General features: G+C 63.0%; 119 protein-coding genes, 1 tRNA gene and 1 pseudogene (2 of these 121 only partly in view). 52 read left to right on the top strand and 69 right to left on the bottom strand.

Annotated elements, in window-relative coordinates; translation table 11 throughout:
- A protein-coding gene (locus tag AC1D08_RS11505) for a sigma-70 family RNA polymerase sigma factor (protein ID WP_457154679.1) crosses the window boundary here: on the top strand, positions 1-7 show its 3' portion. Its footprint begins 851 nt before the window's first position; 7 of the gene's 858 nt are visible here — the last part of the coding sequence; its start codon lies beyond the left edge, outside the window; it ends in the stop codon at positions 5-7.
- A gap of 36 nt (positions 8-43) precedes the next feature.
- On the opposite strand, the gene AC1D08_RS11500 is transcribed toward AC1D08_RS11505, so the two are convergent.
- The 4 genes from AC1D08_RS11500 to AC1D08_RS11485 form a co-directional block, all read right to left on the bottom strand.
- Positions 44-316, bottom strand: a complete 273-nt coding sequence (locus AC1D08_RS11500) for a hypothetical protein (RefSeq protein WP_095091279.1) — start codon at positions 314-316, stop codon at positions 44-46.
- Positions 317-458: 142 nt separating this feature from the next.
- Positions 459-1,463: a zinc-dependent alcohol dehydrogenase family protein gene (locus AC1D08_RS11495; protein ID WP_477413130.1), complete on the bottom strand. Its 1,005-nt coding sequence runs from the start codon at positions 1,461-1,463 to the stop codon at positions 459-461.
- Positions 1,460-1,735 (bottom strand): hypothetical protein, encoded by a 276-nt coding sequence (locus AC1D08_RS11490; RefSeq protein ID WP_457154681.1) that lies wholly within the window; start codon positions 1,733-1,735, stop codon positions 1,460-1,462. The genes AC1D08_RS11495 and AC1D08_RS11490 overlap by 4 nt, the downstream gene beginning before the upstream one ends.
- Before the next feature lie 230 nt (positions 1,736-1,965).
- Positions 1,966-2,718 carry a DUF899 domain-containing protein gene (locus AC1D08_RS11485; protein ID WP_477413132.1) on the bottom strand — a complete coding sequence of 251 codons (753 nt, stop codon included), beginning with the start codon at positions 2,716-2,718 and terminating at the stop codon, positions 1,966-1,968.
- A 452-nt stretch (positions 2,719-3,170) separates the two neighbouring features.
- On the opposite strand from AC1D08_RS11485, the gene AC1D08_RS11480 reads away from it, so the two are divergent.
- From AC1D08_RS11480 to AC1D08_RS11465, 4 genes are all read left to right on the top strand, one after another.
- Complete coding sequence (locus AC1D08_RS11480; RefSeq protein WP_477423135.1) at positions 3,171-4,391, top strand: helix-turn-helix domain-containing protein; 1,221 nt, start codon at positions 3,171-3,173, stop codon at positions 4,389-4,391.
- A gap of 46 nt (positions 4,392-4,437) precedes the next feature.
- The gene (locus tag AC1D08_RS11475) at positions 4,438-5,070 is read left to right on the top strand and encodes a Vgb family protein (RefSeq protein ID WP_457153097.1); all 633 of its coding nucleotides are present in this window, start codon (positions 4,438-4,440) and stop codon (positions 5,068-5,070) included.
- A gap of 111 nt (positions 5,071-5,181) precedes the next feature.
- Positions 5,182-6,012 carry an aldo/keto reductase gene (locus AC1D08_RS11470; protein ID WP_477423133.1) on the top strand — a complete coding sequence of 277 codons (831 nt, stop codon included), beginning with the start codon at positions 5,182-5,184 and terminating at the stop codon, positions 6,010-6,012.
- 555 nt (positions 6,013-6,567) lie between these two features.
- Positions 6,568-7,320, top strand: a complete 753-nt coding sequence (locus tag AC1D08_RS11465) for a GntR family transcriptional regulator (RefSeq protein WP_457153092.1) — start codon at positions 6,568-6,570, stop codon at positions 7,318-7,320.
- Positions 7,321-7,339: 19 nt separating this feature from the next.
- On the opposite strand, the gene AC1D08_RS11460 is transcribed toward AC1D08_RS11465, so the two are convergent.
- Positions 7,340-7,645, bottom strand: a complete 306-nt coding sequence (locus AC1D08_RS11460; RefSeq protein WP_095091288.1) for a hypothetical protein — start codon at positions 7,643-7,645, stop codon at positions 7,340-7,342.
- Between the two features lie 419 nt (positions 7,646-8,064).
- On the opposite strand from AC1D08_RS11460, the gene AC1D08_RS11455 reads away from it, so the two are divergent.
- Entirely contained in the window at positions 8,065-9,567 is a 1,503-nt protein-coding gene (locus tag AC1D08_RS11455) for a helicase HerA domain-containing protein (protein WP_457153091.1), read from the top strand.
- Between the two features lie 131 nt (positions 9,568-9,698).
- Here AC1D08_RS11455 and AC1D08_RS11450 read toward each other — a convergent pair whose 3' ends face one another.
- The 16 genes from AC1D08_RS11450 to AC1D08_RS11375 all read right to left on the bottom strand — a co-directional run bounded on the left by AC1D08_RS11450 (position 9,699) and on the right by AC1D08_RS11375 (position 27,977).
- Complete coding sequence (locus tag AC1D08_RS11450) at positions 9,699-9,980, bottom strand: hypothetical protein (protein WP_457153090.1); 282 nt, start codon at positions 9,978-9,980, stop codon at positions 9,699-9,701.
- 27 nt (positions 9,981-10,007) lie between these two features.
- Complete coding sequence (locus AC1D08_RS11445; RefSeq protein ID WP_477395936.1) at positions 10,008-10,166, bottom strand: DUF1127 domain-containing protein; 159 nt, start codon at positions 10,164-10,166, stop codon at positions 10,008-10,010.
- A 131-nt stretch (positions 10,167-10,297) separates the two neighbouring features.
- Positions 10,298-10,597, bottom strand: a complete 300-nt coding sequence (locus AC1D08_RS11440) for a DUF4242 domain-containing protein (RefSeq protein WP_477423131.1) — start codon at positions 10,595-10,597, stop codon at positions 10,298-10,300.
- 193 nt (positions 10,598-10,790) lie between these two features.
- Positions 10,791-12,590: a winged helix-turn-helix domain-containing protein gene (locus AC1D08_RS11435; protein WP_477423129.1), complete on the bottom strand. Its 1,800-nt coding sequence runs from the start codon at positions 12,588-12,590 to the stop codon at positions 10,791-10,793.
- Between the two features lie 219 nt (positions 12,591-12,809).
- Positions 12,810-13,880: an adenylate/guanylate cyclase domain-containing protein gene (locus tag AC1D08_RS11430; protein WP_457154433.1), complete on the bottom strand. Its 1,071-nt coding sequence runs from the start codon at positions 13,878-13,880 to the stop codon at positions 12,810-12,812.
- A 3-nt stretch (positions 13,881-13,883) separates the two neighbouring features.
- A complete protein-coding gene (locus tag AC1D08_RS11425) occupies positions 13,884-14,378 on the bottom strand; it encodes a Rab family GTPase (protein ID WP_477226802.1) in 495 nt (164 codons plus the stop codon).
- 13 nt (positions 14,379-14,391) lie between these two features.
- On the bottom strand, positions 14,392-17,367 hold the full coding sequence (locus AC1D08_RS11420) for an OmpA family protein (RefSeq protein ID WP_477423127.1): 2,976 nt from the start codon (positions 17,365-17,367) through the stop codon (positions 14,392-14,394).
- A gap of 94 nt (positions 17,368-17,461) precedes the next feature.
- Positions 17,462-18,127 carry a hypothetical protein gene (locus AC1D08_RS11415; RefSeq protein WP_095091773.1) on the bottom strand — a complete coding sequence of 222 codons (666 nt, stop codon included), beginning with the start codon at positions 18,125-18,127 and terminating at the stop codon, positions 17,462-17,464.
- 526 nt (positions 18,128-18,653) lie between these two features.
- Positions 18,654-19,640: an ABC transporter permease gene (locus AC1D08_RS11410; RefSeq protein WP_457153784.1), complete on the bottom strand. Its 987-nt coding sequence runs from the start codon at positions 19,638-19,640 to the stop codon at positions 18,654-18,656.
- A 91-nt stretch (positions 19,641-19,731) separates the two neighbouring features.
- A complete protein-coding gene (locus AC1D08_RS11405) occupies positions 19,732-20,703 on the bottom strand; it encodes an ABC transporter permease (protein WP_457153783.1) in 972 nt (323 codons plus the stop codon).
- Positions 20,700-22,274, bottom strand: a complete 1,575-nt coding sequence (locus tag AC1D08_RS11400) for a sugar ABC transporter ATP-binding protein (RefSeq protein ID WP_457153782.1) — start codon at positions 22,272-22,274, stop codon at positions 20,700-20,702. Before AC1D08_RS11400 ends, AC1D08_RS11405 begins: the two co-directional genes overlap by 4 nt.
- 167 nt (positions 22,275-22,441) lie before the next feature.
- Positions 22,442-23,476: an ABC transporter substrate-binding protein gene (locus tag AC1D08_RS11395; protein ID WP_095091300.1), complete on the bottom strand. Its 1,035-nt coding sequence runs from the start codon at positions 23,474-23,476 to the stop codon at positions 22,442-22,444.
- Between the two features lie 163 nt (positions 23,477-23,639).
- Positions 23,640-24,554, bottom strand: coding sequence for a sugar phosphate isomerase/epimerase family protein (locus tag AC1D08_RS11390; protein ID WP_477423125.1), 915 nt, complete (start codon positions 24,552-24,554; stop codon positions 23,640-23,642).
- A 139-nt stretch (positions 24,555-24,693) separates the two neighbouring features.
- Positions 24,694-26,232 carry a mannitol dehydrogenase family protein gene (locus tag AC1D08_RS11385; protein ID WP_457151771.1) on the bottom strand — a complete coding sequence of 513 codons (1,539 nt, stop codon included), beginning with the start codon at positions 26,230-26,232 and terminating at the stop codon, positions 24,694-24,696.
- Positions 26,229-27,011, bottom strand: a complete 783-nt coding sequence (locus tag AC1D08_RS11380; protein ID WP_457151770.1) for an SDR family oxidoreductase — start codon at positions 27,009-27,011, stop codon at positions 26,229-26,231. Before AC1D08_RS11380 ends, AC1D08_RS11385 begins: the two co-directional genes overlap by 4 nt.
- Positions 27,012-27,089: 78 nt before the next feature.
- On the bottom strand, positions 27,090-27,977 hold the full coding sequence (locus tag AC1D08_RS11375) for a MurR/RpiR family transcriptional regulator (RefSeq protein ID WP_477301660.1): 888 nt from the start codon (positions 27,975-27,977) through the stop codon (positions 27,090-27,092).
- Positions 27,978-28,102: 125 nt separating this feature from the next.
- On the opposite strand from AC1D08_RS11375, the gene AC1D08_RS11370 reads away from it, so the two are divergent.
- The 8 genes from AC1D08_RS11370 (at position 28,103) to AC1D08_RS11335 (ending at position 37,665) form a co-directional block, all read left to right on the top strand.
- On the top strand, positions 28,103-29,287 hold the full coding sequence (locus AC1D08_RS11370; protein ID WP_457151768.1) for a Gfo/Idh/MocA family protein: 1,185 nt from the start codon (positions 28,103-28,105) through the stop codon (positions 29,285-29,287).
- 94 nt (positions 29,288-29,381) lie between these two features.
- Positions 29,382-30,368, top strand: coding sequence for a L,D-transpeptidase (locus AC1D08_RS11365; RefSeq protein WP_457151767.1), 987 nt, complete (start codon positions 29,382-29,384; stop codon positions 30,366-30,368).
- A 346-nt stretch (positions 30,369-30,714) separates the two neighbouring features.
- Complete coding sequence (locus AC1D08_RS11360; protein WP_457151766.1) at positions 30,715-31,599, top strand: helix-turn-helix domain-containing protein; 885 nt, start codon at positions 30,715-30,717, stop codon at positions 31,597-31,599.
- 249 nt (positions 31,600-31,848) lie between these two features.
- Positions 31,849-32,925: an ABC transporter substrate-binding protein gene (locus tag AC1D08_RS11355; RefSeq protein ID WP_457151765.1), complete on the top strand. Its 1,077-nt coding sequence runs from the start codon at positions 31,849-31,851 to the stop codon at positions 32,923-32,925.
- A 147-nt stretch (positions 32,926-33,072) separates the two neighbouring features.
- Complete coding sequence (locus AC1D08_RS11350) at positions 33,073-33,894, top strand: ATP-binding cassette domain-containing protein (protein WP_457151764.1); 822 nt, start codon at positions 33,073-33,075, stop codon at positions 33,892-33,894.
- Entirely contained in the window at positions 33,891-35,144 is a 1,254-nt protein-coding gene (locus AC1D08_RS11345; RefSeq protein ID WP_457151763.1) for a sugar ABC transporter permease, read from the top strand. The genes AC1D08_RS11350 and AC1D08_RS11345 overlap by 4 nt, the downstream gene beginning before the upstream one ends.
- Before the next feature lie 22 nt (positions 35,145-35,166).
- Complete coding sequence (locus tag AC1D08_RS11340) at positions 35,167-35,892, top strand: SDR family oxidoreductase (RefSeq protein ID WP_457151762.1); 726 nt, start codon at positions 35,167-35,169, stop codon at positions 35,890-35,892.
- Positions 35,893-36,063: 171 nt separating this feature from the next.
- Positions 36,064-37,665, top strand: coding sequence for an FGGY-family carbohydrate kinase (locus tag AC1D08_RS11335; RefSeq protein WP_457151761.1), 1,602 nt, complete (start codon positions 36,064-36,066; stop codon positions 37,663-37,665).
- Between the two features lie 69 nt (positions 37,666-37,734).
- On the opposite strand, the gene AC1D08_RS11330 is transcribed toward AC1D08_RS11335, so the two are convergent.
- Complete coding sequence (locus tag AC1D08_RS11330) at positions 37,735-38,076, bottom strand: hypothetical protein (RefSeq protein ID WP_477301664.1); 342 nt, start codon at positions 38,074-38,076, stop codon at positions 37,735-37,737.
- Positions 38,077-38,202: 126 nt separating this feature from the next.
- Positions 38,203-39,450 carry a DNA polymerase IV gene (gene dinB / locus AC1D08_RS11325; protein WP_457151759.1) on the bottom strand — a complete coding sequence of 416 codons (1,248 nt, stop codon included), beginning with the start codon at positions 39,448-39,450 and terminating at the stop codon, positions 38,203-38,205.
- A gap of 208 nt (positions 39,451-39,658) precedes the next feature.
- On the opposite strand from dinB, the gene AC1D08_RS11320 reads away from it, so the two are divergent.
- Positions 39,659-40,372: a DUF899 domain-containing protein gene (locus AC1D08_RS11320; protein ID WP_477301667.1), complete on the top strand. Its 714-nt coding sequence runs from the start codon at positions 39,659-39,661 to the stop codon at positions 40,370-40,372.
- 77 nt (positions 40,373-40,449) lie between these two features.
- On the opposite strand, the gene AC1D08_RS11315 is transcribed toward AC1D08_RS11320, so the two are convergent.
- Positions 40,450-40,872, bottom strand: coding sequence for a winged helix-turn-helix transcriptional regulator (locus AC1D08_RS11315; protein ID WP_457152600.1), 423 nt, complete (start codon positions 40,870-40,872; stop codon positions 40,450-40,452).
- A 111-nt stretch (positions 40,873-40,983) separates the two neighbouring features.
- On the opposite strand from AC1D08_RS11315, the gene AC1D08_RS11310 reads away from it, so the two are divergent.
- The 4 genes from AC1D08_RS11310 (at position 40,984) to AC1D08_RS11295 (ending at position 44,646) form a co-directional block, all read left to right on the top strand.
- Entirely contained in the window at positions 40,984-41,571 is a 588-nt protein-coding gene (locus AC1D08_RS11310) for a dihydrofolate reductase family protein (protein ID WP_457152601.1), read from the top strand.
- 129 nt (positions 41,572-41,700) lie between these two features.
- Entirely contained in the window at positions 41,701-42,582 is an 882-nt protein-coding gene (locus AC1D08_RS11305; protein WP_457152602.1) for an SDR family oxidoreductase, read from the top strand.
- A gap of 281 nt (positions 42,583-42,863) precedes the next feature.
- The gene (locus AC1D08_RS11300) at positions 42,864-43,622 is read left to right on the top strand and encodes an alpha/beta hydrolase (protein ID WP_457152603.1); all 759 of its coding nucleotides are present in this window, start codon (positions 42,864-42,866) and stop codon (positions 43,620-43,622) included.
- Between the two features lie 88 nt (positions 43,623-43,710).
- A complete protein-coding gene (locus AC1D08_RS11295; RefSeq protein ID WP_457152604.1) occupies positions 43,711-44,646 on the top strand; it encodes a sigma-70 family RNA polymerase sigma factor in 936 nt (311 codons plus the stop codon).
- Positions 44,647-44,654: 8 nt separating this feature from the next.
- Here AC1D08_RS11295 and AC1D08_RS11290 read toward each other — a convergent pair whose 3' ends face one another.
- From AC1D08_RS11290 to ada, 4 genes are all read right to left on the bottom strand, one after another.
- Entirely contained in the window at positions 44,655-45,398 is a 744-nt protein-coding gene (locus tag AC1D08_RS11290; RefSeq protein ID WP_095091316.1) for a 2OG-Fe(II) oxygenase, read from the bottom strand.
- Positions 45,395-45,961 carry a methylated-DNA--[protein]-cysteine S-methyltransferase gene (locus AC1D08_RS11285; protein WP_457152605.1) on the bottom strand — a complete coding sequence of 189 codons (567 nt, stop codon included), beginning with the start codon at positions 45,959-45,961 and terminating at the stop codon, positions 45,395-45,397. The genes AC1D08_RS11290 and AC1D08_RS11285 overlap by 4 nt, the downstream gene beginning before the upstream one ends.
- 303 nt (positions 45,962-46,264) lie before the next feature.
- A complete protein-coding gene (locus AC1D08_RS11280; RefSeq protein ID WP_457152606.1) occupies positions 46,265-46,501 on the bottom strand; it encodes a hypothetical protein in 237 nt (78 codons plus the stop codon).
- A gap of 8 nt (positions 46,502-46,509) precedes the next feature.
- Positions 46,510-47,640: a bifunctional DNA-binding transcriptional regulator/O6-methylguanine-DNA methyltransferase Ada gene (gene ada / locus AC1D08_RS11275; RefSeq protein WP_457152612.1), complete on the bottom strand. Its 1,131-nt coding sequence runs from the start codon at positions 47,638-47,640 to the stop codon at positions 46,510-46,512.
- Between the two features lie 137 nt (positions 47,641-47,777).
- Here ada and AC1D08_RS11270 point away from each other — a divergent pair, with 137 nt between their 5' ends.
- Both AC1D08_RS11270 and AC1D08_RS11265 read left to right on the top strand, forming a co-directional pair.
- Positions 47,778-48,074 (top strand): type II toxin-antitoxin system HigB family toxin, encoded by a 297-nt coding sequence (locus AC1D08_RS11270; protein WP_457152607.1) that lies wholly within the window; start codon positions 47,778-47,780, stop codon positions 48,072-48,074.
- A complete protein-coding gene (locus tag AC1D08_RS11265; RefSeq protein WP_184875228.1) occupies positions 48,074-48,472 on the top strand; it encodes a helix-turn-helix domain-containing protein in 399 nt (132 codons plus the stop codon). Before AC1D08_RS11270 ends, AC1D08_RS11265 begins: the two co-directional genes overlap by 1 nt.
- Positions 48,473-48,525: 53 nt before the next feature.
- Here the strand turns inward: AC1D08_RS11265 and AC1D08_RS11260 are convergent, their stop codons facing one another.
- Positions 48,526-49,218, bottom strand: a complete 693-nt coding sequence (locus tag AC1D08_RS11260; protein ID WP_457152609.1) for a winged helix-turn-helix transcriptional regulator — start codon at positions 49,216-49,218, stop codon at positions 48,526-48,528.
- 174 nt (positions 49,219-49,392) lie between these two features.
- On the opposite strand from AC1D08_RS11260, the gene AC1D08_RS11255 reads away from it, so the two are divergent.
- Positions 49,393-49,719 (top strand): DUF1330 domain-containing protein, encoded by a 327-nt coding sequence (locus tag AC1D08_RS11255; protein ID WP_095091320.1) that lies wholly within the window; start codon positions 49,393-49,395, stop codon positions 49,717-49,719.
- A 121-nt stretch (positions 49,720-49,840) separates the two neighbouring features.
- Positions 49,841-50,371 carry a hypothetical protein gene (locus tag AC1D08_RS11250; protein WP_457152610.1) on the top strand — a complete coding sequence of 177 codons (531 nt, stop codon included), beginning with the start codon at positions 49,841-49,843 and terminating at the stop codon, positions 50,369-50,371.
- An 86-nt stretch (positions 50,372-50,457) separates the two neighbouring features.
- On the opposite strand, the gene AC1D08_RS11245 is transcribed toward AC1D08_RS11250, so the two are convergent.
- Both AC1D08_RS11245 and AC1D08_RS11240 read right to left on the bottom strand, forming a co-directional pair.
- Positions 50,458-51,528, bottom strand: a complete 1,071-nt coding sequence (locus AC1D08_RS11245) for a phosphatase PAP2 family protein (RefSeq protein ID WP_477423123.1) — start codon at positions 51,526-51,528, stop codon at positions 50,458-50,460.
- Between the two features lie 279 nt (positions 51,529-51,807).
- The gene (locus AC1D08_RS11240) at positions 51,808-52,257 is read right to left on the bottom strand and encodes an ester cyclase (RefSeq protein ID WP_457154611.1); all 450 of its coding nucleotides are present in this window, start codon (positions 52,255-52,257) and stop codon (positions 51,808-51,810) included.
- A gap of 250 nt (positions 52,258-52,507) precedes the next feature.
- Between AC1D08_RS11240 and AC1D08_RS11235 the strand changes: the two genes are divergently transcribed.
- Positions 52,508-54,604 (top strand): EAL domain-containing protein, encoded by a 2,097-nt coding sequence (locus AC1D08_RS11235; RefSeq protein WP_477301686.1) that lies wholly within the window; start codon positions 52,508-52,510, stop codon positions 54,602-54,604.
- Between the two features lie 85 nt (positions 54,605-54,689).
- Here the strand turns inward: AC1D08_RS11235 and AC1D08_RS11230 are convergent, their stop codons facing one another.
- Complete coding sequence (locus tag AC1D08_RS11230; protein ID WP_167392369.1) at positions 54,690-54,884, bottom strand: hypothetical protein; 195 nt, start codon at positions 54,882-54,884, stop codon at positions 54,690-54,692.
- A 187-nt stretch (positions 54,885-55,071) separates the two neighbouring features.
- Here AC1D08_RS11230 and AC1D08_RS11225 point away from each other — a divergent pair, with 187 nt between their 5' ends.
- Positions 55,072-55,794, top strand: a complete 723-nt coding sequence (locus AC1D08_RS11225) for a 3-keto-5-aminohexanoate cleavage protein (protein ID WP_457150678.1) — start codon at positions 55,072-55,074, stop codon at positions 55,792-55,794.
- 11 nt (positions 55,795-55,805) lie between these two features.
- On the opposite strand, the gene AC1D08_RS11220 is transcribed toward AC1D08_RS11225, so the two are convergent.
- Together AC1D08_RS11220 and AC1D08_RS11215 are read right to left on the bottom strand one after the other, a co-directional pair.
- Positions 55,806-57,320 carry an AMP-binding protein gene (locus AC1D08_RS11220; RefSeq protein WP_457150679.1) on the bottom strand — a complete coding sequence of 505 codons (1,515 nt, stop codon included), beginning with the start codon at positions 57,318-57,320 and terminating at the stop codon, positions 55,806-55,808.
- Between the two features lie 37 nt (positions 57,321-57,357).
- Positions 57,358-58,173: a p-hydroxycinnamoyl CoA hydratase/lyase gene (locus AC1D08_RS11215; RefSeq protein ID WP_457150680.1), complete on the bottom strand. Its 816-nt coding sequence runs from the start codon at positions 58,171-58,173 to the stop codon at positions 57,358-57,360.
- Positions 58,174-58,298: 125 nt separating this feature from the next.
- On the opposite strand from AC1D08_RS11215, the gene AC1D08_RS11210 reads away from it, so the two are divergent.
- On the top strand, positions 58,299-58,769 hold the full coding sequence (locus AC1D08_RS11210; RefSeq protein ID WP_457150681.1) for a MarR family winged helix-turn-helix transcriptional regulator: 471 nt from the start codon (positions 58,299-58,301) through the stop codon (positions 58,767-58,769).
- Here AC1D08_RS11210 and AC1D08_RS11205 read toward each other — a convergent pair.
- Positions 58,766-59,449, bottom strand: coding sequence for a YoaK family protein (locus AC1D08_RS11205; RefSeq protein WP_457150682.1), 684 nt, complete (start codon positions 59,447-59,449; stop codon positions 58,766-58,768). The genes AC1D08_RS11210 and AC1D08_RS11205 overlap by 4 nt on opposite strands.
- 198 nt (positions 59,450-59,647) lie before the next feature.
- On the opposite strand from AC1D08_RS11205, the gene AC1D08_RS11200 reads away from it, so the two are divergent.
- Complete coding sequence (locus AC1D08_RS11200; RefSeq protein WP_457150683.1) at positions 59,648-60,202, top strand: cytochrome b; 555 nt, start codon at positions 59,648-59,650, stop codon at positions 60,200-60,202.
- Positions 60,203-60,275: 73 nt separating this feature from the next.
- Here AC1D08_RS11200 and AC1D08_RS11195 read toward each other — a convergent pair whose 3' ends face one another.
- The gene (locus tag AC1D08_RS11195; protein ID WP_457150684.1) at positions 60,276-61,271 is read right to left on the bottom strand and encodes an ornithine cyclodeaminase family protein; all 996 of its coding nucleotides are present in this window, start codon (positions 61,269-61,271) and stop codon (positions 60,276-60,278) included.
- 132 nt (positions 61,272-61,403) lie between these two features.
- Here AC1D08_RS11195 and AC1D08_RS11190 point away from each other — a divergent pair, with 132 nt between their 5' ends.
- From AC1D08_RS11190 to AC1D08_RS11175, 4 genes are all read left to right on the top strand, one after another.
- Positions 61,404-61,865 carry an Lrp/AsnC ligand binding domain-containing protein gene (locus AC1D08_RS11190; protein ID WP_457150685.1) on the top strand — a complete coding sequence of 154 codons (462 nt, stop codon included), beginning with the start codon at positions 61,404-61,406 and terminating at the stop codon, positions 61,863-61,865.
- Between the two features lie 130 nt (positions 61,866-61,995).
- Positions 61,996-62,700 carry an SDR family oxidoreductase gene (locus AC1D08_RS11185; protein WP_457150686.1) on the top strand — a complete coding sequence of 235 codons (705 nt, stop codon included), beginning with the start codon at positions 61,996-61,998 and terminating at the stop codon, positions 62,698-62,700.
- A 22-nt stretch (positions 62,701-62,722) separates the two neighbouring features.
- On the top strand, positions 62,723-63,172 hold the full coding sequence (locus AC1D08_RS11180; RefSeq protein WP_477301694.1) for a hypothetical protein: 450 nt from the start codon (positions 62,723-62,725) through the stop codon (positions 63,170-63,172).
- A gap of 34 nt (positions 63,173-63,206) precedes the next feature.
- Positions 63,207-64,265 (top strand): Gfo/Idh/MocA family protein, encoded by a 1,059-nt coding sequence (locus AC1D08_RS11175; RefSeq protein ID WP_457150688.1) that lies wholly within the window; start codon positions 63,207-63,209, stop codon positions 64,263-64,265.
- A gap of 86 nt (positions 64,266-64,351) precedes the next feature.
- On the opposite strand, the gene AC1D08_RS11170 is transcribed toward AC1D08_RS11175, so the two are convergent.
- Entirely contained in the window at positions 64,352-66,760 is a 2,409-nt protein-coding gene (locus tag AC1D08_RS11170) for a putative bifunctional diguanylate cyclase/phosphodiesterase (protein ID WP_457150689.1), read from the bottom strand.
- A 219-nt stretch (positions 66,761-66,979) separates the two neighbouring features.
- Positions 66,980-68,212: a cytochrome-c peroxidase gene (locus tag AC1D08_RS11165; protein ID WP_457150699.1), complete on the bottom strand. Its 1,233-nt coding sequence runs from the start codon at positions 68,210-68,212 to the stop codon at positions 66,980-66,982.
- 252 nt (positions 68,213-68,464) lie between these two features.
- On the opposite strand from AC1D08_RS11165, the gene AC1D08_RS11160 reads away from it, so the two are divergent.
- Positions 68,465-70,003 carry an acid phosphatase gene (locus AC1D08_RS11160; protein WP_457150690.1) on the top strand — a complete coding sequence of 513 codons (1,539 nt, stop codon included), beginning with the start codon at positions 68,465-68,467 and terminating at the stop codon, positions 70,001-70,003.
- Between the two features lie 38 nt (positions 70,004-70,041).
- On the opposite strand, the gene AC1D08_RS11155 is transcribed toward AC1D08_RS11160, so the two are convergent.
- Positions 70,042-70,521 carry an Lrp/AsnC family transcriptional regulator gene (locus tag AC1D08_RS11155; protein ID WP_457150691.1) on the bottom strand — a complete coding sequence of 160 codons (480 nt, stop codon included), beginning with the start codon at positions 70,519-70,521 and terminating at the stop codon, positions 70,042-70,044.
- Between the two features lie 108 nt (positions 70,522-70,629).
- On the opposite strand from AC1D08_RS11155, the gene AC1D08_RS11150 reads away from it, so the two are divergent.
- Positions 70,630-71,169: an RBBP9/YdeN family alpha/beta hydrolase gene (locus tag AC1D08_RS11150; protein WP_457150692.1), complete on the top strand. Its 540-nt coding sequence runs from the start codon at positions 70,630-70,632 to the stop codon at positions 71,167-71,169.
- Between the two features lie 2 nt (positions 71,170-71,171).
- Here AC1D08_RS11150 and AC1D08_RS11145 read toward each other — a convergent pair whose 3' ends face one another.
- Positions 71,172-71,768 (bottom strand): DUF922 domain-containing Zn-dependent protease, encoded by a 597-nt coding sequence (locus tag AC1D08_RS11145; protein WP_245331366.1) that lies wholly within the window; start codon positions 71,766-71,768, stop codon positions 71,172-71,174.
- A gap of 109 nt (positions 71,769-71,877) precedes the next feature.
- Here AC1D08_RS11145 and AC1D08_RS11140 point away from each other — a divergent pair, with 109 nt between their 5' ends.
- The 4 genes from AC1D08_RS11140 (at position 71,878) to AC1D08_RS11125 (ending at position 75,032) form a co-directional block, all read left to right on the top strand.
- Positions 71,878-72,366, top strand: a complete 489-nt coding sequence (locus tag AC1D08_RS11140; RefSeq protein WP_457150693.1) for a hypothetical protein — start codon at positions 71,878-71,880, stop codon at positions 72,364-72,366.
- Positions 72,367-72,605: 239 nt separating this feature from the next.
- The gene (locus AC1D08_RS11135) at positions 72,606-73,226 is read left to right on the top strand and encodes an NADAR family protein (protein WP_477423120.1); all 621 of its coding nucleotides are present in this window, start codon (positions 72,606-72,608) and stop codon (positions 73,224-73,226) included.
- Positions 73,227-73,237: 11 nt separating this feature from the next.
- Positions 73,238-73,690 (top strand): GNAT family N-acetyltransferase, encoded by a 453-nt coding sequence (locus tag AC1D08_RS11130; RefSeq protein ID WP_457150695.1) that lies wholly within the window; start codon positions 73,238-73,240, stop codon positions 73,688-73,690.
- 142 nt (positions 73,691-73,832) lie between these two features.
- Positions 73,833-75,032, top strand: coding sequence for an aminotransferase-like domain-containing protein (locus AC1D08_RS11125; protein WP_457150700.1), 1,200 nt, complete (start codon positions 73,833-73,835; stop codon positions 75,030-75,032).
- Positions 75,033-75,050: 18 nt separating this feature from the next.
- On the opposite strand, the gene AC1D08_RS11120 is transcribed toward AC1D08_RS11125, so the two are convergent.
- Positions 75,051-75,305: a hypothetical protein gene (locus AC1D08_RS11120; RefSeq protein ID WP_245331368.1), complete on the bottom strand. Its 255-nt coding sequence runs from the start codon at positions 75,303-75,305 to the stop codon at positions 75,051-75,053.
- Positions 75,306-75,683: 378 nt separating this feature from the next.
- On the opposite strand from AC1D08_RS11120, the gene AC1D08_RS11115 reads away from it, so the two are divergent.
- The 3 genes from AC1D08_RS11115 to AC1D08_RS11105 all read left to right on the top strand — a co-directional run bounded on the left by AC1D08_RS11115 (position 75,684) and on the right by AC1D08_RS11105 (position 78,016).
- Positions 75,684-76,103 carry a VOC family protein gene (locus AC1D08_RS11115; protein WP_457150696.1) on the top strand — a complete coding sequence of 140 codons (420 nt, stop codon included), beginning with the start codon at positions 75,684-75,686 and terminating at the stop codon, positions 76,101-76,103.
- 197 nt (positions 76,104-76,300) lie between these two features.
- The gene (locus AC1D08_RS11110; RefSeq protein ID WP_457150697.1) at positions 76,301-76,918 is read left to right on the top strand and encodes a C39 family peptidase; all 618 of its coding nucleotides are present in this window, start codon (positions 76,301-76,303) and stop codon (positions 76,916-76,918) included.
- A 24-nt stretch (positions 76,919-76,942) separates the two neighbouring features.
- Positions 76,943-78,016 carry a D-alanine--D-alanine ligase family protein gene (locus AC1D08_RS11105; protein WP_457150698.1) on the top strand — a complete coding sequence of 358 codons (1,074 nt, stop codon included), beginning with the start codon at positions 76,943-76,945 and terminating at the stop codon, positions 78,014-78,016.
- 90 nt (positions 78,017-78,106) lie between these two features.
- Here the strand turns inward: AC1D08_RS11105 and AC1D08_RS11100 are convergent, their stop codons facing one another.
- From AC1D08_RS11100 to AC1D08_RS11090, 3 genes are all read right to left on the bottom strand, one after another.
- Positions 78,107-78,340: a DUF378 domain-containing protein gene (locus AC1D08_RS11100; RefSeq protein WP_095091343.1), complete on the bottom strand. Its 234-nt coding sequence runs from the start codon at positions 78,338-78,340 to the stop codon at positions 78,107-78,109.
- 132 nt (positions 78,341-78,472) lie between these two features.
- The gene (locus tag AC1D08_RS11095) at positions 78,473-78,718 is read right to left on the bottom strand and encodes a DUF982 domain-containing protein (RefSeq protein ID WP_095091344.1); all 246 of its coding nucleotides are present in this window, start codon (positions 78,716-78,718) and stop codon (positions 78,473-78,475) included.
- 99 nt (positions 78,719-78,817) lie between these two features.
- The gene (locus tag AC1D08_RS11090; protein WP_477423117.1) at positions 78,818-79,171 is read right to left on the bottom strand and encodes a hypothetical protein; all 354 of its coding nucleotides are present in this window, start codon (positions 79,169-79,171) and stop codon (positions 78,818-78,820) included.
- A 329-nt stretch (positions 79,172-79,500) separates the two neighbouring features.
- On the opposite strand from AC1D08_RS11090, the gene AC1D08_RS11085 reads away from it, so the two are divergent.
- A complete protein-coding gene (locus tag AC1D08_RS11085) occupies positions 79,501-81,489 on the top strand; it encodes an AI-2E family transporter (RefSeq protein ID WP_457153407.1) in 1,989 nt (662 codons plus the stop codon).
- Between the two features lie 149 nt (positions 81,490-81,638).
- On the opposite strand, the gene AC1D08_RS11080 is transcribed toward AC1D08_RS11085, so the two are convergent.
- Positions 81,639-82,016, bottom strand: coding sequence for a hypothetical protein (locus AC1D08_RS11080; RefSeq protein WP_457153406.1), 378 nt, complete (start codon positions 82,014-82,016; stop codon positions 81,639-81,641).
- Between the two features lie 89 nt (positions 82,017-82,105).
- Here AC1D08_RS11080 and AC1D08_RS11075 point away from each other — a divergent pair, with 89 nt between their 5' ends.
- Positions 82,106-83,782 (top strand): winged helix-turn-helix domain-containing tetratricopeptide repeat protein, encoded by a 1,677-nt coding sequence (locus tag AC1D08_RS11075; RefSeq protein WP_457153405.1) that lies wholly within the window; start codon positions 82,106-82,108, stop codon positions 83,780-83,782.
- 243 nt (positions 83,783-84,025) lie between these two features.
- Positions 84,026-84,358, top strand: coding sequence for a hypothetical protein (locus AC1D08_RS11070; protein ID WP_457153404.1), 333 nt, complete (start codon positions 84,026-84,028; stop codon positions 84,356-84,358).
- Between the two features lie 79 nt (positions 84,359-84,437).
- On the opposite strand, the gene AC1D08_RS11065 is transcribed toward AC1D08_RS11070, so the two are convergent.
- The 3 genes from AC1D08_RS11065 to AC1D08_RS11055 all read right to left on the bottom strand — a co-directional run bounded on the left by AC1D08_RS11065 (position 84,438) and on the right by AC1D08_RS11055 (position 90,123).
- Positions 84,438-87,641: an efflux RND transporter permease subunit gene (locus AC1D08_RS11065; protein WP_477423115.1), complete on the bottom strand. Its 3,204-nt coding sequence runs from the start codon at positions 87,639-87,641 to the stop codon at positions 84,438-84,440.
- Positions 87,638-88,744 carry an efflux RND transporter periplasmic adaptor subunit gene (locus tag AC1D08_RS11060; protein WP_477423344.1) on the bottom strand — a complete coding sequence of 369 codons (1,107 nt, stop codon included), beginning with the start codon at positions 88,742-88,744 and terminating at the stop codon, positions 87,638-87,640. Before AC1D08_RS11060 ends, AC1D08_RS11065 begins: the two co-directional genes overlap by 4 nt.
- A 374-nt stretch (positions 88,745-89,118) precedes the next feature.
- Complete coding sequence (locus AC1D08_RS11055) at positions 89,119-90,123, bottom strand: aldo/keto reductase (protein WP_457154401.1); 1,005 nt, start codon at positions 90,121-90,123, stop codon at positions 89,119-89,121.
- A gap of 1,256 nt (positions 90,124-91,379) precedes the next feature.
- On the opposite strand from AC1D08_RS11055, the gene AC1D08_RS11050 reads away from it, so the two are divergent.
- The 5 genes from AC1D08_RS11050 (at position 91,380) to AC1D08_RS11030 (ending at position 93,894) form a co-directional block, all read left to right on the top strand.
- Positions 91,380-91,688, top strand: coding sequence for a DUF1236 domain-containing protein (locus AC1D08_RS11050; RefSeq protein WP_457155502.1), 309 nt, complete (start codon positions 91,380-91,382; stop codon positions 91,686-91,688).
- Positions 91,689-91,955: 267 nt separating this feature from the next.
- Positions 91,956-92,297, top strand: a complete 342-nt coding sequence (locus AC1D08_RS11045; RefSeq protein ID WP_477226854.1) for a low affinity iron permease family protein — start codon at positions 91,956-91,958, stop codon at positions 92,295-92,297.
- A gap of 65 nt (positions 92,298-92,362) precedes the next feature.
- Positions 92,363-92,620 (top strand): PilZ domain-containing protein, encoded by a 258-nt coding sequence (locus tag AC1D08_RS11040; protein ID WP_477301723.1) that lies wholly within the window; start codon positions 92,363-92,365, stop codon positions 92,618-92,620.
- A gap of 485 nt (positions 92,621-93,105) precedes the next feature.
- Complete coding sequence (locus tag AC1D08_RS11035; RefSeq protein WP_477301725.1) at positions 93,106-93,342, top strand: hypothetical protein; 237 nt, start codon at positions 93,106-93,108, stop codon at positions 93,340-93,342.
- A gap of 312 nt (positions 93,343-93,654) precedes the next feature.
- The gene (locus tag AC1D08_RS11030) at positions 93,655-93,894 is read left to right on the top strand and encodes a hypothetical protein (protein WP_095091359.1); all 240 of its coding nucleotides are present in this window, start codon (positions 93,655-93,657) and stop codon (positions 93,892-93,894) included.
- Positions 93,895-93,973: 79 nt separating this feature from the next.
- Here the strand turns inward: AC1D08_RS11030 and AC1D08_RS11025 are convergent, their stop codons facing one another.
- The 8 genes from AC1D08_RS11025 to AC1D08_RS10990 all read right to left on the bottom strand — a co-directional run bounded on the left by AC1D08_RS11025 (position 93,974) and on the right by AC1D08_RS10990 (position 98,316).
- Complete coding sequence (locus AC1D08_RS11025; RefSeq protein ID WP_457155303.1) at positions 93,974-94,180, bottom strand: hypothetical protein; 207 nt, start codon at positions 94,178-94,180, stop codon at positions 93,974-93,976.
- A 278-nt stretch (positions 94,181-94,458) separates the two neighbouring features.
- On the bottom strand, positions 94,459-94,692 hold the full coding sequence (locus AC1D08_RS11020; protein ID WP_457155302.1) for a hypothetical protein: 234 nt from the start codon (positions 94,690-94,692) through the stop codon (positions 94,459-94,461).
- Positions 94,693-94,941: 249 nt separating this feature from the next.
- Positions 94,942-95,478, bottom strand: coding sequence for a DnaJ domain-containing protein (locus AC1D08_RS11015; protein WP_477301729.1), 537 nt, complete (start codon positions 95,476-95,478; stop codon positions 94,942-94,944).
- 788 nt (positions 95,479-96,266) lie between these two features.
- The gene (locus AC1D08_RS11010; RefSeq protein ID WP_457155156.1) at positions 96,267-96,617 is read right to left on the bottom strand and encodes a hypothetical protein; all 351 of its coding nucleotides are present in this window, start codon (positions 96,615-96,617) and stop codon (positions 96,267-96,269) included.
- A 132-nt stretch (positions 96,618-96,749) separates the two neighbouring features.
- Positions 96,750-96,899, bottom strand: coding sequence for a hypothetical protein (locus AC1D08_RS11005; protein WP_457155157.1), 150 nt, complete (start codon positions 96,897-96,899; stop codon positions 96,750-96,752).
- Between the two features lie 80 nt (positions 96,900-96,979).
- A complete protein-coding gene (locus AC1D08_RS11000) occupies positions 96,980-97,264 on the bottom strand; it encodes a hypothetical protein (RefSeq protein WP_457155158.1) in 285 nt (94 codons plus the stop codon).
- 31 nt (positions 97,265-97,295) lie between these two features.
- Positions 97,296-97,439 (bottom strand): hypothetical protein, encoded by a 144-nt coding sequence (locus AC1D08_RS10995; protein ID WP_477226861.1) that lies wholly within the window; start codon positions 97,437-97,439, stop codon positions 97,296-97,298.
- A gap of 79 nt (positions 97,440-97,518) precedes the next feature.
- Positions 97,519-98,316, bottom strand: coding sequence for an STM3941 family protein (locus AC1D08_RS10990; protein ID WP_477423113.1), 798 nt, complete (start codon positions 98,314-98,316; stop codon positions 97,519-97,521).
- A gap of 286 nt (positions 98,317-98,602) precedes the next feature.
- Here AC1D08_RS10990 and AC1D08_RS10985 point away from each other — a divergent pair, with 286 nt between their 5' ends.
- Entirely contained in the window at positions 98,603-99,430 is an 828-nt protein-coding gene (locus tag AC1D08_RS10985; protein WP_477423111.1) for a DUF4344 domain-containing metallopeptidase, read from the top strand.
- Positions 99,431-99,640: 210 nt separating this feature from the next.
- Here the strand turns inward: AC1D08_RS10985 and AC1D08_RS10980 are convergent.
- The 8 genes and pseudogenes from AC1D08_RS10980 to AC1D08_RS10945 form a co-directional block, all read right to left on the bottom strand.
- Positions 99,641-99,883, bottom strand: a pseudogene (locus tag AC1D08_RS10980) (CbtA family protein); the annotation flags it as partial.
- Between the two features lie 189 nt (positions 99,884-100,072).
- Positions 100,073-100,447, bottom strand: a complete 375-nt coding sequence (locus AC1D08_RS10975) for a CHAP domain-containing protein (protein ID WP_477301739.1) — start codon at positions 100,445-100,447, stop codon at positions 100,073-100,075.
- 982 nt (positions 100,448-101,429) lie between these two features.
- Positions 101,430-101,690 (bottom strand): hypothetical protein, encoded by a 261-nt coding sequence (locus tag AC1D08_RS10970; protein ID WP_457152613.1) that lies wholly within the window; start codon positions 101,688-101,690, stop codon positions 101,430-101,432.
- Between the two features lie 13 nt (positions 101,691-101,703).
- Positions 101,704-102,750 carry an HlyD family secretion protein gene (locus tag AC1D08_RS10965; protein ID WP_477423109.1) on the bottom strand — a complete coding sequence of 349 codons (1,047 nt, stop codon included), beginning with the start codon at positions 102,748-102,750 and terminating at the stop codon, positions 101,704-101,706.
- A gap of 11 nt (positions 102,751-102,761) precedes the next feature.
- Positions 102,762-104,018 (bottom strand): glycosyltransferase family 2 protein, encoded by a 1,257-nt coding sequence (locus tag AC1D08_RS10960; RefSeq protein WP_457152615.1) that lies wholly within the window; start codon positions 104,016-104,018, stop codon positions 102,762-102,764.
- Between the two features lie 796 nt (positions 104,019-104,814).
- Positions 104,815-104,888, bottom strand: a tRNA-Gln gene (locus tag AC1D08_RS10955).
- Between the two features lie 97 nt (positions 104,889-104,985).
- Positions 104,986-105,276: a hypothetical protein gene (locus AC1D08_RS10950; RefSeq protein ID WP_457152616.1), complete on the bottom strand. Its 291-nt coding sequence runs from the start codon at positions 105,274-105,276 to the stop codon at positions 104,986-104,988.
- 136 nt (positions 105,277-105,412) lie between these two features.
- The gene (locus tag AC1D08_RS10945) at positions 105,413-105,706 is read right to left on the bottom strand and encodes a hypothetical protein (protein WP_457152617.1); all 294 of its coding nucleotides are present in this window, start codon (positions 105,704-105,706) and stop codon (positions 105,413-105,415) included.
- A 464-nt stretch (positions 105,707-106,170) separates the two neighbouring features.
- On the opposite strand from AC1D08_RS10945, the gene AC1D08_RS10940 reads away from it, so the two are divergent.
- On the top strand, positions 106,171-107,247 hold the full coding sequence (locus AC1D08_RS10940; RefSeq protein WP_477423107.1) for a sensor histidine kinase: 1,077 nt from the start codon (positions 106,171-106,173) through the stop codon (positions 107,245-107,247).
- A 156-nt stretch (positions 107,248-107,403) separates the two neighbouring features.
- Positions 107,404-107,694 (top strand): hypothetical protein, encoded by a 291-nt coding sequence (locus AC1D08_RS10935; RefSeq protein ID WP_477423105.1) that lies wholly within the window; start codon positions 107,404-107,406, stop codon positions 107,692-107,694.
- A gap of 21 nt (positions 107,695-107,715) precedes the next feature.
- Here AC1D08_RS10935 and AC1D08_RS10930 read toward each other — a convergent pair whose 3' ends face one another.
- The 5 genes from AC1D08_RS10930 to AC1D08_RS10910 all read right to left on the bottom strand — a co-directional run bounded on the left by AC1D08_RS10930 (position 107,716) and on the right by AC1D08_RS10910 (position 109,398).
- The gene (locus AC1D08_RS10930; RefSeq protein WP_457152620.1) at positions 107,716-107,961 is read right to left on the bottom strand and encodes a DUF982 domain-containing protein; all 246 of its coding nucleotides are present in this window, start codon (positions 107,959-107,961) and stop codon (positions 107,716-107,718) included.
- A 13-nt stretch (positions 107,962-107,974) separates the two neighbouring features.
- Positions 107,975-108,211, bottom strand: a complete 237-nt coding sequence (locus AC1D08_RS10925; protein ID WP_095091372.1) for a DUF982 domain-containing protein — start codon at positions 108,209-108,211, stop codon at positions 107,975-107,977.
- A 126-nt stretch (positions 108,212-108,337) separates the two neighbouring features.
- A complete protein-coding gene (locus AC1D08_RS10920) occupies positions 108,338-108,781 on the bottom strand; it encodes a GFA family protein (protein WP_095091373.1) in 444 nt (147 codons plus the stop codon).
- A gap of 102 nt (positions 108,782-108,883) precedes the next feature.
- Positions 108,884-109,168: a DUF3606 domain-containing protein gene (locus AC1D08_RS10915; RefSeq protein ID WP_245331371.1), complete on the bottom strand. Its 285-nt coding sequence runs from the start codon at positions 109,166-109,168 to the stop codon at positions 108,884-108,886.
- Positions 109,169-109,206: 38 nt separating this feature from the next.
- Entirely contained in the window at positions 109,207-109,398 is a 192-nt protein-coding gene (locus tag AC1D08_RS10910) for a hypothetical protein (protein WP_095091787.1), read from the bottom strand.
- Positions 109,399-109,616: 218 nt separating this feature from the next.
- Here AC1D08_RS10910 and AC1D08_RS10905 point away from each other — a divergent pair, with 218 nt between their 5' ends.
- Positions 109,617-109,718, top strand: partial view of a DoxX family protein gene (locus tag AC1D08_RS10905; RefSeq protein WP_457152621.1) — the 5' portion only. Its footprint extends 357 nt past the window's final position; only the first 102 of its 459 coding nucleotides appear in the window; it begins with the start codon at positions 109,617-109,619; its stop codon lies beyond the right edge, outside the window.

Raw genomic sequence — 109,718 nt, 5'->3', positions numbered from 1 at the left:
GCATTAAAGCGCGTCGCGTTGAAACGGATTCAGGCGACGCGCATTAACCCTTGGCTTCGACCAGGATCACCAGCGATTCCGGTACCACGCCATCGTAGACCATCGCGTCAGCGGCTTTCTGGCTCTGCATCATTGTCGCAAGGGCATCCATGTCCGGGACGTCCATCATCAGGGCCACTCGTTTCGGATTCTGCGGATCGACGAACGTGCGGATGTTGGTGATCCCAAGGGCGCCGAAAAGCTCCTTGCGCTTGGGTGAACTGAGCCAGTGCTTGCTGTCCTTCGTGATGTTGTGATGGCCAATTACGGTTGGCATGGCATCCTCCCCAAGGCGACGCCGGCGGTCGATATCGCCCGCCTGTTGTGCGATCCACCTGTTCAGCCAGTCAGCGCCGTTTCCTCCGGGCTGTCAATTAGCTGTTGCTGATGGATGTGCGGTGATGCCGCTTTCGGGGCGCTCAAAGTTCGAGGCAGACCTTGCCGAAATGCCGTTGGGATTCGTAGTGCGTGAAGGCACCAGCGATGTCCTCAAGCGCCAAACTGCGGTCGATGATGGGCTTCAGACGGTTGACCTCTATGGCCCGGATCATATCCTCCTGGTCCGCCCTGCTGCCGATCGAGATCCCGCTGATGCGGAGCTGGTTCGAAAACAGGGCCGGGATCGACACTTGCGCCGCAAAGCCGGTGAGGACGCCGATCAGGGCGATGTGCCCGCCCGTCCGGCAGGCCGCTATCGACTGCGTGAGCGTTGCGGGGCCGCCGACCTCGATCACGTGATCGACGCCGCGGCCGTCCGTCAAATCCCAGGCCTTTTGGCCCCAGTCCGGCACGGCCTTGTAGTTGATGACGGCGTCGGCGCCGAGGCGCCCGAGCCTTTCCAGCTTCTGCTCGTCGGAAGACGTGGCGATAACCCTGGCGCCGGCGGCTTTGGCAAATTGCAACGCGAACAGCGATACGCTGCCTGTGCCGAGGACCAGCACGGTGTCGCCGGGTTTCACCTTGCCGCACACAACCAGGCCGCGCCAGGCGGTGACGCCGGTGCAGGTGAGCGTTGCCGCCTCCACATGCGTGTAGCCCACCGGGGCCTTGGTGAAGGCGTGTGCCGGCATGCACACATATTCGCTTGCAAAGCCGTCGAAACTTTCTCCCGGTATGTCGCGCCTGGTCGCAGGCGTCATGTCACCGCCCAGCCACGATGGGTAGAAGGTGCTGACGACGCTGTCTCCAGCTTTGAACGCATCGACATCGTCGCCGACTTCGATCACCTCGCCCGCGCCATCGGACAGCGGAACGCGGCCGTCGGCGAGCGGCATCTTGCCTTGAACGACGAAATCGTCACGCAGGTTCAACGAGCAGGCCCGGATTCTGACCAGCACTTCGCCCGATCCTGGCTGGGGACGGTCTTCCTCCACCAGTTCGAGGTTGCCCAAGCCACCCGGCGCTCTCAGCCTGACCAGTTTCATTGCCGGACCGGCCGGCCAGACATCACCCTCAGCCAGGGCGTCAGATGGAAGGCACTCATCAGGAGATACATCGCGGCCATTCCGGTGAACGGCGAGGTATTGGCGCCCATGCACAGCATGGCCGCATCGCCACCCTGAATGCAGCTGAACAGCGCCATCAGGGCGAAGGTCGGTGCCGCGGCGAGGCACAGCCAGTCGGCGAGGCCAGGGGTGGTCGGGCTTGTGTCTTCAGCAGGGATCGCGCCGCTGGCACCGGTATGGATATCGCTCATGGTCCTTTTCCCTTGATGGTTATGCCTTGGTGCGTGCGACCTGCTCGCCAGGACTTGGGTTCCTCGCCCCCACGAGAGTGGGGGAGAGGTGGCTCGGCGAAGCCGAGACGGAGAGGGGGCCGCGTCCTACGAAAGCCCCCTCTCCGGCCGCTTCGCGGCCACCTCTCCCCCGCCTTTGGCGGGGGCGAGGAACCCAAGCTGGATGGCGGCCGGACACTCTCAGCAGATCCTTACTGGCCGTCCTTGTCCCTGAACGCCGCTTCGCCGGCAGCCGACACTTCTGCCCATTTCTGGTCGGGCGCGGCATCGTAATTGTCGTGCCAGTTCCACCAGCCGTAGAGCGGGGTCTGCGGATAGCCTTCGGGCGAGTCTTCCCAGATCTCCTGGCGGCCGAGCGGCGTTGCGTCGAGGTAGCTCCACACGGTGCCCATCGCCTCGTCCCCGCGGCTGTTGATGAAATAAGTGCGGAATACCCGGTCGCCGTCATGGATGAAGACGTTGTGGCCGTGCCATTCGTCGACGCCGAAGTCTTTGTCGAAGCTATCGGTGATGGTGTACCAAGGCATCTCCCAGCCCATCCGCTTCTTCAGCCGCGCAATGTCGGCCTGCGGTGCGCGCGAGGCATAGGCAAGCGTGGTGTTGCGGGCGTTGAGGTGGGCGAGATGGCCGACCTGGTCGGCGCCGAGCGAACAGCCGCGGCAAGCGTGATCGGGCCAGCCATGAACCCCTGGCTCGAAGAAGGCGCGGTAGACGATCAACTGGCGGCGGCCTTCGAACAAATCGAGCAGGCTCGCTTTGCCGTTCGGCCCCTCGAACACATAGGCCTTGTCCACTTCCATCCACGGCATGCGCCGGCGCTCGGCGGCCAGCGCGTCCTTGGCGCGCAGTGTGGCCTTCTCCTTCACCAGCAGTTCTTCGCGCGCGGCTTCCCACGCCTGCTGTGAAACGATTGGTGGGGTCTTCATTGCGGTGTGCTTGGTCATTGCTCGTCTCCTTTGTCAGTCTGTGGCGCCAGCGCGGCGCGTTGTTGCTTGCGGATCGTGAGGCAGGGTAGGGCGATGAAGCGCCCCGGTGGGAGTTACAAGTGTGACGGGATTTGAATGGGCAGGCCCGCCGCAGCAGGGGTGGCGCCCGGCGCGCTCGACCGTGTCGTTCGTCGCGAGGAGAGGCAGATCGTCGGAGTCAGGCATTGTCAATTGTCCTTTACGAGATGCTTAATATCGATACCTGAGATGCTCAGGCTACGAGTGCCGATATTGGCGTCAACGGCGGCCACGGCGCCTTCCGCCTGTCCTGATGGCTAGGTCATCATCCAAGTCATTGCTGTTTTCCCTGGTGTGCCGCCTGTTGCCGATACGGCTTGCTGGTTGGCGGTCATGACTTAAGTTAGGGCGGGCAGTGCAGGGGTGGGAGTTACAAGTGTGACGGGATTTGAATGGACTCGCTGATCACGGCAGCGGCATTGGCGCTGGCCGCGGGCGATCCACTCGGGGCGCTGGACCGCGTCGCCCTGCGCGAGGACGCGCCGGCGCTGGCGTTGCGCGGCATCGCGATGGCGCAGCTCGGCGACCTCGACCGCGCCAAGGCGCTATTGCGGCGGGCCGCGCGCGCCTTCGGTCCGAAGGAGGCGGTGGCGCGCGCCAGATGCGTCGTCGCCGAGGCGGAGATCGCACTGGTCTCGCGGGACCTCGGCTGGCCAGCCAAGGCGCTGGATGCTGCGCGGGCGACGCTGGAAAAGCATGGCGACCGGCTGAACGCCGCGCATGCCAGCCACCTCAAGGTGCGGCGCCTGCTGTTGATTGGCCGCCTCGATGAGGCTGAAGACGTGCTGGCCGGGCTCGATCCGGCGCCGCTCCCGCCAGCCTCGAGAGCCGCGCACGAACTGGCGGTCGCCGGCATCGCCATGCGGCGCCTCAAGACAAGGGCCGCGCGTACCGCGTTGGAGTGGGCGCGACACGCCGCCCGCCGGGCCGGCATTCCGGGGCTGATAGCCGAGGTCGACAACGCATTCCTGGCGCTGGGCGCGCCGGCGGCGCGGCTGATCGCGCGCGGCCAGCAGCGCCCGCTGCTACTCGAAGAGGTCGAGGCGCTGCACGCGTCGCCGGCGTTGGTCGTCGATGCCTTGCGCTATCTCGTGCGCCAGCAGGAAACCATGGTCTCGCTGGCAACGCGGCCGGTTTTGTTTGCACTGGCGCGCACGCTGGCCGAAGCATGGCCGGCGGATGTGTCGCGGGCGACGCTTATCGCACAGGCGTTTGGCGGCAGGCACGCCGATGAATCGCATCGGGCCCGATTGCGGGTCGAGATCGGCCGGTTGCGCGCCGAACTGCGCACGCTTGCCGACATCAATGCCACGAGCCAAGGCTTTGCGCTGGCGCCGCGCCATGCGCTCGAAGTGGTGGTGCTGGCGCGGCCGATCGAGGAGCGGCACGCCGCGGTGCTGGCCTTGCTTGCCGATGGTGAATCCTGGGCGAGTTCGGCGCTGGCGCTGGCGCTTGGCACCGGCCAGCGCAGCGTGCAGCGGGCGCTGGAGCAGCTTGGCGAGGCCGGCAAGGTGCAGTCGTTCGGGCATGGCCGGGCGCGCCGCTGGATGACGCCGCCTGTGGCCGGTTTCACGACGACCTTGTTACTCCCGGCCCCGCTGCCAAACGGTTAGAGCATGATCCCCGAAAATGCTCGATCATCTCAGTGAGGACAAAGACATGAAACATTCAGCGGCCGAAATCCTGCGCGAATACGGACCCTTTCCGGGCGTCGACACCGTGCACGGGGTAAGCTTCGACGGGCGCAACGTCTGGTTTGCCTCCGGTGAGAAACTGAACGCCTTCGATCCGGAAAGCGGGCAGGCGCTGCGCTCGATCGATGTCGCCGCGCACGCAGGCACCGCCTATGACGGCCGGCATTTCTTCCAGCTTGCCGGGGATCGCATCCAGAAGATCGACCCCGACACCGGCAAGGTGCTGGCCTCCATTCCGGCGCCCGGCGGCGGGCGCGACTCCGGGCTCACCTGGGCGGAAGGAACGCTCTGGGTGGGCCAGTACCGGGAGCGCAAGATTCACCAGATCGACCCCGAAACCGGGGCAATCCTGCGCACCATCGAATCCAACCGCTTCGTCACCGGGGTGACCTGGGTTGACGGCGAGCTGTGGCACGCCACCTGGGAGGGCGAGCAGAGCGACCTGCGCCGCGTCGACCCGCAAACCGGCAAGGTTCTGGAGAAGCTCGACATGCCGGCCGGCATGGGCGTCTCGGGACTGGAATCCGATGGCGGCGAACGCCTGTTCTGCGGCAGCGTATCCGCCGGGGTGGTGCGGGCGGTGCGCCGGCCGAGATGAGCTCGCACCCGGCAAATTCGACCGCTGTCGACTGGTCGTTGCTCCCCGTCGAACCTAGATAGGGCATGCGCCGGGCGGACCGCCCGGATCATCTTTTGCAAAGGACCTGCCATGCCTGAACAGATACCGTCGAACGACGGCTCCGCCATTCCCCAGCTCGGACTTGGCGTGTGGCAAGTCGACCAGGATATCACCGCCCGGGTGGTGGGTTGGGGGATCGAGGCCGGCTATCGTCTGATCGACACCGCCGAGGGCTATCGGAACGAGGATGGGGTTGGAGAGGCGATCCGCAGCTCCGACGTGCCGAGAGGCGAGCTGTTCATCACCTCCAAGCTGCGCAACGGCGCACACCAGCGCGATGCGGCGCTGCGCGCCTTCGACGAGACGATGGAGAAGCTCGGCATAGAGCAACTCGACCTGTTCCTGATCCACTGGCCGGTGCCTAGCCAGGACAAATATGTCGAGGCGTGGAAGACGCTGGTCGAACTCAGGCAGGCCGGCCGCATCAAGTCGATCGGCGTTTCGAATTTCAACCAGGACCATCTTGAGCGGATCATCGGCGAGACCGGCGTGACGCCAGTGGTCAACCAGGTCGAGCTGCATCCCCAGTTCCAGCAGCGCGCTATCAGGGACTTTCATGCCAGCCACGACATCCGCATCGAAAGCTGGAGCCCGCTGGGCAGCGGTCGGCTGCTGAACGACCCGACCATCGCGGGCATTGCCGACAAGCATGGCAAGTCCGCGGCGCAGACGATTATCCGCTGGCACCTTCAGGAAGGGCTGATCGTCATTCCAAAGTCGATCCGCAGGGATCGCATCGCCGCCAATTTCGATGTCTTCGATTTCGAGCTGGATGCGCAGGACCTGCAGGCGATCCGGGGCATGGATTCGCCAAACGGCCGCACCGGCCCAAACCCCGCTACGGCGTCGTTCCTGTTCTGAGGGGAAGGCTCTCCCTTCTCCCCTTGTTTGTGGGAGAACGGCGCCTGCCTCAAGATCGCTCGATGGGCTGAGCGCCGGCCAGATAGCGATCGTTGTCAAACGGCTCGGCTTGATTGCTTTGCAGATCCCAAAGTTGTCGGTGGGTCGCCGGGAGATCGCCAAGATAGACATGAAGCGCGCCGGACCGTGCGCTGCCGGTGTTGGCGACCGAATGCACTGTATGCCGGGGCAGGTGCAGCACGACGGGCGCTGTGGAGTCCTGCCGTCGCGGGGCATCGAGCTTGCTGGCGGCATCGGGATAGATGAAGTTCGTCTCGCCACCCCTGTAGATGCCGATCAGTTCGTATGGTCGCCCAACACCGCCCTTATTCGTGCGAGGGGATCGGGACTTCCGGCAGCGTTGACGATATCATCGACAACCGCGTAGAGAGGCGAGCCAACCGGAACAGCCATTGCCAGTTATCCCTTTTGAGGTGACCAGATGATCATTCTGAGATGCTCAAGGCTACTTAAAGTCGATGGCGGCGTCAACCGGATCGCCAGAACGGAACAAGCATGACTCCTCGTGATTTGACTGCCGCATCGACGAAACCGGCACTGTCCACTGGCACGGCCGCGGCCCCGTCGACCGCCGATCTGCTGCGCAGCGAGCAGGCGTACGAGCAGATGAAGAGCGACATCGTCGCCTGCGTGCTTCGCCCCGGTGAAACGCTGACGGAAAAGCAGATTGGCGATCGATACCTGATCAGAAAGGCGACGATCCGCGCGGCGCTGACCCGGCTGATGCAGGAGGGGCTGGTCAGGAGCGAGCCGCGACGTGGCTATGTCATCACGCCACTGACGCTGCGCGATGTCACCGAGATCTTCGATGTCCGCGGTCTGATCGAGCCGGAAGTGTTCAGGGTGGGTGCGTCGGGGCTCACAGAGCGCGGGCTCGAAGATGTCAGGCAGGCAGCCAGGAAGGTGCTGAAGCCGGAGACGCTGCGCAGCCACGTTGCATTCCTGGCGGCGGATCGTGCCTTTCGTCTTGCCTTGGCGGAGCTGTCCGGAAATTCACGCCTGGCGCAGTTGCTGGGCCAGATACTCGACCAGTCGGAGAGGGCTCTCCACCTCGGATTCAGGTCGCGCGACTTCACGCAGCTGATCATCGGTCAGCAGAAAGACCTGGTTCATGCCTGCGAGGTGAGCGACGTTTCCGGCATCGTCAAGCTTGCCCGATCGCAGTGCCTCAATCTCAAGAAGCAGGTGCTCGAAGCCCTGCTGGCGGGCGCCAAGCTCCGGGAAACCAATCTGCAAGACTTCGCTTGATGGCCTGAGGCTTCGCGCCTCAAATCCCCGAGCCGTCGAGCTGCTGTGCGTCGTCACCCTCCCAGGGGGCCGGCATGGAGGCGCGGCTGAGATTGGCTGTCGGCAGCGGCATCCAGCATTTCAGTTCCGGTTCGGCGTATTCGACGACGCGTCCCGGCGAGGAGTCCGACGCGCGCCAGCCTTCGCTGGCGAACTGGTCGGCGCGCGACCAATAGGCGAGGTCGACTTCCGCCGGCCCCTGTTCGGACGGGCGAACCGTGACCAGGATGCGGCTGCCATCCCTCGGCGCTGTCGACATGTGGCGCCACCGTTCGGGCTCGTCCATCGCTTTTCCTCCTCGCATTTCCAGCGTCGGCGAAGTGTCGCCTCGCGCTCCGGGGCGGTCAACCCAAAGTTTGCGCCAGCGGGCGAGTCTCGACGATGTCGGAACTTGGCGGGATCAGGCGAGGTTGGCGACCGACATATACTGCGAGAGGGAACTTGAAAACGTCGGTCGCCAGGGGGCGGTTGGGACGCACCACGTTGGGGACGCGATGCAAGGTCAGGCTAAGCGGATGCGGCGCGGCTTCAATCGGAACGCCGTCACATGGTGAACAGCTGGTTACTATCCACAGGGCTCCCTTGTTGTGGATGATCCGGAGACGGTCCTTGGCCTGTGCGCAACACGGCGCGGGCGGCCATGCGCGCTCGACGGGCTGTGATCGGGTTGATAAGCCCGTCTGCGAAAGGAGCGCCTGAGTCGAGATGACCGTTGCGATCGAGATGGGACACACGACCGCAGGCGCCGCGGCGACGCTCGATCTCGAGGAGCTGCTGGCGACGCGCCTTTTGGTGCAGGGCAATTCGGGCTCCGGCAAGTCGCATCTGTTGCGGCGGCTGCTGGAGCAGAGCGCCCCCTGGGTGCAGCAGACCATCATCGACCCCGAGGGCGACTTCGTGTCGCTGGGCGACCGTTTCGGCCATCTGGTGATCGATGCCGAGGAGCATACCGAGCGCGGCTTGCAGAGCGCCGGCGAGCGGGCGCGCATCCACCGCGTCTCCACTGTGCTCAATCTCGAGGGGCTCGACGCCGAGAATCAGATGCGGCGGGCCGCCGCCTTCCTCGGCGGGCTGTTCGAGGTCGCCCGCGACCACTGGTATCCGATGCTGGTGGTGGTGGACGAAGCGCAGCTGTTCGCACCGGCAGTGGCCGGCGAGGTTTCGGACGAGGCGCGCAAACTCTCGCTTGGCGCGATGACCAATTTGATGTGCCGTGGCCGCAAACGCGGGCTTGCCGGCATCATCGCCACCCAGCGGCTGGCCAAGCTCGCCAAGAACGTCGCTGCCGAGGCGTCCAATTTCCTCATGGGCCGCACCTTCCTCGATATCGACATGGCGCGCGCCGCCGACCTTTTGGGCATGGAGCGGCGCCAGGCGGAGGCGTTTCGCGACCTGGAACGCGGCCAGTTCATGGCGCTCGGTCCAGCGTTGTCACGCCGGCCGCTCGGCCTGCGCATCGGCCCGACCGACACCAGTCCGCGCAACGGCACGCCGCGGCTGATGCCGCTGCCGGAAGCAGCGCTGGAGGACGCACGCGCCATCATCCTGGCAGCGCCGCCGCCCGAGACCGTGCGGCCGCAACGCCGGTCTTCGCCGGACCTGCTCGATCAACTAATGGCGGCGAAGTCGGCGGCACTCGAAATCCGCCCCGAGCCGGTGGAGCCGCAAATCAGCGCGGAGGACCTGGCCGAGCGCCGCGAGCGTGTGGACCGTGTGCTGCGCGCCATCCTGGCGCAGCCCGACGCGGGCTTCCGTGTCATCGGCGTGCTTTATCAAGAGTTCGTGGTGCGCTGCCGCATCGAGGGCCTTGCCTCGGTGGTGCCCGATCTGCCGGAGTTCCGCCGCATGCTGACGCGCGCCCGCGCCGGGCTCGGCTCCGACATGGCAGCAGGGGATGACGCCTGGCAGGACGTCTCGGTCCGCGCCTCGCTGCTGCCCGACGATATGCAGGGCGTGTTCATGATGATCGCCAGGGCGGCGAAGGAGGGCTGGCCTTGCCCGAGCGACGCTGCGATCGCCCGCGCCTATGGCTCCCACTCGCTGCGCCGTGCCCGGCGTCTCCTCACCTACATCGAGGAGCAAGGCCTCATTGTCTGCCAGCTCGACGGGGTAGGCCGGCGCACCGTGACGCTGGTCGAACTCGCCTGGGCGACGGCCCCGGGCGACCCCAATGCCGAGGAGGCGGAGCAGGGGCGCCTGGCGGTGTGAGGCGGCAGCCTCAGGTTTCCGGCCTGCCGCGAATTTGCGCCAGTGCCGACAGTCGCCAGCAGCCGCTGGCCGCACCTTTTCGGAACCATGCGCCTCATACCTGATGTCTCGGTTTCGAGCGCCAATGTTGTTCAAAATCCGCCATTTCGCATGCGCCCGCCGGCATTTTCCCCGCGAGAGTATGACCGCACCTTAACGTAGCGAGACGTCAAGATGCGGCCGATCTGGATGAGGTTCAGAAGCACAAAGAAGACATTCCAGCCGACCACGTTCATGAGCGGCGCCGGCTGGCTGTAGAAGTACACGGCGAGACAGATTGCTGCTGCAGTCGTCAGCATCCGCAGCCGCAAAATATCCAGCGTGAAGTAAGCGACCACATACATGATGTTCGCCATGTTTATAAGAATTTCCATTTTCCAATTCCATCTAGTTGCGAACGATCAAATACGATCGTGCTTCAGATGCTCTCGAACGGCATACGAGATTGCATCGCGTCGAAGGCCTATGTCCTTCAGGATATGGTCTGGCAGAGCGCGTAAAGCCCTCTCGGTTCTGCGAGCCTTCAGCCCAATCGAAACATGCTTGAGGTAGTGAAACATTGTTTTCTCCATTCGGTAGGATTCGCGGCGCTGGTATGCGGGCATGCCGCCTCCAAGCGCCGTCTGTTCATTGCCTGTTGGTTGCGTGATGCTGCCCCACGCTGAAGACGTGAGGCAGCAACTGGACTTCGTCAGGCGGCTGCTGTTGAAATCGGATCGTTTTGAAGGATGACGGTGTCGGCCACCGGGTAGAATTCCTCTCCCGGCATGCCGACGCGCTTGGCGTGATCCCGGATGGCCTCGCCGTCGTTCGCCTCGTAGATGCAGAAGGTGCCGATGCGCCCATCGGGTTCATTCACCACGTAACTGCGGATCCAGCGGACTTGGCCCGGCATCTGTTCCTTCGCGACCTTCGCTGATTTCGCGCCGGCGGCTTCGAGTTCCTGCAGAGATGCCCATGCGCTAGGGCGACGGATGACATAGAGGTTCACGATTTTTCCCTTTCGCTATCGCGCCGACCCATTGTCGGCGCCGCTGGTGCCATGCGTGTCTGCATGACGGGGAAAAATTACCTACTGAGGGGACTGACCGTCCTTATCTCGAGCTTATCTTTGGCTGATCTTCGCCCTGGCTCGGCGGCAAGAGCTGATCCGTAGCTCATCGCGGCAGGCAAGCGAGCGGCGTTCAGGTGATGAGCTCTTGCCTGGGGCCATCGATGAGCGATTGGCTATCGGGCAAAAGGCTGTGGCGAAGCAGTGCGGCTTCTTGGTCCAGGCGCTGCGATCCCAGGTGACGAGCCGATCTTTCTGCCGCCGTGATCTCTACTTTCGCGCCGCTGACGTCGCCCGAGCCGAGCAGAGCTCTTGCCAACTGCAGGCGGATCCTCGCCGCATGATAATCGACACCGGCGCTTGTCCAAAGTTGCCGGGCCAACAGCAGAAGGCGATTTTTGTTCGGGTCGTCTGGCTTGCAGAGTGCAGCCTTTGTTTCGGCTATCAACGCCTGTGTCGCCGGTTGTCGCCAGCGTTGTGGTTGTGCATCGATTTCGGTCAGATAGATTGAGGCTTGGTTCGAGCGTCCGCCGCGTGCTGCAATGCAGGCTGCATTGACCAACAAGTTTCCGCGCCGCTGAAGATGGAACCATGACACCCCTTGTAAGACACGGTCAATTGCAGCGAGCGCACCTTCCAAGTCGCCGGTTTCGAACAACAGCAAGGCATTGCCCGGTTCCGCGTCCCAGCCGAGTGCATAGGCCTGATCGTAGTCAGCTCGCGCCGACGCGAGATCGCCGATCATGGCGAAGATATCGCCACGGACCCGAAAGCCCTCGCCAAGCGACCACGATTCCTCTGCAGAAAGTTTGGGAAGCGCCTCATTTATGCAAGCCAGGGCCTCAGGCAAAATCTGTTGCGCCGCAACCACTTCGGCACGATGAAGGTCACAGGCCCCTGATGTTTGGGCAAAGCTTGCGGTACACCAGCTTTCAAAACCCTCACTCCACTGGCGAGCACGCGACCAATCGGCAAAGGTCCTGCAGCTCCAGAGGATGTTGCAATAGACCAAGCTACCGGTGATCGGGTCCACCTGGCTCGACAACGCGATCGCCGCCGCATGGTTTTGCTGCTCGTTGCCCTCCTCGATCTTCCCAAGCGCCAGATTGTAAAATCCCTTGTAGGTCAGGGTCAGGGCTCGCAGGCCTGGGTCATCGCAATGTTCAGCTATCGAGTGGGCGGCCGAAGCCAACTGAAGCGCTTCCTCAGGGCGGCCGCCTGAGGATGCAAGACGCGACTTCATCCATAGCAGATACGATTCCGTGCTCGCGTCCTTGGACTGAGAAAGAAGCGAAGCAGCACGTTCCAGCCATCCCTCCGCAACGGCAGCCGCTCCCCGTTCGGCTTGGATCTTGGCAAGTGTCACGGCGGATCTGGCGGCGCGCGCTGAATCCCCAGCCTCGATATGAGCAGCAACGGCGCGGGTCAGCATAGGGATCGCCTCGGTCGGCCGCCCTCCGCATTCAACGACCAAAGCCCAAAGATCGATATCGGCCGGAGAGAGAGCCTCGATATCCGCAAGACCTGCGAAGAGCTTTGCAGCCGCACTCCAATCGCGTGCCGCCGCTAGCCTGCGGGCCTGCGCAAGGTTGTCATCCCCCGCGAACGTGGCAGGCCGCACGTAGCCCAGTCCTGGCTCATCGATTGCGAAGCGATAGCCGTGGCGGACGTAGCTGTGTATTGCGTCCTGCAATCCGCCTGCTGCAAGCGCCTTGCGTGTAAGGCTAACCACCCGCTGAAGCGACGCTTCAGTCACAATGACATCCGGCCAAAGAGCGTCCATCAACTCCTCTTTGGGTACAACTCTGCCTGCGTTGCGAACCAGATACACGAGCAAGTCAAAGACAAGCGGCTGGATTTTCTGCCCAACGCCCTCCAGGGACAGTTTGCGGGCAGCTTCATCAAGTTCGAATTGTCCAAACGAATGGTGCATCGCCGTCTTCCGATGCTGCAGTCTACCTTATCGATCTCAGATATGGGAGCGGCCCCGTTCTAGTTGACGGCAACCCGACTTAAGCTTGCAAAGAAAGGCGGCCGCGACTGTCATTCTTGTGGTTCACGGAACGTGTCTTGCTTGGTTGGCTTGGCGAAAGATGACATTCGCTGGCTTGAAATGAAATGCGCTGCAGGGTTGGCACAGCCAAGTGGCAAATCAGGCCCGCAGCCGCCACATGCGCACACGACCTGTGCCACGCAATTCCGTTTCCTCGAGTGGGTCGCAAGCGAAATCTGGTCCAAGCAGTGTGTGAGTTGCATCCGAAATACGGATTTCATCGGGCTCGGCGGACGTTTGAATCCGTGAGGCGAGATTGACGGTGTCGCCCCACAGGTCATAGGCAAACCGCTTTTTGCCGATGACGCCGGCGACGATCGGTCCTGAGTGAATTCCAATTCTCAGTCTTAGCGGTTCTCCTGCGAAGCGTTCGCGCCGACCCGCCTCGCGCAGTTCAAGTGCATAGTGCGCAAGGGCTTCCGCATGATCGGATCGCGCGGCGGGCAGGCCGGCGACCACCATCACACAATCGCCGATTGTCTTGATCTTTTCGCAGCCATATCTTTCCGAGAGCTGATCCGCCACCTTGAAGAAGTAATTCAAGATAGCGAGCGTCGTCACGGCTCCGACGCTGCGCGCTCTTTCCGTAAAACCGACGATGTCGGCAAAAAGCACACTCACCTCTGCGTGGTTGTCCGCAATCTGTTCGTGCGCCTTTAGCCGCTCCGCGATCGACGCCGGAAGAATGTTGAGGAGCAGGGTTTCGGCGCGCTGGTATTCACGCGACAATCCCTCCTGGCTCTCCCTCAACGCCTCGTTCGTCGATCGTAATTTCTCGTTGAGTTGACGCTCCCTCTCTTGCAGGAGCGTCATTTCATAAGCCTTCTGTTGAAGCCGCTGCCTGTTGTCGCGTTCGGCAGTGGCGTCAAGAAAGAGCAGCCACACGCAGTCATCGTCAGCAAAAAGATGAAGGTCCGCGACACGCCCGCCGGGCAGTTCGATCATGGCCATATGAAATGGAAGCTCCGGGCAAGGCAGCAAGCCTTCCATGAATGCAAGCTGATCGGCAACAGGCTTACCAATGCGAAGTGATGAGAGTTCGTAATGTTTAAGATTGCCGCCCTTCGCAACTATGCAAAGCTCTGCGTCAATTTTCAGATACGCGACAGAGTGCTCACGATAGAAGAAGTTGAAAATCCAGCTTCTGACTTCTCTTGGCAATCCATGCATGGTCTATTCGGTGACCATCGAAGCAAGCTGACGAAATGCGTCATCGACACATTCACCCGAAAGCGCGCTTGTCAGATAGATTTGCCATCCAAGTTGCCTCAGTCCGTCAATCTCACTATCCGGTATTGCCCACCGATCGGCCAGATCGGATTTGTTGAACAGCAACACGAACGGCATGGGCCCGAATTCGGCCTCGACCCGCTCGCGCAGCGTGAGCGCCACGGCAAGAGTGGCGGCGCGGGTTCCATCGACGACAAGCACGAGCCCGGTCGCACCTCGCACATAGCTGACGCGGAATGAGCCGATATCGTCTTCGCCGGCCAAATCCCACAAAATCAGATCCACGGTTTTGTCCGCGAGTACGACACTCTTCTTGTCGATTTTCACTCCCACCGTGGTCAAGTAAGTTTCCGAAAAGATGCTTTGCACGAACCTGCGCACCAGGCTCGTCTTTCCGACAGCGAACCCGCCCAACATGCAGATCTTTTTTTGCAGCATCGTGGGCCCCGCCCTAGTCCAGGTTTACCGTAACCGAAACCCGGCGATTGGTGGAGCTGCCAGTTTGAATATTTTCAGGCACCAACGGCTCAAAAGTTCCCGCGCCCCGAACCAGCAGCAGTTCCGGAGGGACGCCGCGCTTGTTGAGAAGCGCGCGAACTGTCTCGGCGCGGGCGGCGCTGATCGACGCGTTGGCCGTCTCACGGCCAGTGGCGTCCGAATGCCCGGTTAACATGAACCGCGCTGTTACGCCTGACTTGCGGGCATTCTGGGCGAATTCCTTGATTTGATCCGCCAACCTGTCGAGAACCGGCACCTGCTCTGGTCCCGGCACAACTTTGCCGGACGAGAAGAAAATATCGGTCGTCTGGATGGCTTCTCTCAAATAATTAAGTTCTGCAAGGTTTAGCTCACGCAGCTGCGAGACATCCAGAACCACTCCGTCCGCCGAAAGTTGCTCGGAGGCGGCCTGCGCCCGAGTGATCCAGGCGGCAGGAGCCTCACCCACGACAACGATGCGACCTTGGACGATCGAAACCTGAACCGATTTCGGCGGGGTCAGCGACGCCGTCAGCCGCTTCACCACGAACTTCGGATCAAGGCTCTGATAGAATTGCCACTGTGAATGAACGCGGGCAGGATCAACCTCCGTTCCGGACAGCAGAGCTTGCGGGTCGGCGGCAAGCGGGTCTCTCAGGCCGGAAATGTAGAAATGTCCACCCCTCGCTGTTTGTTGGGCGACGATGATTCCCGGTTGAGCCTCAAGTCGCGACACATAATATTGCCAGTGCTCTGCCGCTCGTGCGTCGGGGCTCACATCACGAACCTTGGAGATGTCGAATTCCGGTCCGCCTGCCGAAAGCTGTCGGGCTGCTGCGCGCGCCTTGTCTATCCAGGTGTCGGGAGCCTCACCCTCGGCAACGATGCGATCATTGACGATTGAAAGTCGTACTGTATCCGGCGGATACAGCGACGCTGTCAGCCGCTTCAACACGAACTCCGGCTCAAGGCTCTGATAGAATTGCCACTGCGAATGAACCCGGGCGGGATCGACCTGCGTTCCGGACAGCAGCGACTGCGGGTCGGCGGCAAGCGGGTCTCTCAGGCCGGCAATATAGAATTGGCCATCGCGTATCTTTTGATCTGCAACGATGATGCCCGGCTGGGTCCCCAGTCGCGACACATAGGCCTGCCAGCGCTCCGCCTCGCGTGCTTCGGGGCTTACATCGCGGACTCTGGAGATATCGAAGACCGGCCCGCCTGCCGAAAGCTGCTGGGCCGCGGCCTGCGCCCGGTTGATCCACGTGTCGGGAGCTTCACCCTCGGCAACGATGCGATCATTGACGATCGAAAGCCGTATCGAATCCGGCGGAGCCAGCGACGCCGTCAGGCGCTTCAACACGAACTCCGGCTCAAGGCTCTGATAGAATTGCCACTGCGAATGAACCCGGGCGGGATCTACCTGCGTTCCGGACAGCAGCGACTGCGGGTCGGCGGCAAGTGGGTCTCTGAGGCCGGCAATATAGAATTGGCCATCGCGTATCTTCTGATCTGCAACGATGATGCCCGGTTGGGCCCCCAGTCGCGACACATAGGCCTGCCAGCGCTCCGCTGCGCGTGCTTCGGGGCTAACATCACGAACCTTGGAGATATCGAAGACCGGCCCGCCTGCCGAAAGTTGTTGGGCGGTGGCACGCGCCCGGTCGATCCACGTGTCGGGAGCCTCACCCTCGGCAACGATGCGACCGTTGACGATCGAAAGCCGTATCGAATCCGGCGGAGCCAGCGACGCCGTCAGGCGCTTCAACACGAACTCCGGCTCAAGGCTCTGATAGAATTGCCACTGCGAATGAACCCGGGCGGGATCTACCTGCGTTCCGGACAACAGCGACTGCGGGTCGGCGGCAAGCGGGTCTCTCAGGCCGGCGATATAGAATTGGCCGCCGCGCATCTGGTGTTCCGCAACGATGATGCCCGGCTGGGTCTCCAGTCGCGACACATAGGCCTGCCAGCGCTGCCCGGCTTGCCAGGAAAGAAAGAACCAACCGCCTGCGGGTACCAAAACCAGCAGGACTGCAGCCACCACCAGCCACGGAAATCCCTCGTTTGAATCCTCGTGCTTCAGTTCAACACAGGTCTGTAGCTGCGCCTCTACGCCGGCCAACTGCGAACTGTCGCCGTCAAACTGCTCTAGAGCTTCTGAGCTCTCATCGTGGATGCGAAGCAGTACGTCGCGAATTATTTCATGTAATTCCTCTGGCGGATTTCCGCGGATCACCGCAACCAAGGTCGCAAACGGTCCAACTTCCGACCAAAGACGAAGCTCCCCGAAACGGATAGTGTCCAGTCCGCTCTGTTCTTTCTCGTTGAATGAGTCCTTCACAAAATCTTGAATTGCACTAAGCATCGAAGAAATTAGTTGAGGGTCTTCGCTCGTTGCATTTTCGGCGGCTACATGTGTAATCAATAGCCCGGAATTGCGGTTAATGAGAAAGACATGCTCTACTTGATAGGAGAGGGAATGCTTAAGGACAACTTCTGAGAAGCTCGTTCCTGTCCTCCAAGCTTCAAATCTCCACTTAAGTCCATGCCAGGTAAATATATGCCTTAAAGATTCGTTCAGCGACTGAAAGGTCTGGTCGATCTTTTCGCCGATCGACTTGCGAATAGCCGGCAGAAACACCGGGTATAATATATCCGTCAGCGTGCGCGGGTTCTTCTGGATGGACCGTCGCACGGCCCGCTCGACAACTGGCGCAAAGGCCTCGCCGAGTTGCGCATGAGACGCCGATGCGGCTGCGCTGGGGAGAACGTCCCCCACTGCGGCCGCAAGCTGCTCGGGTTCGTCGAGCAGGTGCGTAACGCGTGAAAGCTCAGAAATTTCGCGGCCGACCAGCAGCTCGCGAAGTGTGTCCATGCGATGGTCGGCGGCTGGAACGTCGAAATGCGCATGATTGTCCGGATCGACGTTCCGGGCAATTTCGACCAACAGCCTAGCCAGAGCCTCGCGATCAATCTCGGTATCGTTCGAGGCTGTACTTTGAGGAAGGTTGACTGGGTCGACGGTTGACGTCAAATTCCGATCAACTCACTTTCCAGCTGCGTTCCGAGTTGTTCTTGTTACCGACGGGATCCTGATTCAGACATTTTGCAACCTCGACAAACAGGCCAGCCAAAAGATTTCGGTCGGTCTTGACGTTGCTGAGATCGGAGAACATTTTCTCCATGATCATCTGAACGGTTTCATTCTTTTGCTTGATATCCTCACGCAGCGAATGATCATTTCGATTCATCCGATCCGCAACATCGCGCTCAAGCTCGCTCAATTGATCCGACAACGCGCGCACCTGCTTTTCAAGTGCCTGATTTTGCTCGCGAAGATTCCGGTCAATCTCCTTGTCGGCCTCGGCTCGTGCGTCTTTTTCGTTCCGCAATTGCGCGGCAAGCGATTCGACCTGCTTCTTTGCATTTGACTCGTACATTTCGAGATTGCGCTTGGCCTCGGATTCGACATCCTTGAAGCGCTGCAAGAACCGTTCTTCAAGCTTGGAAAACCGGCGGTCATAGTCCTGCATCTGGTTGCCGAACAGCAGATCGCGTATCTTGTCGACACCTACAGCGTCGCCGGAGCCTCCGCCCTCGCGAGCCTGGGCCGCCATGAAGTTCAGCCCGTTACCCTCTGCATTACCCATCAGATTTACGTCCGCTTTAACTGCTGGAGAAGCGGCATTCGCAGATTCCTTGGCCATCTTTTTGCCCCAATTGCCACAGTGCAAAACTCGGAAACAGATAAATATGTCAGTAAATTAGCTAGGCTGCAAGCTGGAATCTTCCTAGCTTAAGCCGATCCGTGCGTCCTTTTTTAACCTCGTGGACTAGCAACAACTGCACGAGTTCCGATTGGCGTCACTCCTGTATTTCTTTGTAGTGGCGGCCAAGGGCGACCAGTCCAATCGCCCGTTGGACGAAACCTACTTGCCAGGGGAGTGAGACAAAGTCGGCTATAGCTGCTGGAACGCAAATAAGCTTCCAAGAGTCTTTCGATCCATCGCAGCTCGCTAACCTGTCGACGCACATATTGCCTCAGATCCGGCTGTATACTGCGACCATCGGCTTGCGATGCGGGCCCAAAGCTAAAAGGGAGGCCTTCTTTCGAGACGGAGAATGGCTGTTCGAGAATGCCGGGGACAGCGACCATTGTCGGCGCAAAGCTGCCTCTTGCCTCTGTGGCGGAAACGCGGCGTGACGCGGACATTCGGTTCCGCGGCCGCCCCCCTACCTTTCCTCCACAATCCGCAGATACGCCGCCGTCACGAACAGCACGATCAGGCCGAACAAGATCCGTCTGGCCCCTTCCGGCATTTGCAGGATGGTCAGCAGCGTGGTCAGCACTGTGAGGATCAGGGCGCCGATGATGGTGCCGGTGTAACCGCCGCGGCCGCCGAAGATCGAGGTGCCGCCGATCACGGCTGCCGCCACCGAAGGCAGCACCAGCGGTTCGGCGAGCGACAGGGAAGGGGCCTTGATCAGGCCGATGTAGAGCAGGCCGGTGATGCCGGCGAGCACGCTGGAGATGACATAGAGCGCGGTGATGACCTGCCAGTATCGCACGCCGGAGAGGCGGGTCGCGCGCTCATTGTCGCCGACGGCGTAGAGCAGGCGGCCGAAGCCGGTGCGGCTGAGCGTGAAGACGATGAGTGCGGCCAGCGGCACGAACAGCAGCAGCGCGTTGGGAATGCCGTAAGTCAGGCCGGTGCCGAGCCAGGCGAGGAAGTCGGGGATCTTGGCGCCCGACGCGATAACCGTGCGCTGGTAGACCTGCAGGCAGCCGGTGCCGATCAGGCTGGTGCCCAGCGTCATGATCAGCGGATGGACGCGGAAGACGCCGACGCCGATGCCGTTGACCAGTCCGATCAGCACCGCCGGCATCATCGCCAGTGCGAAGGCCACCGCCGGGTCCTGGTTGACGATTTGCGTGGCCATGATGAAGGCGCTCATCGTCGCCACCGTGCCGATCGACAGGTCGATGCCGCCGGTCAGCATGGTCATGGTCTGGCAGCCGGCGAGGATCGCCAAGGGAATGGCGAATTTGATGGTGTTGGCGATCCAGCGCTCGTTGACGATGCCGGGGCGCAGGATCTGCAGGATCACCACCAGGATGACGAGCAAGATGATCAGCGGGATCAGCGGCCGGTCGGCCATAAAGCGCTTTACGCGGCGGCCGAAGGGGACAGGTTGGGGAGAGATCGCGGTTGTGCTCATGACGCTCGTGCTCGCGATTGGTTTCGCCCGATGTTGGTTCGGTTGACGGCAGAGGATAGTGCTCCGCGGCGCCCCATTTCATGCCCACTCATCATTGCTGGCTCCGCATGGTGATGAAGGCCCCGAACATCACCACGGCGACCATGATGGCGCCTTCGATGATGGCGGTGACGTTGGGGTCGATGGCAAGCAGCGTCAAATCGGTGCGCACCAGCCGCAGCACGAAGACTGCGACGATGGGGCCGAGCAGGCCGCCTCTGCCGCCGCCGAGTGCGACGCCGCCCAGCACGACCGCCGCGACGCTGGCGAGCAGGTAGGGGCCAGGAATGGGCGCGCCGATGCCGGTGCTCATGGTCAGAGCCAGCCCGCCAAAAGCGGCGAACAGGCCCGACAGCGCATAGGCGATGATGCGGGTGCGCGCCACCGGCACGCCACTGCGGAACGCTGCCAGCTCGCTCGAGCCGATGGCGTAGATGGAGAGGCCGAGGCGGGAGCGCCTGAGCGGTATCCAGATGATGCACAGGCAGACGATGAGCAGCAGCAAAGCCTTGGGCAGCCAGGCATCGATGTCGTCGGGCAGGCCGGGGATCGGCACCGTGCCCGAGATCAGCGCCTTCAGCCATTCGGCCGCGGCACCGCCCGGTGCGTCGAGCACCAAAAGGGCAGCGCCTTGCAGGACGAACAGAGTGGCGAGTGTGACGACGATGTCGGGCACGCGGGTGACGACGATCAGCGTTCCGTTGATGGCGCCGAGCACGAACCCCATGGCGAGCACGAAGGGCACCACGAACAGCGCATATTCTTCGCTGGCGCCTGACATCATCGAGGCGGCGGTGACGCTGGTCAGCGCCATCATGGCGGCGACCGACAGGTCGATGCCGCCGGCGATGACGACGACGGTCTGCGCGGCGACCGCGAAGGCGTAAGGCAGCACGGCGCGCACGAGCGAGCCGAAATCGCCGCTGCCATAGGCCGGCTGGATCAGTTTTGTGATGATGAACAGGACGACGAAGAGGACGAACAGGCCGGCGACCCAGCCCTGGCGGCGCAGGAAATGGCTCATGGCGTCGGCCCCGGCGTGTTTGAATCCGAGGAACTCGCGTTCTCAGGCGAAGAAGCGTGGGGATCTGCCAAAATGCCGATGTCGGCCTTGGCGCCGCGCGGCAGGCCGTAGGCGGCGCGCATCAGCGCCGGCTCGTCGGCCTCCTCGACCGGGAAGATGTCGACGACGCGACCGCCGAAGATCACGATGACGCGGTCGCAGACACGCTGCACCTCCTCCAGTTCGGAGGTGTAAAACAGCACCGACTTGCCGTTGCCGGCGACCTCGCGCAGCAGTTTGTAGATCTCCTGCTTGGTGCCGACATCGATGCCGCGCGTCGGGTCGAAGCACAGCAGGGTCCGTGTGTCGGCGGCGATCCAGCGGGCGATGGTCACCTTCTGCTGGTTGCCACCGGACAGGCGCTGCACTTCCCCTTGCGCGCGGGTGTCGATCTGCAGCCGCTCGATGGCGCTGACCACCTTGGCGCGCTCCTGGCGCATGGCAATCGGCCCCCAGTTGCGCAAGGCGGCACTGAAGGGCAGCGCGATGTTCTCGCGCACCGAGCGCTGCATGGCCAGCGCCTCGGCGCGGTCGCCTGGCACATAGGCGAGGCCGGCGCGGATGGCGTCGATCGGGTGGGAGAATTTCGCCGGCTGGCCGTCGACCTCTATTGCGCCGCCCGATGGCCGGATCGAGCCAGCAAGAGCGGCGAACAGCTCGTCCTGGCCCTGGCCCTCAAGGGCGACGACGCCGGCGACCTCGCCATCGGCGAGATCGAAGGAGACATCGTTGAGCTTGGTTCCGACGCGCAGATTGCGCACCGCCAGCCGCGGGCGGGCAGGGGCGGGCGCAGCCTTTTGGGCAGCGCTGCGGGCGGCGACATGGGTCTTGACGATGCGTGTGCCGAGCATCAGCTCGACGATCTTTTCCTCGACGCCGGGCACGATGTCGACGACGCCGACGGTCTCGCCGTCGCGCAGTACGGTGGCGCGGTCGCACAGCGCCGAGATCTCGACGAAGCGATGCGAGATGAAGATCACCGCGCGGCCGCTGTCCCCCTGGCGGCGCACCACTTCCAGCACCTTTTCGGCAAGGTTGGCGGGCAGCGCCGCCGTCATCTCGTCGAGCAGCAGCACGTCGGGCTCGACGGCGAGCGCACGCGCCAGGTCGAGCACGCGCAGTACGGCCAGCGGAATGTCGCGGGCGGTGTCGCGGATATCGAGATCGGGAATGCCGAGTTCGCGCACCCAGGCGCGGAACGGCTCGACCGGCGTGCCGGTCAGCCTGAGATTGGACAGCACGTCGAGATCGGGGATCAGCGACGGTTCCTGGTAGACGGGTAAAAGGCCGGCGCGGCGGGCGGCGGCGGGCGAGCGTATGTCGCGGGCCTCGCCACGGATCAGGATACGCCCGGCATTGGCACGAATAGCGCCGGTCAGGATCTTCACCAGCGTCGACTTGCCGGCGCCGTTGGCGCCCATCAGCGCGTGCACCTCGCCCGGCAGCACCGAAAGCGATGCGTTGCGCAGCGCGGCAACGGCGCCGTAATTCTTGGCGACGCCGGTGGCGTCGAGGAGCGGGTTGCTGGTCAAATCGTGCGGTTCTCGGGTTGCGTGCTCGGATCACTGCGAATGTCAGCGCCGCCCCTCACTGTCCTGCCGGACGACGACGTTCCTCTCCCCGTCTCTATACGGGGAGAGGATGCCGGCAGGCAGGTGAGGGGCGGCGCCGACCGACGGCCGTTAGCGAAAGCCCAGACTTACTCGCCCGGGCCTTTGCAGGCGACGATCTGGTCCTTGGTGTAGGTGGTCCAGTCGGGGATCGAGATCGAGACCGGCCATTCGGGGCTCAGCGACGGGTCGGCGGCGGCCTTCAGCTTGGCCTTGCCTTCGTCGGTGGCGTTCTCCCACAGCTGCGGTTCGACAAGCACGGTCTGTTGTGCCGGCTTCTTGCCGTCGAGGATCTGCAGCGCCAGCGTCACGCCAGCGCCGCCGATCGAACCGGGGTTGGTGACTGCGGCGCCGACGAGACCCTTCACCGAGCTCAACTGGCCGACGAAGCCGGCATTGTCGGCACCGACGATCGGCACCAGCGGCGCCTGCGACTCGACCAGCGCGTCGACGATGACGTTGTCGATGCCGGAGGTCCAGATGCCGTTGATCGGCGTTCCCGTCGAGAGGAAAGAAAGGATCTGCTGCTTGGCCTGGTCCTGCTGCCAGCCGGTGAAGACTTCCTGTGCGACCTTCACGTCTGGGAATTCGGCCAGCGCCTTCTTGAAGCCCTTGTCGCGGTCGCTGTCGGCGGACGCGCCGGCGGCACCGCGCATGTAGAACACTTCGCCCTTGCCGCCCATCTGTCCGAACAGCCATTTGGCGCCGAGATAGGCGTACTGCTCCTGGTTGTTGGAGATGATGTAGGCAGACGGTTCGGTGACCGCCTGGTCGACGGCAACGACGACGATGCCGGCCTTGGTGGCTTCCTCGAGGCCCGCCTTGATGCCGGCCGGATCGGCCGGGTTGACGACAATGGCGTCGACCTTGGCGCTGATCAGGTTGCGGATGTCTTCGAGCTGGCCGGCCGCATCGGTGTTGCGGTGGGCGATGTTGAGCTTGGCCACCTCGCCGGAGGCCAGCGCCTGCGCCTTCATGGCGCACACCATCTCCTCGCGCCAGCCATTGCCCTGCACGGTGTTGGAGATGCCTATGGTGTATTTGCCAGCGGCGGACGAGGCGCCCACCGAGGCCAGGAAGGCCGCGCCGGCAAGTAGCGGGACCATGGTCAGATATTTCTTCATTTCAGACTTCCTCCACATTGTTTTTCAGTTCAGTTCCAAGCCGTTAAACCGCGTCGCGCAGAAAGAGATTCACGCGGCGCGCCTTAAGTTCTTGTGCTTGTTCCATGCATGTCATTGTCCCAAAATCGCTCCTCCGCGCTTTGGGCGACATGCATTTGCGCCGTCATTTCACGAACGGACGCAGCACGTCGCGGGCAAGCAGAAAGCCCCGCTTCACCTGATCGTCGCTGCCTTCAAATCGCCTGTCCTCGTGTTCGATGATGATGGGTCCGTCATAGCCGGCCCGGTAGAGGCCGGAGAAGAAGCCGCTCCAGTCGACATCGCCGAGCCCCGGCATGCGCGGCACCTGCCAGCCTATGCCAGCCGAGAGGATTCCGCGCTCGTAGAGTCCATCATGATCAATCATCAGGTCCTTGGCGTGGGCATGCAGCATGTAGGGGCCGAATTCCCGGATGAAGCGGGCCTGGTCGATCATCTGCCAGACCAGGTGCGAAGGGTCGAAATTCATGCCGACATCGCCGCCCCAGGCTTCCAGGATGCGGCGCCAGACCTGCGGCGAATAGGCGATGTTGTGCCCGCCCGGCCACTCGTCATAGCTGAAGATCATCGGGCAGTTCTCGAAGGCGAGCTTGACGCCATGGCCGCGCGCATGGGCGACGATTTCGGGCCAGACCTTGAGCGCCTCCTGCCAGTTGACGTCGACGGTCTTGGCGGCATCGCCACCGCAAAAAGTGTTGACGACAGTTACGCCCATATTGGCGGCCAGCACGATCACCTTCTTCAGATGGCCGATGACAGCCTCGCGGTGTGCGGCGTCGGGGTGCAGCGGGTTGGGATAGTAGCCGAGGCCGGAGACCGAGAGGTTCTTCTCCGCCAGCAAGGCGACGATCTCCCTGGCCTGCGCGGCGGAAGTCGAGGCGGCGTCGATGTGGCTGGTGCCGGCATAGCGGCGGCTGGCGCCCGACGATTTCGGCCAGCAGGCGATTTCCAGCGCCTCGAAGCCGGCGGAGCTTGCCCAGCCGGCGACCTCGCCAAGCGGCGTCTCCGCGAAAGGTGCGGTGAGTAGTCCAAGTTTCATCATGCCTCCCCTGAACAGTCCATCGTTTCACGGAACGAGGAACCGTTCTATCCCTTTGTTTTTGCCGCAATTCCGGGCGGAAAGCCGTTTCACACTTTTCCTGGAATTGCTCTCGTCGTGGCTTCATGACCGACTTCCACTATGCCGATTGTGCGGGCCGCTTCAACCGTACCGCCTCGCCCTGTTCCAGACTGTGCCTGACGGCGGCCATCGGATCGTCCGACAGCAGCTCGCCGAGCGTTGATGTGACGGACCTGCGGAACACATCGTTCGCGGCAAGGCCGGGCTCGAAAATCGTCTCGATGGCAAGGATGCCGGCCACCAGTGCCTGTGGATCGCGGCCGGTTGCGTCCGATATGTCGGCGACCTTGCCGGCATAGGGGTCCGACACCGGCCAGCGTTTGCCGAACCGTGCCGAGGCCTGGATCAGGTAGGCCATCCAGCCGGCGACCGGGAGCGCCAGCAGCGCGATGCTTTGGCCCTGGCTCAGGCGGTCGCGGATCGGGTTGAGCAGGCGCTGGACGATCTTTTGCGAACCGTCGGTGGCAATCTGGTGGTTGCGGTGGCGGATCGCGATGTTGCGCAGCCGGCCGAGGCTCTGCGCGACATAGGCCAGCGGTTCCATGCCCGGCACCGGCAGCAGCGTCGGCAGCGTCTCTTCGACAAGCATGCGTTGCACAAAGGCCAACAGCAGCGGGTCGGCGATGGCATCGAATGTGTGTTCGAGGCCGGCCAGCACGCCGAGCGTGGCAAGCGTCGTCTGGGCGCCGTTGAGCACCCGCATCTTGAGATGTTCGAACGGCGTGACGTCGTCGACGAAGCTGGCGCCGACCCGATCCCAGCGCGGCACGCGGCCGGCGAATTTCTGCTCGATCACCCACTGCCGGAACGGCTCGCCGACGACGACCGCCGCATCTCGGTAGCCGAAACGCTGCTCGACGCCGTCGAGGTCGGCTTGCGTGACCGCCGGCGCGATGCGGTCGACCATGGCCGACGGGAAGGCGGCGTTGGCCGAGATCCAGTCGGCAAGGCCGTTGCCGCGCCGTTCGGCAAAAGCCTGCACGACATTGGCCAGGATAGTGCCATTGGCCGGGATGTTGTCGCAGGAGAGCAGCGTCAGCGGCCGGCCATGTGTCGCCCGGCGCAATTCCAGCGCCCGCGCCAACAGGCCGGGCACACTGCGTGGCTTCTCGGGGTTGGCGAGGTCGTGGACGATGTCGGGATGGTCGAGATCGAGTTCGCCGCTGGACGGGATGTGGCAATAACCTTTCTCGGTCACCGTCGTCGTCACCAGCTCGATGTCGGAGGAGGACAGCACATCGAGCGCGGGTGCGGCACTCGCCTGGCTGTCGACTACCTCTATGATGCTGCCGATGACGCGCGCCTCGACATTGCCGTTCTCGCGGATCAACCGCGTGTAGAGACAGCCTTGCCGGCCAAGTGTGTCGTCAAGGCTGGGTGGCCGGATGTTGATGCCGACGACGCCCCAGCGGTCGAAATGGCTGGCCAGCAGATCGTCGGTGTATTCGGCCTGGTGGCAGCGGTGGAAGGCGCCGACGCCGAGGTGCGCCATGCCGGGCGCGAGCGCCGCGCGGTCATAGGCCGGTTTCTGGACGGCGGCAGGCAACCGGGCGAGCAGCGCCGGCCCAAGTGTCTCGGGGGAGGGGGCGACGCTCACCGGTTCGCCCTGATCACCCACTGTTCCTGGTCGACCAGCGTGCCGGTCATCGGTCCGGCCGCGTCGGAAAGCAGGAAGACGGCGAGGTTCGCCACATCGCTTGTCGAGAACAGGCGGCCGAAAGGCTGCGAGGCCTTGGCGGCGTCGAGCCAGCCCGGACCATTGCCGAGCGTCTCGGCCTGCATGGTGCGTTCGGCCGGTGTGTCGGTCCAGCCGACATTGATGCCGTTGACGCGGATGCGGTCGAAGCGATGGGCGTTGGCGGCATTCTTGGTCAGCGTCGCCAGCGCGCCCTTGGTGGCCGAGTACACCGCGAGCTCCGGCGAGCCGCAATGGGCATTGATCGACAGGATGTTGACGATGGCGCCGCCCTGGCCGCGCTTCTTCATATCGGCAATCGCCGCCTGCATGAGGAAGAATGGTGCGCGCGCATTGACGGCGAACAGCGCTGCCCAGTCATCGAGGTCGGCATCGAGGAAGGACGCGCGGTCGGTCAGGCCGGCGGCGTTGACAAGGCCATCGATGCGGTCGAAGCGATCGATGCAGGCTTGCGCCAGCAGGGCAGGGGCTTCGGGGTCGGAGAGGTCGGCGGCGACGAAAACAGTGGGCGTGCCGAGCCGCGAAAGCTCGGCTGCCACGGCATCGCCGCGCGCCTTCTCGCGACCGGTGACCAGCAGACCACCGGCGCCCGAACGCGCAAGCGTTTCGGCAATCGCTCGGCCAATGCCTTGCGTCGCGCCGGTGACCAGCACCACCTTGCCTTTGATCTGAAGCTCCATTCCTCCTCCCGGAACAAAGTTTCTATTTTTCGAAATATGGAACGTCAATTCCCGGCAGTCAATTGTGCCAGCAGCGCCTCATTGGCCGCGGCGCGCGACGACTGCGTGGACCAGCGCCATGCCGACGGCCAGCGACGCCGCCAGCGAGCGGAAGCCGGCAAAGTCGGATTCGACCACCTCCAGCCAGGTGTCCGACAGCCGGATCAGCGGGCTGAAGGTGCTGTCGGTGATGGTGACGATGCCGGCGTTGCGCTCATGCGCCACGGCGACGAGGTCGGGTGTGATCGAATTGTAGGGGCTGAAGGACACCGCCAGAACGGCGTCCTGCCTGCCGATGCAGCCGACCTGGTCGAGCGCGGTGGAGCCGACATTGTCGACCAGCACGTTGCGCACGCCCTGCTGCGAGAGCGTCAGCGACAGATAGGTGGTGACGGGGAAGGCGCGCTTGGAGCCGATGACATAGATCAGGTCGGCGGCCGCCAGCAGCGTCACCATCTTCTCGAAACTCTCGATGTCGAAATCGCTCTCGACGCGGCCAAGCGAGGCCTGTGAGGCGCCGACCATGCCGTGCAGGAAATGCAGGTCGGCGTTGGGTTCGCTCCGCTGCTCGCCGCGTCCGTCCGGCCACGACCCCTTGATATGGTCCTTGAACAGGCCCTGGAAATCGGAAAAGCCGGCATAGCCGAAGATCTGGGCGAAGCGTACCAGCGTCGAGGGCTGCACGCCGGCCTGTGCCGCCACCTGCGCGATGGTGCCGAGCGCGACGTCGCTCGGATGTTGCCACAGGAAGATGGCGACCTGACGCAGCCGCTTGGGGAAATGCACGGTGCCGGACGACAGCACCGCGCGCAACTCCTCATAGGTCTGCGGCTGGATGTAACCGAGTGCCGCCAGCGAGCGTCCGCGTTTGCGGGTCGCCGCCTCGTCTGCAACGGACCGTCCCGATGTTTTGCCTGCCCCACTCATGATTTCAGGCTAGCGCGGCACGATCGTTTTACAATATGGAAATTGGAAATCGTGTTCGAAAGCGCTGGCGGTGTTATCGGCTTGCACCCCCCAGAAATCGCCTGTCCGGAGGAGTTTGAAAAATCATGGTCTATGCAACATCGGACGGCTCGACACGCCAACGCTTGCGGGTCGGCATGGTTGGCGGCGGCCGCAATGCCTTCATCGGCGCCGTGCACCGGCTGGCCATGCGCCTCGACGACCAGATCGTTCTGGTCGCCGGCGCGCTGTCCTCCGACCCGGAGAACGCCGCCGCATCGGCCGCCGAGATCGGTATGGCGCCGGAGCGCAGCTATGCCGATTATCGCGTGATGGCGCAGGCCGAAGCCGCGCGACCGGACGGCATCGAGGCCGTCGTCATCGTCACGCCAAACCATCTGCATGCACCAATCGCGACAGCCTTCCTCGAAGCCGGCATCGACGTGATCTGCGACAAGCCGCTGTCGACGACGCTGGCCGACGCCGAAGCGCTGGTGGCGCTCGCGCGGTCGAAGAAACGCCGCTTCGTCGTCACTCTTAACAACACCGGCTACGCCATGGTCCGCCAGGCGCGCGAGATGGTGGCGGCGGGCGAACTCGGGCGCATCGTGTCGGTGCATGGCGCCTACATACAGGACTGGCTGACCAGGCCGATCGACGCCGAAGGCCAGAAGCAGGCGGAGTGGCGCACCGACCCGGCGCGCGCTGGGCAGTCGGCGGTGCTGGCCGATATCGGCGTGCATGCCTTCAATCTGGCAAGCTACATCTCGGGCTGTGAGGCCGAGGCGGTTTCGGCCGACCTGTTCACCGCGGTGCCGGGGCGCCGGCTCGACGACAATGCGCATGTGCTGGTGCGCTGGACCGGCGGAGCGCGCGGCACAATCCTGGCCAGCCAGACATCGCCCGGCCACTACAATGATTTGTCCGTGCGCATCTATGGCGACAGAGCCGGGCTGGAATGGTCGGGCGCGCGGCCTGAGGAACTGCGCTTCTCCATCTACGGCGAGGAAAGCCGCACGCTGGTGCGCGGCGGCCATGGCTCAACGCAAGAGAGCCGGCGGGTGTCGCGCATGCCGGCGGCGCATCCTGAAGGTTACATCGAGGCCTTCGCCAATTTCTACCGCGACGCCGCCGATATCATTCGCGCGCATCGCTCGGGCGCGGCGGTCGATCCGGCCCGAGCGGCGCAAGTGCCTGACGTCGTCGACGGCGCGCGCGGCGTGAAGTTCGTCGCGGCGGCGGTGGAGTCGAATGCGGCTGGTGGAGCGTGGACGCAAGCCCGGTTCGGGTGAGAGCGAGGCGCGACCCGATCCGCCCAAACATGACCGCTTCTATCCGGGCCGGAAAGCCTCTAGACTGACGGCTGGTCATGACGAGGGGGGCGGCATGGGTCTCGACAGACGGCATTTGGTGCTTGGCGCCGGCGTGCTGGCGTTGTTGCCGGCGGTACGAAGCTTCGCCGCCGAGACGCTTGAGGACATCAAGGATCTCAAGCCCGGCGAGTTCACCTGGCATCCGGAACGCCAGAAGAAGGGGCCGGTCGCCATCATCGTCTCCTTGCCGCAGCAACGTGTGCATGTTTATCGCAACGGCGTGCGCATAGCAGTCTCGACCTGTTCGTCCGGCAAGCCCGGACATGAGACGCCGACCGGCATCTTCGTCATTCTCCAAAAGGACAAGGACCACAAGTCGAGCACCTACAATGATGCGCCGATGCCGAACATGAACCGGCTGACATGGTCGGGTATCGCGCTGCATGCCGGCAATCTGCCGGGCTATCCCGCCTCGCATGGCTGCGTGCGGCTGCCGCTCGCCTTTTCCAGCAATCTGTTCGGCATCACCCATATCGGCACGCCGGTCATCATTTCGGGCGCGCGCGGTGACCCGGCCGAACTGACCAATCCCGGAATGGTGCTGGGTGGCTACGCGGCCGGGCAGTTCCAGAACGTCGTCGCTTCCAAGGACGGCCACAAGCGCGCCGCCGACTGGGTCGAGCCGGAGGACTTCCCGGTCACCTCGATCATCGCCTCGTCGGGCGACAAGCAGATCATGCTGATCGAGAACGGCGTGGTCGTCGCGCAGGCGCCATTGACCATCACCGGCTCCGGCGGGCTTGGCAGCCATGTGCTGACCTTGCAGGTGGCGGGAGCCGCCAATGACTGGCAATGGGTCGACATCAGCCGCAGCGCCAGTTCCGGCTCGTTCTTCAATAATGAGCAAGACATGCTCAAGCGGCTCAGCACGCAAAAGAGCTTCCTCGACGCCATGCAGGCGAGGATGCATCCGGGCATGGTGATGGTGCTCACCGACGCGCCGCTGCATCCCGATAGCCGCTCCGGCCAGGACTTCGTCGTCATGTCGGCGACGGACTGAGGAGGTTTCCGCTTACGGCGGTCGCGCACGAGGGCGACTTTGACCCAGCTTGAGTGGTTTGATCCGAGGCGGATGGGCTGGGAGGGCAGGTTCAACAGGGGCAGTTGCCCTCGGCCCGAACCAGGCGCGTTGCGGTCAGCGGTTCTGATCCCATCCTGCCCGAATATTGCCTTTCCGTGTCCCTTTCCCGGTTAAAAAAGTATCATCCACTGCCCTGAATCGTGGTGGCGCCTGCTGTCATGAGCCGGTAGCGTGGTCTCGAAATGCAGAGCCGAAACCAATTCGGCCGGTTAGGGAATGTGGGTCGAACGCGGCAACGATCCGTGCTGGCCCGGAGGAGACGGACATGGAACCGGACCTGGAAGTTGTCCAGATACGACGCGGTGAGTCCTTCAAGGCGTGGTCGCATGGCTACCCCTTCCACACGGTGCGTTGGCATTTCCATCCCGAATATGAACTGCATCAGGTGATCTTCACCAACGGCCGCTATTTCGTCGGCGACTTCATCGGCGAGTTCGAGCCAGGCAATCTGGTGCTGACCGGACCCAACCTGCCGCACAATTGGGTGAGCGATATCCCGAGGGACAGCTCCGTTCCGCTGCGCGGCCGCATCATCCAGTTTTCGGAAAGCTTCATTGGTGATGCCATGCATGTGCTGCCGGAACTGGCGGGGCTCGGGCCACTGCTCGAGGCGTCGCGGCGCGGCGTGCTGTTTTCCAGCCGCACCAGCAAGGAGCTGGCGCCGCTGATGGAAGAGATGATGCAGGCGCAAGGCGTGCGCCGCATCGAGCTGTTCATGATGATATCGGGCCTGCTCAGCCGGGCCCAGGAGTTCCAGCTGCTCGCCAGCGCCAGCTACCGGCCGGATCCCTCGGGCTACATGACCGCCGGCATGAACAAGGCGTTGGCTTATATCCGTGAAAACCTGACGCAGCTGTTTGACGAGACGGATCTGGCGGCCATCGCCGGCCAGTCGACCGGCGCCTTCTCACGCTCGTTTCGCCGCCACACCGGCATGTCGCTGGTGCAATATGTCAAGCGGCTGCGCATCAACCTCGCCTGCCAGATCCTGATGAGCGACGAGCAAGCCTCGATCACCGACATCTGCTACGAGGTCGGCTTCAACAATCTGTCCAATTTCAACCGGCAGTTCTTGGCGGAGAAGGGCATGCCGCCCTCGCGTTTCAGGCGCCTGCTGGCCGACAACATCAACGCGGGAAAAGCCGCTTAACGGAGGAGCCAGGGAGGACCCAAGGGAGGAACCACATTTTTCGCCTGACAACGTGGCCCGCATAACGCGGTCCGCGATGGAGAGCGCTTGTCCTAGAAATCCTTCGCCAGCGGAGGATGTCGGCGCGGCCAAGAGGCCGGTGCCGGGCCCTGGTTCCCAATTGCAGTTGGGGCGAGGGCGGAGGCGTGTCTTCACAACATAGCAGTCAACGACCTTCTTACAACCATATCCAGAAACGGAGAAGACCGAATGACCCGATTTTCATCTTCATTGAAGTCCGCCGGCATGGCAGCAATTGCGCTGTCGCTGCTGGCCGGCACCGCCGCGATCGCAAGGGCGGCCGAGGTCACCGACGCCACCGTCGCCTTCCTGATGCCCGACCAGGCCTCGACCCGCTACGAACAGCATGACTATCCCGGCTTTGCCGCCGAGATGAAGAAGCTGTGCCCGGGCTGCAAGGTGCTCTACCAGAACGCCGATGCCGACGCTTCGCGCCAGCAGCAGCAGTTCAACTCGGTGATCTCGCAGGGCGCCAAGGCGATCGTGCTCGATCCCGTGGACTCGACCGCCGCCGCCTCCCTAGTCAAGCTGGCGCAGAGCCAGGGCATCAAGGTCATCGCCTATGACCGGCCTATCCCGACCGCACCGGCCGACTTCTATGTCTCGTTCAACAATGAAGGCATCGGCAAGGCGATCGCCGACTCGCTGGTCGCGCATCTGAAGGCGCTCAAGGTCGATCCGGCCACCGGTGGCGTTTTGCAGATCAACGGCTCGCCGACCGACGCGGCGGCTGGGCTGATCAAGAAGGGCATCCATGAAGGCCTCGACAACAGCGGCTACCAGATCCTGGCCGAATACGACACGCCGGAATGGGCGCCGCCGAAGGCGCAGCAATGGGCCGGCGGCCAGATCACCCGCTTCGGGCCCAAGATCCTCGGCGTCGTGGCCGCCAATGACGGCACCGGTGGTGGCGCCATCGCGGCCTTCAAGGCAGCCGGCGTCGATCCGGTGCCGCCGGTGACCGGCAACGACGCGACGATCGCCGCCTTGCAGCTGATCATCGCCGGCGACCAGTACAACACCATCTCCAAGCCGAGCGAGATCGTGGCGGCGGCTGCTGCCAACGTCGCCATCAAGCTGCTTTCGGGCGAGACGCCGAAGGCCGAGATGACGCTGTACGATACGCCGTCGCAGCTGTTCACGCCGGCGGTGGTGACGCAGGAAAACCTGAAGGCCGAGATCATCGACAAGAAGATCAACACCGCGGCCGAACTCTGCGTCGATCGCTACGCGGAGGGTTGCAAGAAGCTGGGCATCGGGAACTGACCGCGACCCTTGCCCCGTTCCGCTGCCTGGCCGAACAATAGGCTGGAGCCCCACCCCGAATGCATCGGGGTGGAACAGGCTCCGGCGGCGGCCAGGCAGCGCCTACCCGCTTTTTGAACCGGTCCTTTCTTGAAAGGTATTCCAGGCATGATCGATACCCCGGACGAACCGGTTCCGACAGGCGAGCTGGTGCTCAGCCTGCGCGGCATTTCGAAGAATTTCGGCGCCGTCTCGGCGCTCACCGACATCGATCTCGATGTCCATGCCGGCGAGGTGGTGGCGCTGGTTGGCGACAACGGCGCCGGCAAGTCGACGCTGGTCAAGATCCTGGCCGGCGTGCATCAGCCAAGCTCGGGCACCATCAGCTATCTCGGCAGGCAGGTGACGCTGGCCGACCCGAGTGCGGCGCTCACGCTCGGCATCGCCACCGTGTTCCAGGACCTGGCGCTGTGCGAGAACCTCGACATCGTCGCCAACATCTTCCTCGGCCGCGAGCTCAACCCGCTGCGGCTGGACGAGGTGGCGATGGAAGTGCGCGCCTGGACGCTGCTCAATGAGCTGTCGGCGCGCATCCCCAGTGTGCGCGAAGTCGTTGCGTCGCTGTCGGGCGGCCAGCGCCAGACGGTGGCGATCGCCCGCTCGCTGCTGCTCGAACCCAAGCTCATCCTGCTCGACGAGCCGACGGCGGCGCTTGGTGTCGCACAGACTGCCGAAGTGCTCAACCTGATCGAGCGGGTGCGCGACCGCGGCCTCGGCGTCGTCATCATCAGCCACAACATGGAAGACGTGCGCGCGGTCGCCGACCGCATCGTGGTGCTGCGGCTTGGCCGCAACAACGGCATCTTCACCCCCGACGCCTCGAACCAGGAGCTGGTCAGCGCCATCACCGGCGCGTCGAACAATTCGGTGTCGCGACGGGCCGAACGCCGGCAAGCCCGACAGGATCATACCCAGGAGCCACGCCCATGAGCCGTCAAGTGGAACAGGCAGCTCCGCCGCAGCTCGACCGCGCCGACGTGCGCGTCAAGCACGAGGCGGGCTTGAGCGGCAGCATCCGCGCCTTCGTCGACCGCGTGCGCTCGGGCGATCTCGGCTCGCTGCCGGTCATCGTCGGGCTGGTCATCATCTGGACGGTGTTCGCCAGCATCAATCCGATCTTCCTGTCGAGCAGCAACCTGGTCAATCTGCTGTTCGATTCCTCCACAGTCGGAGTCATCGCGCTCGGCATCGTCTGCGTTTTGATGGTCGGCGAGATCGACCTGTCGGTCGGCTCGATCAGCGGCTTTGCCTCGGCGCTGGTTGGCACGCTTTGGGTCAACCAGGGCTGGCCGGTGGCGCTCGCCATCCTCGCCGCGGTCGCCGTCGGCGGCTTCATCGGCGCGCTTTACGCGCTGCTGTTCAACCGGCTCGGCATGCCGAGCTTCGTCTCGACGCTCGCAGGACTGCTCGCGGTGCTCGGCCTGCAGCTCTACATCCTTGGCTCCACCGGCTCGATCAACCTGCCTTACGGCTCGAACCTGGTTAATTTCGGCCAGCTTCTGGTGATGCCGAAATTCGTGTCGTTCGGGCTGGCGGCGGTGCCTGGCATCGTCATGCTGATCACCGGCCTGCGCACCGTTGCGCGCCGGCGCGCCGCCAACCTGTCGGCACCCTCGACCGGCGGCATCGTCACGCGGGCGGTGGCGATCACGATCGTGCTCGAACTCATCGTCTTCTATCTCAACCAGGCGCGCGGCATTCCGTGGATGTTCGGCCTGTTCGTCGGCCTGGTCATTGCCATGCACTACGCGCTGACGCGGACGAAATGGGGCCGCTCGATGTCAGCGGTCGGCGGCAACCGCGAGGCGGCGCGGCGCGCCGGCATCAATGTGCGGCTGATCTATTCCAGCGCCTTCGTGCTGTGCTCGATGCTGGCCGCTTTCGGCGGCGTGCTGTCGGCGGCCCGGCTTGCGTCGGCCAGCCAGCAGGCCGGCACCGGCGACGTCAATCTCAACGCCATCGCGGCGGCCGTCATCGGCGGCACCAGCCTGTTCGGGGGCCGCGGCAGCGCCTATTCGGCACTGCTCGGCATCATCGTCATCCAGTCGATCGCCAGCGGCTTGACGCTGCTCGATCTGTCCTCGTCGCTTCGGTACATGATCACAGGCGCCGTGCTTGCCATAGCAGTCATCGTCGACTCGCTGGCCCGCCGTTCGCGTGTTTCCCATGGCCGGGCCTGAACCCATCAACAGGAAGAGAGATATGACTCAACTGTCCGGAAAAGTTGCGGCCGTCACCGGGGCGGCGTCGGGGATCGGCCTCGAATGCGCAAGATACATGCTGGCGGCGGGCGCCAGCGTCGTGCTGGTCGACCGCGCCGAGGCGACGCTGAACAGCCTGTGCGCCGAACTCGGCCCCAAGGCGATCCCGCTGGTGATCGACCTGATGCAGCCATCAAGCGTCGCCACCATGATGCCGCAGATCCTGGAAAAGGCCGGGCAGCTCGACATCTTCCATGCTAATGCCGGCGCCTATGTGGGCGGCGAGGTGCTGACCGGCGATCCCGACACCTGGGACCGCATGCTGAACCTCAACATCAACGCCGTGTTCCGCTCCATCCACGCGGTGCTGCCGCATATGGTCGAGCGCAAGACCGGCGACATCATCGTCACCAGTTCGATCGCCGGGCTGGTTCCGGTGGTCTGGGAGCCGATCTACACGGCCTCAAAGCATGCCGTGCAGGCCTTCGTCCACACGGTGCGCCGGCAGGTTGCCAAGCACGGCCTGCGCGTCGGCGCGGTGGCACCTGGCCCGGTGGTGACCGCGCTGGTCGACGACTGGCCGAAAGCCAAGCTCGAGGAAGAGCTCGCCGCCGGCGGCCTGATGCAGCCGCGCGAGGTCGCCGAGGCAGTGATGTTCATGCTGACCCGGCCGCGCAACGTGACGATCCGGGATCTGGTGATCCTGCCGCAGAGCAATGATCTTTAAGGGAGTAGGGGAATAGGGGAGTACGGGAGTAGGGCACTAGGGCACTAGGGCAGTATGCTGTCGTGCGATCCAAAGTCCGGGCTCAAATCTAGTCGCCATTCGTCTGCTGCCTATTCCCCTACTGCCCTACTCCCTTACTCCCCCGCTACCCTAACCGAAAGGTTTCCCCCCATGCCCCATTATCTCGGCATCGACGTCGGCACCGGCAGCGCGCGGGCAGGGGTGTTCGACCAGGCGGGAAACCTGCTTGCCTCGGCCAAGCAGGACATCGAGGTCTGGCGCGAGGCCGGCGACATCGTCGAGCAGTCGAGCAACGACATCTGGCGGGCGGTCTGCATTGCCACCCGCGCCGCTGTCGCTGAGGCCGGCATAGCGCCCGAGGCGATCGCCGGCATCGGTTTCGACGCCACATGTTCGCTGGTGGTGCTGGGTGAGGGCGGCGTGCCGTTGCCGGTGGGCCCGTCCAACAATCCCGAACGCAACATCATCGTCTGGATGGATCACCGCGCGATCGAGCAGACGCGCCGCATCAACCGCAGCGGCGCTGCGGTGCTGAGCTATGTCGGCGGCGTCATCTCGCCTGAGATGGAGACACCGAAACTTCTGTGGCTTGCGGAAAACATGCCCGCCACCTTCAACGCCGCCTGGCAGTTCCTGGACCTCGCCGATTTCCTGACCTGGCGGGCGACTGGCAGCCTTGCCCGCTCGGTCTGCACGGTGACCTGCAAATGGACTTATCTGGCGCATGAGAGCCGCTGGGATGAGACATATTTCCGCAACGTCGGCCTCGGCGCGCTGGCCGACGAGGCGTTTGCGCGCATCGGCACCGAGATCGTGCCGGCGGGAGCATCGCTGGGCGGCGGACTGATCGGGCAGGCGGCGGCCGACCTTGGCCTCGCCCCCGGCACCGCGGTGGCGGCCGGGCTGATCGATGCGCATGCCGGCGGTGTCGGCACGGTCGGGGCGCGCGGCGATTTCGGCAGTGTCCTGTCGCGCATGGCCTATGTCTTCGGCACCTCGGCCTGCACCCTGTCGTCGACCGCCAAACCGGCCTTCGTCGACGGCGTCTGGGGTCCGTATTTCTCGGCCATGGTGCCGGGGCTGTGGCTGAACGAGGGTGGTCAATCGGCGGCAGGTGCGGCCATCGACCATCTTGTGCGCATGCACCCGGCGGCCGGCGAAGCCGCGGCCAGGGCGCAGGCCGAAGGGCTCAGCCTCAGCGCCTGGCTGTCGCTGCAGGCGCAAGGCCGTGGGGGTGCCGCAGCAATGCCGGCGCTGGTCGGCGAGATCCATGTCGTGCCGGAATTCCTCGGCAACCGCGCACCTTTCGCCGACCCAGATGCGCGCGCGCTGATTGCCGGGCTCGATCTCGACACCGGCCACGACAGCCTGGTCGGGCTGTATGTCGCCGGCGTCTGCGGGCTGGGCTACGGCGCGCGCCAGATCGTGCGAGCCGAGCATGAGAAGGGCATTCCTGTCGACACCATCGTCGTCAGCGGCGGCGCCGGGCAAAGCCCGCTGGTGCGCCAGCTGCTGGCCGACACGACAGGCATGGTGGTGGTGGCGTCGACCTCGCCGGAGCCGGTGCTGCTAGGCTCGGCGATGTTGGGCGCCGTCGCCGCAGGAGCATACAAGGACCTGGTGACGGCCATGGCGGGCATGTCGGAACTCGGCGAGGTCTATCATCCCAACGCTTCGCTGTCCGGCTGGCACGCCAAGCGTTTCGCGGCGTTCGAGCTGTTGCAGCAAGCCGGCAAGGCGATCAGAGGCTGAAGCAGGCAGCCACAAGGATGGCGTTGAACGGCAGAGGAACACACGTACGCTTAGCTGTGTGTCGTCGTCTCATTGAACAGACTGGATGAGCCATAGGAGAGCCAGAAGGTTGGCGAGCGACATGCCGGCCGGGCCGAAGGTTTTCATCCGATCATCGATCGTGGCGCCTATGATAGCATCCCCAGCCTGCACAAGGATCATTATCCAGGCGACGGCTTCAAGCCATTCCGTCGAACCCGTAAAAAACGGCACGGCGCTTGCGACCACCAAGGCCACGCTGCGTGCACAACCGTAGAAAGCTATTGTCCGGGCGTTGCCGGTTTCGTTCATGGCCGCAGCCAAGGAGAAACCGAGACTGACGACCGCGCTGAGAGCTGTGACTGACGCGCAAACGATGAAGGCTGTGAACATCGCATTCCATGGCTTGTGGCCGCTATACCTTACTCGAATAGCCAGGGCCTGAAATCAAGTCACTCTTTTGCTGCTACCAGTTACAACTCGCGGTCATATGCAGGGCACGATTGGCTTCGGCTGCCCTCAGAGCTCCTTCTGCGCCAATTCCCTGAATTCGTCGGGTACGGAGCGTGCGGCCTCCAGCGCCACCGTGCCGTAGCCGACCGCCTGCTTGCCAAAGCGCTCGCGGATCTTGTCGATGGCGCGGTCGGCACCGAAGCGTGCCAGGCCTTTTCGGGTGCCCGGACGGCGCTTCTCATCGGCGAGGCCGAGCGGCAGTTCGAGTTGCAACTCGGCACTTTCCTCGAGATGCGAGACCGAGATCGCCAGCAGCGAGATCGTCTTCTCGTGCGGGTGGTCGTCGAGCAAGCCGCGCACCAGGTCGCCGGCGATCTCGGCCAGCATCGTGGTCGCCGCAATCGGCTGGTCAAGCGTGATCGAGCGCGTGACAGCGCTGAGATCGGCAAAGCGCACGCGCACTGTCACCGTGCGGCCGGGCCTTGCCTTGGCGCGCAGCCGGCTGGCGACGCGGTCGGCCAGGTGCAGCAAAGTGGGCACGATGATCCGCGCCACGGCAGGCTTTTGCCCAAGTGCCGATTGCGCGCCGGCCGAGTGCGCCCGGCGCTTCGCCTCCAGTTTGCGCGGGTCGCGGTTCCATGACAGCGCCGACAGCTTTTCGCCGGCGGCGGGACCGAGCAGCCGCGCCAGCGCGCCGCTGTGTGTCCTGGCCAACTGGCCGATGGTCTCGATGCCGATTTCGGCCAGCCGCGCCTTCGTCGCCGGGCCGACGCCCCACATCAGCCCGACCGGCAGGTCGTGCAGGAAGGCGATCTCGGTGCCGGGTTCGACCACCACCAGCCCGTCGGGCTTGGCGACCTGCGAGGCGATCTTGGCCAGATGCTTGGTGCGCGCCACGCCGATCGAGATCGGTAGGCCGAGCTCGGCCCGGACGCGGCGGCGGATGGTCGTGGCGATCTCTAGCGGGGACCCGAACAGGTGTGTGCAGCCGGCGACATCGGCAAAGGCCTCGTCGATGGAGATGCGCTCGACCACGGGCGTGAAGTCGTCGAGCACCTTGATCGCGGCGTCGCCCAGGCGCTGGTAGTCGCTGAAATTGCCGCCGACGAAGATCAGATGCGGGCAGAGCTCGCGCGCCTTGCGTCCCGGCATGCCGCCGCGCACGCCAAAGGCGCGGGCTTCATAGGAGGCTGCGAGCACCACGCCGCCGCCGACCGCGATCGGCTTGCCGCGCAGCGACGGATCGAGCAACTGCTCGACCGAAGCATAGAAGGCGTCGAGATCGGCATGCAGGATGGTGGCTGTCGTTTCCATCCCGACCGCACATCCGCAGTTGCTGATAGATTGGAACATATAGAGAACAAAGCGCGCACGACTGTCAAGCTGAATGTCGACGTCCGGTGCCATCAGCCGCGTTCTTCAGCACAAATTGCACAGGTGACGTCGGATCGCGGTTTTCAACAACGTCTTAAAGACAGGCAACGAGACCGTCAGCATACGCCAGAGGCGGAAGGAGGACGACATGACCGACCACATCATCGCGCCTTACACGGATTGGTTTGAAGCGCACAAAGCGCATCTCGGGAAAGAAAAGGCGTTTACGCGCCAGCGTCAACAACTCGCGGCGGACCGACGGGCACTGCCATGGCTTCGGATCGACAAGCCCTACGAGTTCGACACGACCCAGGGAAGGAAATCGCTGGCCGATCTCTTCAAGAACCGCAGCCAGCTGATCATTTATCACTTCATGTTTCCGCCCAATGCAGACTATCGGTGCACCGGCTGTTCATTCCTTTGCGACCACATCGACGCCGCCAACCAGCATCTGATGCATCACGACGTCTCCCTGGCCGTCTGCTCGCGTGCTCCTCTCGCCGAGCTACAGGACTTCAAGGCGCGGATGAATTGGCAGTTTGATTGGGTGTCGTCATTCGGAAGTGATTTCAATTTCGACTTCCAGGTATCGTTCACCGAGGACCAGATCAACTCGGGCAAGGTGCTATTCAATTTTGAGGAGGTCGCGATTACAGGCAGAGATCGCGGTGGCTCGACCGTTTTCTACAAAGATGAGGATGGGAAGATCTATTGCACTTTCCAGGTGCGGGGCCGTGGCGGTGAGAACCTGATCGGGACATATAGCTATCTCGACCTCACTCCCGTCGGTCGCAATGAAAATGGGCCGTCACATACTTTGGGCGACTGGGTCCGTCTTCACGATGAGTATGAGGGCCGATGATTATCCATTTGTCGCCGCGCGGCTGAGCAACGCCCTGCCTTGGCGTGGGCCTCCGGGCGTCTCCACAGCTTCGGCGATCAAGTGCTCGCCAGATGCTCGGCCCACAACGCCACCGTCATCTGGTCCAGAGCGGCTTTGCCGCCGGCCGCCAGATTATCGGCGTTCCGGGCGAGCTTGTCGTCGGCCTTGCGGTGCTTGCTGCCCCAGGCGCCGAGCGTCGCCAGCACCGGCAGCAGGTCGATGCCGGCCTCTGTCAGCCTGTAGACCGTTTTCAGGCCGTGGGTCGGGTCGTCGCTGCGGTTGAGGATGCCTTCTTCCTGGAGCGTCTGCAGCCGCTCGGCCAGCGTGCGCGAGGAGATGCCTTCGTCGGACTGCAGGAATTCCCGAAAATGCTTTTTCCCGGCGAAGATCAGGTCGCGGATGATGAGCAGCGTCCAGCGGTCGCCGAGCAGTTCGAGCGACAGGTTGATCGGGCAGCCGGACTTTCCCTTGGTCGACATGTCTATGGTTCCATTTTTAAATCAATTTACTATTGACATCATTCTCCGCCGTGCGTCAAATGGTTCCAGAAGTAAAGCATTCGTCAGTGTGGGACAAACCGGAGAATGACCATGAAAAAACTGATCCTGCAGATGCAGATGTCGGTCGACGGCTTTGTCGGCGCCGACGAGGATCATCACTGGCAGCTCTGGGAATGGGGCGACGACAGCGCCTGGGACGGCGAGCTGAAGCGGGACTTCAACGCCGTCTTCGCCGGCGTCGACACCATCCTGCTCAGCCGCAAGATGGCCGAGGAGGGTTACCTGACCCATTGGGGCAATGCGGCGAAGAAATTTCCGCACGATCCGTTCTATGCCTTTGCGCAACGCGTCGTCGAAGCACGAAAGGTGGTGCTGAGCGACAGGCTCAAAGCCTCGCGGTGGGAGCGCACAACGGTGGCGAGCGGCGACCTGCCGCGCGAGGTCAAGGCGCTGAAGGCGGGCGAGGGCGGCGATATGGCCGTCTTCGGCGGCGCCGGTTTCGCCTCCTCACTCATCGCGGCAGGGCTGGTCGACGAGTTCCAGTTGTTCGTCAACCCGGCGGTGCTGGGCGCGGGACGGCGGATCTTCGACCAGGGCGGTTTCGAGACCCTGCGGCTGCTCGGCTCGAAAGCCTATGCCTGCGGGATGGTGGTCAACCGCTACGCGCCAGTGGCATGATCCGAGGCATGGCGGAGGCATCTCGCCGATAAAAATGTTTGGGCGGAATCCTTTGCCTGCGTCTCTTCGTCTTCAACGTGCGGTCGCCAGCAGGGCGGGCGCATCAATCCTGAACGGAGAGACAAGACCATGATCCTGGTGACAGGCGCCACGGGCCTGAACGGCAAGGCGATCGTGCGCGAGTTCGCACGGCAGAAGCATGAGGTGAGGGCGCTGGTGCGGGACCCGGCCCGTGCCTCGGCGGCGGGGCTCGACGACCTTGCCGGGATACAACTGGTCGAGGGCGATATGCGCCGGCCTGAAACGCTGGGCGCTGCACTCGACGGCATCGACCGCGTGCTGATGATTTCGACCGCCGCCGAGGACATGACGGAAACGCAGTGCCGCTTCATCGACACCTGCAAGCAGGCCGGTATCGCCCATGTGGTGAAGTTTTCTGGCGCGGAATCCAACATCGGCTATGACGCGACGAAATTCCGCTTCACGCGGATGCATGAGGAGATCGAGCGCTATCTGGAAGGGGCAGGCTTGGCGTGGACGCATCTGCGCCCCAGCCAGTTCATGCAGGTCTATCTGCGCGACGCGCCAACCATTGCCGCCGAGGGCGTTTTCCGCCTCGCACTCGGCGACACCGAGTTGTCGCCGGTCGATGTCGAAGACATCGCCAAGGTTGCCTTTCGGCTGCTGCGCGATGGCGGCCATGCGGGCGAGAGCCTCGACATGACCGGGCCCGAGGCGCTGACGATGTGCGATGTCGCGGCGCGGATATCGCAAGCGATTGGCAAGTCGGTTCGCTATGTCAATGTGAGCCCTGAAGTGCGGCGCCGCAATCTGGTGGCCGGCGGCATTCCAACCGACTTCGCGGATGCGCTGGACGAGCAACTGGCCGAGCGGCTGCGGCGGCCGAAATCGCGGGTGCATCTGGCGACGCACGAGATGTTCGGCGTGCGGGCAACGCCGTTCGTCGAATTCGCCCGGCGTCATGCTGCAATGTTTGGCGGCGAGCACTAGCCGCGCGCGAAAAAACTTCCGCGGCCACGTATCCTTTCCGACCGCCCGTTCGTCCTAGGCTTCGAAGGTCGCGCGGCCCGCGATCCGCAACCCCGGGAGACCATAATGGCGAGCATACAGAGCGAGGCAAACAGGAACCACTATGCGGCGCTGGCTGCCAATGCCGGCAACTGACTAGTCCGCAAGCGATCATCGACTACAACGACACGCATTGGACGGCGCTGACCGGCGAACCCGGCGGCGTCGACTATATCGAGGTCGATGCCGGTGGCGTGCCGGCGATGTGGATCGTGCCGAAGGGCGCGGACGAGCAGCGGGTGCTGTTCTACGCGCATGGCGGCGGCTTCATCGGCGGCTCGATCTACACGCACCGCAAGCTGGTCGGGCATCTGGCCAAGGCCGTCGGCTGCCGGGCGTTGCTCTACGGCTATCCGCTGGCGCATCAGGCGAAGCATCCGGCCCAGCTCAATGCGGCGATGACCGCCTGGAACTGGCTCACCGACCGCACCCGGCAAGGCTTCGACACCAGGCACATCGCACTTGCCGGCGATTCCTGCGGCGCGGTGCTGACCTATGGCGTGCTGCAGTGCCTTCGTGCGGAAGGCAGGCCGCTGCCTGCCGCGACGCTGATCATCTCCGGCTGGTTCGACATGGCGCTGACTGGCGCCAGCTATGAGACCAACCGCGACAAGGACCCGGCTTTCGCCAAGGCTGCCGTCGACTGGCTGGTGACGAACTTCATCGACGATGGCGATCGGCTCGATCCGCTGGTCAGTGCGCTCTATGCCGACCTCAGCGGTTTTCCACCTGTCTTCCTGCAAGCCGGCGCGGACGAGACGCTGGTCGACGAAAGCCGCATGTTCGCCGAGCGCGCCAGGCTGGCCGGCCTCGAGACGCGGCTCGACGTCTTTGACGGCATGCTGCATTCCTTCCAGATGATGGCCGGCAAGGCGCCGGAAGCCGACGATGCGATCGGCCGCCTCGCCACCTGGGTGCGGCCGAGGCTGGGCTTGCCAGCTACCAGCGACAGAGCGGCGTGAGCATGCGCCGGCTGGTCGTATCGAGCTTCGTGCTTGTGGACGTGCAGCACTTGCGCAATGGTGTGGTGACGCTGACCGATATGCCGCGATGAACCAGCAGATCCGCAAACCCGTCGAACCGGCACAAGGGATGCAGCCGCGGCTTGACCCCGAAGGCCTGTTCGACCAGCGCTACAAAGAGTTCCTGGAGACGGTTTCGCATCTGCGCGTCAAGCTGCACCGGTACTGCGCGCGCATGACCGGTTCGGCCCTCGATGGCGAGGACATCATGCAGGAGGCGCTGTTCGAGGCCTATCGCAAGATCGAATTGCTCGACGATGCGCAGGCGCTGCGGCCCTGGCTGTTCCGTATCGCCCACAACCGCTGCATCGACTTCATCAGGAGCCGCCGCGCCCGGCAGCGAGCCGAGGCCGGCTATGCCGGCGACGAGATCGTGCTGCCTGTCGAGCCCGCCGGTCCCGGCGCCGGCCGTGCCATCGAGCGGCTGGTCGTGCATTTGCCGCCGAAGGAGCGCGCCTGCGTGCTGCTCAAGGATGTCTTCGACCATTCGCTTGAGGAGATCGCCGATCTGGTCGGCTCGACATCGGGCGGTGTCAAGTCGGCGCTCAACCGCGGTCGCGCCAAGCTCGCCGTCTTGCCGGCGCAGCCGATCGCGGCACCGCTACACGATGCCGAACTGGCGCGGCTGCTCGACCGCTATGTCGAATTGTTCAACAAACGAGACTGGGACGGGGTGCGGGCGCTGACCAGCGCCGATGCCCGGCTGCGCGTTTCGGACTGCTACAATGGCTTGCTCTCCAGCTCGCCCTACTTCGCCGAATTTGAGCGCAGCGAGCTGCCCTGGCGCATACGGCCAGGCGCCTTCGAAGGGGAAAACGTGCTGCTCGTCGACAGGCTGCATGGCGTGGTCTGGCGGCTGGCGTATCTGGTGCGGATCCATGCCGACGGCGGCGTGATCGATCATATCAGCGACTACTATGCGTGTCCCTGGATCCTGGATATGGCATCCGCCGACGCCGGATGAAGTCGGCCTCACTTGGCGTCGTGAAAAATAATGCCGACCGTGTGGCGCATGCCTGAGCGCAGGCGGCTGACGCCGTGGCGCAAGTTGACGCGGTAGTTGCCCTTGGTTCCCTGCACCGGCCGGTTGTGGACGGCGAAGGCAACCGCGTCGCCCTGGCGCAAGGGCACCACTTCGACACGGCTCTGCATGCGCGGCCGCTGTTCTGTCAGCGCGAACTCGCCGCCGGTGAAATCTTCGCCCGGTTCGGAAAGCAGGATCGCCACCTGCAGCGGGAAGGCGAGGTCGCCATAGAGGTCCTGGTGCAGGCAGTTGAAGTCGCCGGGTACATACTGCAGCAACAACGGCGTCGGCCGGGTCTGGCCGGCGGCATGGCACTGTTCGAGAAACTCGGCATGCGTCGCTGGATAGCGCATGGCTTGCCCCATGCGCTCGTTCCACTGATTGGCGACGCCGGCCAGCCTGGGATAGAGCGCGCTGCGCAAGCCGCCCAGGAGGTCGGGCAAGGGATAGCGGAAATAACGGTACTCGCCCTTGCCGAAGCCGTGCCTGGCCATGTGGATGTGGCTGCGGAAGTGCTGCTCATGAGGATAGAGGCCGGCGATCCGCCGGCACTCCTCGGGCGAGAGCAGCTTTTCGATCACCGCGCAGCCGAAGCCGTCGAGCTCGGTGGCAAGGGCTGGCCAGTCGTACGCGGCGACACGCGTCTCAGCGGCCTCGACCACGGAAGCGGCAACCTTGGCATGGGCGTTCATAGCGTTGCCTCCTTGTCGAGCAAAACGCGCTTGCGCTCGATGCCCCAGCGGTATCCGGACAGCGTGCCGTCGGTGTGGACGACCCGGTGGCAGGGAATGCCGATCGCGATGGCGTTGGCCGCGCAGGCTGTCGCCACGGCGCGGGCACCGTTCGGCTGACCAAGGCGGCGGGCAAGGGCGGTGTAGGTGATGGTGGCGCCGCACGGGATGGTGCGCAGCACGTCCCACACCCTCTGCTGGAACGGCGTGCCATGGCGCATGTCGAGCGGCAGGTCGAGACCGGCGCTAGGTGTTTCGACGAAGCGCGCTATCGCCGTGAGATCGTCGCGCAAGGCGGTCTCGTCTTCGACCAGCATCTTGCCGGGGAAGCGATTGCCAAGGTCCTGCTCGAGCGCGTCGGTGTCCGAGCCGATCAGGATGGCGCAGACGCCGATATCGCTGCGCGCCGCCAGGATCTTGCCGATCGCGGACTGGCCAATGGCATAGGCGATGGTGTCGAGGGTAGCGGTAGCGTTGCGTGCTATCGCTGTCTGTACTGCCGTTCGAGTTTGCATGGGGTTCATTGCCTTCACTCCTTTATCCGTGTCTGAACCCTAGTCGCATGCCGGCCGTGCCTCACTCCGGTGCTTGCTTTCAAATTCAAATCGCGAGCGCAAAAGTATGTGCTCTACGGCGCCCCCCTCTGTCCTGCCGGACATCTCCCACAAGGAGGGAGATTGGCAGTTCTGCCGCCGGCTTCTCTTCCTGCAACGCTGGAGATTGGCCAAGGTCGTGGTGACAGCCGATCTCCCCCCTCGTGGGGGAGATGTCCGGCAGGACAGAGGGGGGCGCCGTAGAGCGCTGATATTGAAACCATTCCCATTTTGTCATGCGACACGGGTGACGGAGATTTCACCGAGCAGGAACACTTCGCCGGTCAGGAGCCGCAGCTCGATCTCGCCGGTCGCGGTCAGGTTCCACTCGACCTTGCCATTATCGACCATCTGGCTAACGACGGTCATCACCAGTGATTTCGCGTCATCGGCGCGCCGGTCGCGTGAACTGTCGCGGGTTTGGCTGCTCCCATCAGCGGTAGTGTCGGGAGACCTGGCCATCGCGCGCATTGCGTCTCCTAGGTCTGAGAAGACCGATGGTCTGGTCTCGCCCCGCCCGATGAGCCGGACACCGCCTCCCGGTCGAGCAGCGCGCGCTTGCGCTCCGCACCCCAGGCGTAGCCGGACAGCGCGCCGTCTTTCCTGATCACGCGGTGGCAGGGAATGGCGACGGCAAGGCTGTTGGCCGCACAGGCGGCGGCTATGGCGCGGGCCGCCCTTGGCGCAGCGATGCGCTCCGCGATCTCGGCATAGGAAACCGTGTGGCCGACCGGGATGTCCTGCAAGGCCTGCCAGACGCGCTGCTGGAACGCGGTGCCGCGCACGTCGAGCGGCAGGTCGAGGCCAAGCGCCGGCGCTTCGACGAAACCGACGACGCGGGCGACCAGAGCCTCATAGTCGCGGTCGCCGCCGATCAGCCGCGCCCTGGGGAAACGGTCCTGCAGGTCGCGCACCAGCGTGTCCGGCTCGTCGCCGAGCAGGATCGAGGCGACGCCTTTTTGGCTCGATGCGACCAGGATGGCGCCGAGCGAGGATTCGCCGACGGCAAAGCGGATTTCTTCATGCGCGCCGCCGGCGCGATAGCGCGTCGGCGTCATGCCGAGCATGCCGGTCGATTTCTCGTAGAAACGTCCGCTCGAATTGAAGCCGGCATCATAGATCGCCGATGTCACGCTGGCGCCGTCCTCAAGGCCCTGGCGGATGCGGGCGGCGCGCTGCGCGGCGGCATAGTCCTTCGGCGTCAGCCCGGTGACGGCCCTGAAGACGCGGTGGAAATAGCCGGCGCTGCGCCCGGCGGCGGCCGCCAGTTCGGCGAGCGACGGTTCTTCCTCGCTCCGTTCGATCCTGCGGCAGGCGTCGGCGACCATCGCGGCGTTCCCGGCCTCCAGCGACGGGCCATCCGGATTGCAGCGCCGGCACGGACGAAAGCCGGTCGCCTTCGCCTGGTCCATAGTGTCGTGCAATTGCACGTTCTTCGGGTTGGCGCGTCGTGACGGGCAGGAGGGCCGGCAATAGACGCCGGTCGTCGCCACCGAATACCAGAATTCTCCGTCGGCCGATTTGTCACGCGAAACGATGCGCGCCCAGCGCGGATCGTCGGCAACCGGCAGCGGCGTGGATTTCAGATTCTTGGCCAGGGTGATGAACATGCCCGGCATTGAAGCCGCCAAAAGCCGGCCTCGCCACCCGTTTCCTGCCAAGTGTCAGGAGGCGCAAGCCTCATAACTGCCTTTCCTGATTGGGGAAACCCTCTTGTTCCCAAATTGGGAACTTGCTATATCAGGCCATGCAGATAATTGCCAAGAAAGCCCTGAAGGACTTTTGGGCCAAACACAACCAGGCCGAAGCTCCTTTGACAGCTTGGTATGTGGCTGTTGGCAATGCTGATTGGAAGACCCCGGCTGACATCAAGGACGCGTTTGGGGCGACAGTCGACTTCGTGGGTGACAATCGCGTCATTTTCGACATCGGCGGCAATAAGTTTCGCTTGATTGTCCACGTCGCCTACAAGTTTCACCGCGTTCTGATCAAATTCGTCGGGACACACAAAGAGTATGACAAGATTGATCCGGAGAAGGTGTGATGGAAAATATTCGACCCATTAAGACCGAAGCCGATTACGATTGGGCGATCGCCGAAATCACCAAGTATTTCGAGAATGAGCCGGAGGTTGGCTCCCTCGATGGTGACCGATTCGACATTCTCGCAACTCTGATCGAAGCTTATGAGGATAAGCACTATCCGATTAAGGCACCCGATCCCGTCGAAGCTATTCACTCACACATGGAACTGTTCAACCTGTCGCGAAAGGCTCTGGCCGAGGTGATCGGGTCGTCGCCTCGGGCGACTGAGGTGCTGAACAGAAAGCGCGCCTTGACCCTGGATATGATCTTCAAACTGAACAAGGAATGGAACATTCCCGCCGATGTCCTCGTGCAGCCCTACCATCTTGCAAATGCCAGAGGCCGCAAGCGCGCCTGAGCCGTCGCCGGACTGCCAAGCGCCGCCGACCGCCGTCGCCCGAGCCGTCGTTGCTACGCCGCCCGCTTGGGTTCGATCGCAAATGGGCTGAGACCCAACCAGGTCTGCATTTTCCTCGCGATGTGCTGGTCGCCGGTCAACGCGACCTTTGCCCCGGCCTTCTCGACCGTGATCAACCCCATCCAGATCGCCGTCATCGTGTGCAAGTCGGTCGAGACGTAGAGATCGACGTCAAAGCCCGGATCGTACCAGCACAGATCGACCTCACCGTGCTTCTCGACGATCAGCCACCACGACCGTTTGGACGCCGGTAGCTCCTGATACAGAAATTGTATCACCGTGCGCCCATCGGGCAGCGGCGAGGGGTTCAGGTTGCGCCGCATGTCCCACATCAGCAACGACGGATCGAGGTTTTTCAGCGACAGCCGGGACTCGACCCATTTCTGTCCCCAGAAGCCCATCGCCTCGACGACTGGGCGCAAATCCCTGCCGGCTTCCGTCAGCCGATATTCGAAGATGCCTTTCTCGCCCGGCACTTCCTTGCGCTCGATGATCCCGGCCAGTTCGAGCTCCTTGAGCCGTTGCGACAGAAGGGTCGGTGACATTTTCGGCACGCCGCGGCGCAGGTCGTTGAAACGGGTCGAGCCTGCCACAAGTTCGCGCAGCAGAACCATGGTCCAGCGGGTGCAGAGCACCTCGGCTGCCATCGATAGCGGACAGAACTGCTTGTATCCGTGCTGGGTCATGATTGGTGCCTCTCCCTCGAACCTGAGCTGAATATTAGGCCTTCATGAAGGAAGCGGCCAGTACGGAAACTGTACCACCCCAGTACAGATCGCGGACTGGTTGGCCGGCGTCCTGCCATGCGACCTCTTGGCCGGTGCACGGGATACCCCTTGCGCCACAACCAGGAGACGACCATGACCGCTTACATCATCGCAGACATCAAGGTGAAGGACCCGCAGTGGATGCCGTCCTATGCCGCCTCGGTGCACGATCTCGTCCACAAGCATGGCGGCAGATACCTGTCGCGCAGCGGCAATGTGAAGACGCTCGAAGGCAAGCCGCTCGACACCACGCTGATCGCCCTGATGGCGTTCCCGTCGGAAGCGGCGGCGCGTGCCTTCACCAACGATCCGGCGTATGCGCCCTTCGTTTCGGCCCGACAGGATGGCAGCGACAGCCGTTTCCAGATGATCGACAACACCGATCTGGCCGGAACGATCCCGTATCTGCCGAAGGGATGACCGTTCCCGGCATTCGTCGCATCGATTGCTGGATCTCCAAGCAACAACAGTCACAGCGCTTGCGTGTCGGGCCTCCGTATTTTCGGCCGCCTGCCAGCTGTGCTTTTTCAAGAAGAATGGAATGAACATGATATCGAACTTCCGAAACAGGCTTCTCATGGCGGGGGCCATGCTGGCCGTCTGCACCGCATTCGCGCAGGCCCATCAGGAAGCAGCTGCGTCCGGCCCCAATCCGCTGGCCGACAAGGTACGGGCTGCCAACAGCCGGTTTGTCGACGTCAAGGCCGCGACGGCCGAGGGCTATGCGCCTATTCCCTGCGCCAGCGGCATCACCGGCGGCGCCATGGGCATCCACTACGTCAGCGGCCAGTATCTGAAGGATGACAAGATCGACATCGCCCGTCCCGAAGCCGTGATGTACGAGCCGATGGCCGACGGCACGCTGAGGCTGGTGGCCGTCGAATACATCACCTCGAAAGGGCCGGCGTCGCTGGACGGACAGCTGTTCAATTTCAACAGCGCGCCCAATCGCTATGGCCTGGGCGCGTTCTACGAACTGCATGTCTGGGCCTGGAAAGGCAACCCGACCGGCACCTTCGCCGACATGAACCCGAAAGTGTCATGCGAACACGCGATGGCGCCGAGCCAGTAGCCGGCAATGGCCAGGCGGCGCCAATGCCGCCTGGCCACTCGCCCGAGGCCTGTGGGGCGCGGCTGTCCGGCGTCAGCCAGGCCCGGTCATTGTGCTACCGGATCGGGGATCGCCGATCCCAGCTCGGCGATGTCCCGGCTCGTTTGCGGCAGGAGCAAACGCCCCGTCACATACCAGAGCAGGGAGACGACAAGGATCGAGAGGTAGCCATCCACGGCATAGTGCCAGCCGGTATAGACCGAGCCGAACAGGATGAAGGCCGCAAAGGACCAGCCGACGATGGCCCAGCGACGACCGAAACCGGTCAGGAAGAGCGCGTTGAGCGTAACGAAGGCGACATGCATGCTTGGCATGGCTGAGATGCCGCTGCCCAGCTCAGGACGTCCGCTCCTGTAGGCTGCAAGCAGATAGTTGGCATAGATATAAACCGGTGCGGCGGAGCCGTTCTCAGTCAGGGCGGTTCGCAGTCCGGCAAACCGGTCACCGCCGTAGAACTGGTCGTGGAATATCGGGCCGGCGGACGACAGCAAGGTCGCAAGAACGGTGCCGCACAGGATCGTCGTCAGCGCGAACGCCCATAGATAGCGCAAGCGCCTGACTGGATCGCGCCAGAAGGCGACGAACAGCAAAATGCCGAACCATTGGACATGCCAAACATATGCGTAGCCGGCGAAAATCACGGCCGAGAACGATTCGGGAACGACGCTGTGCGCCCAAGTCCACGGATCGGTGCCATGCAGCCAAAGATCAAGCTCCACCAGGGCGCGGTCGGCGTAGAACGGCACGACGTCCGGGATGGCGACCTTCAGGGTGGTGAAGGCGGTGATGCCGAGATAGAACAAAACGATGACAGGTGTGGCTGCCAGCCAACTCTGGCTGAGCGTGTCGAGCATGTACCTGGTCGGGTTGCGCCTGGCAAATGTCAGCGCCGCCAGGCCGAGCCCAGCCGCCAGAAGCGTGGGCAACAACAAGACGAACGGCCTGGCATAGGAATGCGCCAGATGCAGATAGCGATCCGGCTCCAGGTAAAGAGCAGTCAGGGCATAGGTCAGACACAGGGCAGTCAGCAGCCAACCGCTCCTGGTTGCCGCGACGTCCAGGTCAAGAGGGGCGGACGAGCGGCTATTGCCGCCGCGCTGCCCGGTGTGCGCATTCATCGGAGGACATCCCGCCAGCTGCCCAGAAAATTGTTATGGAGTATTTCGCAGGCGATGTATTACCAACTGGTTACACTTGTATCCAAGTAAAATTTTATTCGTCACACAGTTATAATTCACAATTTGTTGGCAAGGATTCATTGACAACGATGTTGCGCCGCAACGCACCTGCGTCATTCGCCGCCATCCGAGGCTTTCGACCGTTGCAGGCGGCCTTTCCATCAGGCTTCGGCCGCGATTGAACGTGGGGCCATCGCCTGGACGGCGATGGCCCAGCGATCAGGCGGCCTTGACCAGGCCGAGCTGGGTGAGGGCGGCGACGCCGTCGTCGAGGCCGATCTCCTCGACGATCCTGCCGTCGACCACTTTCAGCACGGTGGTGCCGGTGAAGCGCATGGTGCGGCCGGTAGCGGCCGGCAGCGAACCGACGAGGAAATCGTTGAACGCCGGGCCGGCATGAGTACCGCCGCCCTCCCACTGGCCGACGACATAGTCGCCTTCGGCGATGAGCTCGGCGGTGGCCCAGAAATTGAGGTCCGGGAAAGCGGCGCGGAAGTCGGTCATGAAGGCCTTGATGTCGTCGCGGCCGCGGCGCGGCTCATGCAGCGAGTATTTCAGCAGCATGTCGGGTGCGGCGATGTCGTCGACCACCGACAGGTCGCAGGTTTCACCCCAGAAGTCGGTGAACCATCTGACGACGACGGCCTTGTTGTCTTCCTGTTTGGTCATTGGGAGGTCCTCTTTCTGTTTGTCTTGGGGATCACCGGCCTTCGCCGATGACCCTGGGCAAGCACTAGGACGATCCGTTGGGGGCAAAACTCCGGTTCTTGCCGGCCAATCGAAAGGCGGGAACGTGCCGGCAACGCTCACGCAAGCTGGCAACGCAGGATCGCCGTTCTGGGGCAGTCTTCCTTCGGTAACTGTTTCTTCTCTGGTTTTGCTGCAGATTGCCCCTTGGTGGGGATGAGCGAAACAGACGATGGCGCGTCAGGACAAGAAAACTCGTAATGGAACGTTCTGGGCCAAGGCCCTGGAACGCGCCCATCTTGGTGTCTGGGACTGGGATCTTGCGACCGGCGCGTGCTTCTATTCAGCGACCTGGGCGCGGATGCTGGGCTATGATGAAAGCGAACTTGCCAACACCAGTGACCTGTGGCTGCAACTGACCCATCCCGACGATCGCGAGCGGGCGCTGGCCAGCGGCGACCGCCACATCGCCGGACAGACCGACGCCATCGAGACCGAACTCAGGCTGAAGCACAAGCACGGCCACTGGGTATGGGTGCTCGATCGCGGTGGCATCGTCGAGCGCGACGCTTCCGGAAAGCCACTGCGGCTGATGGGCGTGCAGACCGACATCACCAAGCAGAAGGCGGCCGAAGCCGAGCTCGAAAAGGTCAATGTGCGCTTCCGCCTGGCGCTCGCCGCCAGCGGCACCGGCATCTGGCACTACGACATCGCCACCAACAAGAGCTATTGGGACACCCGCACCAGAGACATGTTCGGCCTCGTCGCCGACACCGACGAGGTGACGGCCGACCTTTGGCACAGCTATCTGCATCCCGAGGACAAGGAAGCCACCGAGCGCGCGCACCGGGCACCGATGGGAACGGACGCCGTCATCGCCAATCAATACCGTATCATCAGGCGCGACGGCGAGATCCGCCACATCGAATCGCTGGTCCGCTTCGTCGCCGCCGCGGGTGCTGCCGGCCAGATCCTCGGCACGGTGCGCGACATCACCGAGGAAAAGCTGCGCGAGCAGGAGCTCGCCTACGCGGCCCGCCATGACGCTCTGACCGGCCTGTGGAACCGCTCCGCCTTCGACCGGCTGCTTGCCGACCATATCGCGGCAGGTGCGCCGCTCGCCGTGTTCTATGTCGATCTCGACTACTTCAAGGCGCTCAACGATTTTGCCGGCCACGCCGCCGGCGACCTGGCGCTGAAGAGCGTTGCCGCCGGCATCCGTGCTTGTCTGCCGCCATCGGCGCATGCGGCGCGGCTGGGCGGCGACGAATTCGCGCTGGTGGTGCCGCATTGCGATGCCGTGCAGGCCGAGCGGATCGCCACCGCCGTGCTTGGCGCGGTGCGCGAAGCCGATCTCGGCCCGGCCGCATCGACGCGCAAGCTGGCGGCCTCGATCGGTATCGCCTTTGTCGATGATGCTAGCACCACGGTGGCCGACGCGCTGGCCTGCGCCGACGATGCCTGCTACGCGGCCAAGGCTGCCGGGCGAAACCGTTTCGCTGTGTTCTCCGTCAAGACGGCATCGGGGTCGGGCGGGCTGAATGCGGCGCGCATCGCCGCCGACACCGTCGATGCCATGGAAGACGGACGGCTGAAACTGTTCGGCCAGGAAATCCATCTGCTGGGCAGGCCCTGGGAAGAGAGCCGCCATGTCGAAGTGCTGGCGAGGCTCACCGCACGCAATGGCCGCCTGGTGTCGCCCGGCGAGTTCATTCCGGTGGCCGAGCGGTTCGGCATCGCTTCCAGGCTCGACCGCTGGATCATCCGCACCGCGCTGTCGCGGCACGGCGCGGCGTTGCGCTCGGGCGCGCTGACGCTCGGCTTCAACCTGTCGGCGCAGACGTTGAGCGATCCGCAATTGTGGGCGTTTGTCGACAGCGTCATCGAGGAGACCGGGGCGCCGCATTCGGGCATCGGCTTCGAGATTACCGAGACCGCCGCGGTCACGAATTTCGACGCCGCAGAACAATTCGTGCGCAAGGCGCGTGAGCGGCACTGCCGGGTCAGCCTCGACGATTTCGGCGCCGGCATGAGTTCGTTCGAATATCTCAGGCGTTTCCCCGTCGACACGATCAAGATCGACGGTTCCTTCATCGAGCACATCACGCAAAGCCGCTTCGACCGCGAGATCGTGCTGGCTATCACCAGCATTGCCCGCAGCCTGGGCTGCGCTGTGGTGGGCGAGAAGATCGAACGGCAGGACACGTTGACGATGCTGAGCGATATGGGCGTCGCCTTCGGCCAGGGGTTCTTGCTGCACCGGCCCGAACCGCTGGAGGCGATCGTTTCGCGCGCGACCAGGGTGGTGGCGGCCCGAAAGGCATCGTGATCCAAGTATATTGATATCCAGGTATATTGAGGTTCAGGTGTGTTGAGATTCAGGCCGGGCCAGCCGGCCTGAGTCTCAAAACATCTTAAGCGGTTCGCCGCGCCGTCGATTGCGGAAATTCCAGCACTCCAGCCTCGGATGGCCTGTGCTGTGCCTCTGCCACCGTTTCGATCAACAGATCGAGGGCCTCACATGCCATGCGGCTCGTCTCGTCACTGCCTTGCAGATAGTGATAGGCGCGTTCGAGGTGGATGCGGGCCGCTGAAAAATCACTGGTCAATGGTCTCTCCATGATCCCGCCCCAATCTATCTTGGCGGGCCTGGCGGAATGCGGGGTAAATATCCACAGGCGGCTTTTATTCAAATGCCGCGAATGTTGCGCGCGCTGTCAGGAGCGAAGTCTCCAGCTCTTTGCCGCGTCTTGCTGCGCGGCTAGACTGCGACCTCCCCTGTCCGAGGTGAGATCGATGATCGTCCAGGCCTGCATCAACGGCGCGCGCCCACGTGATTTCCACCCCAGGCTGCCGCTCGATGCACAGGCGATGGCGAGCGACGCGGTGGCCTGTGTCGCCGCCGGTGCGGCCGAATTGCACATCCATCCGCGCATTGACGAACGCGAAAGCCTGGCGGCGGTCAATGCCACTGTGCTGGCGGTGCGCCGGGCCTGCCCGGGCACGCTGATTGGCGTGTCGACCGGCGCCTGGATCGAGAACGATGTCGAGCGGACCCGCGCCGCGATCGGCGCTTGGCAGGAACTGCCCGACTATGCGTCGGTCAATTTGTCGGAGGCTGATGCGCCTGGGGTGATGGAGCTGCTGCGCCAGCGCGGCGTCGGCATCGAAGCGGGGCTTGCCACAACAGCCGATGCCGAACGTTTCGTCGGTCTTGCCGACCACGGCCGCGTGCTGCGCATCCTGATCGAGATCGACATCCAGGACCTGCCGGCTGCACTGGACGAGGCCCATGGCATCGCCACCGTGCTCGAGCGGGGCGGGGTGCGGCGGCCGATCCTGCTGCACGGCGTCGACGCCACGGTCTGGCCGTTCGTCGCGCTTGCGCATCGCAAGCGCTGGTCGACGCGGGTCGGTCTGGAGGACGGCAAGACGCTCGCCGATGGCAGCGTGGCCAGGGACAATGCGGAAATCGTTGCGGCGGCCGTGGCGACTTTTCGGTCCGCGCCTGCGGGCTAAACGGTCGAGCCTCAGGCTTGCCCGCTGGTCGGTGATGTCCAGCCGCGTAAAATGTGTTTCTGGATCTTGCCGGATGCGGTGCGCGGCAGCGTATCGGTGAGCAAGAACTCCTTCGGCACCTTGTAGCGGGCGATACGGGCGCCGCAGTGGCTTGCCAGATCGGCCGGGTCGACAACGCGACCGGGTTTGACCACCACGAAGGCGCGCCCGACTTCGCCCCAACGCTGGTCGGCGACGCCGATCACGGCCGCTTCGGCAATATCGGGATGATCGAGCAGCGCCATCTCGACTTCGACCGGAAAGACGTTCTCGCCGCCGGAAATGAACATGTCCTTGCGGCGGTCGACGAGGGTGACGAAGCCTTCGCCGTCCTGCCGCGCGATGTCGCCGGTGCGGAACCAGCCATCGGCGGAGAAGGCGCGCGCCGTCTCTTCCGGCCGGTTCCAGTAGCCCGATGTGATGCCGGGGCCGGACAGCCAGATCTCGCCAGGTTCGCCGGCGGCGACGTCGCGGCCATCGTCGTCGACGATGCGCAGGCAGATCGCCGGCGCCGCAAGACCCGCCGAACCCGCCTTGCGGGCGATCCGGTCGGTCTCGACCGGCATGCCAAGCACGGTGCCGGCTTCCGTCATGCCGAAGCCGTCTACCATGCACACACCTTGCGCCAGCCACCAGTTGATATCGGCGGCGGGGTTTGGCGCTCCGCCGGTGAAGATGGCGGTGAGCGAAGTCCAGTTCGCGGGCGCAAAATCCGGATGGTCGCGCAGCATTCTGGCCATCTGCGGCACACAGAAATAGTGGGTGACGCCAAGCGCGGGATCGGCAAGGCGACGGTTGGTGAGGCCGGCATCGAAGCCGGGCGAGATCAGCACCGTGCCACCCTGAAGCAGAGGTGGCCGCAGGTTGGTGATGAGGCCGATGACATGGAACATCGGCGCGTCGCAGAGGAAGATGCTGGCGTTGCCGACCCGCCCCAGCACGCCGAAATTGATCGCGGTGGCCAAGGCGTTGCGCTCGGTGACAATAACCCCTTTCGGCCGGCCCGACGTGCCGGATGTGTAGAGGATGATCGACGGCGTATCGTCCGCCGGCAACGGGCGGCGCGCTGCCGGCGGATGCGCCTCGACCGCCGCCGCGAAGGCAGCGACTTCGACCGGCCTGCAGCCTTTGGGCAGCGTCATATCGAGGGCCGAGTCATGCAACAGAAACACCGGTTCGCAATCCTGGAGGATCGTCTTCTGCTCGGCGCTGGCAAGCCGCCAGTTGAGCGGCACGAAGATGGCGCCGAGCCGCATCGCGGCCTGCTGCAGGATCAAGAGATCGGCGCAGTTGCGGGCTATCGTCGCGATCCGTTGCCCAGCCGCGATGCCATGGCCGCCTTCGAGAACGCCGACTGCACGTTGGACGGTTTCGTCCAGCGCGAAATAGGTCCAGCGCCGGCCGGTGGCCAGGTCGACACAAGCGAGACGATCCGGCTGCGCCCTGGCGTGCAGAGCCACGGGGTCTGATGTCGTCCAGGCCGGCATCTGCGTCTCCTCCCCAGGATTGCCTGTGCTTTGCGGATCACCTTGCCTTGTCGTAGGCGCCGAGACCCGGCTTGTAGCTCTTTTCGTCGATGAACTGGCGGATGCCTTCCTTGCGGCCCTCATTGTCGTGGGAATTGGCCGCCTCCTGCGCCCGCACGAGATAGTCCTCGGCATTGTCGTAGGTCATCTCGGCGACGCGGCGGATGGCGTCCTTGGTCGCCTTCAGGGCAATCGGGTTCTTCTTCAGCAAGAGGGTGGCGACCTCGGTGACACGCGCCTTCAGATCCGCCAGCGGCAGGCTTTCATTGACCAGCTTCCAGGCGGCGGCCTTCCTGCCGTCGATGAGTTCGCCGGTCAGCGCGTGGTACATGGCGTCGCGCATCGACAGGAGGTCGACCACCACCTTGGTGGCGCCGCCGCCGGGCAGGATGCCCCAGTTGATCTCGGACAGGGCGAACTGCGCTTCGTCGGCTGCGAAGGCGAGATCGCAAGCGAAGAGCGGGCCATAGCCGCCGCCGAAGCACCAGCCATTGACCATGGCGATGGTCGGCTTGCCGTACCAGCGCAGCCGCCGCCACCAACCATAGGCTTCGGACTGCGCCTTGCGGATGGCACCAAGGCCCTTGGCTTCGGTCTCGCGGAAATACTCCTTGAGGTCCATGCCCGCCGACCAGGCGCTGCCTTCGCCCGACAGCACCAGCACGCCGACATCGTCGCGGAATTCCAACTCGTCGAGAACCTCCATCATTCGCCGGTTGAGCGCCGGGTTCATGCAATTGCGTTTGTCCGGACGGTTGAAGCGCACCCAGGCGATGCCGTTCTCGACGTCGAAGGCAACGGTCTCTTCGGTCATGGTCGGGTCCTCCCGTTTCACTGCTGCATTGGTGACAATTGCTATGCAGCATAGCGATTATATTTGCTATGTCGCATAGTATTTTTCGCTTGACAAGGACCTTGATCGCGGCGATCGGTTGCAGCATGGACGAGGCTCGCACCAGTCGCGGCGCGCCAAGCGCGACACCTAAAGACGCGCTCGATGCGCAGATCGGCTACAATCTCAAACGCGCCTCGGCCGTTGCGCTCAACGATTTCGCGGTGGAACTGGCCGATGCGGCTCTGCGCCCGGTCACCTATGGCATGCTGGCGCTGATCGACGAGAAGCCCGGCATCCGCGCCGCCGAGCTCTGCCGCCTGCTCGGCATGAAGAGCGCCAACATGGCACCGCTGCTTGCCGAACTGGAAGAGCGTGGGCTGGTCGAGCGTGACGACCATGCCGGCGACAAGCGCGTGCAGATGCTCGCCCTGACGCCGGCCGCCAGGGAGGCCATGCCCGGATGGCGGCGGCGGGTTCGCCGGCACGAGGACCGGTTCCTGCATCGGCTGACGAAGAAGGAGCGGGCTACGCTGCTGCGCCTGCTGCGCCTGATCTGGACGGATGAAGGGGGCTAGCTGGTTTCCTCGTCCGGCGCCGCAAGCTGCGGCAGCAGGGCAAAGAGCGCAATCACTGGCGGCACGACGAAGCACCAGACATTGGCGAAGGCAAAGCCGAGTGCCGCGGCAGCGCAGCCCGCGGCAAACACGGCGACCGCCACTGACATGCGCCGCAGGCGGGCGATGAGGGCAGGGCGGGCCTCTGGCTTCACGCCGCCCAGAAGATCGCTGACGTCGATCATGATCTGGGTGGTGGTGCCGGTCATCAGCGTCGATGGCGGTGCGGCCGCGAGATGGACGCGGTGCACCGCGTTCTGGATCGCCATGGCGGCGACCAGCACCATGCCGGTGACGATGGCAGCCGCACCGTCACCGCTGGCGAAGGGGCCAAAGCGGATCGCCAGCGCAGCACCCGCGATCAGCAGCGCCAGCTTGGCCGCCAGCAGCACACCGAGCGCCGGCCGTCCCCGCCTGCGCAAGCGCTCGCCGGCCAGCCGGGTCAGGATGACGACGATGCAGAACACCGGCAACGCCAAAAGCTTTGCCAGCACGCCCGAGATGCCGAGCACCAGGGAGGCGCCCAGGGTGACGAAATTTCCCGTCACATGCGCGGTGAACAGGCCCTGCAGGGCCAGGAACCCGGCTGTGTCGACATAGCCGCCATTGAGGCTCAACAGCAGCGGCAGTGTGGGTTTCATCGTTGCATCTCCTGGTCAGGCTTGGCGGTCAGCGTCTCATATCCCGGCGGAGCGTTCCACCTCGGCGCGGCACCTTGCCGTCGCGAGCGCGGCCCCTTGCCGTCGCCCGCGTGGCCCTTGCCATCGCGAGGTCGCCGCCACATGAACGGCAAACTCGGATGTTCACTTGACGACAATTGTGTCCAACGGAGCTTTTGCATGTCGCTGTCCGGTACGACAACCCGCTACGGAAGCCTTGCCCAGGCATTTCACTGGCTGACGGCACTGCTTGTGCTCATCGCCTTCCTGGTCTCCGAAGGCGGCCCGCCGGCACGGGTCTATTCCGAGGCCCGCGCCTCGACCCTGTTGCTTCACGAGACGCTCGGTTTCGCCGTTTTCTGGCTGCTGGTCGCTCGTCTGGTCTGGCGCCTGTTCGACAGCGTTCCGGACGCACCGCCGATGCCGGCATGGATGGACGTCGCCTCCAAGGTGACGCACTGGGCGCTCTATGCGCTTCTGTTCGCGGTTCCAGCGACCGCCATGCTCGGAGCATGGTTCGGCGGCCACCCGGTGACGGTCTACGGCCTCGGCGCCATCGGTCCGTTTTTCGGCCCGTGGGGTGCGGGCGGATCGCTGGCGGACATCCACGGCACGCTTGGCGATATCATCCTCTGGCTCGCCGGCCTGCACGCCGCCGCGGCCATCTTCCATCACGTCTTCCTTGGCGATCGCGTGCTGAGCCAGATGCTGCCCGGCTTGCCCAAGGCGCGTTGATATTCAACCGGCCTGCCCATCGTACGGGCTATGAGGGGCAGCGCCGACTTTAACGGTGAGCCCGGCCAGCCCGCTACAACGTAACAGCCCGCCCCAATCCCCGCCGAACCGCTTCGCGATAGGCAAGGTCGGCCGCCACCATGTCTTCCATGGCAACGCCCATCGCCTTGTAGACGGTGACCTGCTCGGCGCTGACGCGTCCCGGCCGTAGACCGAGCAGCATTTCGCCGAGTTCGGTTCCGGTTTGCGGATCGAGACCGGCGAGTTCGCAGGAGCCGACCGGGGTCGGGGCGAAGGCTTCGCTTGTCTCGACGAACAGGCTTGCCCGCCTGATGAGGTCGACCGGTAGTTCGCCACCGGGCGGTGCGACGCCCACCGACGAGACATGGGTGCCCGGCCGCACCCAGTCGGCCGAGATCACCGGTGCGTAGGAATGCGTCGCCAGGCAGACGACATCCGACGAGCATACCGCAGCTTCAAGATCGCTGACGGCGACGACGCCCGGATGCTGCGCGGCAAGCGCCTGCGCATCCGCGAATTCCTTCGAGACGACGCGGATCTCGGCGAAGTCGCGCACCAGCGGCAGAAGGTGCAAGTGCTGGCCGGCCTGCACGCCGGCGCCCACCACCGTCGCCACCTTGGCGTCGCGCCGGGCGAGTTCACGAACCGACAGCACAGCCGAGCCGGAGGTACGCACCGCGGTGATGTAGGTGCCGTCCATGACGCAGACCGGCATGCCGGTCTGCGGGTCGAACAGATGGATGGTGGCGAGGTGGCTGGGGATGCCTTTGGCAATGTTGCCTTCGAAGACGTTGACGATCTTCACCGTCAGATGCATGCCCGCCGTCCAGGCCGGCATCGCCAGCGAATAACCTGCATCGGGAATATCGAGCTGCGGCCGCGCCGGATTGACGACCTTGCCATCGGACAGCGCCTTGAAGCCGCCGGCCAGCGCCTCGAGAAGCTGGCGAAGGTCGATGCAGGTTTTCACCTCGGCTTCGCTCAAGAAGAGCACTGGTGTATCGCCCTTGGCCTGGGCGCTGCGGGAGATCGATAGGGCAGTTGTCATGGGATACGCTTTCGTTGTCGGTTGGAGTGCACGGCAACGGTATTGCGATCTGGCGGCGTGATGAAATATGCTGTTTTTGCGATTTTGGCGTGGTTATCACGCTAGTCCTGGCTCAAATGTGTGAATCCTGAAATGGACGATCTCGACCGTATCGACCGCTCGCTGCTGCGCTTGTTGCAGGAGGATGGCCGCCGCACGACGCTCGATCTGGCGCGGCGGGTCGGCCTGTCGCCGACAGGGGCGGCGCAGCGCGTCAAGCGGCTGTTCGCCGAAGGGTTCATCCGCGCGGTGCGTGCCATTCTCGATCCCGCCAGGATCGGGCAGGCACAACTCGTGTTCATCGAGGTGCGGCTCGACCACACAGCGCCGCAAGTCTTCGACCGCTTCGCCGAGGCGGTGTTGCAGGCGCCCGAGATCATCGAATGCCACATGGTGGTCGGCGGTTTCGACTATCTGGTCAAGGCGCGCATCGCCGACATGACGGTGTTCCAGGATTTCCTGCAGCGGGTCATCCTGCCGCTGCCCGGCGTCCGGGAAACGCACACTTATGCCTCGATCGCCAATGTGAAGCCCGACGCCCTGCTGCCTGTCTGAACTCGCAGCGGCATGGGAGAGTTTTTCTGCATGCTGGTTCAGGCTTTCTGGTTCGAACTGGCTGACGAAACCGGCTATACACCGCCAACTGCGAAGGCCTCGCGCCCGCCAACCCAAGAAGGAAAATCAGATGAGTTCAGAAAAAACAGCTGTCGTTGTGGCTGGCGGCAGCGGCATGGGTGCGGCGGCGGCGAAGCGCCTGGCGGCGGATGGCTTCAACGTCGCGATCCTGTCCTCGTCCGGCAAGGGCGAAGCGCTGGCCAAGGAGCTTGGCGGGCTCGGCGTCACCGGCTCCAACCAATCGAATGACGATCTGCAACGCCTCGTCGACCTGACGCTGGAGCGCTATGGCCGCATCGACGTGCTGGTCAACAGCGGCGGTCACGGGCCGCGCGCGCCGATCCTCGAGATCACGGACGAGCAGTGGCACACCGGCATGGATGTGTATCTGCTCAACGTCATCCGGCCGGTGCGCATCGTGGCACCGCAGATGGTCAAGCAGAAGGGCGGCGCCATCATCAACATCTCGACCGCCTGGGTGGTCGAGCCGAGCCCGATGTTCCCGACCTCGGCGGTGTTCCGCGCAGGGCTTGCCGCCTACACCAAGATCTTCGCCAACACCTATGCACCAGACAATGTGCGCATGAACAACGTGCTGCCCGGCTGGATCGACAGCCTGCCGGCCACCGAGGAGCGCCGCGACAGCGTGCCGATGCAGCGCTACGGCACCTCGGAAGAGGTCGCCGCGACGATCGCCTTCCTCGCGTCCGACGGCGCCGGCTACATCACCGGCCAGAACATCCGCGTCGACGGCGGCATCATCCGCGCTATCTGAGGCGCCGACCGGGAGGAGCACAATGTCCGACACCTATCTGCGCCTTGTGCCTCATGATCCGCACTGGCACCCCGACGAGCCGGCTGCCACCGCGGCCGTGAATGTTGCGCGCGGACTGTTCCCGCAGGCTGAGCATGTCGCCGTCGAATCCGAAGAGGGGGTGACGTTTTTCGACGCCGGAGCAAATACGGAAAGCGTCCATTGCCCGTTCTGCGGCGGCGACATCGAGGAATGGTGGGGCGGTGCCATGGACCAGGCCTTGGCGGCAGGCTTCGCCGACCTGTCCGTCACCACGCCGTGCTGCCAGAAGCCTGCGTCGCTGAACGATCTGCGCTACGTCTGGCCGGCGGCGTTCGGTGTCTGCGCGTTGACGGTCGTCAATCCGGGAGTGACCTCCTTGGCCAGCGAGCAGTTGCGGGCGATCGAGCAAGCCATGCGTTCGCCGCTGAAGGCGATCTGGCAGCGCCTCTGAGACGACGGATTCTGAATATTCCAAGGAGCAAGAAATGCGGCTTTTGATACTCGGCACCGGCTGGATGGCGCAGGAACATGCAAGGCGGTTCGGCGCCATCGAGGGCGTCGACATCGTTGGTGCCGTCGATGTCGATGCGGCGCGCGTCGGCGAATTCGCCGACGGCTTCAACATCCCCAACCGCTTCACCTCACTGGAGGAGGCGCTGAAATGGGGCGGCTTCGATGCGGTGGCCAATGTCACGCCGGACCGCATCCATCATCCCACCACCATGGCGCTGATCGCCGCCGGCAAGCCGGTGCTGTGCGAGAAACCGCTGGCCGAGAACTTCGGCAAGGCCACCGAGATGGCCGATGCCGCCGAGGCTGCCGGCATCGTCAACATGGTGAACCTCACCTATCGCAATGTCGCGGCGCTGCAGAAGGCCCGCCAGATGGTGCAAGCGGGCGAAATCGGCACGGTCAGACATGTCGAAGCGTCCTATCTGCAAAGCTGGCTGGTGTCGAAATTCTGGGGCGACTGGCACACCGATCCGAAATGGCTCTGGCGACTGTCGCGAGGCCATGGCTCGAATGGCGTGCTCGGTGATGTCGGCATCCACATCCTCGATTTCGCCAGCTATGGTGCCGCTCTCGACATCGACCATGTCTTCTGCCGGCTGCGCGCCTTCGACAAGGCGCCCGGCAATCGCATCGGCGACTACGAACTCGACGCCAATGACAGCTTCGCCATGACGCTGGATTTTTCCAACGGCGCCTTCGGCGTGGTGCATGCCAGCCGCTGGGCGACCGGCCATCTCAACGAACTGCGCCTGCGCATCTATGGCGACAAGGGCGGCATCGAGGTGGTGCACAATCTCGACGGCTCGCTGCTCAAGGCCTGCGTCGGCGACAATGTCGAGAACGCCAAATGGGAAGAGCTCGACGCCGGCTCGGTGCCAACCAACTACCAGCGTTTTGTCGACGCCGTCACCAGCGGGGTGCAGGGCGAGCCCAGCTTCCGCCACGCCGCCGGCCTGCAAAAGGTGCTCGACCTCGCCGTGGTGTCGGACGAGAAGCGGTCGGAGCTGAAGGCGAATGCCGACACGCAATAGGGTTTGTTAATATCCAAGTGATGCCGGCCTGCAAACGCTGGTTTTCTGCGCTTCCCGTGCTCACGTACTTGCCCCGTTGGTGCTGGTTATGCGGTCAAGGCATCTTGCAGTTCGGGCTGTTCGAAAAGCGTATGAAGCTCGGCTGCCGGCATTGGACGGCCAAAGAGCCAGCCCTGGACATCCGTGCAGCCATTCTCCCTGACCAGCCTGAACTGGTCCTCGGTCTCGACGCCTTCCGCGGTCGTGGTCATGCCAAGCGTTGCGCCGAGTTCGGCTACGGCCTTGACGATTGCCCGGCTTTCGCCGCTCTCGCACATCAGGCTGACGAAGCTGCGATCGATCTTGATGCGGTTGAACGGGAACGACCTGAGATAGCTCAGCGAGGAATAGCCGGTGCCGAAATCGTCCATGGCGATGCTGATGCCGAGGTCGCGCAGGCTGTACAGCGTGTTTATGGTGTTTTCATTGTGCGCCAGCAGCACCGATTCGGTGATCTCCAGCTCGAGCCGTGACGGCAGCAGGTTCGAAGCCGCGAGCGCCGCGGCAACCTGAAGCGGCAGCCCCTGCTGTTTGAACTGGGCGGGCGAGAGATTGACCGCGACCTTGACGGGCAGGGGCCATTTGGCGGCGTCGGCGCAAGCCCGCTGCATGATCCACTCGCCAAGCGTGTCGATGACGCCCGTCTCCTCGGCCATCGGGATGAATTCCGCCGGCGGCAGCAGGCCGAGGCGCGGATGGTTCCATCGCACCAGGGCTTCGAAGCCGGTGAGTTTCGAGGTCTTGGCGTCGTGCAGCGGTTGATAGTACACGACGAACTGCTCGTTTGTGACGCCGAGAGCCAGTTCGGATTCGAGTTGGCGCCGCTCCTGCAGTCTTGCGTCCATTCCCGGCTCGAACGACCTGCAGGTCCCACGGCCTTCCATCTTGGCTTTGTACAAGGCCAGGTCGGCATTGCGGATGAGGATTTCCGAACTTTGTCCGTCGTCCGGGAAGACAGCGATGCCGATGCTGCTGCCGATGTTGATCTTGTGGCCCTGTATCAAGAATTCGCCGGCCAGGGCATGAATGACCCGGCTCGCCAGCACACCCGCCTCGTCGTCGCCATCGATCAGGAGCTGGAGGATGACGAACTCGTCTCCCCCGGTTCGCGCGACCATGGCGGTTTCACCCGCCTGCTGCTTCAGGCGCCTCGCCACCGCACCGAGAACCTCATCGCCGATCGGATGGCCGAGGGTGTCATTGACCGGTTTGAAACGGTCGAGATCGACGCAATGGACGGCCAGCTTCTCGCCGTCCCTGAGGCTTCTCAGTGCCTCGTCCATCGTGTCGGCCAGGAGGCCCCGGTTGGGCAGGCCGGTGAGAATGTCATGCGTGGCAAGGTGCTGGATCTCGGCGGTGCGTTCCTCGACCCGCCGCTCCAAAGTCTCGGCGGCATTGGTCTGCATCATCATCGTGCGTCCGATCGCATACCAGCAGGCCAGCGCCAGCAGCGTGACCACCGCGACCGCCGCATAACCAGCCAGTTCGAATTGTCGCACCGACAGGGCGTCCATGTTGCTGTCGTATCTGCTGTTGGGGAAACCGGCCCAGAGACGCCAGGCGCTTCTGGGATCGTTGAGCGAGAGCGGGATGACTTCGGAATAGATCAGATTGGGGTCGGCCGCCGTGAAGGCACGGGAATCCGCCGCCAGGGCCGTCGACATCTTGTGCTGGTCGGATTCAAATCCGTAGCCTGAATTGACGATGACATAGTCGCTGCTCGGCAACAGTTTCCTAAGCGCCGAGGTGAGCATGATTGCCGAGACGGAGCCGCGCAGGCTGCCATCCTGGCCGAAGACCGGGACCGAAAGGATGAAACCGGAGCGATCCGCGTCATTGCCGGTGTGGATGAAATCTGTGTTGTCGCAGGTGATGAGCTCCTTGGTGCCGATGATCGGCACATTCAGCCCGTCAATGGCGCTCGAATTCGGATAGTTCGCCTTCAGCCAGGCGAGCTGTTTGGCCAGTTCCTGGTACTCATAGGTCTCGACTTCTTCGGCGGGCCGGGTCAGCGCGTTCTCGTCAAGCTTTGCGGACTTTGCGGCTGCAGCGTCGGACCGCGCCCTGGCATTCACGATCAGCTGGTCGAACTGGAGGATCGGCTCCTCGAGCTTTCCGGTCACGGCATCGAAGCGGTCGGGGTCGAAATCCAGCGGCAGGAAGTAGACCTCGGAAATGGAGACGTTGTTGGCGAGATTGTTGTAGATCTGCTGGATTGTCGCGCGGCCCTCGTCGCCGAGGTTGGTGCCATGCCGGTCGAGGTTTCGGACGCTTGGCAGGTAGCTCAGCGTTCGCACATTCTCGTAGACGGCCCGCAAGGCGTCTTCGACCGTCTTGGCGGTTGTCCTGGCTGCCGCCTGGGAGTTCTCGATGTAGCGTTCCTTGGCAAGCGCGAAGTTCCGCTGGGCGTCGATATGCAAGGCCGCCAGCATCGCTGCGCCGGTCACAAGGATCACAACAAATCCGACTGCTCGCCAGAATGCGTTCATCGGCGTCCCACCATCAATTGGTAAGGGATACCCCAGAGCAGTTTAGGAAGCGCTAATGAGTAAGCGCCAATAACCAATGCCCTTCCTTGCGGCCCCAGCGCCGCCACACACCAAATCCGGCAAGATCCATAAACCTGTTTTGCGGGTGCGAGAAAGCGGGATTGGGCATGCGCAAGGTCCAGGCAATCAGTTCGCCGGTACCGCCCCGGCCTGCTGATCGGCATCGGTCAGCGTTTGCAGGAAGGCGACGATGTCGTCGATTTCGGGGTCGGTCAGTGCCGGTTTGTCGCCGGGCTTCTTGCCGAAGGGCGGGTCATGGTTGAGGTTGGCCCAGTAAGCCTTTGGCAAATCGTCATTTTGCCGGATCGTGCCGTCGGCGTTCTTGGGATACCAATGGCCGGGATCGCTGTCGCGGCTGGCATAGAAGGCAACCGCGTCGCGCAGCGTGTGGAAGTAGCCGTTGTGGAAGAAGCTTTTGCGCAGCGCGACGTTGCGCAGCGTCGGCGTGCGAAACAGGCCGCAATACTCAGCCCGGCCATGGAAGTCGGTCCTGAGCGGCCCGCACAGGCCGAGATCGAAATAGGCGGGGTCGGCATTGGCCGGGATGGCCGGGTTGCGCGGCACGGCGACGGCGATCAGGCCGAAATCGGTGAATTGCGGCGGCTCGCCGTCATTGGCGGGTTCGCTCAGGTGGCAACTGGCGCAATTGCCCTTGGTTTCGTCCTCGAACAGCGCGCGCCCGCGCAATTCCTGCGCCGACAGCGTCGCCTTGCCGGCGAGGAAGGCGTCGTAGCGGCTGGAATAGGGATAGAAATCGGCGGCGCTCTGCTCGAAAGTGCCGAGCGCCTCGGCGGCGGCGTCGAAGGCGTCGTCCGGGTGGTCGAAAACGGTGTCGCCGAAGGCGGCCTTGAATTCATCGGCATAGGCGGTCTTGCGCAATCCGGCGGTGACGGCAGCGGCATCCTTGTTGGCCATCTCGAATGGCGACAGCAGCGGGATCTTGGCCTGGTCGCGGCCGCGGTCGGCGCGGCCGTCCCAGGTCAGGCCGCCGGTTGGGCCGTTGTCGACGCTTTCGTCGCCTTCATCCTCGGAATCGTAGAAATGCTCCGTGAAGGCTGGCACCGCCTGAAGGTAGCGAAGTGACGGCACGGCGCGCAGTCCGGGCTGGTCCAGCTTCGGACCGCCCATCTCGACCGGTGCCGCCGAGGCCGGACCGAAGGCATGGTGCGGATCATGGCAGGACGAGCAGGATTGTTTGCCTGAAGCCGACAGCGACGGGTCGAAGAACATCTTTCGGCCAAGCGCTGTCAGCGCCTGCGCCCGCGCGAAGGCATCCGCGCGCGACATCGGTCCGGGATGGACACTGCCGCTACCGGCGCTGACGGCGTTGCCGGGCAGGATGGTGGCGAGGCCAAACATCGATGCCGCGGCGGTCGCGATCATCAAGCCTTTCCATCGTCTTGCGGTCATAAGGTTCAGTCCGATTTGTTCCGCAATTAGGTCCGCACTGCAACGGATTGATGACCGGTCCACCCGCTCACGCAACCGTGTTCGGATGGGCGATAAATGTCACAAAGGTGACAAAGCATCGACCTAGCGTCCGAAGCCATGGCTCGTCGCCCCCAGCCATGCACTGCCCTCTAGCCATCACCCTAGCCATGAGGACCTCCCATGACGCGGTTCACGCTTTTCACCTCGCTTTGCCTGGCCGGCACGGCGCTGGCCTCGATTCCGGCTACAGCCAACGCAGCCCCTCCCGGCTTCGACAAGATCGACACCGTCGTCGTCATCTATGCCGAAAACCGCAGCTTCGATAATCTCTATGGCGGCTTCCCCGGCGCCAACGGCCTGGCCAACCTTTCGGCCGGCCAGGTGCGCCAGCTCGACCGCGACGGCAAGCCGCTGAGCGAACTGCCGCCGGCTTGGGGTGGTCTGACCGCCAAGGGCGTGACGCCGCCGGTGACCGAGGCGCAGACGGCCCATCTCAGCAATGCCAGCTTCGCCATCGACGACGCCAGCGGCTTCAACGAAAAGACCTCCGTCATCACCCGCGACCTCTGGCACCGCTTCTATCAGGAGCAGATGCAGATCGACGGCGGGAAGAACGACAAGTTCGTCGCCTGGGCCGATTCCGGCGGCCTGGTGATGGGTCATTATGACGGCTCGGTGCTGCCGATGTGGGCGGTGGCGAAGAAATACGTTTTGGCCGACAATTTCTTCCAGGGCGCCTTCGGTGGCTCCTTCCTCAACCATATCATGCTCGCCTGCGCCTGCGTTCCGGTCTATCCAAATGCCGACACCAGTCCGGTGAAGGGGCAAATCGCCGTGGTCGAAGCCGATGGCACGACGCTGAAGGTTGCCGACAACTCGCCGGCCTCTGCCCTCGGCGGGGCGCCGAAATTCGTCAATGACGGCGCCATCACGCCAGACTTCCACGCCGTCAACACAATGCAGCCGCCCTATCAGCCGAGCGCGAACAAACCGGCCGAAGGCGGCGACAAGGCACTTGCCGATCCGGCGCAGCCGACCACGCTGCCGCCGCAGCACGACATCACCATCGGCGATCTGTTGTCGCTGAAGGGCGTCAGCTGGGCCTGGTATTCCGGCGCCTGGCAGGCAACGCTCGACGGCAAGAACGCGACGCCTGTGCCGAACTTCCAGTTCCACCACCAGCCATTCAACTATTTCGCGGCATACGCGCCCGGCACGGCCGCGCGGGCCGAACATCTCAGGGATGGCGGCCTCGACGGGACCGAATTCATCAAGGCGATCGATGACGGTAAGCTGCCGGCGGTGAGTTTCTACAAGCCGCAAGGCAACCTCAACGAGCATGGCGGCTACGCCGATGTGGCGAGCGGCGACCAGCATCTCGCCGACGTCGTCTCGCACCTGGAGAAAAGCCCGCAATGGAGCCACATGCTGGTGGTCGTCACCTATGACGAGAATGGCGGTTTCTGGGACCATGTCGCGCCGCCGAAGGCCGACCGTTGGGGGCCGGGCAACCGCATCCCCGCCTTCATCATCTCGCCCTATGCGAAGATGGGTACTGTCGACCACACCCAATACGACACGACGTCGATCCTGCGCTTCATCACCGCGCGTTACGATTTGCCGGTGCTGCCCGGCATCGTCGCCCGCGACAAGGCGCTGCGCAACAACGACCAGCCGCCGATGGGCGATTTGAGCGCGGCGCTCGATCTCAGCCGCTAGGGCAGCTCAGGACCTCGGTGCGGCGAGCCCACAGTGCTCTAGCCGCCTGATCTCCGGATCAGGTCGCGGCCTATCCGCTTCGGCGCCTCGCTGCGCAGCACCAGCGCCGTGGTGACCGCGCCGTGGCGGGCCACCGCGTCGACGATGGTTTCAAGCTGCGCCGGCGAGGGGACGACCACTTTCAGGATGAAGCAATCTTCGCCGGTCAGCCGGTGCACCTCGGTGATCTGCGGCATTTCGGCGAACTGCTTGAGGCAGGGCCGGATGTGCTCATGCGTGGTGCGCACCCGGATGATCGCCATCATGCCGAGGCCAAGTGCGGCGGGATCGATCACCGCGGTGTAGCCGGCAATGACGCCGCGCTCCTCCAACCGTTTCACCCGCTCGGAGGTCGCCGGCTGCGACAGGCCGACCCGGCGGCCAAGCTCGGACATGCCGATGCGGCCGTTTTCCTGCATGGCTTCGACAATGGCGATGTCGGTCGGGTCGAGTGGCGCGCGCTCTTCGTTGTTTTTCATGGCCACCTTGAATCCATCGGAAATACAGAGAGTCTTCCGATGATTTCCCATTCCCGGGGCCCTGGCAAGACACCACCATGCTCCTTCAAGAGATAGGAGCAAGGCGACATGACGCATTTCATCATCCTGCCCGGCAGCGGCGGTTCGGGTCCAGCCCACTGGCAATCGCGCTGGGAAAGCGCCAATCCGGCGATGCGGCGGTTCCAGCCCTCGAGCTGGGACCTGCCGGATTTCACCGACTGGCTGGCGGCGCTCGAGGCTGCCGTGATCGAGGCGCCGGAGCCGCCGGTGCTGGTCGCGCACAGCCTGTCCTGCCTGCTGATCGCGCATTGGCAGAAGATCTCGCGGCGCCCGGTCCAGGCGGCCTTGCTGGTCGGTGTTCCCGATCCGACGGCGGCCGTGTTCCCGGCCTACGGCATGGCCTTTGCCAAAATTCCCGAGGGCCGGCTGCGCTTTGCCTCGCTTGTGGTGACCAGCACCAACGATCCCTATGGCACGCCGGACTATGCCGAGGCGAGGGCGAAGCAGTGGGGCAGCGGCATGGCCGTCATCGGCCCGTTCGGCCACATCAATGCGCAGAGTGGCCTGGGCGACTGGCCGGAAGGTGCTGCGCTTCTCGACGGTCTGGTTTCGGAGGCTCGAGGCTAGCGTCAGCCGCCATTGACCAGGGCAAGGATGAGTTTTTGCAGATTGCCGCCCTGGCCGAGTTCGATGCGGTCGAAATCGCGGCTCGCCTGCCGCTGTGCCTGAGACAGTCCGGACAGGCGCTTCGTCATCTCGGCGCGGATCTTGCTGCATTTGGGGTCGTCGGCGACGCTGAGGCCGACGGTCGCCGCTTCGATCTTGCGCACCATGTCGACAATGGTTGCGCCGTGGACCTTCTCATGGGCGCTGACGCCGGCAATGAAAACCTCCCAATTCTTCTGGATTGCTGGCGGCAGTGGCGAGGAGGGGCTGGGCAAGGTGTAGGTGATGATGAGCTTCGGCCGTGCCGAGACCAGCACGCAGGCTCCCGCTCGCGCCTGATAGTCCCTGGTCCAGGTCAGCTTGAAATTGGTGTGGGCGATGGCGCGGGCAATGCCGACCTTCGGTCCGTTGTCGCCGATCGAGCGGTAGAGCTCCGGCCCGGACTGGCCTGATATAGCGTAGGTTTCGACCTTCTCGACCGGCTTCCAGTCGGCATGGGCGGCGAGCGGCAAGCCCAACAGGGCGGCCAGCGACAGGCACAGACGAACACAGGCTCTCAACACCGCTCTCCGCACAATCAGGATGGCACGCCGCGACGGGCTATGCCACGGAACCGCTTTTCCTATAGAATGCCGATGGGTGAGGCCGCAAATGCCTGAGGGGGAAGTCATGAGATATCTGATCGTCGCGGGTATGGTGGCGGTGTTGCAGGCCGTACAGCCGGCGTTGGCCGCGTCCTGCGGCGGCTGGAGCGCTGAGATGGAGGAGGACGAGGGCGGCAGCGTGCTGACCGCCTCGGTCTGCGGCGGGCCGAAAGGCGGTGCGCATCTGATGCTGGCCTGTTTCGACACGCCGGTGCTGAGCTACGACCTCGGCGCCACCGGCCAGCAACTGGAGCCGGGCATCAGCGGCGCGTTCGACTTCAAGGCCGACGGCAAGACGGTGACGAAGACGCTGCAGCTCGAAGCCATGTACAACTACTTCGTGGTGAACCTGGCCAAAGCCGACCCGCTGCTGGATCTGCTGCGTGGGAAAGGCGATGTGCTGGTGAGCGCGGCAAAATACGGCCAGACCAGTTTCCCGCTGAAGGGCTCGAGCGCGGCAATCGGCAAGGTGCTGGCGCAGTGCGGCAAGGCTAAGGCTGGGGATGCGGATTGATTTGCCTGCCGGGTTCGTGGAGCCTGGTCGCTGAACCTCAAACGCTGGCCCTGCCCCTCATTGTCCTGCCGGACATTTCTCCCCGTATAGTGACGGGGAGAAAGGGGCAGCTTCAACGCCGGCGCTTTTTCTGCAACGCTGGCGATTGGCGAAATCATTGGTGACGGCGTCCTTCTCCCCGTCACTATACGGGGAGAAGATGCCGGCAGGCAGATGAGGGGCGGCGCCAGCCCTGGCCGTTGTCCAACGGCGTGCAATTCGCACCGATGCGATCGGTATTGACAAGCCGGCCTCTGGCTCTGTTCTTTCATGCCATGATTTACGATCGCTCCCGGCTCGAGGAAGCCTTCCGTTCCAAGTCCCGGCTCAAGTTCCTGTTCTTCTGGGGCCATCAGCCGTCCAGGGACGGCCGCATCAGCGCGTCCTGCTTCAGCCAGTGGTGGCATGCCTCGTTCACGGTGGCTGGACGCAGCTATCCGACAGCTGAACATTGGATGATGGCCGAGAAGGCGAGGCTGTTCGGCGATGACGAGACGGCGGCGCAGATCGTGCGCGCGGGAAGCCCGAAGCAGGCGAAGCAGCTCGGTCGCCAGGTGCGCGGCTTCGACGAAGGCAGATGGGACGCGGAGAAGCGGCGCATTGTGGGCGAGGGGAGCTTTGAGAAATTCCGGCAGAATGCGGCCCTGCGCGAATATTTGCTGTCGACCGGTGAGCAGATCCTGGTTGAAGCGAGCCCCATGGACCGGGTGTGGGGCATTGGGCTTGCCGCCGATGACGAGAAAGCAGCCAATCCGCTTTTGTGGCGCGGCGAGAACCTGCTGGGCTTCGCCCTGATGCAGGCGCGCAATCGCCTGCGGTAAGTATTGCAACCATGATCGAATTCCGCCGAGCGCAAGCTTTCGACCTGCCTGATATCGTCGCCATGCTGGCCGACGATCCGCTGGGCGCCGGCCGTGAGGACGCCTCGCTGCCGCTGGCGCGCGGTTATGTCGATGCCTTCAATGCCATCGACGTCGATCCCAACCAGCTGCTGGCGGTGGCCGTGGACGGCGGCGAGGTGATCGGCACCTTGCAGATCACCTTCCTTGCCGGCCTCTCGCGCAAGGGCGCCTGGCGCGGGCAGATCGAGGCGGTCCGCATCGCCAGCCATCGGCGCTCGGGCGGCATCGGCAGGCAGATGATCGAATGGGCGATCGGAGAATGCCGGGCGCGCGGCTGCAGCCTGGTCCAGCTCACCACCGACAGGTCGCGCGCGGACGCGCACCGCTTCTATGAGGATCTCGGCTTCACCGGCAGCCATCTCGGCTACAAGAAGACCTTGTGATGCCCGGCGTGGTTCCGGGCCGGCGGCAACTGGCGTATAGCGGAAGGCTGTCAGGCTCTATTCAAATTGCCGGGGAGAGCTGATATAGGTCAGCCAGGTTGACCTATATCAAAATTGTCGCGGGAGGCGCGCCTTGACCTTGATGAATCTGCTGGCTTCGCGCTCGTCGCGCATGAAGGCGTCCGAAATCCGCGAACTCCTGAAGCTGCTCGACCAGCCCGACATCATCTCGTTTGCCGGCGGCATTCCCGATCCGGCGCTGTTTCCGGCCGAGGCGATCCGCGACGCCTATGCCTCGGTGCTCGGCGGCGGCGAGGCGGGCGCGGCGCTGCAGTACCAGGTTTCGGAAGGCTATCTGCCGTTGCGGCGCTGGCTGGCCGGGCAGATGGGCAAACTCGGCGTCGCCTGCGACGAGGCCAACATCTTCATCACCTCCGGCTCGCAGCAGGCGCTCGATTATCTCGGCAAACTGTTCCTGTCGCCGGGCGATACCGCACTGGTGACATGGCCGACCTATCTCGGCGCGCTGCAGGCGTTCAACGCCTACGAGCCGCGCTACGACCGGCTGACGGTCGAAGGCGGCAACATGACGCCGGCGGCCTATCACGCGGCCGCCGCCGCGAATGGCGGCAAGGTCAAGTTCGCCTATCTGGTGCCGGATTTCGCCAACCCGACCGGCCAAACCTTGAACCGCCAGCAGCGCGAGGCGGTGCTCGACCTCGCCGGCGAACTCGACATCGCCGTCATCGAGGACGCCGCCTATCGCGCGCTGCGCTATGACGGCGAGGGCGTGCCGCCGATCCTGGCGCTCGACTGTGCTCGCTCCGGCTCTATCGACAAGGCGCGCACGCTCTATTGCGGCTCGTTCTCGAAGATCCTCTCGCCAGGCATGCGTGTCGGCTGGGTCTGCGCGCCGCGCCATATCGTCGAGAAGCTGGTGCTGATGAAACAGGCCTCCGACTTGCACAGCCCATCGATCAACCAGGTGGTGATGCACCGCGTCGCCGAAGCCGTATTCGACGGCCAGGTGGAAAAGCTCATCGGCGCCTACCGCGAGCGCCGCGACGGCCTGCTCGCAGCACTTGAAGCCAACATGCCTGAAGGCGTGAGCTGGAGCCGCCCGGAAGGCGGCATGTTCGTCTGGGCTACGCTGCCAGAGGGCGCCGACGCCACGGCACTTCTGGCGCGAGCGGTGAAGGAGGCGCGCGTCGCCTTCGTGCCCGGCAGCGCGTTCTTTGCCGACGCAACCGGGCGCAATACGCTGCGGCTCTCCTTCACGCTCGCCGACCGGCGCGCGGTGAGCGAGGGCATACCGCGGCTGGCGGCCATCCTGAAGGGGTGAAGCCCGCGCCGGGCGCACCTATGCCGCCACGTTCACCATGTGATTGAGCTTCGAAAGCCGGCTGCGAGCCAGCTTGCGGATTGGCTTTTCGAACTCTTCCTCGCCGGTTTCGACGACGAAGACCAGTGTCATGAAATCCAGCATGAATTCGTCGATAGCCGTCGCGATCTTCTGCGATCTGCCCTTGAAGCGATGCAGCAAGGCGTTTGCTTCTTCGACATCGTCGACGCCGGCGCTGTCGACCAGCGCCTCAAGCCTCTGAAAACTGTCCAATTTGATTCCTCCCAGCCGCGCCTCAAAACTTGCCTTGGCGGGGAAAGTTCCGGCGGAGAGGGGTTTTGCGAAAAGAATTCGCCTCCACCGCTTGAATTTGCGTGAATTCGACGACCCGTTGGCAATCTTTTTGTTTGAGTGGAACCTCTGAGGCACACAAAAGTTGTCACCGTGTCTGACCCCCCGTCAGACATCTGAAAGCACGGTACCAGCTTTCCAAAGGCCCGTCGGATCCCCCTCCCGGCGGGCTTTTCCGTTTGAAGGATCGACCGAGGGCTCCATGGCCGGACGTGTGGTGGGACCTGGCGGTCGGCAGGCACCTGTGTTGACGCCGCCCTGTGCGGACCTAAGTTCGCAAGCTCACAAGGAGGAATATTCATGGAACTGCATCGCGGCCGGCTTATCGATCATATCCAGTTGGTGGTGAGGGACCTCGCCGCCAGCCGGCGTTTCTACGAGGCGGTCCTGCAGGTGCTCGATGTTTCGATCGGCGGTGTCGGCGACGACTATTTCTGGGCCGACGAACTGTTCGTCTCCAGTGCCGACAGCCGGGCGGCGCAGGGAAAGCTCACCGGCCGTCATCATCTTGCTTTCCAGGCAAGGGACCACGCCATGGTCGATGCATTCTACAAGGCCGGGCTCGCAGCCGGCGGCACGGACAATGGCGCGCCGGGCGAGCGGCCCTATCATCCCGGCTATTACGCCGCCTTCCTGCTCGATCCGGACGGCAACAACATCGAGGCGGTGCATCACGGCCCGGCAAAGCGCAGCGCCGCGTCCGTGACGATCACCTTCTGAGAGACCATTGGGAAATTCTACTCCGGCGGCCATCTAACTGCGTTTTCTGCGCTTCCGGTGCTCACAGACCCAAATGTCCGCGCCGCTCCGGTTCTCGAAACCTCCACCGCCAGGGCGAATTTCGCAACGGTCTCTGGGTGGCTTTCCAATCGCCGTGTATCTCGTTTACGAGAATCCGAATCTGATCGAGGAAGCGCATGAGCCCACTGTCTGAAACCGTGCCGTTTTTCAGCCAGTGGGAAACGCCGGACATGACCATGGAGGTGCTCGCCGAGGGTGCTGACGTCGCGCTGCGGCTCGATCCGCTGTGGCAAAATTCGGGGGCTGAGACTTCTGACGAATACGCGGTCTGGGCAGCCAATATCTGCGGCATGGCGTGCCTGAAGATGATCCTGGCGACGCGCGGCGAGATCGTGCCGACGATCGAGCTCGCCAGGCGTTGCACCGCCTATGGCGGCTATGTCGTCAACGAGGGCTCGATCAAGGGGCTGATCTATGCACCCTTCGTCAGCTTCGTGCGGGAGACCTTCGGCCTGCGGGCCGAAGTGATAACCAGTGTCGCGACATCGGACATTCCGGCGATCCTGGCGCGGTCGCGGTTCTTCATCGCTTCGGTCAGCAGCTGGATCCGCTGGCCCGAGCGCGAGCCGCCGGCGAAGGGAGGCCATCTGGTGCTGGTCACCGCGGCGTCGGACCAGGGTTTCCGCTTTCACAATCCGTCCGGCCATACCAGCGCCACACAGGAGAACGCAGTGTTGGCACCGGTCGATTTCGACCGCTTCTTCGCCAATCGCGGCATTGCGGTTGCCATTTGATTTTTTGACAGTTGAGGGATTTCGATGACGGGCAAGACAAGGGTGGCCATCCTCTATGGCGGGCGTTCGGCCGAACATGACGTGTCGCGCCTTTCGGCCGCCAATGTGCTGAAGGCAATCGACCGGACGCGCTACGAGATCGTGCCGATCGCCATTTCCAGGGACGGCAGATGGCTGCTGCAAGCTTCGTCCGTCGGCGATGCGGCAGGCGCTCCGGTGTCCGAGGACGGCGCGGAGGTCGCGCTGCTGCCCGGCGGCAAGGGCAGGCTGGTCGCCGTGTCGCGGGATGGAACGCAGCCCGACCCCGTCGATGTCGTCTTTCCCGTGCTGCACGGGCCGTTCGGCGAGGACGGTTCGGTGCAGGGCTATGCGGAAGTCGCCGATGTCGCCTATGTCGGTTGTGGCATCCTCGCCTCGGCCGCCGCAATGGACAAGGATGTCGCCAAGCGGCTGATGCGCGAAGCCGGCCTTGCCGTCGCCCGCTCCGCCACCTTGCTGGGTGGCGAGCCTGTGTCCTTCGACGACGTTAGGGCAAGGCTGGGTCTGCCGGTCTTCGTCAAGCCGGCGCGCCAGGGCTCGTCCTTCGGGGTGAGCAAGGCTGGCGACGGCGCCAGTTTCGCCGACGCCGTCGAGGCGGCTTTCCACCATGATAACAAGGTTTTGGTGGAAGAATTTGTCGAGGGACGTGAGATCGAGTGCTCGGTCCTGCAGCGGGCCGACGGCACGCTGACGGTGTCGCTGCCCGGCGAGATCATTCCGGCCGGTAAGCACGGCTTCTACACCTATGAGGCCAAATATCTCGATGCCGACGGCGCGGTGGTCAAGGTGCCCGCCGATGTCCCGGCCGCGGTTGCCGACATGGCACGCGACATGGCACGGCGCGCCTTCCAGGCGCTCGGCTGCGAAGCCATGGCGCGCGTCGATTTCTTCCTGCGCGCCGACGGTTCGCTGCTCGTCAACGAGGTCAACACCATTCCCGGCTTCACCGACATCTCGATGTATGCCAAGGCGCTGGCGGCATCAGGCATAGGCTACAGCCACACCATCGACGTGCTGATCGATCACGCGCTGGCCAGGCATGGCGCGCGAACAGTCTAAAGCCTCCTGGGGGAATGTTGATGCCGGCGGCCTGATTGGCCTTTACGGGATGTGAGGCGGCGGGTTTTCCGCCGCCCCGCATCTTACCGGTCACGGATGATGATGGAGATGCCTTTCGGCATCGACTTCGCCAACCGTAAAGCTCTGGAAGCCTGGCATGAGCTGCCATATGGCCGCAAGGCCGATGATCAGATAGGCTAGGCGGGCCAGCATGGCGCCCCCGAGGACAGTGCCGATTACGTCATAGCCCGTTACACCCATGGACAGGAAGTTGAGACCGCCAAGGATGATCAGGGCGAGTGTGACGAGGTTCATGTTACGCATAAACGCCTCCTAAGGTTGCCTGACAAAAAGACGTCTGAAAAAAAACGCCTTCCGTTTCAAACGGTTCCTTCGATCACGAAATTGTGAACGGCCGCTATTGTCCGTGAATGCAACCAGCTTACCCGACCCGGCTTACTCGACCAGGATATGCGCCTCGCGTGCGGCCTCGACAAACGCCTCCCTGGCGATATCGGGGGACACCTCGCCGCTCGTTGCCCGGCGGCAGGCGCGTAGCGCGGACTGATGTTTCAGGCTGCCGGCATCGCGCCAATGTGTCGTGAGCAATTCGATGGCCTGCTCGGTGTTGGACAGGTTGCGGGTGGACCCGGTGACGCCGACCGAAACCACCACGGGTTTGGAGAACCATGCGGTTTGCATTGGAACCTCGACTGCGTTGCAGTCGTAAACGCTTCTGACGGCGTGAGGTTGCATCGCCGCCAATCACTGTAGCGTGAGGATTGTCGCCCAACTTTTGGCTTATGGATACTTTGTCGTGGCCGGGGGGCTCGGCTCGCCCTCGAGTTCCTTCGGCAGCGGCAAACTTGAGCACTGCAAATGGATTTCGCGGGCGAAGATCTTTCGCTCCTTTTGCTCGTGCTCCTTGATGGCTGCTGCGAGCCCCAGTCCGTAGGGGCCAAGGAACACACCAGTCCCCCAACCGGGATGCTCCTTTTCGCGCGCATCATAGTTCGAAGCGTCGACACGGGCCTGTTGACATTCCGGCGATACCCACTTCGGGTCTTGCGTTGAAAGCGACGCTCCATATTCGACAGGAGAGCTCACACATCCAGTTGCTGCCGTGGCCAACGCGACTAACACCGCAAGTCTCATATAGGGTCTTCTCCAGGATTTTTTCGAGAAGTACACAGAAGCCTCCCTGCGACAAGGGACGCTGCGATGAGACTTGGGGAATACAGGTCTCGGTGCCGTTGATTTACCGAGGGACATGAATTTCTCTTTCTGGCCCAACGTCTACCATCGCCAAGGCGCGGCCGGGATAGCGCTGGCCGGAGATTTCCCGGCGCCATTGCTTCGTCGCGCGGCCATCTCGCGCCATCCCGATCATCGACCTGCAGCCGGTGACGAGCAGTTCGTCACCGGCGAAAGTTGCACGCCGGCTCAATATGCCCGATCATGACCGTTGGCAGGGGAGAGACCAAGTGGCGACCAATCGTCGAAACGGCATGGCGTCTCCAGCGCATGGGTTGGAGGACATTCTTTCGGCCGCCGCGCCCCACCCGCGAACCTCATTGCCCAATGTGGCGACCACCGTCACGACGGTGGCGGCACTGTATTTCGGGCGCGAGGTTTTCCTGCCGATCGCCATCGCGCTGTTGCTGACTTTCGCGCTCGCGCCGCTGGTCGCGGCGCTGAAACGCGTCGGCATCCCCAGGATCGCGGCTGTCATCGTCAGCGTTCTCAGCGCTTTCGCGGCACTCGCCCTGTTCAGCTTCATTGTCGCCTCGCAGGTCAGCGAACTGGCACAGAACATCCCGACCTACCAGATCAACATCCTGACCAAGATCCGTTCACTCAAGGAAACCGGCGTCGGGGGAGGCATCATTGCCAGGTTGAGCGACGTGGTCGAGCGTGTCGGACAGGAGATAGACAGGCAGGACGCTTCGCCGCCGGCGGCCACTCCCGACAAGCCGGCGCGCGAGCCGGTGCCCGTCGAGATCGTCGCGCGCCAAAAGCCGCTCGAAGTCCTGCAGAGCATCGTCGGTCCGCTGATCAGCCCGCTCGGATCGGCCGGACTGATCATCGTCGTGGTTATTTTCATGCTGCTCGAACGGGAGGATCTGCGCGACCGCTTCATCCGGCTTGTCGGCTATGGCGACCTTCACCGCACCACCGAGGCGCTGCAGGATGCTGCCAAGCGGGTGGGCCGCTATCTGCTCATGCAGTTGATCGTCAACATCGTCTACGCCATACCGATTGCGCTCGGACTGTGGTTCCTCGGCATTCCCAATGCACTGCTGTGGGGGCTGCTGGCGCTGGCGCTGCGTTTCGTTCCCTATATCGGCCCGGCCATCGGCATGCTGCTGCCGCTGTTCCTGGCGCTGGCCGTGGCACCCGGCTGGTCGCTCGTCCTGTGGACGGCCGCCCTGTTCGTGGTGATGGAACTGGTCACCGGCAACGTCGTCGAACCCTGGCTTTACGGCTCGCGAACGGGGCTGTCATCGCTGGCGATCATCGTGGCGGCCATCTTCTGGACGTGGCTCTGGGGGCCGCTCGGGCTGGTCCTGTCGACGCCGCTCACCGTCTGCCTGGTGGTGCTGGGCAGACACGTGCCGCAGTTCGAGTTCCTCGACGTGCTGTTCGGCAACGAGCCCGTGCTCGAGCCCCATGCGCGCCTCTACCAGCGGCTGCTGGCTGGCGATCCGGAGGAAGCCACCGACCACGCCGAGGAGATGCTGGAAGAGAAATATCTGTTCGAATTCTACGACAAGGTGGCGATTCCGGCACTTCTGCTGGGCGAGCGCGACCGTGTGCGCGGCGTCATGGGCGACCTGCAAAGACGGAAGGTGGCGGACAGTGCCCTGACGCTGGTGGCCAACCTCGACGATGAGGCGCAACAGGAAGCGGTTGAGGAGGATGACCCGGCCGAGGCCGGGGAGCCCGGCGATAATGGCGATGGCGCCGGCGTGGACGAGGCCGACCTGCCCGATGGCACTGACATGTCGGTGCTTTGTGCCGGTGGGCGTGGCGAGCTCGACGATGCCGCGGCCGCGATGCTGGCACAGGTGCTGGAAGTGCAGGGCGCGACAGCATCGAAAGCGGGCTTCGCCGAGATGGAACCGGCGAGCATCCGCCGCCTCGAGCTCGATGCCATCGACACCGTCGTGATCAGCTTCCTGAACCGGGATTCCGTCAAGCACGCGCGTTTCCTGGTTCGCCGGCTGAAGCGTGCGAAGGCGGCGCTGCGGGTGGGCATCGTGTTCTGGTCGGAAACCGGCAATGACGACAAGGAGGCGACCGCCAGGCTGGCCCAGGACATGAACGCGGATTTCGTCGCCCATGGCATGGTCGACGCCGTGGTCGGCGCGCTGTCAAACGAGCCGCCGGTTGCCCTCAAGTTCGTCACCAAACGCCGTATGCGCCGGCAGCGGGCCGCGCCCAAAAAGGTTCAGGCAGCAACCGCGAGCTAGGGGCGTCTTGGCACTTGGCGCACCGACCCGATTTACGCGCAGCAAATACGCGCTCGCCCTGACCGGCGGGACGGGGTCCGATCTCGACGACCTTGGTCGCGTTCGTGTCATCCTTCGGTCCAAGCGTGAACAGCCAGGAACCTGCAAGGTCACGGTTTTGATGCCTCCGATGCGTAGTCGCAGTAATGGAAGCTGGCGAGATAGCCGGGGAGTACGCGCATGAACTCCTGTTGATGGGTCCAAGCTCTGCACTCGGCCATGGAAGTCATGGGTTTCACTTTGGGGATCCTGATTAGCTCCCCCTGGTCGGTCAGAAGAATTGTAACAGCGAAGGCGGTGAACATGCAGTCGTCCATCGACCTAAGGCTGGCGGCATAGTAACCGCCGGGGTTGGGACGGACGTCGTCGGAGGCCGCCTCGATGACATGGTCAGAGCCGCAGAGTTTCGCGATGCGGGAATCCGCTTTCGCAGCCGTTGGCGCTGTCACGAGAAGAGCGAGAGCGATGATGAGCTTGGCGCGTTTCATGTCCTCCTCCCGTCCAATCCGGCACTGGTGGGATCACTTGGAAGCGAAGGCCGAAAGGGATAAGCTAGGAAGCGCGCCAAGAGGGTGAAATGTCCCGAAAGGCTCCTGAAATTGACCCGAAACCTGCTGAAACGATCACATTCGGCGGATTTTTCTCGCTGACGAAAAGCAAACAACTCCGAACCGCCGAAGGTAAAGCGGTCGACCTTCGCAGCCAGTCCACCGAGGTGCTCTGCGTGCTCGCGGCGCGACCGGGCGAGATCGTGTCCAAGGACGCGCTGATGCGCGCGGTCTGGCCCGATACCTTCGTGACCGATGACAGCCTGACCCAATGCATTGCCGATATTCGCCGCGCATTGGGGGACGACGCGCATGCGATCGTGGAAACCTTGCCCAAGAGAGGCTACCGACTGAATGCCGATCCATCCGAGGCGGCGGACGCAAACGCCGCGGCCGGCGTGGAACGAGCCAAGACACGGTTTTCGCAACGCGGGCTCATTCTTGCTGCGATCGTGCTCGTCGCGGCAGCGATCGGCGCATACTACGGCGCGGAAACATGGCGAGCCGCCCCAGTTCGTTCGAGCGACATGCCGAGGATTGCAATCCTTGCCTTCGACGACTTCAGTGCTGGCGGGGACAAGGGATATCTCAGTGATGCCGTTGCCGAGGGGATCATCACCGAGCTTGCGCGGAGCAAGACCTATGCCGTCATCGCCCGGAACTCGAGCTTCAAGTACCGCGGCCGGGCGGTTGACATTAGACAGATCGGAGATGAACTCGGCGTCGACTACCTGCTCGAAGGCAGCCAGCAGAAGATTGGAGACCGGCTGAAAGTGACCGCGCAGTTGCTGAATGCGCATGATGGATCGCATGTGTGGGCCAACACCTACAACCGGGAGATTGGCGATCTTTTCGTCGTCCAGGAGGAGATCATCCGAACCCTTGCGGATCGGGTCGGGCAGAGCATCGAGCGCCCGCTGCCAAGGAGCGGCGCCGCGCAGGTCAGCGCGCTCCGCTACTACCTGATGGGGAGGGCCAAGATCGGAGAGGATATCTCAGCCGAGGGGAACGGTCAGTTAAGGCAGTTCAGCCTCAAGGCGATCGGAGCGGATCCGAACTCCCAGTTCGGCTATATCGGGCTGGCCTGGTCCTATCGCAATGACGCGGTATTCGGGTGGCACGCGCAGGAACACAACCGGGACGAGGCGTTGAAACTCGCTGCCGAAAACGCCGACAAGGCCATCCTGCTCGCTCCTAATGACGCTGGAGCGCATGAGGTCCTCGCCAGCATCCAAACCGAAGCAGGAGAGGTCGAGCAGGCCCTTGCCCAGTACGATCAGGCGATCGCCTTGAACCCCAGCGACTCGCATATCCTCGTCATGAGTACGAACGTGCTGTTGTATGTTGGCCGCGCCGACGAAGCGATCGATCGGATCGAGCAGGCCAAGGGCATCGATCCCTTCCACCCTGACTGGTTCCACTGGCAGATGGGCTGGGCGCTTTGGGAAAAGAATGATTGTCGGGCAGCGCTGGCGGCGATGCGGAAAATGTCCAGAATCCCGAGCGGCGCACAGCGCATGCTTGCGGGGATCCAGGCTTGTCTAGGAAACAAACGAGAGGCAAAGGAAGCGCTTACGGTTTTCCTCAAAAACACTCCCAGTGAATCCATCAGTAAAGAACGCAGGGAGTGGGACAAGATTTGGACCGCACCCGGAAGCCTCGACCGCTGGATCAAGCAGATGCGGTTCGCGGGGTTGCCGGAGTGACGGCTGACCGGATGCGGCCCGGCAGACGTCCGATTGGCCGCATAAAACCGTTGAAGCCTTTGTGTTGCGGGCGGTGGTTGCCCTCAAAAGCAAGATCATCCTTTGCAGGAATATTGGGTGCGGGAAAGTCGGCCATGGGGCCGACTTGCGCCAGTCAGCCGAGGGTCAATGGCATTTCTAAAGGAACGCTAATATACATGGACGCTCGAAGGAGCAGCGCCTGCCAGATAGTTGAGGAAGGCCATGCGAAGGTTCATCGTCACGGCGGTGTGTATCGCCGCCGCAACAGTCGCCAGCGCCCATGATTGGTACGAAAACAAGTTCGATCCGCAGACGAAATTCAAGTGTTGCGGTGGTTCTGATTGCCGCGCCATACCTCGTTCTTCGGTGCGGATGAGGGGCGACGGCGGTTACATTTACTTGCCGCATAACTTCATCATCCCACGGGACCGCGTGCAGGAATCCCCGGACGACCAATACCATATCTGCGAGAATACCTACGTCGTAACCAATCAGCTGTATTTGCGTTGTTTTTTCGCGCCGCGCGTGAAGATCTCCCTACTCCTCCCAGGTTAAGGTCAATACTGCGCGTCGCTACCGGGATCGTTGCTGCGCCGCGCCGATAAAGCCGCGCCCGGCGCGACGAATTCGTAACCTACTTGGCGGCCGTCTCCGATGGCGCCTCTGCCGGCCCCGAAGGCGCGGCCTCGGCACGGGGCTTGCGCCGTGAAAACAGCGACCTGAGCGTGACGTAGAACACCGGCGTCAGGAACAGGCCGACGAAGGTGACGCCGAGCATGCCGGAGAACACCGCGGTGCCGAGCGACTGGCGCATTTCCGCGCCCGGGCCTGTTGCGATCATCAGCGGCACGACGCCGAGGATGAACGAGAAGGCGGTCATCAGGATCGGCCGCAGCCTGAGCCGGCAGGCTTCGACGGCAGCCTCGGCGGCCGACAGGCCGCGTTCCTCCGCCTGCCGCGCGAATTCGACGATCAGGATCGCGTTCTTGGCGGCAAGCCCGATCAGCACGATGAGGCCGATCTGCACGAGGATGTTGTTGTCCAGGCCTCGGAAAGACACGCCGATCAACGCCGCGAGCACGCCGAGCGGCACCACCAACACAATGGCGAACGGCAGCACCCAGCTTTCATATTGCGCCGCCAGCGCCAGGAACACGAACAGCACCGACAGTCCGAAGATATAGACAGCGGCATTGCCGGTGTTGCGCTCCTGATAGGCGAGCTCGGTCCATTCATAGGAGGTACCGGCCGGCAGCGTCTTTGCCGTGATCCCTTCCATCAATGCCAGCGCGTCGCCCGTGGAAACGCCGGGCGCGGCGTTGCCCTGCAGCGGCACCGAGACGTACATGTTGTAGCGCTGGACCAGCGCCGGGCCGGTGACGTCGCGGATCTCGATCAACGTGCCGAGCGGAACCAGCGCGCCGGTCGCCGAGCGCACCTTCAGTTTCAAGATGTCGGCGCGATCGAGGCGGAACGCCTGGTCGGCCTGCGCCCGCACCTGGTAGACGCGCCCGAAAGCGTTGAAGTCGTTGACGTAGGCGGTGCCCAAATTGATCGACAGCGTCTCGAAGATGTTGGGGATCGGCACGTTCAGGATGCGCGCCTTGTCGCGATCGATCGCCAGGAAGAATTGCGGGCTCGACGCGGAGAACGTCGTGAACACGCCTGTCAGCCCCGGCGTCTTGTTGGCCTGGCCGGCGATGTCGTTGGCAAGCGCCAGGACCTGCCGCATGTCGGCGCTGTTGCGCTCCTGGATCAGCAGCTTGAAGCCGCCAGCATTGCCGACGCCGCGGATCGGCGGCGGCGGCAGTGCGATGATGAAGGCTTCCTTGATGGTTTGCAGGCTGCCGAACAGATTGCCGATGACCTTGGTCGCCGACTGGCCGGCTTTCAGTCGCTCGTCAAACGGCTTGAACCTGGCGAAGATCACGCCCGCATTGCTGGCGTTGGTGAAGGTCGCGCCGGAGAAGCCGGCGAAGGCGACTGCGTAGTCGACGCCTGGCGTTTTCTGGATGATCTGCGACGCCTGCTTAATGACCGCATCGGTCCTCGACAGAGAGGCGCCGTCCGGCAGTTGGACGACGACGATCGCATAGCCCTGGTCGAGCGTCGGAATGAAACCGCGCGGCACCGCCTGCACCATGTAGACCGTGGCGCAGATGAGGGCAGCGAAAACGCCCAGCATGGCGGCGATCGTTATCCACGAGCCGACCAGAACGCGGATGATGCTCGAATACCAATGGGCGACCCTGTCGAAGCCGCGATTGAAGCCGTCGGCGAGCGCCCGTGCGAACCGTGCCAGGAAAAAGCGCGGCGGCGCCGCCGCGGCGTGGTGCGGCTTGAACAGCAGTGCGGCCAGCGCCGGCGAAAGCGTCAGCGAATTGAATGCCGAGATCGCCGTCGACACCGCGATGGTGATCGCAAACTGCAGGTAGAACTGCCCAGAAATGCCGGGGATGAAGGCTGTCGGCACGAACACGGCTATCAGCACCAGCGAGATCGCGATGACCGCCGTTCCGACTTCGTCCATGGTCAGGTGCGACGCAGGATTGGGCGCCAGCCCTTTGGCGATATTGCGCTCGACGTTCTCGACCACGACGATCGCATCGTCGACGACGATGCCGATCGCCAGAACGAGGCCGAACAGCGTCAGCATGTTGAGCGAGAAGCCGGCGGCGTAGAGCACCGCCAGCGTGCCGATCAGCGACACGGGGATCGCCACGATCGGCACGATCGCCATGCGCCACGATTGCAGGAAGACGATGATGACGATGATGACAAGCACCATCGCCTCGAGGATCGTCTTGTAGACCTCCTGGATCGACTCGGCGACGAACTCGGTCGGATTGTAGACGATGTCGTAGCTCAACCCCTTGGGGAAGTCGCGGGAAAGCTCCTTCATCTTGTCCTGGATCTGCGCGGCTGCGGCGAGGGCATTGGTGCCCGGCCGCTGGAAGATGGCGAGCGCCACCGCCGGTTTGCCGTTGAGATAGGAGTTGGTGACGTAATCCTTGGCGCCGAGCTCGATGCGCGCCACGTCCTGTAGCGAGATCAGGCGGCCGTCGTCGGCCGATTTGACGATCACGTATCGGAAGTCGCGTGCGTCGTTGAAGCGGCCTTGCGTGGTGACCGTGTACTGGAACGCCGTGCCGGTGTTGGTCGGCGGCGCACCGATCGAGCCGCCCGACACCTGGACGTTCTGGTCGCGCAGCGCCTGCACCACATCGCCCGAGGTCATCCCCAGGGCGGACAGTTTTTCCGGATCGAGCCAGATGCGCAGCGAATATTCGCGTTCGCCGAAGATGGTGAGGTCGCCGACGCCGTCAAGTCTGAGCAGTATATCGCGGACCTGCGAGCGGGCGTAGTTCGAGACGTAGAGCTGGTCGTAGGTATTGTCGGGCGACAGCATGTGCACGACCATCATCAGGTCGGGCGAGCTCTTGGTGGTGGTGATGCCGAGGCGGCGGACTTCTTCGGGCAGGCGCGGCTGGGCGATCGACACGCGGTTCTGCACCAGCACCTGCGCCTGGTCGAGATCGGTGCCCAGCTTGAAGGTGATGGTCAGCGCCATTGCCCCGTCGCCCGACGAATAGGACGACATGTAGAGCATGCCCTCGACGCCGTTGATCTCCTGCTCGATCGGCGTTGCCACCGTCGCTGCGATCGTCTCGGCGTCGGCGCCCGGATACTGCGCGCGAACGACGATGGTCGGCGGCGCGATCTCGGGATATTGGGCGACCGGCAGCTGGGTATAAGCAATCCCGCCGAGGATCAGCAGGACGATCGAAACGACCGATGCGAAGATCGGACGGTCGACGAAGAAATGTGCGAACCTCATTGCTGCAACCCGGCGGTCTCGGCCTTGGGCGGCAACGTCACCATCTCGACCTTCACCTTGGTGCCGGGCCTGGCGTGCATCAGCCCGTTGACGATGATCGTCTCGTCGCCGGTCAGGCCCTGGCGGATCACCCGGTAGCCGTCGAGAAGCGGGCCGGTGCGCACGGGCTTCGCCGTCACCATCCCGGCCTCATCCACCAGGAACACGATGCGGCGATCCTGATCGGCGCCGATCGCCTCGTCGGGCACCAGCACGCCGCTATGCGGCAGCGACCCCGGCACGTTGATGCGCCCGAACATGCCTGGCTGGAGAATGCCGTCGGCGTTGGGAAACGTTGCACGCACCCGCATGGTGCCGGTCGCGTTGTCGATCCGGTTCTCGGCAAAATCGAGCTTGCCTTTGAATACCGCCTCCGCGCGGTCGGCGACGCGAACCACCACCTCGAGCCCGCTGTCGCCTTCCTGCATGCTGCCGCCGCGCTCCTTCGCGTCGCGGGCGTAGCTGAAATACAGGCGCTCATCGACGTCGAAATAGAAGTCGATCGGATCGCGCGTAACGATGGTCGTCAGCAAGGTGGAATCCGGCTGCACGAGGTTGCCGACCGACACCAGCCGGCGGTCGATGCGGCCGGACAAGGGCGCCTTGATCTCGGTGAATTCCATGTTCAGGCTGGCCGTCCTCAGCGCAGCCGTCGCGCCCTGCATCTGCGCCTGCGCCGAAAGGTATTCCCGCCGGCGGTCGTCGACGGTCGAGGTTGAGATATTGCCGGTCTTGGCGAGTTCGTCGGCGCGATCCAGCTGCATCTTGGAGAATTCGAGCAGACTCTTGGCGACGTCCACTTGCGATTTGGCGGCATCATAAGCCGCCTGGTACGGACGCTGGTCGATGGTGAAGAGCAGGTCGCCCTTGTTGACCAGTGCGCCGTCCTGGAAGCTGACCTTGTCCAGATAACCGCTGACGCGCGAGCGGATGGCGACTTGGTCGACGGCTTCGAATCGCCCGACGAACTCGTCGTCTTCGACGATTTCACGGACCACCGGCTTGGCCGCCGTCACCACGGGTAGCGGCTGGTCCTGCGCAAACGCAGTGCTGCTGAAAGCCATGCCGAGCAGGAATGCCGCCGACACGGCGGCGCGGGCAAGCCAGCCGGCCGATCGACGGGGTTGCCCGCCCGCGTCGCGATGCCATTGCGCATCCTCAGGGGTGTCCATTTGCGTCCTCGCTCGCTGGACCCGGAGGTCGGTTGATCCGCTTCTACGCTCAGGCTTGTTCGTCGAGATCAGAGCACTGCAGTGTTGTGCAGGGCAACATGATCATTTTCCATGTCGGCTGAAATGTCCACCCTGTGGCTGCCCAGCACCGGGCTAAAGCCAGTCGAAAGCGTGCGCAGAGGCGCTGCGCTTAAATCCTCGCGCTCCCGGTTGGTATTTCTGGGTTATTGGAATGGCTCAGATTTCCGCCGGCTATGCCCAGACCCCTACCGGTCGACCATCGCCAACCCGCGCTGGCCGTAGCGCGGGCCGGAGATTTTGCCCGGCGCCAGCGCTTCGTCGAGGGCGGCCATCTCGGCGGCATCGAGCTTGATTGCGACGGCGGCGATATTCTCCTCCAGGTATTTTCTCCGCTTGGTGCCGGGGATCGGCACGATGTCGATGCCAAAACCGGTGCCCTTGTGCAGCAGCCAGGCCAGCGCGACCTGGCCGGGCTTGACGCCTTTGGCCGCCGCGATGTCGCGCACTTTGGCCGCCGCCTCGACATTGGCGTCGTAGTTCTCGCCCTGGTAGCGCGGGTCGTTGCGGCGGTAATCGCCCTCGGGATAGTTTTCCGCTCGGCTAACCTCGCCGGTGAGGAAACCGCGGCCGAGCGGCGAGAACGGCACCAGGCCGATGCCGAGTTCGCCGAGCAGCGGGATGATCTGCGGCTCCAGATTGCGCTCCCACAGCGAATACTCGCTCTGCACCGCCGACACCGGATAAACGGCATGCGCGCGGCGGATGTTGGCCGCACCCGCCTCGGATAGGCCGAAGAACCGCACCTTGCCTTGGGCGACCAATTCGCCGACCGCGCCGGCGACATCCTCGATCGGCACCGCCGGGTCGACGCGGTGCTGGTAGAGCAGGTCGATATGGTCGGTGGCGAGCCGGCCGAGCGAGCCTTCCACAGCCGCGCGGATATGCTCGGGCCGGCTGTCGGTTCCGTCGAGCTGCTTGCCGTTTTCGATGCGGAAGCCGAATTTGGTGGCGATGGTCACCTGGTCGCGCTTGCCCTTCAGCGCCCGGCCGAGCAGGGCCTCGTTGGTATGAGGGCCATAGACCTCGGCGGTGTCGAGGAAGGTGCAGCCGAGTTCGATGGCGCGGTGCAGGGTGGCGATGGATTCGGCCTCGTCGGCCGGACCGTAGGACTGGCTCATGCCCATGCAGCCAAGGCCGATGGCCGAGACCTGCAGCCCTTGGCTGCCGAGCTTGTGGGTTTTCAGGGTCATGGCTGGCGTTCTCCGGTGGGGGGATCACCAGACTATAGCGGCCGCTCGCTCAATTCCCACAGCCTTTCGGCCGCGCTGTCTTCACATGTTCGAGGCCACGTCGCGGGAAGACAGTGGCTTGGGCTTGTGGGCCGGACGCTGCCTTGTCTTGTGTACAGCTTTGCGGGGCGCGGCTTTGACCGTGTTCAAGGTCTTGGGGGTCGCGGTCTTAAGGTTGGCGGTTTGCGGCGCTTGCGCCTTGCGGCGCCTGAGCCAGCTCAAAGACAGTTCGGCAAGGAGACTGCGCAGACCTTTCACAACGTCCTCCTCGGGTTGGGCGACGGGATAATTTCCGATGGCGCGACTTGTTCCGCCCGCAAATGTTCCCGGGTTGGGCTTGGGTCGAGCGGCGCATGCGACCTAAGTCCGATCACAAACCGCAATGGTCTTGCCGGTGGCGCCGCCGGGAACAGTCGGCTCTCACGGTCGTTGTCCGCTGCAGATTTGCTGGAGGAAGCTATGGATAGGAGTGTTGGCCAGGCACGCTGGTTGCTCGCACCGATCTTCGCGGTTGCCATCACTTTTATGGTGATTGGAATTACCTTCGGCTGACCGACCTCCAAGGAACGACCTCGAACTTTTCCGATCGGCGCAGCCACGTCCCTTCCTGCGCTGATAGGGTTTGCTCGCCGCACCTGTGCGGCGAGCGAACCCTCAAGTCTCAGCCCTTATGTGTCAGTGAGAGTAGTAGGCCAGGGTAAGATAGACTGCCGGTGCGGAGATCAAGCAAATCGCCATTCCGATGACCAACGCCATCGCAAGGCGCTCCGTGCGCCTGACAATATCAGCAATCTCGTGGTCGTCGGGAGAGGGGATGAGATCAAGTACGGAAAGCACCTCCGGGACACGAGCATGGTTGTCATTTGCTGGTCGGGTGTCGTCATCATGAGTGCTCGGTCTCTGGATACAGGTCACTGTTCGCCTCGCTGTGGGAAACGCCGCGCCGCCGCTGCGGGGAAGCTAGAGGTGGTACCCCGCTGTGTGGGGGAATGGTGGACTCTCGGTTGATGCCGAGGAAAAGGGCTCGTGCTCGGGGCCCCGATTCTCGCGCGGTTCTAACGTATCGGCCAGGCATAGGTTGCCCGCTAAGACTTCAGTCGTACCACCCCCGGACCTTAGCCTGAGCGGCGGAACGCAATGCTGTGGGGCTCGTTGCTGACTCGTGATTGGCAGTCAAACCTGGCTGCCAAATTGGCGCAAGAAGGAAAGATTTTGTCATGAAGAAATATCTTGTCAGTGCAGTCGCAGGCCTCGCGCTGGTCGCTGGGATTGGTACTGCCTTCGCGGAAAACGTCGTAATTCTCAAGCCGGAACAGCAGACGGTGGTTCGCGAATACATCCACAAGCAGAAGCTCGCATCCGTCAGCCTGCTGGGTGTCGAACTCAACGTCGGCACGGCGCTTCCGGACACGGTGGAGCTTCACGCCATCGAGGTGCCCGACGTCAAATACAAGTACACGGTCGTCGGCGACCACGCCGTTCTCGTGGATCCTGATACCCGCAAGGTCGTGCAGATCATCGAGTAGACCTGCCGCAGCAGGCGAGCCCGCTTCGCGATCTATTTCGGGAAGCGGGCTCCATGAATTTCTCCGTTGCAGTCATATGAGGAATCACTAATGTTCACGGACAAAGAGACCCGGTTTTTGGAGGCGGGCATGCTCCTGGCAGTGCCTGTCTGCGTGGCGGTCACCGCGCTGATCGCTGTCTTCGCCTTGGCCAGGCTATGATGGACAATATGGCAGGCTGCCGACGCGATCTCGAGGCTTGGCAAGTCGGGAACGGGGACGGTTAGCATGAACCGCTTCCTGTTCGTCGCGGCCGACTTTCTTTCCCGGCCCCCGGGTTTCTATGTGATGCTCATAGCCATGGTACTTTGCACTGCGCTGGTGCCTTTCGGGCTGACAAATGCGGTTACCTATGCGCTGTCGGTTGCGGCCATCGTGATCACCGGTGTCGTCCTCATACAGGGCTATCGCGACACCGCCGCCATCCACGCCAAACTCAATGAGATCATCATTGCCCTTGACGAAACCCGAAACGACGTTGTCGGGTTGGAGCATGCCGAACCGGAAGAGATCCGGGCAAAGCTTGTGAAGCTCGAAGAAGAAGCGGCCCGAACAATTGGGCCGGCATAATCCCCATTGCGTGACAAGGAAGATCTGCGGCACGCCGCCTTGCAGGGTTCCAGGAGGAATGAACGATGAGCCCCACGGATCCGCCAGTAGAACGACGCGCTGATGCACGGGGGATTGTTCTGAAGGATGCGATCATTATCACGGACGATGCCAAGATCAGTTGCTCGGTCAGGAATCAGCACGTTCACGGCGCGGAGTTGCGGGTGGACCCAGGCGTAACAATCCCCGACCGGTTCGTCCTGCACGTGCCTGCGGACGACGCCAACTATCGCGCCGTGGTGCGGTGGAGACGCAACGAGCGGCTTGGCGTGCAGATTTATTGAACCAGGATCCCTGGGCGTGCGGCCCGCGGGTGGCTAGGCTGGTTGGGTCGAGACTGCGCTATCCCTGACGAGAATGCGTTATCCCTGATATGCGAGCGGCAACCGCATCCAATCCGTTGTCATAGATCCGCGTCAGCACGCCTTCCGCGGCGTTGGCACGCTGGGATGTGCAACCAATCAGGTCCCGCCCTCCCAAGCTCGCCGGCGCATTGGCAATACGATCCCAAACCGCCCAGGTTCCGTCTGTCTCGATGTGGCAATAGAATCGGTGTTGTTGATTTTCCATAATGGGAAACGTTCAACACCCGCTTTGGGGTCCATGCTGATGGCAACGTGGTTAATGTCGCAGCCGTTTCGACTGAAAGCCGACTCAGGTGCACAGCGTCGCAAGGCATGGTGCAGGCCGGCAGCGTTCTGCGTCTGGTCGAATGGCGCAGCGCTTACAGGCAGCCCGCCGTTTTGGCTGCCTATTGGATCGAGGCCAGATGAGGCAGGTCAATCGGGGAAATGCGCTCGCCATCTTCATCGGCAAGGCCATCCACGAGCAAACCGGCAAGGCCGTCGAATTCGATCGCCGCGCCAATGAGTTGTGCCGCCTGCAGGACCAGGTGTTCAATGTCCTCGAGGGCGACATTCTCGGCCAGATTCCTGACCCTGACCTGCTCCGCAACCATCGAGATGTTGACGATGCCCGCCTTTCTGAATGTCGTCAGGACCGCTGAATTGACGTCATCGCGTAGGCGCGCCGAGTAATCATACCGCATCGAAACCTCCCAGAGGGACCGGTTTTCTGTTCAGATTCCATCATGCGCCGGGCATGAGCTTCTGGCAAGTGAAATCTATAAAATATTCAATTAAATCAGTTGGTTAGCATAGTTACACAAATGCGCAGCCCGCGTTTGATGCTTATCATGTGTGGGATACGTCGTTCACCCATCGCAGGGTCTTGACGCATAATGCGGCCTATCATAATTATAAGCTGAGTGAGACAGATACTAACTCAACGTATTCTTAGTCTTGAGCGAGGAAGCGCCATGGCTGAACTGGAACGCCCCGAACGACTGCAGATCATGCTGACGGCTGACGAACTGGCCGCGCTGGAGAACTGGCGATATGACAAGCGCATGCCGAGCCGCTCGGCTGCGGTCAGGGAACTGCTGCGGCGCGGTCTGGCCTCGGACGGGTTCCTGACGGCGGAGCAGGGGGTGAAGTCGCAGGATTTTGGAATCCTGCCCACCGACGGCAATGGGATTGCCGAGGGCGACAAGGAGTAGGTCGCAACTGAGCTGGTCAGCTGGTCGCAAACGGCAGCGGGCGCCGGCTGACAGGCCGGGACCCGACTGCTCTCGACCCCTACAGGATGCTGGTCGTCACTTCGACGACGATCGCCGCACCTTCCAGCGTGCCATTCGTCACATGCACCACACGCGATACCCGCAGGTCCTGCGCATTTCCGTTGATCGACAGCGAAACGCTTTCGCCGATCCGGGGAACCGCTTGGAAGACGGCATCGGTGGCTTCCGGCCGGTTGTCGATCGAGATGCGGCAGTTGACGGTCATGGGATATCTCCTGGGTCTGACGGCCCCCGGTCGTCAACGCAAGTTCGACAAAATGGTTTCAGGATGGCTGGAGGTGAAACTTATTGGAGCCTGGGTTCGTATAGGGCTCCAGTTGCTCCATTTCTCGTTCTACGCGGAGCAACTGGCTCGCTGGGGAGGGCGTTGGGGCTGCCCCGGCGAGTTGCTTTATTATCGATGATGCAGGTCGCCCGGTTTTGCCTTTGCTGGATTATCTTCAGGGTGGCCAAGCGGCCACGCGCTTCCGGCACCGCCTCTTTTCATTTCGTCTCGCGTGGCACGAGATAGCTGGTCACGGTGCCTTGCCCAATTCCTCGCTTGACCACGACCGTCGTATATTGCGCAGGCAGGGATGCGGTGACGTTGGGGTCGATCGACTTGCACCTTCCGACGATTGCGCCGTTGGGAGAGCTTGCCAGCCTCCGCGACAGGGAAGCCCGGCACTGGTCAAGCGATGTGTACATCGTCGACGCCGTATCGATGGGTTTGCACACGGAAGCTTCTCTCCCCGGGCTGCACGAAAGCAAAAGCATTACTGCCGCAGTTGCCGAATCCATTCGTCGAGCTCCATGTTGGATGAGCTTCAACGCGGAAGTGCGAGCTTGGTTTCGCGGTCGCTAAAAAACCGATTTGCGTTGCCTACTCGGGCGAGCTTTTGTGATGTTGCCCGCGGCCTCGGAGAAGCGCCGGATGCGCGGAGGCACTTCGGCAGCGTGGTACAGCAGCCAGGGCGAGCAGCCACTTCAGTTCGTATGGTCCAGTAGTCTGGTAGTGGGATCACGACGATGTTCGGTATGGGTGCGATCGATGCCTTCCACGGTGATCGCGAACGTCCCGTTCTCTATCCTTCCTATCCAGCCTTTGGCTTTCAGATACCAAAGATGAAATTCCAGATGTTCACGCGGGCAGTCGGCCAGGCGTTCGAGTTCTGTATCGCCAATGCCGGGATTGTTGACGTCTTGTCGGCGCTTGACATAGAGGAGCGAGAGCACTTTGGCCTGAATGACGGCATCCCGTTCTATGCCTTTGGTGTTGCTGGCTTCCTCGCTCAACCCGCGGCGAATGTTCAAATGCTCTTTATACTCGATGTCGTACTGCGCGCGCTTGACCGGATCTTTGAGCGTATTGTGGGCATCTATGATTTCACTAAAGCGAGATTCGTCCCCGGTATCCCGGTTGTCGGGATGGTAGCGCATGGCAAAATAACGAAATATCCGTTCTATCGTTTCCGAGTTGGCGTTCGGACTGATTTCCAAAAGTTCATAGTAATCAACGAACAAATCGGTGCTCCCACGACATCGTTGTCAGGCAATGCATTGGTCTTAATAAGACAAAGGGCCTGGCCGCGAAAGAGTTGCGATCACAGGCCCTTGTCGTCGGGTTCATTTCGAAGAGTGCGCCTGTTACCGCACTGTCGCAAGCTGGACCATGGTCCGTGGACCTGAGATGGTAAATGCAGCGTCAAAATGCCTGACATAACCAGTCAGCGGCGGCGCGAGCCTTGTTTAGATGCCGCGATCGCCAGCCAAAGCGCGTCGCATTTGAACGTATTCAGGCGACGCGTTTGGGTCTCTGTGTTGTGCATTTCGTTTATCCCAAAACCGGGCCACTTTTGGGCACATGCACTAGCCGCGCGGTCTAGCCTTCGGCCCTGGCCTGCTTTCCGACGGGTTTGCGGTCAATCTGGCGGATCGCCTGTCTCTCAGCCACAAGGTTGTCTTTTTTCTTGCCAGCAGCTCATCGCGATCGCCTTCCGCGCCATGCTTCGCGGCAATCGCATAGTCGGCCCTGTTCGTTCGATAATCGTCCTTTTGCACAGACATTGCTTCCTCCCGTGCAGCGGGCGTTTTTCCCCTTGGCCCGCGCAGGACTAGCTAAATGCCGGTGCACCGCGCGAGTCTACAAATTGGGGATTGTATTAAAATGATACAGGCCGCCGTCGCGCCTGCCTCTCGTTGTTTTTGATGGCGTCTGCCTGGCTCGGTGCCCCCTTGGAGCCTGCAAGATGGAGCCTGCAAGCAAACCTGGACGCGAGCCACTCCGACAAATCCAACCCGCCGTGAACGGCTCAGTCCACGATGATCTGTCCCTCGACATCTCCGTCGATGCTCATCCCACTCATGCGGTGATGCCAAAAGAGGCACCGGGCCGAATGATGGACAAATGTGCCGTGGTCGTCCCGCGTCGCGTACTCAATCCTTGCTTCACGGGCGGCGAAATCTTCTTCGGCATGCAGGAGCCGATAGCCGTCAAATAGGCGAACAGACCTGACTGTCCTGACTGCCGAAGCGGTCCTGAGTGCCGACATCATCCTGATGGCCGAATCGCACGACGGCATCATGCCCCAGCGCTCGCCATCGGCGTGTGCAGACAGAGCGGCCGTTGCTGCCAATAGCTCTGCCAGGCAAACGCGCTTCATCGCCTCGCCTTTCGCCAGCCCACTGCCAGCGCTTCATGCCATCGCTTCGTGAGGTGCTTTCGCCAACGGTCAGCCTGATTGGCGCCGGATGATGGTGGGCCTTGCCCAAGTTCCCTTGAGAGCTTGCGATTTTTACGCGGTCTGAATCTGTTCGGGAGGCGTCCCGCCCGACATTGCAATCAACCGTGCACCGGCAAAGGCGGCCAGAATTGTGAACACCGCAGTGACGTTTAGGAACGCAAGAACGATCCCGCTCTGGTCATAGCAACTGGCGAATTCCATGACATTTCACCCCTTGAAACCACCCTGCATGATGACTCCAGTTCAGGCGAAAAACAAGCTACCGCTAATGGAGGAGTGGCTCAGTCTGAAATAACCGGAATGATCAGCACGCCGAGGACTTCGATGAGGGGGATTACCACGTAGATAGCAACGAAGCCGGCAATCCACATCCCGATCTTGACCAGCCAGGACGAATGAAGGGTCGCCTTCCAAGCGAAAAATGCGCTCGCGACGCCCAAACCCAATGCGAGAATGCCAATGACCGGAGACCGCGTCATTGGCAGCATTAGGTCACCAAAAAGTAGAAAGATCGCGCTAATGAAGATTAGCTGGGCCGCGAGCCCAAATAGAAACGCGCGTTTCACGCGGCCCTCCCGGTGCTACCTTTTATCGGCATCAGGCGACGGCTTTCGCTTGTAAGGGCCGCAGCCCCAGCTTCGGCGCAACTGCATTCATCTTCTCGCAAATATCGTCAATTGACCAGAGTGTAGCGGAAACGCCAGCGGCCATTGCTGGCGTCATCTTCAGCGTCTTGTGCATTTTCCTTCGCCCGGCGTAGGCGAGCGGACAGAGGGCACGCGCTGGTAGGGGCCCTGGTCACCTGGCCGCAATCGCGGCGCTAGCGTACTCGCCAGCCGAACACAAGCCGGTAGGCGATTGCCGACGCTATGGCCCCTATTTGTGCGTCGAGGGCGAGCGTGCCGATCGGGTTCGGCCACGGGGCAAGCGCATACTGCAGACACCCTACAGCAAATGCGACAAGCGCCCCCAGGATGATCGCTTGCTTGAAGGAAATAATGACGTGTCCGGGGGCCTTCCCGAGAGGCATTCCCGCTGGCCGATCTGAAGGCAAATTTCCGGCCGTTGAAAGAATGGCAGAGTGAGCCCCGGCCACCGCGCTCACCGGGTCGGCTTCGTTGCTCAGTGCCTGCTGCCGATAGGTGTTAAGGACTTCGACCATCTTCTCAGTCGATAGCGGCCATCCCGAACCGGACAGGCCAAGCTCCATCCCAGGCCTCCGGTTCAACGGCGACTTGGCGCCAAGTTCGAAGCGAAAGCCGATCGACTTGTAGCGGTTCTGCTCCCGGACGTGAAAGCCTTGAATGTCCCGCCATGCAATCTTCAACGGAGATCGAACAAAGCCGCCGCCGATCGCAAAGCCACTCCCGTCAAGGATCAAAGCACGCGGGCGGATGAACGATAATGCGCCGCCCAGCGCAGCCAGTCCGAAGAAGACTATGGCAACCCATCCCACAACTTCGTACTTGACCGCGACCAGGCCAGATTGACCGGCGAAGTCGCGGACCATATGAACTCCCATCCAAACGAAGGCGATGCCTCCGAGGAGATAGAAAAGGCTCTTGGCGCGTGACCCTCTTATGGTCCGAGGCTCGACTGGTTCGGTCGCGTCCTGCATGATTTCCCCCGAAGGCCGCCGCTGACGCCAGCAAGCTGACATTCGAGAATAAATCTCTGCCCATTCGGCCGCTCTTAACAGTGACCTACTTTCCCTCGTCCAGGATCAGCGCGATGATTAGCGCGTCATCTGATCAGTAACAGATTGTGCGTGGGTGTGAGAAAACGACAGCATTTGTCGGCCGCGACTGCATCAGGCAGGCACGGCAGAGGTTGTCCAGACACAAGGGCAGGGCTGCCACTGCGCAGACGTCAGACAATGCCGCGATGGCATAGAGGAGAACGTGATGAGAGTGATCTTGCTGTTGCTTATCACCTGGGCGGTAGTCGCGCCGGACACCTTGACGACAGCACTTGCCGCTCAAGCCAACCGGGTGACCGTGAGCTATGTGCTTCCCAAGAATTCAGCGCATCAGCCGATCTACGAACAACTGAAGGAAGTCAGGTTTCTGGAGAGGTTGCAGCAATTTCTCAGTCCGTTCCGACTGCCGCGCCCTTTGCTGGTAAAGGTGGAGGGATGCGACGGTGACGCCAATGCCTGGTATGAAGACAACGTGATAACGATTTGCTACGAGTACATTGAGCAACTCCGGAAAACCATGCCCGCAAACACCACGTTGGCCGGCGTCACGCCGGACGACGCCGTCACGGGTCCCTTGTTGGATACCTGTTTCCATGAATTTGGCCACGCCCTATTCGAGATGCTGCGGGTGCCGGTGTTTGGACGCGAGGAAGACGCCGCTGATCAGGTGTCTGCCTACATCACGCTGGAACTCCATAAGGACGAGGCACGCAGGATCGTCGGGGGCACCGCCTACGCGTATAAGACCGAGGCGGAGGCCGCGACAGCTCCACCTCAAATGGCGAAATTTGCGGACGTACATGGCACGCCAGCGCAACGCTTCTACAACGAGTTGTGCTTAGCCTATGGTGCCGACAAGGAGCAGTTCGGCTACATCGTCGATAAGGGATACTTGCCGAAGGAACGAGCCGAGGATTGCGCAGACGAATACCAACAGGTCAGTTATGCGTACAAGAAGCTGATCGAGCCACATGTCGACCGTCATCGTGCTAAAAAGGTGTTCGACAAGGGTTGGCTACGGGCGAGTGGATAGTGGCGGTGTCGTGCCGGTCATGCGGCCCGAACGCCTTATAGATAAGCCGGCCGCGCACGTTTCGAAGATCCGTGTGCCCCGACTTGCCGGTTGCGAATCGCTAAACTCGCTATGCGCCTCGGCGGTTGCGATAGGCAAAAGCCAAGGCTAAACGGCCAAAAAGAAAATGGCCGCCAGGGCACGAAACCTTGGCGGCCACCGCATGGGATTTCAAGCGCGCGCGAGGCGGGCTTGGCTGGCGGCCGCGAGTTTCCGCTCAGCCACGACGCCGAACAAGAGCCCGATCACCGTCCACAGGATGAGCTGGATCCCCATCGACGCGACGCGGAACTGCCACAACAGCACGGCCGAGAACTTCTCCGGCACCTCGTTGATGTCGGGCAGCGCCACCTTGACCAGCGCAAACACGATCAGGAAAGCGATACCGGCTATGATCGAGGCGTTCCACGCTCCGAGCTGCTTCCATAGGCGCTAGGCCGCGCGGAGTGCTTTGGCGGTCTAGGCAGCGGCATTTCTCATTGGCGTTTCAGCCATGTGGATTTCGGACATCCTGTTCGAGATGATCGTCCGGAAGTTCAGGCCCGCGGCTGAAGACTGAGGCCTCTCATTCGCGGCACTTCAAACCACGCCATCGGCGTGCTCTCAGGGGTGACGGTAGATTTTATATTTAGGCTTTATTTGGCGATAAGCCCGATTTGGGTAAAGGCTTTCATTTTGTATGAAATCGGAAACCCATATTCTACCGTCATAGATAGCCATGTGTCCGGAAAGATGCCCATCTATTCCCTGTATAACTACAACGTCTCCAGCAATTGGCATGGTTGTATTTGTCTCAACAAATCCAGCGTTTGTTAGATTCCGTCCGTAATCTTTCGCGTCACCAGTTGGAACCAACGTTATGCCGCCGCTTTCAATTGCCTCCCTTACAGATCTTGCACAATGACCTTTGCCATGACTTCCGCCAGCACCAGCATGTCCTCGCGCAAAGGAAATAGCCCTATTTTTATCCCAAGGCATAATAATGCTCCCGGCGTGAGCGGCATGAGCCTAGGGCAATTTACCCCAATACCGGCCCCTTGAAAATCGGACACCGCGCAGGGCGGCGGCCTTCGCTTATCGCCGCCGCGCTGAGCGTCATCCCTCGTTTGCTGAGCGTCATCCCTCGTTTGTAGTTCGCAACCAACCCCACCGCCGCTCGTTGATCCGATGCTGGTTGATCCCAGCACTCCATAAGACCCTAGCCCGCTGCCTCGTGGTGGCGGGCTTTTTTGTGCGCGAGGCTGGAACCCGTTGCAGAAAGTGGAAGTTCTGATTCTGCTCGGCAGTCACTCCCCGAGCAGCCACACAAGCTCCCGCCATCGTTATCCGGTGGCGGGCCTTTTCCCCTAGCGGTGCGTCGCTCGCCGACACTCTGGCCGCTCGCGAAACGATGTACGTCAATTGCGGTCACCCGATGTGCTGCAAGTCGACAAAGCTCGATATCCAGTTGCTGATCGACAGGCTCGGGCCTGATCATGGGTCAATGCATTGGGATCTGGTCGGGCGCTTTGGCTGCTCGGATTGCAAGGCAGAGGGTCGCGGCCGCAGCCCGGTGTTCTTCACGTGCATTCCCGACTACGCCGGCCAGCAGCAGGCACGGAACCGCGACTGGAAACCGACTTTCGAGAGCAGCTAGGATCATCTCTGATGGAAGTTGGCCGACGCCTATTGGGCGGGGGGCTTTGGGGTAACAGGCGCCGGCCAGAGACGGGCTCGAAAGTCCGCCCCGCCTTCAGGTAGGGTAAGACGGTCCGTTCTCGCATGGTGTGACCGCGTAGGTTAGGGCCTTGCCGTCAACCGAGGACCACCAACAGGTCGATCACAATGGCTTTCACAACAGGACCGATGATCCACCGCTATCGCGTCAGCCTGGGCTTCCCCAGTCCCCCGATGTTCGGCGAGGGTATCCTATGCGGATGCGATACTTAAGGCTCTTGCAGATTCGGAGGGGCCTCATGCGTCACAGCGGAGCCTTGCCCGCCGAAGACACGACCATCTCTTTGTGGCACCGGCTGCATAGCGCGCTTGTTCCGACAATCTCGCAGGCATAATCGCCCGATAGGATGAGGCGTCGGCATTTTGGGCAGCCGTAGCCACCGGCTGATGGCACAAAATCGTATTCCGGGCCAACATACGCGCACATCATATGATGGAACACCGGGAACAGCTTGAGGGCGCCACCACAAGCGGGGCACTGCGACTGGTCGGTTTCAATTTGCATCAGGTGTTGCCGTTCAGTCGAGTCGCAGCATCTGGATCAACCACTTAGCGATTCGGGCGGTGAAGTGGGTGTAATACATGTGAACGTAAACCGTTGAGCTGAGCGGCGGCGGGGTCACGCCATTGTTGAAGCGGACTCTCGCAATCTGGGTAGCCTGTCGGTCGCCGCCGAACTGCGGCTGCCGGCCAGCGTAAATATCCGAGACCGGCAGAATGTCGATTATCGTCCCAGGAATTCGACGGTTGCCGAACAACACCTGGACCTGATCGTCTATCGTGGGATTGGCCAGACGCTCGTTGGGAACGTACCAGTCGACGAAGATGTCCGTCGGATCGAGGATCTCGGCGATCGGCGCGCCCGCCACCAGGGACTGGCCGGCATACGCGACATTGGTTGAGACCACCCCCGCGACCGGCGCCAGGACTTCGCCGCCTGCGAAACTGCCCTCGATGGCATCCATGTGACCGCGAATCTTCTGGTTGAATTTGTCTAGGTCGGTAAGCTGAACAGTGGCCTCGGCGATTTCCGCTTCTTGCGAAACCACGGTCCTGAGGGCTTGCGCTCGCTCGCGGTACATGTCGACGCGATAACTGAGGCTGGCGGACGACATCTCCTCGATGTGTGCGATGGTTTCCTCGGTGAGCCGTAGATAGGAGCGCGAGGACGCCAGCGATTCCTGTGCCACCCGGAGTTTGACCCGTAGCTCGGCTCGGCGAACCGCGATGTCCGCCAGAGCGTTCATGTAGGTTGCGATGACGCTGTCGACCTGTGGCGAGTTGACCGTACCTATCACTTGACCGGCCTTGACCGTAGCTCCGGGCACCACGTTCATGGTCTTGATCTGTACGATATGGGGCAGTGAGACCACATAGCGGGGAGCTGTTACGGTGCCGGGTCCGCTCAGCAACACCAAGGGCGCGCCGAAATAGACGACGAAGAACGCAAGGATGCCAAATACGGTAGCGCCATATGCGAACCGCACAAGGCGCCCGGCCGCGCGCCGGCGGCTCTCGATCGGGTCAGGCACATTGGGATCGAGGCGGTTGATCGTTATGTTCATGACACCCTCCTTCAAACGGGGCCTCCGAACAGCGCACGACGGACGCGCGGTGGAACAAAGTCGTCATGCCGCGATGTGGCAAAGATGATCTCCGACGAATAGGAGAAGAAGCGGGCGCATTTCAGGTAGACACCTTGGTAGAATGGAAAGATCAGCGCCAAGCCCAGCCCAAAAAAACTGGCCGATCGGTTAAACATAACCAAGGCGAGCGCCATGTTGAAAAATGATAACCAGAGCAGCAGGACATAGATTGCGACGAGGAACGTAAACGCTTGGCTGCCGAACAGCAGCACCACATAGGCCAGATAGAACGGAAGGCTCAGGGTCGGGACGAGGTCGAATATGATGAAGTCCAGCCGTTGCAACGAGTCCCTCAGGCGCTCGCGGCCTTGGAACAAGCCTAGCTCGCGATACATCATCAGACGGACACGCAGCGCATCACGATCCCATCGGGCGCGTTGGCGCAACAGGCTGACGCCACTGACCGGACCGAGCGTTCCGGCCCAGGCGTTGGGGACGAAGCGAACCACATAACCCAGCCGTCGCAGCCGCAGCGTGAATTCCAGATCCTCACCAGGTCCGACGTCGAGTCCGCCCTGCCGCAGGAATACCTCGCGCCGATAGGTCGAGCAGGCGCCCGAAAGGCACGCGATGGCGCCGACGATGTCGAGCACGGACCGCCCAGCGCTAATCGACATCAGGTACTCGATGCTTTGAAGGCCGGTCCAAAGCGATTCGCTCTCGTTGACAATCCCAATGTTGCAGCTCGCGCCACCCACCCGCGGATCGCTGAACACCGAGGCGAGCCGCTCGACCGCGGTGGATTCGAAAATCGTGTCCGCATCAACGGTCATGAGTAGGTCAGCGCTTGCGAACCTGGCTGCGGCGTTGATCGCCGCGCTTCGACCGCAGCGAGTACCATGGCAAATCACCATGTCGACAAGGCCAAGAGCGCGCGCCTGCTCCGCGGTCGCGCGCGTATCGTCTGTCGAACCGTCGTCGACGATGATGATTTGGACCGGCCGTTGGGTCTGGCGATGCAACGAGGCGATTGTCGGATGCAGTCCAGCCCCGCCGTTGAACGTCGGCACTATCACACTCACCGAAGGATGGTCGGAGCGCACTGGGCCGTACTGCGACTTCCGCCATGTTCCGAACAGAACCAATGACACCAGCGACAAGGTGTAGCGCGGTATGTCGAAGATCAACGCCGAAAAGGCAAGCAAGAACAGATTGGTTTCGGACAGCGTTTGCACCATCGCGAGCATGCTGGCCATCTCCCGAAATGTAACTTGGTAGCTAAGCACGAAAGCGCTGAAACCACGACTATCGGCGCTTGGATTCATCGGGCTTGCTTAATGGACCACGAAGCGCACCCTTCCAGTCGCCGGCTGCTGCCGGGCTACATTGTCGGTGTTGCCCTTGCTGGCTGGAGGCGCTGGCGCTTACGTACGTGGTGGCCGCAAGGACGCGCCACGCCAGCGTTTAGCGCAAAACGAGAGGAACCGATCCGAAGACCGTCGTTTGCGTAACATTCAGAAAATGGATTCTGTGGGTTGCTTTTCGGGTCTCTTGTCGGGACCGCAGATTGCGGATTGACCTCAAGTTATTGAAAGTCTGGTACGCCCAACGGGAATCGAACCCCTGGTACCGCCGTGAAAGGGCAGCCCGTCCACGCACCAAGGAGCGACTGGTGGATAGGGCCTAATCCAGATGCCAGACCAAGCAGAAGATGCTCCTACCCCAGGAAGGGATGAATCCGCTGTTGGCCGAACTTACTCAGCCCATCAAGGCCGCCAAGGCCGGACTACCGAAAGCTCGCGAAAAGGTGACGCAAAACGACGTCCCAACTCAACGGCACGCTCTCGGACGCCTGATCGTTTTGCGAAAGCATGCCAAAAACCTCATTGACGCGAGAGACCGCTAGCGAAGACAGGACCATTAAGCATGTTTGTGCTATCAAAAACCGCTCCGGCGATCCCAAAAGCGGCTTCCTGCGGCGTTGCTTATTGGGTTTCTTATCGGTACCGCCGCCACGAATTTTGTCTAAGTCGTTGATTTTCTTGGTTCCCGCTCATGGGCTCGAACCACGATTCACGCCTTCAAAGGGCGCTGTCCTACCATTAGACGAAGCGGGAAAATGCAACCTGCGCCGACACCCCTAGCCGGTTCGCGCGCCGGGATCAACGCGATCCTCTTGTGATCGGCCACTGGCGGTCGGCAAAGCCGTCGCCGTCACGGGAGACGGCCAACCGGCTCGGCGCACCTGTGGACCGGGCAGCGACCGTCACGGGTCGGGACATAGGCCGACGTCGGAGCGTCGGGCCAGTCGCATTCGTTGCCGAACTGCCTGACATAGCGGTCATAGGTGTTGGGGCCGGTGGTCAGCACCACGGCGCGGCGGCTCTGGATCAGTTGTTGGAGCTGTTGGCAGCTCATTGTGCGGGTGTCGGGCCGGGCCTCGGTGAGACCGGTCGCGGCAAGCAGCATCGCTACAGTCGTCAAGGCAGTTCGATGGATGGGCATGGTGGTTACCTCAGCGGTTCACGTACCAAGCAAACGTGTCACGCAAAACTCGCATCCCCGCCAGCGGTTCGGCAACAGCGCGATCCTATCTTAGTCGAGTAACTGGCGATCGGCAATTGGCGGCAAGCCGTCGCCGTCAATCCGGGAGATCGCCGATCGCCTGGTCGCAGCGGTAGACCGGGCAACTGCCGTCACGGGTCGGGACATAAGCCGACGTCGGCACCTCCGGCCAGTCGCATTCGATGCCGAATTGCCTGACATAGCGGTCATAGGTGTTGGGGCCGGTGGTCAGCACCACGGCGCGGCGGCTCTGGATCAGCTGCTGAAGCTCCTGGCAGCCCATCGTGCGGGTGTCGGGCCGGGCCTCGGCGAGGCTGGTTGCGGCAAGCAGCATGGCCGCTGTCGTCAAAGCAATTCGGCGGGTGAGCATGGCGTACCTCAGCGTTTCACGTACCAAGCAAACGTGTCACCCGAAACTCGCATCCCTTCCAGCGGTTCCGCAACAGTCAGTTGGCCATTTTTTGCGGCGCAACCAAATGCCGCGTCGCGCATTGCTGGGGATGGACGGCAGGAAGCCCTACGAGACCCCGCAATGGCCACCCGGAGACGAGGATCGCGAAGCCATGTGTTGTTCCTTTTGCGGCGGCCGCGACCACCGCTACGAGGATTGTCCGCAACGGGATCCCGACGCCGATCCTCCGCTTGACGCCCCGGACGACGCCGCCCCCGAACCGAACTGATTGCGAAGCTTTTGGTCCGCGCACTTCGGTGGCTGTCGCCGCCGGCCAAGGAATGTCGCGCGTCGATTGCAACCAAACCCGCCACCACGCATTGCTGGGCATGGGGTGGAATGTTGTCACGCCGTGAGGGCGACGTGACGGGGGAAGGTGGGCAATGACAGAATTGGCAAGCATCAACGGTCCGCTCGACCCTCCCGCCGACGCACGGCTGGCGGCTATCGTCGATTCATCCTTCGACGCCATCATCAGCAAGGATCTGAACAGCATCATCACCAGCTGGAATGGGGCGGCGCAGCGCATGTTCGGTTACACCGCCGAGGAGGCTGTCGGCAAATCGGTGCTGATGCTCATTCCCGATCACCTCAGGGATGAAGAGGTCGACATCATCAGCCGGGTTCGCAATGGCCAACTCGTCGCCAGCTATGAGACGATCCGGCGCCGCAAGGATGGCGGGTTCATTGCCGTATCGCTGACCGTCTCGCCGATCAGAAACGCAACGGGCGAGATCATCGGCGCCTCGAAGATCGCCCGCGACATCACCGCGACCAAGGAGAGCGAGCGCCGGATCAGGCTGCTACTGAGGGAGGTGAACCATCGCGTCAAGAACCAGTTCGCGGTGATCCTCTCGATGGTCAGGGAGACAAGCAAGCGCTCGACCGATCCGCGCGAGTTCGAAGAGCTCATCCGATCCCGCATCATGGCGCTATCGCGGTCGCACGACCTGCTGGTCAACTCGGAATGGGCGGGTGCCAGCCTCTTCGACCTCATCCAGGAGCAGCTCAAGCCGTTCGGCCACGAGGCACAGGTATCGCTGTCGGGACCGCTGCTGACCTTGCAGCCGAACGCCGTGCAAAATCTCGGCATGGCATTTCACGAGCTTGGCACCAACTCTTCCAAATATGGCGCGCTGGCGGTCGATGCCGGGAGGCTCGAGATCACCTGGCAGATCGCCGCCGGTGCTTCGGGCAAGCGGGAAATCCATCTCGTCTGGGACGAAACGATGCCGGTGCCTGAAGGCGACCGGCCAGGGGGACGGCAAGACGAAGCCACGCGCAAGGGCTTTGGCACGGTCGTCCTGCAGCGGGTCGCGCCGCAATCGCTGAACGGCTCGGCGGTCCTGGAGCGCAACCCGGGTCGTGTCAGCTGGTCGCTGACGGCGCCGGTGGAATCGATCGTCGTTCCGCAGCTCGGCGCCGAAATGGCTGCCGCGGAGTCGTCTTTCGACCTGTGAGGGTCCGGCCCGGTCGGTTCACCTAACCTTTGGGGCGCTGCATCGGCTTGAACTCAACCCGGCTTCGCCGACGGCCAACCTTTTCCATCGACAGGCGTTGTCCCCGTGAAGGGAAGGGTCGCCGCGAGCGGCCGTGACGGGAACAAGGAGGCCGAGATGAGAATCCTCGCCATCGTGCCATTCATCCTGCTGGCGCTGTCGGCAGCGGCGCAAACGGGCCAGCAGCAGGACCCTGGGTCGCATGCCGACAAATGCCGGGTCCAGACCGAACAAGGCGCAAAACAGCAGCCTGGCAGCGACAATCTGACGGACACGCTCAATGACTGCGGCGGGGTGCTGAAACCGCCGGCCACCGGCGATCAGGGGATGGCCACGCCGGCCCCCGATGAAGGCAAGACACCGGTCATCAAGCCGGGCGAAGTGCCGGCCCAGCCGCCGGCACAGTAGGAGGCACGGCAGCCGAAAGGATTAGCGAACCAGCACGCCGGCCTGGTTGCACAGGGCAACGAAAGCTTCGTGCGCCTGGGCGGCACCCGCCTTGTTTTCCAGCGCCGCTTCGACCTGCTCGCGCGCGGCCTGATAGAACGGGCCGCGCTCGGCCTGCGGCCAGTCGATCAGGATTTCGCTGGCATCCTTCAGCGTGGTGATGTCGCGGATCGTGTCCGAGCCATGCGGCCTGATCCGCATCGGTGTCGACAGCATCGGCTCGGCCATTCCTGTTTTCCCGCTAATGGAGGAGTTTTGCTTCGCGCGCGGCGTCGACCATTGCCCGCATCGCCTTTTCCGGCGGCGTCCAGCCATCCAGTGCATCGCGGCAGCTGCGCAATGCCGCCCGGTAGCGCCGGCCCTGGCCCGCCGGCCAGTCGCCGAGGCATTCGAGGCTTTCCCAGGCACTGCGCACCACGCGCTCGCGCCCGGGGCTAAATTTCAGTCTGATCGGATGGGGAAACATCTTGTCGTTCAACGGTCGTCTCCTTGACTGGTGCATGCCGTCCGAAAGTGCGCGGAGGTTTCGGGACGACATGCACAAAACGAGGCGCCGGTTAACGTCGGCAACAGGGCAGGGTTCCCTGCCTTCGAGATCAAAATTTCAGTCGCCCGCAACGGCGTCCGACAAGGGCCTCGGCGGCGGCAATTCAGCGGCGTTCGCCGTTGGCCGGTCATGCTCGAACTGCTCGGTGCCGGGCAAGGCATGCAGCCATGTCTCGCGCCGGCTGGTCCACAACTCGTATTCGGGCATGAGATCGGTCGGCGCGATGTCGAGGCTGCCGATCATCACCTCGGCCTCGTTGTCGTCGACCCAGGCAACACGACCGCCGCAAGTCGGGCAAAAGCTTCGCGTGCCATAGGAACTGACGATGCCCGTCGTCTCGAAGGCCTCGCGCGGCCAGATGGCATAGGCCGAATAGACCGAGCCGCTGGCCTTGCGGCAGTCCTTGCAATGGCAGAGCCCGATTCTGAGCGGCGCGCCGTGGACCTCGAACTGCACGCCGCCGCACAGGCAACTGCCGGTCCTGCGTATGGTGTCGGACATGATGCGACCTCCATCTTGTCAGTCTGCTGCGGGGCCGGGCGGGACAGGAGATCGTCCCAGATGTTTCGTCCAGGACAAAGCCCCATCCCGATCCCATTGGACCTAGCCGCGGGCCGCCATATGGGCGTCGAGCTTCTTGCGCGACGGCCCATAGCGCTTGATGATGGTTTGCGCCTCGCTTGGCGGAATGCCGTATTTCCGGGCAAAGGCGGCGACCTCGTAAGGCTCCTCGCTCGAAACCAGCTTGCGGTCCTGCTTCGTCTTCGACTTGTCGTCAGCCATTTCAGGCCTCGCTTTCTGTTGCCGTGGAAACGCGCAGCCGTCGGCGCCCGATTCCACGATCAACAGGACATAACACAGATCGGCCGTCGCGAGTTCCAAGGCCACGACAATATCGCCGTGCCGCCGGCCTTGCCGCTATGGCATCAGGCGGGCGTGAGGCGCTTGGCGGCGAGATACATCAGCGCCGACGCGGCCTGTCCGCGCTCCCAGCCGGCGGCCTCGACCTTGTTGAGCAGCGCGTCGAGATGCGGGACGAGCATCTCCCTGCATTCCTGTTCATAGGCGGCGCTCGTCACCGGATGTTGCGGCGCAGCGATGGTCAATGCCTTGGCCATGTCCTGTTCCCCGTTTGAGTGCGGCGCCATCATAACATCAGCCGGCAAAGTGAAATCGGTTTTGCCGCAACAGTGGATTCAACGGGTTAGAGGTGTCTTGGCGCCGGGGCACGGCGCCTGCATCGGGGATTCCCACAAAAAATCTGGCTGATGTGTCGGATTTGGCGCCGGTCGCCCGTCCTTGGGCCGGAGCCCATTGCAATCCTGGAGAAAAGACCATGTCGTCGCAAATCATTCAGTCGCAAACCACTCAGTCGCAAAGCATTCAGGCACCGTGGCAGACCGCGGCACTTCTCATCGCCCGCCTGATCTTCGCCGGC

This window comes from Mesorhizobium sp. P2_E6, assembly GCF_056403835.1.
Note: the sequence above shows the minus strand (reverse complement) of the source record. Positions and strands in the feature narration are given on the sequence as shown.

Coding starts and splice junctions, on each gene's coding strand:
- AC1D08_RS11500 (WP_095091279.1), bottom strand. CDS start 316: ATGCCAACCGTAATTGGCCATCACAACATCACGAAGGACAGCAAGCAC.
- AC1D08_RS11495 (WP_477413130.1), bottom strand. CDS start 1,463: ATGAAACTGGTCAGGCTGAGAGCGCCGGGTGGCTTGGGCAACCTCGAA.
- AC1D08_RS11490 (WP_457154681.1), bottom strand. CDS start 1,735: ATGAGCGATATCCATACCGGTGCCAGCGGCGCGATCCCTGCTGAAGAC.
- AC1D08_RS11485 (WP_477413132.1), bottom strand. CDS start 2,718: ATGACCAAGCACACCGCAATGAAGACCCCACCAATCGTTTCACAGCAG.
- AC1D08_RS11480 (WP_477423135.1), top strand. CDS start 3,171: ATGGACTCGCTGATCACGGCAGCGGCATTGGCGCTGGCCGCGGGCGAT.
- AC1D08_RS11475 (WP_457153097.1), top strand. CDS start 4,438: ATGAAACATTCAGCGGCCGAAATCCTGCGCGAATACGGACCCTTTCCG.
- AC1D08_RS11470 (WP_477423133.1), top strand. CDS start 5,182: ATGCCTGAACAGATACCGTCGAACGACGGCTCCGCCATTCCCCAGCTC.
- AC1D08_RS11465 (WP_457153092.1), top strand. CDS start 6,568: ATGACTCCTCGTGATTTGACTGCCGCATCGACGAAACCGGCACTGTCC.
- AC1D08_RS11460 (WP_095091288.1), bottom strand. CDS start 7,645: ATGGACGAGCCCGAACGGTGGCGCCACATGTCGACAGCGCCGAGGGAT.
- AC1D08_RS11455 (WP_457153091.1), top strand. CDS start 8,065: ATGACCGTTGCGATCGAGATGGGACACACGACCGCAGGCGCCGCGGCG.
- AC1D08_RS11450 (WP_457153090.1), bottom strand. CDS start 9,980: ATGGAAATTCTTATAAACATGGCGAACATCATGTATGTGGTCGCTTAC.
- AC1D08_RS11445 (WP_477395936.1), bottom strand. CDS start 10,166: ATGTTTCACTACCTCAAGCATGTTTCGATTGGGCTGAAGGCTCGCAGA.
- AC1D08_RS11435 (WP_477423129.1), bottom strand. CDS start 12,590: ATGCACCATTCGTTTGGACAATTCGAACTTGATGAAGCTGCCCGCAAA.
- AC1D08_RS11430 (WP_457154433.1), bottom strand. CDS start 13,880: ATGCATGGATTGCCAAGAGAAGTCAGAAGCTGGATTTTCAACTTCTTC.
- AC1D08_RS11425 (WP_477226802.1), bottom strand. CDS start 14,378: ATGCTGCAAAAAAAGATCTGCATGTTGGGCGGGTTCGCTGTCGGAAAG.
- AC1D08_RS11415 (WP_095091773.1), bottom strand. CDS start 18,127: ATGGCCAAGGAATCTGCGAATGCCGCTTCTCCAGCAGTTAAAGCGGAC.
- AC1D08_RS11410 (WP_457153784.1), bottom strand. CDS start 19,640: ATGAGCACAACCGCGATCTCTCCCCAACCTGTCCCCTTCGGCCGCCGC.
- AC1D08_RS11405 (WP_457153783.1), bottom strand. CDS start 20,703: ATGAGCCATTTCCTGCGCCGCCAGGGCTGGGTCGCCGGCCTGTTCGTC.
- AC1D08_RS11395 (WP_095091300.1), bottom strand. CDS start 23,476: ATGAAGAAATATCTGACCATGGTCCCGCTACTTGCCGGCGCGGCCTTC.
- AC1D08_RS11390 (WP_477423125.1), bottom strand. CDS start 24,554: ATGAAACTTGGACTACTCACCGCACCTTTCGCGGAGACGCCGCTTGGC.
- AC1D08_RS11380 (WP_457151770.1), bottom strand. CDS start 27,011: ATGGAGCTTCAGATCAAAGGCAAGGTGGTGCTGGTCACCGGCGCGACG.
- AC1D08_RS11375 (WP_477301660.1), bottom strand. CDS start 27,977: ATGAGTGGGGCAGGCAAAACATCGGGACGGTCCGTTGCAGACGAGGCG.
- AC1D08_RS11370 (WP_457151768.1), top strand. CDS start 28,103: ATGGTCTATGCAACATCGGACGGCTCGACACGCCAACGCTTGCGGGTC.
- AC1D08_RS11365 (WP_457151767.1), top strand. CDS start 29,382: ATGGGTCTCGACAGACGGCATTTGGTGCTTGGCGCCGGCGTGCTGGCG.
- AC1D08_RS11360 (WP_457151766.1), top strand. CDS start 30,715: ATGGAACCGGACCTGGAAGTTGTCCAGATACGACGCGGTGAGTCCTTC.
- AC1D08_RS11355 (WP_457151765.1), top strand. CDS start 31,849: ATGACCCGATTTTCATCTTCATTGAAGTCCGCCGGCATGGCAGCAATT.
- AC1D08_RS11350 (WP_457151764.1), top strand. CDS start 33,073: ATGATCGATACCCCGGACGAACCGGTTCCGACAGGCGAGCTGGTGCTC.
- AC1D08_RS11345 (WP_457151763.1), top strand. CDS start 33,891: ATGAGCCGTCAAGTGGAACAGGCAGCTCCGCCGCAGCTCGACCGCGCC.
- AC1D08_RS11340 (WP_457151762.1), top strand. CDS start 35,167: ATGACTCAACTGTCCGGAAAAGTTGCGGCCGTCACCGGGGCGGCGTCG.
- AC1D08_RS11335 (WP_457151761.1), top strand. CDS start 36,064: ATGCCCCATTATCTCGGCATCGACGTCGGCACCGGCAGCGCGCGGGCA.
- AC1D08_RS11330 (WP_477301664.1), bottom strand. CDS start 38,076: ATGTTCACAGCCTTCATCGTTTGCGCGTCAGTCACAGCTCTCAGCGCG.
- dinB (WP_457151759.1), bottom strand. CDS start 39,450: ATGGAAACGACAGCCACCATCCTGCATGCCGATCTCGACGCCTTCTAT.
- AC1D08_RS11320 (WP_477301667.1), top strand. CDS start 39,659: ATGACCGACCACATCATCGCGCCTTACACGGATTGGTTTGAAGCGCAC.
- AC1D08_RS11315 (WP_457152600.1), bottom strand. CDS start 40,872: ATGTCGACCAAGGGAAAGTCCGGCTGCCCGATCAACCTGTCGCTCGAA.
- AC1D08_RS11310 (WP_457152601.1), top strand. CDS start 40,984: ATGAAAAAACTGATCCTGCAGATGCAGATGTCGGTCGACGGCTTTGTC.
- AC1D08_RS11305 (WP_457152602.1), top strand. CDS start 41,701: ATGATCCTGGTGACAGGCGCCACGGGCCTGAACGGCAAGGCGATCGTG.
- AC1D08_RS11300 (WP_457152603.1), top strand. CDS start 42,864: ATGTGGATCGTGCCGAAGGGCGCGGACGAGCAGCGGGTGCTGTTCTAC.
- AC1D08_RS11295 (WP_457152604.1), top strand. CDS start 43,711: ATGAACCAGCAGATCCGCAAACCCGTCGAACCGGCACAAGGGATGCAG.
- AC1D08_RS11290 (WP_095091316.1), bottom strand. CDS start 45,398: ATGAACGCCCATGCCAAGGTTGCCGCTTCCGTGGTCGAGGCCGCTGAG.
- AC1D08_RS11285 (WP_457152605.1), bottom strand. CDS start 45,961: ATGAACCCCATGCAAACTCGAACGGCAGTACAGACAGCGATAGCACGC.
- AC1D08_RS11280 (WP_457152606.1), bottom strand. CDS start 46,501: ATGCGCGCGATGGCCAGGTCTCCCGACACTACCGCTGATGGGAGCAGC.
- ada (WP_457152612.1), bottom strand. CDS start 47,640: ATGTTCATCACCCTGGCCAAGAATCTGAAATCCACGCCGCTGCCGGTT.
- AC1D08_RS11270 (WP_457152607.1), top strand. CDS start 47,778: ATGCAGATAATTGCCAAGAAAGCCCTGAAGGACTTTTGGGCCAAACAC.
- AC1D08_RS11265 (WP_184875228.1), top strand. CDS start 48,074: ATGGAAAATATTCGACCCATTAAGACCGAAGCCGATTACGATTGGGCG.
- AC1D08_RS11260 (WP_457152609.1), bottom strand. CDS start 49,218: ATGACCCAGCACGGATACAAGCAGTTCTGTCCGCTATCGATGGCAGCC.
- AC1D08_RS11255 (WP_095091320.1), top strand. CDS start 49,393: ATGACCGCTTACATCATCGCAGACATCAAGGTGAAGGACCCGCAGTGG.
- AC1D08_RS11250 (WP_457152610.1), top strand. CDS start 49,841: ATGAACATGATATCGAACTTCCGAAACAGGCTTCTCATGGCGGGGGCC.
- AC1D08_RS11245 (WP_477423123.1), bottom strand. CDS start 51,528: ATGAATGCGCACACCGGGCAGCGCGGCGGCAATAGCCGCTCGTCCGCC.
- AC1D08_RS11240 (WP_457154611.1), bottom strand. CDS start 52,257: ATGACCAAACAGGAAGACAACAAGGCCGTCGTCGTCAGATGGTTCACC.
- AC1D08_RS11235 (WP_477301686.1), top strand. CDS start 52,508: ATGGCGCGTCAGGACAAGAAAACTCGTAATGGAACGTTCTGGGCCAAG.
- AC1D08_RS11225 (WP_457150678.1), top strand. CDS start 55,072: ATGATCGTCCAGGCCTGCATCAACGGCGCGCGCCCACGTGATTTCCAC.
- AC1D08_RS11220 (WP_457150679.1), bottom strand. CDS start 57,320: ATGCCGGCCTGGACGACATCAGACCCCGTGGCTCTGCACGCCAGGGCG.
- AC1D08_RS11215 (WP_457150680.1), bottom strand. CDS start 58,173: ATGACCGAAGAGACCGTTGCCTTCGACGTCGAGAACGGCATCGCCTGG.
- AC1D08_RS11210 (WP_457150681.1), top strand. CDS start 58,299: ATGGACGAGGCTCGCACCAGTCGCGGCGCGCCAAGCGCGACACCTAAA.
- AC1D08_RS11205 (WP_457150682.1), bottom strand. CDS start 59,449: ATGAAACCCACACTGCCGCTGCTGTTGAGCCTCAATGGCGGCTATGTC.
- AC1D08_RS11200 (WP_457150683.1), top strand. CDS start 59,648: ATGTCGCTGTCCGGTACGACAACCCGCTACGGAAGCCTTGCCCAGGCA.
- AC1D08_RS11195 (WP_457150684.1), bottom strand. CDS start 61,271: ATGACAACTGCCCTATCGATCTCCCGCAGCGCCCAGGCCAAGGGCGAT.
- AC1D08_RS11190 (WP_457150685.1), top strand. CDS start 61,404: ATGGACGATCTCGACCGTATCGACCGCTCGCTGCTGCGCTTGTTGCAG.
- AC1D08_RS11185 (WP_457150686.1), top strand. CDS start 61,996: ATGAGTTCAGAAAAAACAGCTGTCGTTGTGGCTGGCGGCAGCGGCATG.
- AC1D08_RS11180 (WP_477301694.1), top strand. CDS start 62,723: ATGTCCGACACCTATCTGCGCCTTGTGCCTCATGATCCGCACTGGCAC.
- AC1D08_RS11175 (WP_457150688.1), top strand. CDS start 63,207: ATGCGGCTTTTGATACTCGGCACCGGCTGGATGGCGCAGGAACATGCA.
- AC1D08_RS11165 (WP_457150699.1), bottom strand. CDS start 68,212: ATGTTTGGCCTCGCCACCATCCTGCCCGGCAACGCCGTCAGCGCCGGT.
- AC1D08_RS11160 (WP_457150690.1), top strand. CDS start 68,465: ATGACGCGGTTCACGCTTTTCACCTCGCTTTGCCTGGCCGGCACGGCG.
- AC1D08_RS11155 (WP_457150691.1), bottom strand. CDS start 70,521: ATGAAAAACAACGAAGAGCGCGCGCCACTCGACCCGACCGACATCGCC.
- AC1D08_RS11150 (WP_457150692.1), top strand. CDS start 70,630: ATGACGCATTTCATCATCCTGCCCGGCAGCGGCGGTTCGGGTCCAGCC.
- AC1D08_RS11140 (WP_457150693.1), top strand. CDS start 71,878: ATGAGATATCTGATCGTCGCGGGTATGGTGGCGGTGTTGCAGGCCGTA.
- AC1D08_RS11130 (WP_457150695.1), top strand. CDS start 73,238: ATGATCGAATTCCGCCGAGCGCAAGCTTTCGACCTGCCTGATATCGTC.
- AC1D08_RS11125 (WP_457150700.1), top strand. CDS start 73,833: ATGAATCTGCTGGCTTCGCGCTCGTCGCGCATGAAGGCGTCCGAAATC.
- AC1D08_RS11115 (WP_457150696.1), top strand. CDS start 75,684: ATGGAACTGCATCGCGGCCGGCTTATCGATCATATCCAGTTGGTGGTG.
- AC1D08_RS11110 (WP_457150697.1), top strand. CDS start 76,301: ATGAGCCCACTGTCTGAAACCGTGCCGTTTTTCAGCCAGTGGGAAACG.
- AC1D08_RS11105 (WP_457150698.1), top strand. CDS start 76,943: ATGACGGGCAAGACAAGGGTGGCCATCCTCTATGGCGGGCGTTCGGCC.
- AC1D08_RS11100 (WP_095091343.1), bottom strand. CDS start 78,340: ATGCGTAACATGAACCTCGTCACACTCGCCCTGATCATCCTTGGCGGT.
- AC1D08_RS11095 (WP_095091344.1), bottom strand. CDS start 78,718: ATGCAAACCGCATGGTTCTCCAAACCCGTGGTGGTTTCGGTCGGCGTC.
- AC1D08_RS11090 (WP_477423117.1), bottom strand. CDS start 79,171: ATGAGACTTGCGGTGTTAGTCGCGTTGGCCACGGCAGCAACTGGATGT.
- AC1D08_RS11080 (WP_457153406.1), bottom strand. CDS start 82,016: ATGAAACGCGCCAAGCTCATCATCGCTCTCGCTCTTCTCGTGACAGCG.
- AC1D08_RS11075 (WP_457153405.1), top strand. CDS start 82,106: ATGTCCCGAAAGGCTCCTGAAATTGACCCGAAACCTGCTGAAACGATC.
- AC1D08_RS11070 (WP_457153404.1), top strand. CDS start 84,026: ATGCGAAGGTTCATCGTCACGGCGGTGTGTATCGCCGCCGCAACAGTC.
- AC1D08_RS11065 (WP_477423115.1), bottom strand. CDS start 87,641: ATGAGGTTCGCACATTTCTTCGTCGACCGTCCGATCTTCGCATCGGTC.
- AC1D08_RS11060 (WP_477423344.1), bottom strand. CDS start 88,744: ATGGCTTTCAGCAGCACTGCGTTTGCGCAGGACCAGCCGCTACCCGTG.
- AC1D08_RS11055 (WP_457154401.1), bottom strand. CDS start 90,123: ATGACCCTGAAAACCCACAAGCTCGGCAGCCAAGGGCTGCAGGTCTCG.
- AC1D08_RS11050 (WP_457155502.1), top strand. CDS start 91,380: ATGAAGAAATATCTTGTCAGTGCAGTCGCAGGCCTCGCGCTGGTCGCT.
- AC1D08_RS11045 (WP_477226854.1), top strand. CDS start 91,956: ATGAACCGCTTCCTGTTCGTCGCGGCCGACTTTCTTTCCCGGCCCCCG.
- AC1D08_RS11040 (WP_477301723.1), top strand. CDS start 92,363: ATGAGCCCCACGGATCCGCCAGTAGAACGACGCGCTGATGCACGGGGG.
- AC1D08_RS11035 (WP_477301725.1), top strand. CDS start 93,106: ATGAGGCAGGTCAATCGGGGAAATGCGCTCGCCATCTTCATCGGCAAG.
- AC1D08_RS11030 (WP_095091359.1), top strand. CDS start 93,655: ATGGCTGAACTGGAACGCCCCGAACGACTGCAGATCATGCTGACGGCT.
- AC1D08_RS11025 (WP_457155303.1), bottom strand. CDS start 94,180: ATGACCGTCAACTGCCGCATCTCGATCGACAACCGGCCGGAAGCCACC.
- AC1D08_RS11010 (WP_457155156.1), bottom strand. CDS start 96,617: ATGAAGCGCGTTTGCCTGGCAGAGCTATTGGCAGCAACGGCCGCTCTG.
- AC1D08_RS11005 (WP_457155157.1), bottom strand. CDS start 96,899: ATGGAATTCGCCAGTTGCTATGACCAGAGCGGGATCGTTCTTGCGTTC.
- AC1D08_RS10995 (WP_477226861.1), bottom strand. CDS start 97,439: ATGCACAAGACGCTGAAGATGACGCCAGCAATGGCCGCTGGCGTTTCC.
- AC1D08_RS10990 (WP_477423113.1), bottom strand. CDS start 98,316: ATGCAGGACGCGACCGAACCAGTCGAGCCTCGGACCATAAGAGGGTCA.
- AC1D08_RS10985 (WP_477423111.1), top strand. CDS start 98,603: ATGAGAGTGATCTTGCTGTTGCTTATCACCTGGGCGGTAGTCGCGCCG.
- AC1D08_RS10975 (WP_477301739.1), bottom strand. CDS start 100,447: ATGCCTTGGGATAAAAATAGGGCTATTTCCTTTGCGCGAGGACATGCT.
- AC1D08_RS10970 (WP_457152613.1), bottom strand. CDS start 101,690: ATGCAAATTGAAACCGACCAGTCGCAGTGCCCCGCTTGTGGTGGCGCC.
- AC1D08_RS10965 (WP_477423109.1), bottom strand. CDS start 102,750: ATGAACATAACGATCAACCGCCTCGATCCCAATGTGCCTGACCCGATC.
- AC1D08_RS10960 (WP_457152615.1), bottom strand. CDS start 104,018: ATGCTCGCGATGGTGCAAACGCTGTCCGAAACCAATCTGTTCTTGCTT.
- AC1D08_RS10950 (WP_457152616.1), bottom strand. CDS start 105,276: ATGCCCATCCATCGAACTGCCTTGACGACTGTAGCGATGCTGCTTGCC.
- AC1D08_RS10945 (WP_457152617.1), bottom strand. CDS start 105,706: ATGCTCACCCGCCGAATTGCTTTGACGACAGCGGCCATGCTGCTTGCC.
- AC1D08_RS10940 (WP_477423107.1), top strand. CDS start 106,171: ATGACAGAATTGGCAAGCATCAACGGTCCGCTCGACCCTCCCGCCGAC.
- AC1D08_RS10935 (WP_477423105.1), top strand. CDS start 107,404: ATGAGAATCCTCGCCATCGTGCCATTCATCCTGCTGGCGCTGTCGGCA.
- AC1D08_RS10930 (WP_457152620.1), bottom strand. CDS start 107,961: ATGGCCGAGCCGATGCTGTCGACACCGATGCGGATCAGGCCGCATGGC.
- AC1D08_RS10920 (WP_095091373.1), bottom strand. CDS start 108,781: ATGTCCGACACCATACGCAGGACCGGCAGTTGCCTGTGCGGCGGCGTG.
- AC1D08_RS10910 (WP_095091787.1), bottom strand. CDS start 109,398: ATGGCCAAGGCATTGACCATCGCTGCGCCGCAACATCCGGTGACGAGC.